Origin of the sequence: Paracoccus alkanivorans (assembly GCF_003697785.1) — a bacterium.
Classification (GTDB): domain Bacteria; phylum Pseudomonadota; class Alphaproteobacteria; order Rhodobacterales; family Rhodobacteraceae; genus Paracoccus; species Paracoccus alkanivorans.
This window is the reverse complement of the sequence record NZ_QOKZ01000001.1, coordinates 618,136-732,393: the sequence shown is the minus strand read 5'-3', so window position 1 is coordinate 732,393 and position 114,258 is coordinate 618,136. Positions and strand designations below refer to the sequence as shown.

Here is a 114,258-nt window from a genome sequence, read left to right as displayed (position 1 = left end):
GGTGCCATTTGAACAGCAATACGGGAACCAGAGGCCAGAACCAGAGTCCGGCAGCCACGCGATAGGCGATCAGCGCGTTGCGATACATGTAATAGGCTTTCCAGATCGGACGCAGCACGACCCCGCTGTTACCCTGTGTCGTGGCAGTGTCGTGCTCGAAACGGACCTGCGGGGCGAAACCGATCCGAAGCCCCTCGCGCCGCATCCGGAGCGTGTAAAGCTGATCGTCTCCGTAAATGAACAGCCGCGCATCCGGCAGGCCACAGCGGATCAACGCCTTGCGGGAAACGAACAGTCCAACGAAAGAAGCCATGTCGATCGCCAAGGTTCCGGCGTCTGTCGAATAGGCCTTGTCCCGAAGATGGAAGCCGCGCCGGCCCCGGCCCGCCAGGGTGACAAGAAATTCCCTTAGATGCCAGAACGGGTTGCGATAGGGCCGGTTCATTTCGCAGACTTGGCCGTCTGGCGTCAGCACCGCAGCCCCGATGGCGTCCCACCCGGTATGATCCATATCCCGAAAGACCCCGATGGCACCGGGCATCGGCCTGCCATCGTCATCCATGACCACGATCCAGTCCGGATCGGTCAGTTCGCTTGCCTGCCCCAAGGCTTCGGAGAATCCGCCCGCACCGCCAAGATTGCGATCGCTGCGCAGCACGACAAGCCGTTTGTCCTGCTGTTGCGACAACCATTCTGCCGTGCCATCGGATGAGGCATTGTCGAAGACCAAAACCAGATCCAAAGGCTCCGCAAGCAGACGCTCAACGGTTTCACGCAGCTTGCCGATGCGGTTATGCGTGACAACCACGGCTGTAATCTTCATCTGCTATGCCTTTTCCAAGGGCAGGGGACATGCGAGGCAGGCGCAGGCCGAGCATGATCCGGCCCGAGGACATTCCCGGTGATGCGCCATGTCAAGAAAAACCCGGACCGGCAGCGCGAAGGGACTCGGCCTGTCCTTCCAGCCACAAGGCCATCATCGCAAGGGGACCGTTGGTGATCTGTCCTGCCAGCACCATGGCCGTCAATTCGCTGCGCTTCAGCAAATGGCCGCGAATATCCTCAGCCTCACCATCAAGGCCATGTATGCCGGCACAGCCATCAGGCAGATCCGCGATGCCAAGGAACTGATACAGGAATTCGGTGACCGCGCCGGGGCTGGGATAGTGATGGATCGCCGGAATCAGCCGGATCAGCTGCAAATCGGCCTCTTCCAGCGCCTCGCGCCTTGCGGCTTCCTCGACTGTTTCACCTGCATCGATGCGCCCGGCAATGGCTTCAAGCATCCAGGGCTGCGGATCGTGGCGCATGGCCGGACCAAGGCGGAACTGTTCGATCACAAGCACGCGGTCGCGAACGGGATCCCAGGGCAGGACGACCACCGCATCGCCCATGACAAAGCCCTCGCGCCTGAGTTCCGGCGTGAAACCGCCAGCGTGGGTCCGGTGCGACAGCCTCCATTCCTCGAAGGTGAAAAAGCCCGCATAGGGCTGGTGCCGCGCATGCAGCCGGATATCCGCATTGCTGCGCGGCGCGACCACGTTGCCGCCCGAGAACCCGCTGGAGGCCGCACGAAGCCTGCTTTCTGCCCAGACACCGATCATCGGCAAGCGGCGCGCGATCCGTTCCGGCGGCTGGTCCTCTGATTCATCCAGAATGATACCCGCAATCACTGCCGCGAGATCGGGGAGCCATGCGGAGCCCAACCACTCGGCCGCATCCTCGCCGGAATAAGGCCGAACCCCCAGCAATGTCGCGCCCTCATGCGCTGTCATGGGCAGCCTCATCACCGCCGCGTAGCGTTCAAGCCGGGGCGTCATCGTGACCTGCAGCGCGTCCAGCGGTGCGGGGGCCTTGGCCAGTTGCGGCCAGCCATCCGCCTCGATACCGGCACGGGCTCCGCCCAGCAATCGTCCCGGAACCGTCGTTCGAAGACCGGTCACGCCAAGAACCCCGCACAGCGCCGGATGCGCCAGCGGGCCAACCAACAGGATATCTTCACTCACAATTTGCGCCCTTCGATCTGACCCGCTGCGGCCAATCCCATATCATGCGATGTTCGCGCGAAAAGCCTGTCGAAACCGGCAAACAGCACGGCCGACAAACGTTGCCCGGCGGGCGATGCCGAGAACTCGATGTAATGTTCGAGTTCGGCATCGTTGAGGGGCGAATAGGCCAGGAACAGGTAGGCCTCCATCCAGCCAAGTGTCTCGGCCCGGATCAAGGGCTCCTGCGCCCAGGCATCGGACAGCATCTGCGCTTCCGTCATCGGTGTCAGATAGCCGCCCCCCTCTTTGAAGCCGCGCGAAAAGGCCAGAGCGGCATTCATGCCTCCGGCTACATTCGGTCCGACAAGGTCGGCCGTCTCGATCAGCCGGTTGATCTGTTCGACGCGAGGAACGTCGTAACTGGCCGCCTTGGCGAAATGGGCCTTCGCCTCGGCTTCGGCATCATTATCCAGCATTGCCTGTCGCGCGGAGGTCTCGAGCCCGATCATTCGTTGCCCGAGGGAGGTTTCGTAAAAGGCCAGCGCCTCGCCGATCAGTTCCGCGGGTTCGGCCGCCAGCGCGTCCCGCAGACCCTTGCGGAAAACCCGTTCGAGCCGTTGTGTCTCGTGGATGCGTCCGACGATATCGATCCAGCGGCTATCGCCGCCACGCTGGAGCAATGTGCCCTGCATGGCCCTGGCCTCTTCCAGCGCCTCCTCGCGTATGATCGGCATCAGATCTTCAAGCTGCAGCACTCGCCAAAGGCGCGTATCGAGCATCTGCTCCCCAGCCAGGGGAGCAGTTTCGGTAGTTTGGGCGGTCGCGGGCATGCCGATGGCGAACCCGAGGGCAAGACAGATCATTCGCAGCATTCGAGGACCTTTCATGGTTCCTGCGAGATTTTTTCCATGATACCCCCTTGCGCTTCAACCCCCGGCCTTCTAAATCCCCGCCTCACCACCCCAAGCGCGGAGAGGTGCCGGAGTGGTCGAACGGGGCGGTCTCGAAAACCGTTGAGCCTTCACGGGTTCCGTGGGTTCGAATCCCACCCTCTCCGCCATTAATTCCTATAATTGACTGAATTGGCTGGGAGGCTCCATTCGTGGCCAGCCAGGTTCTCCCATTCGTTCCTGCTCATAAAGCGGAAAATCCGGGAAATCATCGGCATGTCCCGGAATGATTCAGCCCCGCTGGAATCCCGGCAGGAGCGTTCAGGATCCGCGTTGATTGGCCCGGTCCTCGCGAAATTTGCCATCCAACTACGACCTGGACCTATGCCGGTGACCGCCGGGTGCCCCGGAAAGATCTGCGTATGTGATGTGGTGGGCTACCGTGTTGATCCGGATTGGCCTCACAGCCGCCTGGCGGCTTCCTTGACAGAAGGTTGCAGCCCCTCGCCGCCGGCCTCGACATATTGCAGTAATTGGGCGCGCATCCCGGGCTCCCAGAAATCCTTGAGATGATCGGCGATCTTGTCTGCGGCATCTCCGGGTTGGGTGCTGAAGAACAGGGAGATCTGGTTGGCCATCATGACCAGCTTTTCAGGCGACATGGCGAGTCTCGTTTTTCAGACGCTGAGGATGGGAAAAAATATCGAAGCTGCCGCCACGGGTGAAACCCGCGACTGTGATCCCGGCTTCTTCGGCGAGGCGGAGGGCGTGCAATGTGGGGGCCGAGGCGGCGATCAGGATGGTGCAGGCGGCCATGGCGCATTTCTGAACCATTTCCACCGACACACGACTGGTAAGCACAACGGCACCTCGTCCCGCATCCAGCCCTTGCCGCGCCAGTGCACCGACGAGCTTGTCCAGGGCGTTGTGACGGCCGACATCCTCGCGCGCAAGGATCACACCCCGGCCCGGCAACAGGAAACCCGCCGCGTGAACGCCATGGGTAAGATCATGCAGAGGCTGCCAATCGCATAGCTGATCGGTGGCAGAGGCGATCTCGTCGGCGGTTAGCACCGGGCCTTGCCGGTGCAAAGCCGGCAACGGGCGGGTGGCCTGTTCGAGGCTGTCGATCCCACATAATCCGCAGCCGACCGGGCCGGCTAACGTCCGGCGGCGGGCGGTCAGCGCCTTGGCACGGGGACCGCTCAGCCAGATCCGCGCCTCGATTCCCCTGTCATGAGCGATCGTCTCGGATGAAGCGATCTGGTCAATACGCGTCACGATCCCCTCGGTCAGGGAAAAGCCCGCCGCAAAATCCTCGATATCGGCGGGCGAGGCCATCATCACCGCATGGGTGGTGCCGTCATAGACCATCGCGACCGGGGTCTCTTCGGGTAGCGTCCGGTGGGCAAAGACGGAGCCTTCCGCATGGACACGAGTCGCCGGCACCGTTCCGGAGGGTTTCGTGCCGATCATCGCATCACTCCGCCGCCGGCAGGATGCGGCGCGACTGCTCTGCCTGCCGGCCATAGCTTTCCTGCCATTCCGAAGGCCCGTTCGACGGGCTGACCTGCACGGCGGTCACTTTGTATTCGGGGCAGTTCGTCGCCCAGTCCGAGAAATCGGTGGTGACCACATTGGCCTGAGTTTCGGGGTGGTGGAAGGTGGTATAAACCACGCCCGCCGCCACGCGCTCGGTCAATGTCGCGCGCAATGTCGTCTCGCCCGCGCGCGAGGCCAGCCGCACCCAATCGCCCTCCTTGACGCCGCGTTGCTCGGCATCATGGGGGTGGATTTCCAGGATATCCTCGGAATGCCAGGCCGAATTGGCGGTGCGCCTCGTCTGTGCGCCAACATTGTATTGCGACAGGATCCTTCCCGTGGTCAGCAACAGGGGAAAGCGCGGGCCGGTGCGTTCATCGGTGGCGATATATTCCGTCACCATGAAATGCCCCTTGCCCGACATGAAGCCGTCGACATGCATCATCGGCGTGCCTTCGGGCGCAGCCTCGTTACAGGGCCATTGCACCGATCCCTTTTCCTCGAGCAGCTCGAAGCTGACACCGGCGAAGCTGGGCGTGGTCGCGGCGATCTCGTCCATGATCTGGCTGGGATGGGTATAGTGCCAGCCAGCCCCCATCGCATTGGCCAGCATCTGCGTCACCTCCCAATCTTCGTAACCGTTTTTCGGCGCCATTACCTTGCGGACGGGATTGATGCGCCGTTCGGCATTGGTGAAGGTGCCGTCCTTCTCCAAAAAGGTAGAGCCCGGCAGGAAGACATGGGCGTAATTGGCCGTCTCGTTCAGGAAGAGATCATGGACGATCACACATTCCATCGCTGCCAGCCCGGCCGCGACATGGTGGGTGTCGGGATCCGATTGCAGGATATCCTCGCCCTGGCAATAAAGCCCCTTGAACCTGCCCTCAACGGCGGCATCCAGCATGTTGGGAATGCGCAGGCCCGGTTCCGGGTCGATCTCGACGCCCCATGCCTGCTCGTAGATCGCCCGTACATCGGGCAGCTTGACATGGCGATAGCCCGGCAATTCATGCGGGAACGACCCCATATCGCAGGAGCCCTGCACATTGTTCTGGCCCCGCAATGGGTTCACGCCCACGCCTTCACGCCCGATATTGCCGGTCAGCATGGCGAGGTTGGCGATCCCCATGACGGTGGTCGAGCCCTGGCTATGCTCGGTCACGCCCAAACCGTAATAGATCGCGCCATTGCCGCCCGTCGCGTAAAGCCGCGCCGCCGCGCGCAATTCGGTGGCGGGAACGCCAGTCAGCATCTCGATCGCTTCCGGCGCATGCCGCGGGTCGCTGACGAAATCGGCATAATGCTGGAACTCGTCCCAATCGCAGCGCTCGCGGATGAAGGCCTCGTCATGCAGTCCCTCGGTCACGATCACATGCGCCATGGCGGTGACGATGGCGACATTGGTGCCCGGGCGCAGCGGCAGGTGGTGGGTTGCCTCGATATGGGTGGAGCGCACCATGTCGATCCGGCGCGGATCCACCACGATCACCTTCGCCCCCTGCCGCACGCGCTTTTTCATCCGCGAGGCAAAGACCGGATGGGCATCTGTGGGATTGGCACCGATGATCATGATCACGTCGGACTGCATCACGCTGTCGAAATCCTGCGTGCCGGCAGAGGTGCCATAGGTCTTGCCCAATCCATATCCGGTGGGCGAATGGCAGACGCGGGCGCAGGTGTCGGTGTTGTTGTTGCCGAACACGGCGCGGGCCAGTTTCTGCACCAGATAGGTTTCTTCGTTGGTGCAGCGGCTGGAGGTGATCACGCCGATCGACTTGCGGCCGTATTTCTGCTGCAGCCCACGCATCTTCGCGGCGGCGAAGGCCAGTGCCTCGTCCCAATCGACCTCGCGCCACGGTTCCTCGGTGGTCTCGCGGATCATGGGTTTCAGGATGCGGTCCTTGTGATGGGCATAGCCATAGGCGAAGCGGCCCTTGACGCAACTATGGCCCCGGTTCGCCTTGCCGTGCTTGTAGGGCACCATGCGCACCAGTTCGTCGCCATTCAGCTCTGCCTTGAAATTGCAGCCCACCCCGCAATAGGCGCAGGTGGTGACGACGGACCGCTCGGGCGTGCCCAGCTCGATCACCGATTTCTCCTGCAGGGTGGCGGTCGGGCAGGCCTGCACGCAGGCGCCGCAACTGACACAATCCGAAGCCATGAAATCGTCGCCCGCAGCCCCGGCACTGACCCGGCTGCCAAAGCCGCGGCCCTCGATGGTCAGGGCGAAAGTGCCCTGCACCTCTTCGCAGGCGCGCACGCAGCGCGAACATACGATGCATTTCGAGGGATCATAGGTGAAATAGGGATTGCTCTCATCCTTGGGGATATAGCTGGCATTCGGCCCGGCCCCGTCGCGCTGTGCAAAGTGGTTGGCCAGCCCGCCATTCTCGGGCGCCTTGTAGCGCACATCGCGCAACCCCACGGCCCCGGCCATGTCCTGCAACTCGCAATCGCCATTGGCGGCGCAGGTCAGGCAATCGAGCGGATGGTCGCTGATATACAGCTCCATCACGCCCTTGCGCATCCGGCGCAGCTTGTCGGATTGGGTATGCACGACCATCCCCTCGGCCACTGGCGTGGTGCAGGAGGCGGGCGTGCCGCGCCGCCCCTCGATCTCGACGACGCAGAGGCGGCAAGAGCCGAACGCCTCGACGCTGTCGGTCGCGCAAAGCTTGGGCACCTGTATTCCCGCCTCGGCGCAGGCGCGCATGACGGATGTTCCCTCGGGAACGGTGATCGGGAAACCATCGACGGTCAGCGTGACCGGCGCGCCGGTCCGTGCCGGAGTGCCCATGTCGCGGTCGTCACCGGGCGGAAATGCGGGAATGATGAAATCCTTCATTCGGCGGCCTCCTTGTGGCAGGCGAAATCGTCGGGGAAATGGGTCAGCGCGGACATGACGGGCAGGGGTGTAAAACCCCCGAGCGCGCAGAGGGAACCATCCTTCATGGTTTCACAAAGATCGGTCAGCAATTCGGTCGCGGCCATGTCGCCCTCGGCAATGCGGTCGATGGTCTCGACCCCGCGCACCGCACCGATCCGGCAGGGCGTGCATTTGCCGCAGCTTTCGACGGCGCAGAACTCCATCGCGAAGCGGGCCATCTTCAGCATGTCGGCACTGTCGTCGAACACCACCAGCCCGGCATGGCCGATCAGCCCGCCGTTGCGGTCGAATTCCTCGTAACCCGTCGGCGTGTCGAACTTGTTGGCAGGCATATAGGCACCCAGAGGCCCGCCCACCTGCACCGCCTTGACCGGGCGGCCAGAAGCGGTGCCGCCACCGATCTCGTTGACGATCTCGCCCAGGGTCACGCCGAACCCGGTCTCGAAGAGCCCGCCATGGCGGACATTCCCGGCAATCTGCAGGGTTACGGTCCCGCGCGAGCGACCGATGCCGAGATCGGCATAGGTCTGTGCTCCTTTCTCGAAGATCACCGGCACCGTGGCGAGGCTGATGACATTGTTCACCACGGTCGGCCTGCCGAGGAACCCCTCCAGCGCGGGCAGGGGCGGCTTGGCGCGAACCACGCCACGCTTGCCTTCGAGGCTGTTGAGCAGCGAGGTTTCCTCGCCGCAGACATATGCACCCGCACCCATGCGGATCTCCATGTCGAACGCACGGCCCGAGTCCAGCACATCCGGCCCCAGCACGCCGTTCCGCCGGGCAATCCGCACGGCCTCGTTCATTACCCGGATGGCATCGGGATATTCCGAGCGCAGATAGACATAGCCCCTGGTCGCACCGACCCCGAGACCGGCAATCGCCATCCCCTCGATCAGGGTGAAGGGATCACCCTCCATGATCATCCGGTCGGCAAATGTGCCGCTATCGCCCTCATCGGCATTGCAGACGATGTATTTTTGCGGTGCCTCGGCCTCCATTACCGTCTTCCACTTGATGCCGGTGGGAAAGCCTGCACCGCCACGGCCGCGCAGGCCGCTTTTGGTGACTTCGGCAATGATATCCGCCTGTGACATGGCAGCGGCACGGCGCAAACCGGCCAATCCGCCATGCGCCCGGTAATCGTCCAGATCCAGAGGGTCGATCACGCCGCAACGGGCAAATGTCAGCCGGGTCTGGCGGGCGAAGAAGGGGATCTCCTCGACCGGGCCAAGACTGTCCAGCTTGCCGTCCAGCAGCGCAGGCACATCCTCGGGCGTCACCGGTCCATAGCCGATCCGGCCCTGTCCCTGATCGATCTCGACCAGCGGTTCAAGCCAGATCATCCCGCGCGTGCCGTTGCGAATGATCCGGGCCTCGATCCCGCGCGACTTGGCCTCGCGAGCGATTGTTTCGGCCACCTCGTCGGCACCAAGCGCCTTGGCGGCACTGTCTATGGGAACATAGATCTTCATGCGCCCGCCTCGCTCAGCAGCTTGTCCATGCGGGCGTCGTCCACGCGCCCGACAACCCGGTCATCCAGCATCACTGCCGGGGCGCAGGCACAAAGCCCCAGGCAATAAACAGGCTCGACCGTCACGGCGCCATTTCTGGTTGTATCGTGCCAGCTGATACCCAGTTTCCTGAACGTGGATTCCGCCAGCGAGTTGGCACCCATCGACTGGCAGGCCTCTGCCCGGCAGATCCTGAGCACATGCCGACCGGCAGGCGCATCGCGGAAATCATGATAAAAGCTGATAACCCCGTGAACTTCGGCACGCCCGAGATTCAGCACATCGGCAAGAACCGGCACGGCGGTCTGCGGTACGTGTCCGTAACTGTCCTGCAACGCGTGCAACATTGGCAGAAGTGGCCCTTCCAGAGAGGCAAGCGGCACAATAATGGCGCGGATGTCCTCTTCGGTCGGCGCTGGCGCATTCACTTGCATGGCTGGCCTTTCGAATTTGCTTCGAATGCCAGAATCACGATCATTCAATACAAAATCAATATTGATATTCCGTTAATTGATAGTAATTTTCTATTGTGAACTTTGAACCTGACATCACGCATGCCAAAATCCGCCTTCCCGGCGCAGAAGCGCGGCTTAATTCCGTCGTGATGCAGGCGCGGGATCCGGTGGTCCAAAATCCGCAGGCGGGGCATCCGATCAGGGCGTTCCAGCGCTCAGAAGCGGAGGCCACCATGGCAAACCTGGATGGCGGCATCGCTGTAAGCTTGCTGGCGGCCTCGTTTGCCGCTTGGAGGCGGCGACCAGATCATCGATGGATCAAACCAGATGGTCAGCGAGCCACGGCGCTTCGGGGCGGAATTATAGAACGACCAGTTCGTGGTCTTGTATTTCGTCGGGGTCCAGCTGCTCATGCCCAAAGGTATCACGCTGGATTCACAAGATGAATCCCGTCAACCCTTTGCGCAACAAAGCCGTGGAAGTGGGTACGCGGCTAGTATAAAGAGCAGCCCATGCCGAGCTGCAAACTACGGGCTTGCCAAGGTTCAGTCAGGTATTCTTCCAGATTCCTAAACGACGCGCAAAGTCTTCAGCACGCTTCACCACATATTCGCACGCTTCGGCTTCACTTGCGCGTTCCGCATAGTTTCTTTTTTTCCCCTTTCGCTAAAATACGTGAACCATTTCCCGTCGATTTTCTCAATGCCATCAACCTCTCCGCCGCCGAGCCTTCCAAGCGTATAAAGTTCTCCTTCTTCGACGCCATGGGCGCTGAGATACCGCTGCATTTCATCGATGTTCATGCTTTGCCTTGTCGCTCGCTCGGCGGTTTTGGCTGTCAGCTTAAATGATATTTGAGCAGCAAATCGTAATCGCTCATACGCCCTGCGCGCACATCTTCAAAGTCAGCTTTCGTTATTTCGTGGCGCTTTAGGCCGCCAGCTAAACCACCGGACATGTACTCATAGATATACCGATCGCCAACTTTTTCGATGGACCATGTAGGGCCAAGTATTCTGTTCGGCTCGAAGATCACTTCTTTCCGTTTGGAACCTGAGATTTTTTTTCCGAGCTTCATGCCTACCTCAGTCAAGTATTATCGGTGTAAAGTCAACACCATCAAAGTCCATTACAGCTTCAGGCATTCCGCCAGATGTATAGCCTCCCGGGAGCCAGAAGTCGTTTGCACCACCCTCATTCCCTGACGGGATTCGAATTCCATTGAAGTCCTCCGCTTCGATAAGAACAGGCTGATATTTGCCGCCCGTCAGATGCCCGGGATCGAAACCGAGCTTCTCTTCCATGACGCCAAGGTTGCCGCCTGCATCTGACAGCATTTGCTCAAATTCAGATTTTGGCATCACAAATCCTCCGGGGGGGCCAGCCGTTCCATATTTCTCCATGGATTCAACGTCAGCGAAGCGGACCGCCCCGTCGTCAAATTGCGCGAGATGCTCATCAATTTCCGCTTGTGACATATAGGTTGACGGATCGGGCCTACTGCCTTTCGGAGTATCCAGTATTTCCTTGGTTTTTTCAGGGGAGAGAGAGCTCTTACGTACTATGGGACGTCTAATATCAATTACTTCGTTTGTGGAGCCTTTTGCTTCCTCAGCGATGTTCCGTTTCAACGCCTTAACGAGGCTGACCATCTTCCCGCCAACAGCGTCAACCGCCCCAAACATCCGCAGGATTACCGCCCCGGCGGGCCCGGCAGCCCGTAGCTTCGTCGCTACTTTCCCAACAAACACACTCAATCGCGCGGCGAGTGCAGCCCCGCCGGTACCGCCGGTAAAGAATGCAATGAATGCGAAGATGATAGCCAGAATGATTTCCGGGATCAGATAGCCACCCGCCGTGCCAACCATCTCCGCCCAGAAGTTCGGTGTGGTTGCCATTACCACGCCTAGCAGCGTCGCGCCCAGAACCTTGAGAACCTCGGTTCTGGCCATCTCGTACAAAGCCCCCATCCATTCGGCACTTTGCTGGACCAGAAGACGAAGCAAGTCGGCAATCTCCTCCAAGCCCGGAATGCTCGCCAAAGCTCGGCCCAGTGCTTCGAGGCCCTGCCGGAATGCGACGACCGACCCCTCGGCCAGATCCTGCAAGAGACGGAGAATTTGTTCTTTGTTTTCCCATAGGGCCTTCGCCCCTTCCGTGAGGCTGTCCCATGCCTCGCCTGCCATCTCCGGTAGGCCAGCGAACCAGTCCCAGACTGCCGACCAGAACTCACCTTCGCCCTCCCACCAGGCGATTGCACCGTTTTTGGCCCCCGCCCACACGGATGAGACGACACCCCACCAGCCGGAATCCTCCCAGTCACGAACCCAGGGCTGAAGCGCGGTTTCCATGCTGGCGGCGAAGGCGCGTAAGTCCTCAATAATCTGGGCTTCCAGATCCGCGATCTGGGCGGGAGCAGAGGCGTCCGCTACCAGTTCGGCGGTCACCGTCCCGCGCTTTGCATCGTTGAAGGCGAACCTGCCCAGTTCCGGGCGCACTCCGTCAATCTCCTGCCCATCCTGCATTCCGAAGCTGGGTAAGCCTTGCGTACGGGCACCGCCATCCAGGATCACGCCATCCTGGTCCGTAATGCGCAATGGCACCATGGTCACCGGTGTTTTCCACGGATCGTCGTAATAGGCGCAAACCCTTACCGGCCCTCGACAAGGCGCTGTCACATCACCGGGCGGTATCGCCTCGGCATATGCGCTGCGTTCGGAGCGGGTTGAGATTTCAGCGGGATCGGGCGGTGTACGCGGCGACATATCAGGCGGCTCTCATCTTGAAGCTCTCGAACCTGACACGAAACGCCCTGAACCGCTCAGCTTCTGGCGCAGTAGACCGGCAGATTTCTTCCAGCGTCCCTGCCGGATCGCGGGTCTCAAAACCGGGCCCATAGAAAACAGTCCAGGCCGCAAAGAAATGCAGATAGGCGTGATTGCGAAAGCCATAAGCCCCGAAATGCCGCATGGCATGCTCTACAGCTGCTTCAATGGCTTTGGCTGGCCTGTGTTCCAATTCCTGAGTGAAATCTGCTCGAATTCGCTCCGCCATGCGCTTCCGGCGATCTGCCGCCCGGGTCCGAGCAATGGGGTCGAAATCCGAAAAATGAAGGCGCATTGGCGTGACTGGCGTCTTGATCAGTTTCTCGGTCTCAGGAGAAAGCCGAACATCTATTTCGCCATCGCGAATGATGTAATGCAGTTCCTTTCCGTCATCGGTTAGCATCATCCGCCGCAGACGAGGTGCGTCTTCGGCAATCGCTTGCAGGAAAGGGGATAGGACGCGCGGATCCCAGAACCGGAATAGCCGCCACTTGCCATCATCCTGTACCGGCAGCTTGGTAAAACGACGCAAATGCTGGCGTACCTCCATGGAGGACGCATCTGTCTGGATCAGCAGGCTGGTTCCAATCGGCCAATGCTCGGTAAAGAACTTTCGGTGAAAGGGGAGGATGCTGGGATTTCCGGACTCGCCGATCGACATGTCGACCAGCCAAGGTCCGGCTTCCAGTGCGTCCCCTTCGAACAGGCAATGGGCAGGAAGGCCGATGCTGTCCAGATCGAAAATTCCGGCTACTTCGCTGCGCAACACCCCGTCTACCAGCATATAGACACGGGAAGGGGCTTCTGGACCGTACAGTTGCTTCAGCAGAGCGGGAGGGGCATCGGGAACGGCTTCTGCCAGAATAGTCAGTTCGGAAGGTTTGGAGGCGTCATTACGAATAGGAACTTGATGCAACAACATTAGCGAATCACGAAATCCTCAAAATATCCGCTCACTATAGCCGAACCAGAACTACGGCGGAACATTGACGATCAGGGTCATGCAGAAAGGGGGCGAGTCGAATAGGTTACGGTTCCGCAGTGTCCCATCGGTGAATCCTGCGTGGGACACGCTTGGCGTTACCGCGTCGATATAAAGCGATAATGTGAAGATTGGTGGAGCGGGTGATGGGAATCGAACCCACGTATTCAGCTTGGAAGGCTGCTGCTCTACCATTGAGCTACACCCGCAATATGCCCCGTATAAAAGGCCGGGCGGCAAGGTGCAAGCTATCCGATGCCCCGTTCCTTCAAAGCGATGCGCAAAGTCTCGCTATCGGTGAACCGGACCGCGTCCATTCCCACGGCCCGCGCGCCCTGAACATTCAAGGCGCTGTCATCGATGAAGATACAGTCCTGCGCCGCGATTCCGTTGCGGCGAGTCAGTGTCAGATAGATTTCCGGCTCTGGTTTCAGCAACCTCTCTGTTCCCGACACCACGATATCCTCGAACAGAGTCCCGAGGCGCGGATAGCCGTCCAGCGCGGCGGGCCAGTTGTCATGCGACCAATTGGTGATCGCGAATAGCCGGTGTCCCGCCGCTCTCAACGCTTCGGCGATCTCCCAGCTACCGGGAACCGGTCTCGCTATCGTGCGGGGAAAATTCGCGGTATAGCTTTCCAGCGGGGCGGCATCCTCTCCATAGGCTTGGCGCGCTGCCGCCAATCCTTCGGCCAGCGGACGGCCACCATCCTGCAATCGGTTCCATCCGTCGAAATCCACCCGCGCCATCCAGTCGCGGATCGCGGCAATGTCGTTGAAATGTCCGTTGAATGCGGGCTCGGGTGTCCATTCGATCAGAACCTGTCCCAGGTCGAAAACAATATGCTTCATCGGCGCTCCTCAAAGAATGCTTGCAGTAGGACACGAGCCTCGTGAGCGCCGATCCCGTCATAGACCTGCGGGCGGTGATGGCATTGCGGATGATCGAAAACCCGTGCGCCATGCGCGACCCCGCCCATCCGGATATCTTCCGCGCCGTAGTATAATGCGGCGATTCGAGCAGCCGAGATGGCCGCCGCGCACATGGGGCAGGGCTCCAGCGTAACCCACAGGCCATGACCGGGCAGGCGCTCGGATCCGGCTGCCGCACACGCGGCGCGAATCGCCAGTATCTCGGCATGGGCAGTGGGATCGGACAATTCGCGCGTCCGGTTCCCGGCAGCCGCGATCACCTGTCCGCCGGGGTCGGTGATGACAGCGCCGACGGGAACCTCGCCGCGCTCCGCCGCCGCTCGCGCCTCTGCCAAAGCCTGTGCCATATGGGATGTGAAACCCGCCATATCCGCTTGTCGCAAGCCGGGCCTGACGGTGCAAGCGGTGAAAAGAACCTTCCCCGCAGCAAAGATTGGGCGTAAGAGGCTTTCTTTGCCACCGCAGCGATGCGCAGGAGAACTCGCCATGACCGACAGCCCCGACAATAATAGCAAACCCACCGCCGAACGCATCGCCAAGGTGATCGCGCGCGCAGGCCTCGCCAGCCGCCGCGAGGCAGAGCGGATGATCCTTGAGGGCCGTGTCACCGTGAACGGCGAAAAGATCGCCAGCCCGGCCTTGGACGTGTTGCCCTCGGATCGTGTCACGGTTGACGGCAAGAAACTGGACGAGCCGCAGGAAACCCGGCTGTGGCTGTATTACAAACCGGTCGGGCTCGTGACGACCGAGGCGGATGAAAAGGGGCGCCAGACCGTGTTCGACGCACTGCCCCGTGATCTGCCCCGGGTTATGACCATCGGCAGGCTGGATCTTAATTCCGAGGGGCTGCTTTTACTGACCAATGACGGCGAGTTGAAGCGGCAGTTAGAATTGCCCTCGACAGGCTGGCTGCGCCGTTACCGTGTGCGGGTCAATGGCACGCCGAATGACCTGACCTTCGCGCCGCTGCGCCGGGGCGTGACCATCGACGGCGAGGAATTCGCGCCGATGGAGATCAAGCTGGACAGTCAGCAAGGTGCAAATGCCTGGCTGACCGTGGGTATCCGCGAGGGCAGGAACCGCGAGATCAGGCGGGCCATGGCCCATATCGGCTTGCAGGTGAACCGGCTGATTCGGGTCGGTTATGGCCCGTTTCGTCTGACCGGCATGGAGAAGAACGAGGTGACCGAGGTCAAGCGCCGCGTGCTTCGCGACCAGCTTGGCGGTCTGCTGACCGGTGAAGCGTCCGAAAAGGAACGCGAAATCCGTCCTCGAGGTGCCGAAGCGCCGCGCAAGCCGCGCAGCAAGGACAATGCCCGTCCCGAAACGGGCCGCCCGTTCCGTGGCAACGACAGGCTTCCGCGCCGTGCAGAGGGCGAGGGCGGTGTGCCCCGGAAGTTTCGAGCCGGATCGAAGCCGGACGAGGATCGCCCGGCGCAGGGCGGCAAGTCATGGAGCAAGAGGGAAACGACGAGCAATTCCCGCGCCGGGGACGGCACGGCGGGCGATCGCCCGCGGCGCAGCTTTGGCGCGAAACCCGCCGGAGGACAGGGTTCGCGCAAATTTTCGGGTAAGCCGGACTTCAAGGGTCCACGCGGAGCCGGCAAAGGCGGGGCCGGAAAGCCATTCGGCGGAAAACCTGCCGGACGGCCATCCGGCAAGCCGGGCGGACGTCCTGCGGGAAAGCCGCGCGGCAGGCCCAAGGGCTGATACCGGGGCGCGAAAGCGCCCCCTTTTACTTGGTCAGGATCAGCTTTCCCGCGCGCGTGATGCGCAGTTGATAGACCTGCTCATCCAGCACGATCAGCGCCTGGTTTCCACCACGGGTCAGTTCGGTGGCGTCATGCTGTGGCAGCCGGGCCAGAACGCTGGTTCCGGGGCGGGCGAAGTCGGCAGGGCGTGTTGCGGTCATGGTCAGCCTCATTCCTGAAAGTGGTTCCGGCATAAAGCTGACTAATTTACTTTGATTTGTCAAAGGAAAAGAGTCGGAAATAAAAAAAGCGGCGATATCCGTTGCATGGCATCGCCGCTTGGGTATTCGTCAGCCCTTTGCCGTCAGACAATCGGCCAGCGCCTCCCCCATATTTTCCAGCAAGTTTCCGTAAAGCTCCGCACCTGCTTCCAGCCCCCGGCCTGCCGGATCGAGTTCCGCTCCGACCCGTATATCACTGCCCTCGGTCGCACTGCCGATCAGAGCCGGGTCGTGGCCATATTCGGGAAAAGCGCATTCCGCCCCTGATTCGGTGACCTTGGCCGAGATCTCGCTCAGTCGCGCCGCCGAAGGCGACGATGCGTCCCCAAGGGAAACGGCGATAGCGGGCTTGAGCCCGAAATGCGCGGTGAAATAGCCATAGGCATCATGGAAAACGACGAAGTCGCGGTCCCGGGCCGGTTCGAGCCGGGTAGCGATCTGCTGCTCCAATTCGTCGATTTCCCTGATGGCGGCTTCCGCATTCGATGCATAGGTTTCGGCATTTCCGGGATCGCGGCTGGCCAGTTCTTCGGCGATGACTGTCAGCCATAGCTGAGCGTTGGCGGGGTCAAGCCACGCATGTGGATCGGTCCCGTCATGATCGTGACCATGAGCTTCTTCGCCTTGATCCTCTGCATGTTCCTCATGTTCGTGCTCGCCCGCATGCTCATGCTCATGCTCGTGCTCATGCTCATGCCCGTGATCGTGGTCATGCTCATGATCATCATGACCCGCGCCGAATTCCCGAAGATGCGTTCCCGGCGCATGCAGTAGCGATATCGCCTCGCCTTCCCCAAGATTCCCGGTCGCGCGTTCCAGCCACGGGGTCAGTTCCGGGCCGATCCAGACCAGCAAATCCGCCGATTGCAGTGCCTTTGCATCCGAAGGACGAAGCTGGAAGTGATGCGGATCGGAACCCTCGTTGATCAGCACGCGAACCTCTCCAAGATCGCCCAGAACCTGCTGGACAAGCGAGCCGGTGACGGGAATATCGGTGACGATCTGAGGCGGCTCCGCCAATGCGGGCATGGCAAGCAGCGATAGCATCGCGGTAGAAATTGTCAGGCGCATGATAGGTTCCTTGTCGATTGGGGGCATGTTGCGGGCGAAGCTCTTCTCATGTTATGTAATAACAAGTCAAGCGATCTGTGATAAGGTAACAAATTGCACGAAGATTCAGATTATGGCGAAACCTTCGCTCCGCATGATCATGCGGCCTGTCAATCGCGGGCGCTGGCAGAGGCCGAAGAATGGATAAGTCAGCAGGGCGCCCGGATGACTCCCGTCCGTCGGCGCACATTGGAGATCCTGCTGGAGACGCATCGCGCCATGGGTGCCTATGAGGTGCTGGACCGGCTGGCCGAGGATGGCTTCGGACGTCAGCCTCCGGTGGCGTATCGGGCGCTGGAATTTCTTGTCGAGCACGGCCTTGCACACCGCCTGCAACGACTCAATGCCTTTGCGGCCTGCCTGCATCCGGGCGAGGAGCATGCTCCGGTTTTCCTGATCTGCCGGAAATGCGACAAGGTGGCCGAAACCAGCGCCCCCGCCGTCCGCAACACCTTGCATGACGCCGCGGGCGAGATGGGTTTCACGGTCGAGCGTGCGACCATCGAGGCGCTCGGCCTCTGCCCTGTCTGTGCCGAGGGACGGGAATGAACGCCCTGATCACCTCGGAAAAGCTGATCATCCACCGTCCCGGCACAAGCGAGCCGGTGCTGCGCGATATCGATTTCCGTATCTCTCCGGGCGAGATCGTGACCGTTGTCGGACCGAACGGATCGGGTAAGTCTTCGCTTATCCGGGCGCTTCTCGGCCATATGCCACTTGTTTCGGGCAAGATCATCCGGCGCAGGGACTTGCGCATCGGCTATGTTCCGCAGCAGGTGCAGTTGGACCGCACCATTCCGATGACGGTTCGGCGTTTCCTTTCGCTGCCGCACTGGGTCGGTGCGGAGGAAGCCGCGAAGGCGCTTGCCCGAACCGGTGTGGCAGGGCTGGAAACCCGGCAGCTCACCGAGCTGTCCGGAGGTCAGTTCCAGCGCGTCCTTCTGGCCCGGGCTCTTTTGCACGATCCGCATCTGCTGGTGCTGGACGAGCCGACCCAGGGACTGGACCAACCCGGCATGGTGGCCTTCTACCGGCTCATCGAAGACGTGCGGCACCAGACCGGTGCGGCTGTGCTGATGGTCAGTCACGATCTGCTGGTGGTCATGCGTTCTTCGGACCGCGTTATCTGTCTGAACGGTCATATCTGCTGCGAGGGAACCCCGCAGGATGTCGGCAATGCGCCGGAATACCGGGCGCTGTTCGGTGCCGAGGCGCGGGGCACTTTGGCACTCTATCGCCACCATCACGATCACGACCATGATCACGGCCCGCAGCATGACTGCGCGAGTCATGGATAAGCCCCGCTGAGGACCGGTATAACAGAATGCTTGACGATTTTCTGATGCGCGCGATTCTGGCCGGGTTCGGGCTGGCATTGGTGGCCGGTCCGCTCGGCAGTTTCGTTGTCTGGCGGCGCATGGCCTATTTCGGCGATTCGACGGCGCATGCCGCGATTCTGGGTGTTGCGCTCAGCCTTGCCTTCGATCTTTCCATATATGCCGGAACGGTCACGGTGGCGCTGTCCGTGGCGCTTCTGGTTACCGCGCTGGCTGCTCGGGGGCAGGCAATGGACACGGTGCTGGGGGTGATCGCCCATTCGGCGCTGGCCTTCGGCCTGGTCGCGATCAGTTTCGTGCCATCGGCGCGGGTCGATCTGGCGAGCTATCTGTTCGGCGATATCCTGGCTGTTGGCCATGCGGATCTGGCCTGGATTTGGACCGGGGCGCTGGCGGTGCTGGCGCTGCTGGCCTGGCGCTGGCAGAAACTGGTCACGGCCTCGGTCAACGAAGAACTGGCAATGGCGGCGGGCATAGACCCGCGACTCGAACGTCTGGTGCTGTCGATTGCGCTTGCCCTGGTGGTGGCGATTGCGATTCGAATCGTGGGCTCATTGCTGATTTCGGCGATGCTGATCATCCCTGCGGCGGCGGCTCGCCGATTTGCCGCGACCCCCGAGCGAATGGCTGCCGCGGCCTCGGTCATCGCCTCGTTCTCGGTGCTGGCCGGGCTTGCGGCCAGCTATCATATCGACAGTCCCGCCGGTCCTTCGATCGTGGCCGCAGCGGCCATATTTTTCATTATTGTACAGTTGGTTCGCTTCAGGTAGTGCAAAATGGCAACATTTTCCGGAATGCGGCGGCATGACGGGAACCTGCCGGCGCCCGGAGTGTTGGCCAATATGCAACAGTGGGCGCAGGCCTGCGTGGATGAAGTAGTAATGTTGCTTTTCAACCGCGTAGGATTGTGTAACTGTCGCTGCGATGTTGCCGGAAACGGCAGCCTTCAAAACGAAACGGAGCATGATCATGACCAAATTCGCTACTTTCGCTGCCGCTCTCGGCCTGACCGCTTCTTCGGCTCTGGCCGGTGGCTATGTTGCCCCCGTCGTCGACGTTGAGCCCGTCGTTGTCGAAGAAGAACCGGCATCCTCGAACGCCGGCCTGGTTGTTCCCGCCCTGCTGCTGCTGGGTGTGGTTGCCGCCGTTGCTTCGGACGACGATGACAGCTGATTTAGGGAACGGATCGGGAATAACCGGTCTGTTTTCAAGGGCTGACCTACGGTCAGCCCTTTTCTTTTTGTCAGATCACGAGATGGCGTATCTGTCTTTACAGACCGGCTGCTATCGGCTCTGACGGCGAGATGACAAAAAGCCGGCCTGTTTCGGCCGGCTTTTTCATATTCCAGTTCCTCGGTGAACAGCAGCCGTCAGGGGCGCAGGGTCTGGATGGTTACATATCCCAGTGCCGGGCCGACCCATTGTCTGGAGACCGGTATCTGCCCGCCCTGCACCATGAAGCTGTTCTGGAAGCTGACCCCGTGCCCTTCGCAATTCTCGACAGTGACGCCGGGTTTCGGGCCCGGGCCGGTATTGCAGTCGAAACTGAGCGGACGCTCCAACCCGTCGCCACTATAGTAACGCATTACGCGTGTCGCGCTGCCCGAGCGTCCCGACCGGATCAAACTTTCGGTGCCGGGTTCCGCAACCGACAGGTCATTGCCGAGTCCGCGCGTGCCGACCAGCATGCCGTTACGAATGATCAACGCCTCTTCCGAGGGCGTCATATAGGTTCGCGTGGCGCCATTCTGGCCGGTCATGGCCATGATCTGTGTCCGGCCAAGGGACTCGAAGCCCACCATGATCAGCGGGGCGGGATTGACGCGCAACGCCTCCGCCGCCATTTCGGCGGGCGATTTCGGCGGGGTTGCGGGTTCCTGCTTTGCCGCCCGCCGGGCCGCGACCGCCTCGCCGACTGTCCTGGCGGCGATCGTGAACGGGCTCTCGGCCTGATCGCTGCCCTCGTTGCCGCAGGAGGCCAGAACGGCAAGCGCCGCGCAGGTCATGACGGTTCTGCGGATCGATCCCATGCTCATCTCCAGAACCTCCCCCAGCCTTCATAGAGTTTGACCGAATGGCTGTCGCGAACCTTGTCGTAAAGACGTCCGTTGACATTCAGCCGTGCGCCGCCATCGCGGGACAGCGAGCGGATGGTGCTGCCGGCGCGTTGCCGCGAGGGCTGGCCCGTCGCCCATGAGATCGGGATCGAGATGCTGATCCCCTTGTCAAAGGAGCCTTCGCCGAATTCGTCTTCGCTGAGATCGGTTTTCGTCGCAAAGGCCCCGATCCGCCAGCCATTGGCGAATTCACGCGTCAGGCTGATCGTCGCGCCCCGATCCCCGGCCAGGTACTGGCCGACATCAAGCTGCGCGGTATAGCCTTGGGCGAACTCGTAATAGGCCGAGACATGCCCGGTCGTGACCTCGTAATCGCGGAAGCCGAAGACATCCTCGAAATCGCGCTTGCGGACCCGGTTTATCTCAATACCCAGTGCCAGCGGTGAATTGACCGGCTTCCACAGTGCCTCGGCCGAAACCCCGCCATAGGCGCGCTCAAGCAGGCCCGCTGTCACACGCGTATAGATCGTATCGCTCGGGCGGGCATACCATGCCAGCGTCAGCTCCGGGATCGTCGGGCCATCGCTGCGATACATCCGCGTATCCGAACGGACGCGCGGAACGCCTTCGGGAGTGGTTTCCAGGCTGGGATCGGCCTCGTATTCCTCGGGCGTGTAATGATCGCCCCGCTGGCCCGGAATGCCTGGTCCGCGCTGATCCATACTGCCAAAGGCGCGCTGGCGCAGCGTGCCGGCAAGGATCAGGCCGGGCATGATCTCGTAGGTTGCGCGCGCCTCTGCCCCGACCTCGTAGCGCAGCGGCTCGCCGGGATCGAACAGCCCCAGATCCAGATATGGCCCGATATGCCAGCGGAACCGGGGATACATCCCTTCGGTCGCGACCAGATCGCCGGGATAGGGGCGGGCATCGCTTAGCGTCACCGCGCTGGCGATCTTGCCGGCCTCGGTATTTTCCAGCCGCTCGACATCCGAACGGCGCAGCGTCACCGACGAGGTCGGGATCCCGTCCGCAGAGGAGGTGATGACCATCGTTTCCACCGAGGGCGGCAATGCCCGGGTCATCAGGCGCGCCGTTCGGCCGATCGCCTCGGCCTGCTGGATATAGCGCTGGTTGCGGATGCGGACCTCGGCGCGGTTCCCCGACAGCGCCATTGATTCAAGCAATTGTCCTTCCTTGGCGAGCGCATCGGAAAGCGCCTGCTGGATTGCCGGCTGTGCCGTGGGGTCCTGCGCCCATTGGCCCGACCAGCCCTCGGGATCCGCAGCCGGGGCGGGGCGCGGGCGGACCGGGGCGGGCGCCTTCTCCAGACCCGACGGATAGGGCGCCTTGTTCGGGTTCAGCGAGAACGAGAACTGCGCGCCGAACGTGTCGCCGCCAAGCGTGTAAAGGCCGACTTCGTAACCCTGTCCAAAACGGTAATAGGCCGCAAGGTTCAGGTTGCCCGGCTCGTCTTCGCCGAGACCGTTTGCCTCGTGCATGTAATTGTCGTTGGAATATTCCGCGGCGAGGCTCAGACGGTCATTGACCTGCCACGTGATCGAGCCGAATGGCTTGGCGCTGCCAGAGAACCAGTCGTCGATATTCGGCTTGCCGCCCTGGTCGCCAGGCTCCGGTGGCCAGCGGCTTTCGCCCGCAAGCCGTCCCCAGCCAAAGCCGACGGATGCCCGGACAGTCGGTGTGATATTCTTGGTGGCAACGACATATTCGCCCGAATAGACGCCGGTGCCCATGAAATCCTGCAAGCCGACCGCGACCGCGGGCCGCCAGCCCGCCTCGTCCAGGAACTGAAAGCGCAAGTCGAATGAACGGTCCCAGATATGTCCCAAATCGTTATGGTCGGTGACACCCTCGATCCGGGAATAGCGCAGCGCCGTGGTCAGGCGCGGCATGGCCTGAAACACGATATTGTGCCGCCGCGCATATTCCGAATAAGCGAGGGTGCCGCCCAATGTGCCGTCAGGCAGGGCCTCGGCCGTGGGTGTCTCGATACCGCCGGGCATGCCATAGGTGGACATGTTTCGCGCCTGCATCGGTTCGGCTACGGCGGTGCTGGAAACCGAGCCGACCAGAAAGGCGACCGGAAGGGTGGTCGCCATCAGGCGACCGGTCAGGCGGGAGCGTCGCATCGGCGGCATCCTTGGTAACAATGTTTCAACTGATATTAACGACATCGAACCTGCGCGGCACCCCGTCGCGTTCGGATTTTGCGGCGAGGGATGTTTCCGCGCCACAATGACCGCAAGAAAGGGCCGGATGACCCATCAGCCCTGCGTTTCGGCAGCGGCGCCACTGGCCGGGACGGCACAGCCCTGACTGGTCTTGCCCCTGGCGGTCAGCGAGGCGGTCATCGGGAATTTCTCGCCCGACATGCTGTCGGTGCAGTCGGCGCCGCGAAGGGTCAGCTTGAACACCAACCCGTCCAGCGTGCCGACATATTCGACCCCTTGGGCAAAGGTCAGCCGGGTGACGTTGACCTTGCGGCCGCCCTGATTCTCGGGGGTCTTGTAATTCGCGGTATTGCCGCTGACCTCGACGCTCCAGAAAGGCTCGTTTCCGCGCGCGGCGAAGGCCGCGGTGTTCAGGGTCTCGGCATTGGCGTTGACGGCGAGCCGGGGCTCTGCGGTGCCCGTCTCGATCGGAACCTCCAGCGGAGATACTGCAGGCGGGCGTGGTTTTGCCGGGTCTTCGGGCTGGGCTTCCTCGGCTTCCATGCCGATACCCCGGCGCAGATCGGCCATCACGGCCTCGTCACAGGCGGCAAGCGGCAAGCACATCAGGGCAAGGAGGGCGAAACGCGGATTCATGGGCATTGGCCTCTGTTGGAATGGGTCACTGTCCCTGCAAGCGTTAACAATCACTGGCCTCCGGGGCAAGCGCCGCACCTGCCAATTCGCAAGGCGTTGCCGGATTGACTCAGCAATTCGGAACATTGACGGCCAGCCCGCCAAGCGAGGTTTCCTTGTATTTCTCGCTCATGTCCTGGCCGGTCTGGCGCATCGTCTCGATGGCCGAGTCCAGCGGAACGAGATGGCTGCCATCGCCGCGCATGGCAAGGCTGGCGGCGCTGACCGCCTTGATCGCGCCCAACCCGTTGCGTTCGATGCAGGGCACCTGCACCAACCCCTTCACCGGATCGCAGGTCATGCCCAGGTGATGCTCCAGCGCGATTTCGGCGGCGTTCTCGATCTGCCGGGGCGTTCCGCCCAGCACGGCGGCCAGCCCCGCCGCCGCCATGGCAGAGGCCGAGCCCACTTCGGCCTGACAGCCGCATTCGGCGCCCGAGATCGAGGCGTTATGCTTGACCAGCCCACCGACCGCGGCGGCGGTCAGCAGGAAATCCGGCAACTCCCGCTCACTCGCACCGGGCACGTGGTCCAGCCAGTATCGGATCACGGCGGGCACCACCCCCGCCGCGCCATTGGTGGGCGCGGTCACGACCTGCCCGCCGGCGGCGTTTTCCTCGTTCACCGCCATGGCATAGGTGGACATCCAGTCATTGATGACATGCGGTGCGGTCAGGTTCATGCCCCGCTCGGCCAGCAGTTTTTGGTGGATGGCGCGCGCGCGGCGGCGGACGCTCAGCCCGCCGGGCAGAATGCCCTCTGTGGACAGCCCCCGGTCCATGCAGTCCCGCATCACCTGCCAGATCCGGGCCAGTCCGTCCCTCAGTTCGGCATCGCTGCGAAAGATCAGCTCGTTGGCACGTTTCATCTGCGCGATGGATTTTCCCGATTTATCCGACATCGCCAGCATCTCGGCGGCGCTGGTGAACGGGTAGGGGACTTTGGATACCGCGTCGCTGCGATCCTCGCCGCCCTTTCGGGCCAGTTCCTCTTCGGTCAGCACGAAGCCGCCGCCGATCGAGTAATAGACCTGGTGAAAGATCACGTCGCCCTGTGCATCGGTGGCAGATAGCGTCATGCCATTGGCATGACCGGGCAGGGCATTCTCGAAATCGAAGCGCAAGTCGTTTTCCGGATCGAACCGCAATTCGCCCAGCCCCTCGGGCGCCAGGACCCGGCTTTCGCGATTCGCGGCCAGTGCCGTCTCGGCGGCCTCGGCATTGATGGTCTCGGGCACAAAGCCCGCCAATCCGAGGATCGTCGCGCGGTCAGTGGCATGTCCCTTGCCGGTAAAAGCGAGACTGCCATGCAGGCTCGCCTTCAGCCCATGGGCGCGGAACGGTTGCTCACGCAGGGCGTCCAGGAACCGTGATCCGGCGATCATCGGTCCCATCGTATGCGACGAGGACGGGCCAACGCCTACCTTGAAGAGATCGAATACCGACAGGAACATGATGCCCTCTTGCTGATTGTGGCATATGTAAGCAGGAGCGGGCCGAAACTACCATGCCGGATGCGACTGTCTGGCCCCTGAATTGCGACATGGTATCGCATTCCGTCTGCCTATATTATAGGCATGAAGCATGAAATTTAATCAGGGGCCGCTATCCATGCGAAGGGCCGGCAGGGGCTGGCAGTCATGCTCTTGCAGGTGAACAGCGGCAGGCCGAAGGAACGAGATATGCAGTTGCCCGAACCGATCACGATTGGCGATACACGACTTGGGCCGCCGGTATTTCTGGCGCCGATGGCGGGTATCACCGATCTGCCCTTCAGACGGGCGGTGGCGCGTCACGGCGCCGGGCTGATGGTCAGCGAGATGGTCGCCTCGACCGAGATGGTCACACCCCGGCCTTCGACCCGCGCGGCGGTGCGTGCCAAGGCGTTGACCGAGGGGCGGCTGCCGGTCTCGGTCCAGATTGCCGGGCGCGAGGCGGGGGCGATGGCCGAGACCGCCCGGATCGTCGAGGGGATGGGCGCGCGGATCATCGACATCAACATGGGCTGTCCTGCCAAGAAGGTGACCGGCGGGCTGTCGGGCGCGGCGCTGATGCGCGATCTCGATCACGCCTTGGGGTTGATCGAGGCGGTGGTCGGCGCGGTCCGGGTGCCGGTGACGCTGAAGATGCGGCTTGGCTGGGACGACAATTCCCTCAACGCCGCCGAACTGGCGCGGCGCGCCCGTGATGCCGGAGTGCGCATGCTGACCGTGCATGGCCGCACGCGGGCGCAGCTCTACAAGGGTCATGCCGACTGGACGAAGATCGCCGAGGTCGCGAATCTGCCGGACCGTCCTCCGCTGGTGGCCAATGGTGATGTTACCTGCGCGGAAACGGCACGGGCCGCCCTGGATGCGTCCGGGGCCGACGCGGTGATGGTCGGGCGGGGGGCGCAGGGCGCGCCCTGGCGGCTGGCCGAGATTGCCAACCGGCTTTGGGACACGCCCGCCCCGGTCATTCCACGTGGTGCGGCGCTGGCCGAGGCGGTCGAGGAGCATTACGAGGACATGCTGGATTTCTATGGCGCGGAGTTGGGGCTGCGCGTCGCCCGCAAGCATCTGGGCTGGTATGCCGATGCGAATGGCGCGCCGATGCGGGCCGAGATGCTGCGCGCCGACAGCCCCGCCGTGACCATTGCCCTGATCCGCCGTGCCTTCGCCGAGGCACGAGGCTCCGGTTCGGAGAAAGCCGCCGCATGACCTGTCCGCGTCCGGCCGATTTCCACGAAGCGAAACCCGGTCCGGGCTGGCTGCAATTGCCCTTGCCGGCGCTGATCCTCGATCATGGGGGCCGGGTGGGCGCGATGAATGACGCGGCGGAGATCTGGCTGAACATCTCGCGTAACTCGACGGTCGGAAAGCCTCTGGAGGGCGATGATATGGTGACGCGGCTGCGTATCCGTCCCTCGCTCGCACCGCTCTTCAGCCGTGTTATCGATGACGATGAGACGCTCCATCTGGCTGGCGTGCATTTCGAAATCGGCGATCGGGCGGGGGGACACCAGACGCGCCGGGCTTCGGTCCATGCCGGGCCGGCAGAGGGGATAGATGGTGCGGCCTCGATTCTGATCGTCCCCGAAGATGACGGTGGGATGCTTTACCAGAGCCGCGCCGTCCGTTCGGCGGCCCGCAGTGCCATCGGCATGGCCGAGATGCTGGCGCATGAAATCAAGAATCCTCTGGCGGGGATTCGCGGGGCGGCGCAACTCATGGCGATGAACGCCCCTCCCGAGGACCGCGAGATGGCCGAGATGATCGTGAGCGAATCCCGCCGGATCGTCTCGTTGCTGGAGCAGGTGGAACGGTTCGGCGATACCTCTGCGCCCAAGCTTGCGCTGGTGAATGTGCATGACGTGCTGGAGCAGGTCCGGCGCTCGGCGGCGGTCGGTTTTGCCCGGAAGGTGAGCATCGTCACCGATTATGACCCCTCGCTGCCCCATGCGTTGGCCGATGCCGACCAACTCGTGCAGGTCTGCCTGAACCTCGTGAAAAACGCCGCCGAAGCACTGGCGGGCCGTCCCGGCGGCACCATCCGGCTGCGCAGCAGCTATGATCACAGCCTGCGCCTGCCGCCCGACGACACATGGCCCAGGGGGCGAGCGCTGCCCCTGCAGATCGAGATCGAGGATGATGGACCGGGCCTGCCCGAAGCGATCGCCGATCAGGTGTTCGAGCCCTTCGTCTCGGGACGCGAGAATGGCACCGGGCTGGGGCTGGCGCTGGTCAGCAAGATCGTGACCGATCATGGCGCGCTGATCCGCGTGGACAGCCGGCCCGGCCGCACCCTGTTCAGAATTTCATTGCCCAAGGCATAAGGACCCACCCCATGGACGGAACCGTTCTGATCGCCGACGACGACCGCACTATCCGCACCGTGCTGACGCAGGCGCTGACTCGGGCGGGGTGCCGGGTTCATGCGACCGGCAGCCTCTCGCAACTGTCGAAATGGGTCGAGGAGGGGCGCGGGGATCTGGTCATCACCGATGTGATGATGCCGGACGGCAACGGCATCGACCAAATCCCCGCGATCCGCCAGTCGCGTCCCGACCTGCCGGTCATCGTGATCTCGGCACAGAACACCATCGTCACCGCGATCCGCGCGACCGAGGCGGCGGCCTTCGACTATCTGCCCAAACCCTTTGACCTGCCCGATCTGATGGCCAGGGCGAGACAGGCGCTGTCCCGCCGTCCCCGCAAATCCGATCTTGTGCCCGAAACTCCGGTGCCCCGGGACAGCGCCGATCCGGCCATGCCGCTGATCGGTCATGCGCCGGCCATGCAGGCCCTGTTCCGGATGGTGGCGCGGGTGTTGAACGCCGATCTGCCGGTGCTGATCGCGGGCGAGCCGGGCACCGGAAAGTCGATCATCGCGCGCAGTTTCCACGATCTGTCCGACCGGAGCGAGCGGGGGCTCGTGGTGCTGACCTCGGCCGATGCGGGCGAGGATGTTTTCGCGCGTGTTGCCGACAAGGCGCGTGGCGGAACGGTCATCATCGAAAACCCGGCGGGATTCGATCAGGCGGCACAGGCCCGCTTGATCGGACTGGTCGAGGCACTGGAAGCGGATGCCGACCGGATGCATTTGCCGCGGATCGTTTCCACCGCCGGCCCCGACCCGCAGGCCGATATGGCGGCGGGGCGGCTGCGTTCGGACCTGTATTACCGGCTGGCAGGGGTGACCGTATCGGTTCCGCCCCTGCGCGCCCGGGTGGACGACATCCTGCCCTTGGCCGAACATCTGTTGGCGCGTGCAGCTTCTCAGGGACTGCCTGAACGCGGTCTGGTCGAGGAAGCGGCGGCAGTGCTGCGAGCCTATGCGTTCCCCGGCAATGTGCGCGAGCTGGAAAACCTCATGCGGCGCCTCGCGCTGACCGCCAGCGGTCCCGAGATCTCGGCGAACGAGATGCGCGATGCGTTGAACCAGCAAAGCGGTGCCCGCCCGGTCAGCAACGCCGCGTCGATGGTTGTGTCCGGTGGTGGCGGGCCCGCCTCTGTGGCCAATGCGCGGCTGTCGGATGCGGTAGAAGTGCATTTGCGGCGCTATTTCGATCTGCATGGAGATGAATTGCCGCCTCCCGGACTTTATGATCGCATTCTGCACGAGATCGAACGCCCGCTTTTGGAGGTCGCACTGGACGCGACCGGCGGAAATCAGCTGAAATGTGCCGATTTATTGGGAATTAACCGCAATACACTGCGCAAAAAGCTGACAGAGCTGAATATCGAGGTGACACGCCGCCGCAAACTGATGTAAAACCGCCACATATCGTCGCGCCAGAGTCGCGACGTTGCAACAGTGAAGCCGCGAAAGACGGCGAGTGGGGATCATGGCGGGGTCCGTATTCGGGCTAAGTTGGGACAGGCTTGCGCAAATCCGTTTGGGGCGGCAGTGGCGCGGCGTCGTTGCCTGGGGTCTGCTGATCGCAGGTGCATTTCTGGTTGTCGCAACCTTCAGCGTGCTGGGACCGCTGAACCTTGGCGCGCAAGGCCAAACCTTGCGCATGATCCTGTTGCTTGATCTGTTTTACCTGATCGTGCTGATCGCGCTGGTGCTGGCACGGATGGCACGGCTGATCTCGGCCCGGCGTCATTCCGATGCCGGATCGCGGCTGCACCGCCGGCTGGTGATGATCTTTGCCGGGCTGGCCCTTGTGCCGACGGTGCTGGTCGCCCTGTTCGCGGGGTTTCTTGTCAATATCGGGCTGGAGGGCTGGTTTTCCGACCGGGTTCAGCAGGTCGTCACCAATTCGCAGGCCGCCGCCGAGGCTTATCAGGAAGAGCATCGCCACGATCTGACCGAGGATGCGCGCGCTCTGGCCGGGGTGCTTACACAGGCGGGCCGCGCCAATCCGCTGATAGATGACGGCGAGATGCGCCAGCTTCTGGTGCAGGGGCAGGCGCTGATCCAGCGAGGGTTGCGCGAAGCCTATGTCATCGACGGCTCGGGAGAGATCCGGTCGCGCGGCGAGCGCAGCTACCTGTTCTGGTACGAGGAACCCAGCAGCCAGCAACTCGACCGGGCTCAGGCCGACGGGCTGGTGCTGATCGAGGATTGGGACAACAACGAGTTCCGGGCGCTGGTCGCGTTGCCTCCGCTTGCCGATCGCTATCTTTATGTCACCCGCGATGTTGACGGCAACCTGCTGGGGTTGCTGGACGATACCCGCGCCACGATCGGCGATTACCGCCAGTTGGAGCAGACCCGCGGACAGGTGCTGTTCGAGTTTTCGCTGGTTTATCTGGGTTTCGCGCTGCTGCTGGTCGCGGCGGCGGTATGGATGGGATTGTGGTTCGCCAGCCGTCTCTCGCGCCCCATCGGTCTTTTGGCCGAGGCCAGCGAACAGGTCGGGCGCGGCAACCTGGATCTGCAGATCCCCGAGCCCGATACCGGCGACGAGATCCAGACGCTCGGGCAAAGCTTCAACCGCATGACCCGTCAGCTCAAGGCGCAGCGCGAGGAGCTCGTGGAGAGCTATCGCGCCTCGGACGAACAGCGGCGACTTTTCGACAATGTGCTGACCTCGGTGACCTCGGGCGTGATCGGGCTGGACGCGCAGGGCGAGATCGATTTTCTCAACCGCTCCGCCATCCGGCTTCTGGGGTTGGAGCCGGGCCGTGATATCGATGCGCTCCTGTCGGATGCCGTGCCCGAATTCAGCGCGCTGTTCCAGCGTCTTTCGGCGTCGGTTGCCGAAACGGTGCAGGACGAGATTCGCCTGACCCGCGATGGCCAGATGGAAAGCCTGCTGGTGCGAATGGCGGTGCGGCGCAATACCGAGGGCGATCTGGAAGGCTATGTGGTCGCCTTCGACGATGTGACCGAACTGGTCAGCGCGCAGCGCATGGCTGCCTGGGGCGATGTCGCGCGCCGGGTTGCGCATGAGATCAAGAACCCGCTCACCCCGATCCAGCTTTCCGCCGAGCGGCTGCGGCGCAAATTCGCGCCCCTGGCCGGGCCGGACGAAAAGGCCTCGCTGGATCAATATGTCGAGGTGATCATCCGCCAGACCAACGATCTGCGTCGCATCGTGGACGAGTTCAGTCGCTTTGCCCGGATGCCGGAACCGGATCGGGCCGAGATCGACCTGGCCGCATTGCTGCGTGCGTCGGTGCTGCTTCAGCAAGATGCGCTGAAAGGCGCGCTCGAAGCGAACATCCCCGACCAGCCGGTGATCGTCGATTGCGACGAGGGGATGCTAAGGCAGGCCTTCACCAATCTTCTGAAAAACGCCGGCGAGGCCGTGGACGAACGCGCCGAAACCCCGCCCGAGGGCTGGGCTCCGCATGTGTCGGTCACGATGGAGACAAGTCCCGACTCGGTGACGGTCCGCATTACCGATAACGGCCCGGGCTTGCCCGCGGACCGTTCGCGGTTGTTCGAACCCTATGTGACGCTCAAGGCGCAGGGCACCGGGCTTGGCCTGCCTATCGTCAAGAAGATCGTCGAAGAGCATGGCGGAAGCCTTACCCTGACCGATGCGCCGGACCGCGACGGCGCAATGGCCGAAATCCGACTCCCGCGGGAACGCAACCCCGTGCGCGGGAAACAGAGAAGACCCAGGCAAGAGAAAGACGAGGCAGGAACGATATGAGTGACATTCTGATCGTCGATGACGAACGCGACATCCGTGAACTGATCGCCGATATTCTGAAGGACGAGGGCTTCCAGACCCGGGTGGCCGCCAATTCCGACGAGGCCGTGGCGGCGCTGAACGAACAGGAGCCCGCGCTGATGGTGCTTGATATCTGGCTCAAGGACAGCCGGATGGATGGGATCGATATCCTCAAGCAGGTCAAGCACAATAATCCGGACGTGCCGGTGATCATCATCTCGGGTCACGGCAATATCGAGATCGCCGTGGCCGCGATCAAGCAGGGCGCCTATGATTTCATCGAAAAGCCCTTCAATATCGACCAACTCATGGTGGTCATCAACCGGGCGATGGAAACCAGCCGCCTGCGGCGCGAGAACAACAGCCTGAAGCGCGGCGACAGCCGCGTGACCGAGATGATCGGCCATTCCGCGGCGTTTAAACGGCTGCGCGACAATCTGGACAAGGTCGCCAAGTCGAACGGCCGCGTCATGCTGGCGGGCGAACCGGGCGCGGGCAAGGAACTTGCCGCCCGCTATATCCACGCCCACAGCCCCCGCGAGGCAGCGCCGTTCGTGACGGTTTCCTGCGCGGGGATCGAACCCGAACGAATGGAAGAGGTTCTCTTCGGCCGTGAGTCACCCGAGCGCGGGATCGAACCGGGGCTTCTGGAGCAGGCGCATGGCGGGGTGATCTATTTCGACGAGGTGGGCGACATGCCGCTTGGCACCCAGCCCAAGATCCTGCGTGTGCTGACCGAGCAGCAATTCACCCGCGCGGGCGGTTCGGACAAGGTGCGGGTCGATCTGCGGGTGATATCCTCGACCAATCGCGATTTGCTTGCCGAGATTGCTGCTGGCCGCTTCCGCCAGGAACTTTATGACCGGCTGAACGTGGTTCCGGTCGTCGTTCCTCCGCTATCCGAGCGGCGCGAGGATATTGGCCCGCTGGCGCAATATTTCATCGATCAGTTCAACAAGACCCAGGGGTTGAACGCCCGCGAATTGCCCGACGACACCGTCGCGGCGCTGCAGGCGATGCGCTGGCCGGGCAATATCCGGCAATTGCGCAACGTGATCGAGCGGGTTCTGATCCTTGCCGAGGAAACAGGTCCGATCAAGCCCTCGGAACTGGAGCCACAGGGCGCGACACCCGACAACAGCGATACCCTGAGCATCGGCCCGCAAGTCACTGCGATGGCACTGCGCGAGGCCCGCGAGATGTTCGAGCGTGAATATCTGCTGGCCCAGATCAATCGCTTTGGCGGCAATATCAGCCGCACCGCGCAGTTCGTCGGCATGGAGCGCAGCGCCCTTCATCGCAAACTGAAATCCCTTGGCGTCGTCGGTGGTGTGCGGACGGAAGAGGAGGCGATGAGCGGGAAGTGAAGGGCAGCCGCGGCGCGCGGCTGGCCGGTGCTCAATCGCCGGATTTCGATGCCTCGTAGCGCGCCTTGTTTTCGGCATTTGGCGGATAGAGGCCGGGCAGCGGAACACCTGCATCCACCTGCGACATGATCCAGCTTTCGAGCCGTTCCTGTTCGACCGATTGCGTTACGACCTCTTCAAGCAGTGCGGCGGGAATCAGCACGGCGCCGTCATCATCGATCACGATCATGTCGCCGGGGAAGACGGCGACGCCGCCGCAGGCGATGGGTTCTTGCCAGTTCACGAAGGTCAGGCCGGCGACCGAGGGAGGGGCGGCGGCACCGCTGCACCAGACCGGCAGACCGGTGGCGCGGACGCCCTCCACGTCCCGCACCACGCCATCGGTGACAAGCGCTGCGACGCCACGCTTTTGCATGCGTGCGCAAAGGATATCACCGAAAATTCCGGCATCGGACACGCCCATGGCATCGACCACGGCGATGCAGCCCTCGGGCATGGCCTCGATGGCGGCCCGGGTCGAGATCGGCGAGGACCAGCTTTCGGGCGTGGCGAGATCCTCGCGGGCGGGCACGAAACGCAGGGTGAAGGCACGTCCCACGATGCGCGGCTGACCGGGTTCGAGCGGTTTCGCCCCGCGAAGCCAGACATTGCGCAGACCTTTCTTTAGTAGAACGGTGGTGAGCGTGGCGGTGGTAATCTTCGACAGCGTCTGGATCAGTGCCGCGTCGTTGGACATGTCGATGGTCATGAACGGAAACTCCCTGATGGATGCGGACGGGAAGCTTTCCATCCGCGCGGATGACATGGGTGCCGCTATGTGGGCCCGCATGTGGCTGCCGCAACAAACCGGGCGGCAATCGCAATATCTGCTGCGGAACTATACGGTTATCGTTGCCGCAGCAAGCTGTTGCAATCCCGGGATCCGGGCGGTGATCAGCGCGAAGCAGACAAGCAGGAAGGCGTTGACCATCCTGCTCTGCCCGGTTGCCTGAAACAGGCCGGCGGGGTCGGATCAGAGCGTTGCGCCCATCATCATCCGGACGATCTCTTCGTCATTGGTTTCTGCCGGGCGGCGTTCGCCGGCAACGATCCCGCGGGCCAGGACGATGATCCGGTCGGAGGCGGCGAATATGTCGGGCAGATTGTGCGAGATCAGGATGATTCCGACGCCCTTTTTCTTGAGCCGCTCGATCAGGGCCATGACCTCGCGCTGTTCCGGCACCCCGAGGGCAGCGGTCGGTTCGTCCATGATGACAAGCCCGGCCTGCCAGTGGATCGCGCGGGCAATGGCGATGGCCTGCCGCTGTCCACCGGACATCTCGCGCACGGGCGCGGTCGGATCCGGGACGGTGATGCCAAGGCTTTTCATCACCTCCACCGCGTCCTCGCGCATGGTCTTGCGGTCGAGGAATGGCAATCCCAGCACCTTCCGAGTGCGCTCGCGCCCGAGATAGAGGTTCAGCCCCGGATCGAGATTGTCTGCCAGCGCGAGATCCTGATAGATCGTTTCGATTCCCGCGCTTCGGACGGCTTCGGGGGTTTTGCCGGTCAGCAATTCTCCGTTCATCCAGACCTTGCCCGCCGTAGGCTGGTAGACGCCCGAGATCATCTTGATCACGGTCGATTTGCCTGCGCCGTTGTCTCCGGCCAATACGACGCATTCGCCGGCATTGACCTCGAAGGAGACATTGCTCACCGCCTCATTGCCACCGAAGCGTTTCTTGAGGCCGTCGATCTTCAGCAACGCGCTCATGATCTGCCTCCCACGATGCGATCCTTGGACTGGTCGACCAGAACGGCGACGATGATGACAAGGCCGACTGCTACGAACTGCCAGTATGGGGGCAGACCGCAGAAGACGAGACCGAATTGGATCACGGCGATGATGAAGGCGCCGATGACTGTGCCGGTGATCGTGCCCTGACCGCCTGTCAGGGAGGCCCCGCCAATGAACACAGCCGCCACCGCGTAAAGCAGGATCGGCTCGCCGGCATTGGCGGCCCCTGCCGAGAAGCGGCTGGTATAGATCAGACCGCCGATTCCGGCGGTGATCGCCGACAGCAGGAAAAGCAGGATCAGATGCTTTTTCACGTCGACACCGGCGCGTTCGACCGAGGCGCGATTGGCCCCGAGCGCATAGGTATGGACGCCGAATCGCGTGTGTTTCAGAAGATAGTGGCAGGCAAGGGCGAGGATCGCCGCCGTCACCAGCGGAATCGGAAGGCCCAGGATGGTGCCGTTGCCGAAAGCGCGGGCATGATCGTTCCGGATCGAGACCGTCGCCCCTCCGGCCGCGATCAGGGCGACGCCCCGGGCGATGCCATAGGTGCCCAATGTGCCGATGAAGCTGGGTACGTTCAGAAGGGCGACCAGCCAGCCGTTCACCAGTCCCACCATCGCTGCCGCCAGGATACCTGCCCCCATGGCAAGCAGCACGATCAGCCAGCCGGCATCGGGGCCGGCGGCGCGGATGATCATCGCCATGATCACGGCGGCAAAGCCGGTGCTGAAGGCGATGGAAAGATCGATGTGACCGGCCACGATCACCAAAGTCAGCCCAAGAGCAAGCAACAGGATCTGCGATGCGGCGACCGAGATGGACTGAAGATTGTAGATCCGGAACAGGAAGGTGCTTCCCGTCTGTGTCTGCGCGTAGATTTCGAAGAAGCCGAGGATGAGGATCAGGAACAGCCACGACCATGCGTTGAACAGGGACCTCAGCAGCGAGGTCCCGTTTTTGTCAGCCATGCCGTTCGCCCTCATTCCGCATAGATGAATTTGGCGATCTCGTCGTCATTGACGTTGTCGGCATTGATCACGGTGAAGCCGGTCCCGATCGATGTCGGCACCGATTGCCCGGTCAGGGCCGCATAGGCCGTCATGACGCCGTAATAGCCGATCTCGGCCGGATGCTGGGCGATGGCCGCATCGACAAGGCCCGACGAGATATTGTTGACGATCGAACTGGGTGCGTCGAATGCGATCACGGTCACGTCCTCGGCCTTGCCCGCGCTTTCCACGCCGTTGCCGGCGCCGAGGGCAGAGAACAGGTTAGCGCCGAAGACGCCTGCGATATCGGGGTTGCGAGCCAGCACCGCCTGGAACTGCGATGCCGCAAGCGAGGCGTCGTTCTCGTTATACTGCGTCTCCAGCACCTCGATATCGGGATAGTTCTCGGCCATCTCGGCCTTGAAGCCTTCCTCTCTCTGGTCGGTGGTCGAGATGCCGGGCCGCACATTCGAGACATAGACCTTGCCCTTGCCTCCGATTGCCTCGGCCATGGAACGGGCTGCCATGCGCCCGCCGCCGATATTGTCCGAAGCGATATAGGAGAGCGGGAAGTCGCCATCGCCGGCGCCGTCCTGATACTTGCCGTCATCGATGAACGTATCGACGGTGATGACCGGGATACCGGCATCGGCGGCGCGGCGCAGCGGTTCGATCATCTGGGTGCTGTCGGTGGGGGCGACAAGAATCGCGTCGGGACCGCGGCCGATCACCGCGTCAAGCACGGGGGTCTGAAGCACCGGGTCGAATTCCTCGGCGCCCTGGAAGTCCACGGTGATGCCTAGGGCCTCCGCGGCTGCCTGCGCGCCGCGATTCATCGTGATATAGAAGGCGTCGGTGGTCAGACCCGGCACGAGGGTGATGGTGAAATCCTCCTGCGCCTGTGCCGCGCCGGCCGTGCCGAGCGCTGCCGCGAATGCGAGTGATGTGATAAGGTTCTTCATGAAGTTTTCCTCCCTTGCGTGATGGCCCTTTCCGGGCTGCTTTCCGATCGCCGGGTTCCTCCCTGCGGCGAATCAAAAGCCGAAAATCAGTGTGACGCAGATTGCCGGGACCGTTCCGAAGCTGCAAGAAGCAAATATCAGAAATTTATTTCTGAATCTGCGGATCTTTTGATTGCAAAACAGCAGCCAGTGTACGGGTCGTGCCTTGCCCTCCCCTGTCAGATCGGCTGTGCCCGCGGCAGCATCACCAAATCGCGGATGGTCACGTTGCGCGGACGGGTCAGCATGAACAGGGCGGCCTCCGCCACATCCTCCGAGCGCAGGCCCTCACCGGCTTGCGCCTTTCGGTCGATCTCGACAGGGTCGCTGATACCCCAGAGATCGTTCAGGACAACGCCGGGGGCGATCGCCATGGCCCGGATATTCTGGCTGCCCACCTGCTGACGCAGGCCGTGAACAAAGGCCTGAATGGCGTGTTTCGATGCCGAGTAAACCGGCTCCCAATGGATGGCCTGATGCCCGGCGACCGAACTGGTCACAAGGATGTCTCCCCCGCCGCGAGCGATCATCCCGGGCAGGGCAGCCCGAACCAGTTGAAGCACGGAATTCACGTTGATCGCCAACACGCGGTCCATCGCAGCGGGATCGGTATCGGCCACGTCCCCCGCCAGATAAAGACCGGCATTGGCCATCAGGATGTCGACAGGTCCAAGCTGCTCCTCGGTTTGCTCCAGCGCCCTGGCCACTGCCCCGGGCGCGGTCAAATCGGCAGTCAGGGCGATGGCCTGTGCGCCGATCCTCTCGGCAGCGGCAATCAGCTTGTCGGTGGATCTGGCGACAAGGGCGACCCTCGCCCCCTGTTGTGCCAGCGCTTCCGCCGTGGCCAGTCCGATGCCCGAACTCGCGCCGGTGACAAGCGCGACTTTCCCTGCGACAGATGGCATGGCTTCTCCCTTTTGCTTTTGCGACCGGACAATGGCCCTTCGCGGTTTTGTCAGCAGGCTTGCATTTAATATTACGCACGTAAAGAAAAAAATGCAGCAATGCTGCCAACTGTATGGTCAGAACTTGGGTTGCGCACGGTCTCTGACGATTCACCGCATCCGAGCCGGCTGTTTTTCGATATAAATATTGACGCATGTAAAAAAATATGGCGCATTAAAATGAACCGGAGGAGAAAGAACATGTATCTAAGGAAATTCGACCTTGCAGGGCGGGTCGCGGTGGTAACCGGCGGGGCGCAGGGGATCGGCGCAGCCTGCGCGGATGCCTTGGCAGAGGCGGGTGCCCGGGTGGTGATCGCAGATCTCGATATGGATGCCGCCCGGGAAAAGGCCGCCGGGATCGTTGCGGCAGGCGGTACGGTAGAGGCGCGGTTTCTCGACGTGACGGACAGCGCCGGCATCGAGGCGCTTGCCGAGGCGCTGGAGGGCGAGGGCGGTGTCGAAATCCTGGTCAACAATGCCGGGATCGTGCAGTCCAACATCCCGGCCGAGACCTGCTCGGACGAAATCTGGCGCAGGCATATGGCCGTCAATCTCGACGGCGTCTTTTTCTGTGCCCGCAGCTTCGGCAAGCGCATGTTGGCGCGGGGATCGGGCTCGATCGTCAACATGGGATCGATGTCGGGGCTGATCGTCAACAAGCCGCAGGAACAAAGCTTTTACAATGCCTCCAAGGCCGGGGTGCATCACCTGACCAAATCTCTGGCCGCTGAATGGGGCAGCCGCGGGGTGCGGGTCAATGCCGTCGCACCGACCGTTATCGAGACCGAACTGGTCAGCCGCGTGTTGAAGGACATCCCCGAGATGGAGCGGATCTGGCTGGACATGACACCGATGGGGCGATTGGGACGACCCGATGAGATTGCCTCAGTCGTGCTGTTTCTTGCCTCCGATGCCGCCAGCCTGATGACCGGTGCCGTGGTTTCCGCGGATGCCGGTTATACCTGCTGGTAAGCGGGATGGCTTATCCCGACGGCGCAGGCTGGCGCGATTTCCTGATCTGCTCGGAGCGTATCGGGCGCGATATCTCGCTGGTGCAGGCGGCGGGCGGCAACAGTTCCATCAAGACGGATGGGCGGATGTGGATCAAGGCATCGGGCACATGGCTGGCCGAGGCGGTCGCGCGTCCGATCATGGTGCCGGTCGATCTGCGTGCGATGCGCGCACGGGTCATGGCCGGGGATCTGGACGAGGGCGAGATTGCCGGGATGACAGGGAGCGTTCCCGGAATGGAAGGCATGCGCGCCTCGGTCGAGACGCCGTTCCATGCGCTCATGGACGCGCCCTGCGTGCTGCATGTCCATTGCGTCGCAACCTTGGCTCACGCGATTTCCGCCGAGGCGGAGTCGCGGCTCGCCACCCGGTTGCTGGGGCTGGACTGGCTGTGGCAGCCTTACATCAAACCGGGCGTGCCCTTGACCAATGCCCTTCGGGAAGCGGGAGCGGCAGGAAGCCGGGTGGTGGTCCTGGGCAGCCATGGTCTTATCGTGGCAGGCCGAACCCCCTTCGCCGCCGAGGCACGCCTGCGCGAGATCCGAAAACGGCTGCAGATATCCGTTATCGGAACCTCTACCGGGTTTCGGCCGCTCGATATTTCCCTGGCAGGCACAGGTTACGGGCCCGCGAATATAGGGCGTGCGCATGCGCTTGCACGGGATGAAGCCCTGATCGCGATTGCCGGGGAATGCGCCATCGCGCCGGATTTTGTCGTTTTCTTCGGGCCGCGCATCCCGGTGCTCTCTCCCGGTCCCGACCTGCCCGCTGCGCTGACAGCCCTGGCCCGGCAACCCGTGCCGTTGAACGCTGCCGTTATCGTCGAAGGTCACGGCGTATTGATCCGCGACACCGCCATGCGTGGCACGGTGGAATTGCTTCGCGGCTATCACCTCGTACTCGAGCAGTTCCTAGCCGCGGGCGGCGGCGAAAGGCGGGTTTTCTCAAATGCCGAGATCGACGAATTGCTGGGATGGGATGCCGAGAAATATCGTCAGAAGCTGAATCGGGGAGGCGGCGATGGAGCCGTGTGAAACGATACGCCGCTTCGTTGTCTTCGATATCGGCAAGACGAATACCCGAGCGATCCTCGCCGATCTTGCGTCGGGACAAGAGATCGAAACTCTCCGGATGGAGAACCGGGTATTGCCCGGACCACCCTATCCTCATCTGGACGTCGAGGAATTGTGGTTATTCCTGATGCGGTCCTTGCGGGAATTCGCGGCAGGCGCCCGCATTGGTGGAGTCATCGTCATCGCGCATGGGGCGACCTTCGCGCTGATCGATGATTCCGGGCTGGTGCTGCCGGTGCTGGATTACGAATTCGTCGGGCCTGACGAACTGGCCGAGGCATATGACCGGCTGCGGCCTCCATTCGAGCGGACCGGAACACCTCGGATGCCCGGCGGGCTGAACATCGGTGCGCAGCTTTTCTGGCTTCGCTCACGTTTCCCGAACCGCGTCGCGCAGGCCCAACATGCGTTGTTCTGGCCGCAATACTGGACATGGCGTCTGACCGGGCGGGCTGTCAGCGAGATTTCCTATGCCAGCAGTCACGGCGATGTATGGGACCTGCGAACACGCATTCCCGCAGGTGGCACGATGGCCGATGTGACGGGGGGGCTGTTTCCCGGGCTGGCCCCGGCGCATGAACTGGCCGGAGTCATTCGCCCTGATCTGGCCCATGCACATGGCTTGCCCGAGGGGATCCCGGTCCATGTCGGCGCCCATGACAGCAGCCTGGCGCTGGTGCCCCATGCGGGAGCGGGAAAGCGCGAGCCCTTGGTGGTGATGCCGACCGGCACATGGTTGACCGCCTTTGCCATTGGGGTGGAGCGGATGCCTGCGGGAGGCATGCTGGGCGTTATGGCCAGCCTCGACATATTCGGCCATCTCGTTCCCAATTTCCGCTTCATGGCAGGAAAGGCGCGTGTCGATCTGCTGGCCGAGGAGGATCATGAGCTTCCGGCCTGCCCGGCAGAGCATTGTGAACTGCGGCAGGAGCCCGAAAATGGACGATTCCGGCTGGTCGATTCCCGGACCGGGCAACCCGTCAGGCTTCCGGTTCCCGATGGCGGACGGAAAGCCGATCACCTCGACCGGCTGCTGGCGCGCGAGGCTGTCCGGGGCATGCAGGCGATCGGTGCGAAGGGGGTCATTCACATGACCGGGCCTTTTGCCGGGAACCGCGCGTTCACCCAAGCGCTGGAAAAATACTGGCCATTCCCGATAGAGCTGCGCAGTTATGAGGAAAGCCTCGTGGATCAGGTCACCGCACTGTTCCGGGAGGCTGGGCGGTGATATCGGCGCAGCGCGCGGAGATGGGAAGAGCATGACGAAGAAAACCATTCGCACGATGGAGGAGCTGGCGCGGGAGATCGATGTCTCGCGTCCGACCCTGTCGCGTTACTTCCACGATCCCTCCAGCGTGCGGGAACGGACCCGCGCCAAGATCGAGACGCGGTTGGCGACGGTGGATTACGTGCCGAATTTCTTTGCCGTGAATCTCAACCGCAAGCGGACCCGGCTGATCGGCGTGGTCATCCCGCATCTCAACGATATCTTCCAGACCAACCTGATCAATTCCGTGGAGTTTGCGGCCGGGCAAAGTGATTACAAGATCATCGTCCAGAATTCGCATAACGATCCGCAACGCGAGGTGGCGGCGGTCGAGACCCTGCGTTCGATGAATGCGGACGGGATCCTGATCTCACCCCTTGGTCAGGCCTCTGATACCGCGATGTTGCGCCGGGCCGAGGCGCAATTGCCGGTGATGCTGATCGATTCCCGGGCCGCCGAAGGCGCCGGGGGGTTCGATTTCGTCGGCAATGACAACGGGCAAAGCATCGGGCTGCTGGTCGATTATCTGGTCCGTTCCGGTCATGACCCGGTTTTCCTGCCGATGCCACCGGTGAACATGAGCGCGCTGGAACGGACCGAGGCCTTTCGGGCTGCCATGGCACGGCATGGGCAGGTCGGGGAAGTGCTGGAGACCGGCGGCAACGGGTATGACTGGAATTTCGAGGCTTACGGCAAGGACGTGATGAGCGCCTTTTTCGCCGCCGGCAGATATACCCGTGCGACCGTTCTTTGCGCCAGCGACCGGATCGCCATGGGTGCCCTGAAGGCCGCGCATGATTTCGGGCTGTTTCCACGGGGCAAGATCGGGGATTTCCGCATTGCAGGCCATGACAACGACGTGCTGACCCGTTTCCTCCATCCGGGCCTCACCACGGTGGAGCAGGACGTGCCACGGATCGCGCGCGAGGCGGTCGAGATCCTGCTGCGTCGGATCGAGAGCCCGCGCAAAAAAGGCGAGGCCCCGGTCTCTCGCAGCATTCCGGCCCGGCTGGTATTGCGTGAATCGGCCTGACTCGTCCGGACAATTGGGTCGGGAGGGCGAAGCCTGCCGGCGATTACCCGCTGTTCCAGTCATCGAGAGCCAACGGAAATTCGCGGCCACCGCCATTGCCTCGCGCGGTCGTTTCAGGCAGAGAAGATCGTCTCTGAAACATATTTCTACTGAAGGTCGCCGATGACGAAACGCCCCAAACCCGGCAAGCTCCTGAATCGCACGCTGATGCATGCCGCGGCAAAGCTGCATTACATCGAGGGGCTGTCGCAGGTCGAGGTGTCGCGACGGATGGAGGTCTCGACTGCCACGGTTTCGCGTCTTCTGGGGCTGGCGCGGCAGGAGGGCATCGTCCGCATCCAGGTCGCGGAGCTCGACGAGGCCGATGTGCTGGGCGAGAAACTCTGCGCTGCATTGGAGCTCAAGGCCGTGCGTGTGGTTGAAAGTGACAAGGCGGCGGCCCTGAACTCGCAGGTCGGCTCCATTCTGCTGGGGGCCGGGCTCCGGCCCGGATCGGTGATTGCCATAGGCTGGGGGCGGACGGTGCAAAGCGTGATCTCGGCGGGGCTTCCAAAGTTGCCGGATGTCGTCGTGGTGCCGACCACCGGAGGGATGCACGAGACCGCCTCGCATTTCCAGATCAACGAGTTCGTGCGCATGGCTGCCGAGCAGACGGGGGGAGAGGCCCGGTTTCTCTATGCCCCCTCGATGGTTTCGTCCGAGCTTCATGCCGTTCTGCTTCGCGATCCGGACGCGGCTCGCCTGATCGGGCTATGGGAGCGGGTCGATGCTGCCATTTTGGGAATCGGCCTGTTCCAGCGCGACGGTGTCGGCGCCGATATCGGCTTTGCCACGGGCGAAGCTGGGCGTGTGGCCGGCGACGTGGTGCGCCATTACTTCGATGCCGATGGCAACGAGATGCGCTGGCCCGGGCAGGACAACCTGATGTCGATCAGCCGGGCGCAGCTGAGGCGCGTTCCCCTGTCCATCGGGGCGGCTATCGGGCGTGAAAAGGCCGGAGCGATCATCGGTGCCGCACGTTCAGGCATGATCAATGCGCTGGTCACCGATTCAAGGACGGCGGCGCAGATCCTCGATGCTTTGCAGCAGCCTGATGTATAGTCTGAAATAAATTTCAGCAAAAAATTGTTGAACTGGAATTTCACCGGGGCTACTGCTTGGACAGCCAAGGGTGCGGCTGGTTGCCGGACCGATGGAAACTCCGGGACGAGGACTCCGAATGACCAGAATGATGACCACATCCGAACTGCGTGGATATCAGCAGATATGCGGGGATAACGGGCTGATGATGGTGGTTGCCTGCGATCAGCGCGGCGGGATGCGCAAGGTTCTGGCCGATACGCCCGATGCGCAGGCCGCCATCGACGAGGCGGCCTTGGGCGTGGTCAAGTCCGGCATCGTGCGGCATCTGGCGAACAAGGCCTCTTGTGTGCTTCTGGATGCCGTCTGCGCCGTGCCGGCGGTGGTCGACCAAGGTATCCTGGCGCGGGACACCGGCTTGCTGATCGGTCTCGACGCCTCGGGCTGGGATACCGACAGGAATAGCTATCGCATCTCGAAACTCGTGCCGGGCGTGACCGCCCGCCGGGTGCGCGAACTGGGCGGAACCGGGGCCAAGCTGATGGTCTATCTCCGTCCTGATCGCCCGGAGGCGAACGAGGTGAATATCGGCATCATCCGCGATTGCATCGCCGATTTTGCCGCCGAGGACCTGCTGCTGGTCGTCGAGATCCTGACCTACCAGCTTGAGGGCGAAAGCGACGAGGCCTATCGCGAGGCTTTCCCCGGCCTGATCGTGGAAAGCGCGCGCATCTCGTTGGAACTGGGTTCGAAAGTGCTGAAACTGCCCTATCCGGGCACGGCAGAGGCCTGCGCCCGCATTACCGCTCTGTGCCGGGATGTGCCCTGGGCGGTGCTGTCCGCAGGGGTCGATCACGAGACTTTCATCGGGCAGGTCGAGACCGCGATGCAAAACGGGGCTTCCGGTGTGATTGCCGGGCGGGCATTGTGGAAGGACTGCATCTCGCTTGATCCCAAGATCCACGAGGACAGGCTGGAGAATATCGCCAGCGACCGGCTGAAACAGATTCAGGATGTCTTGAACCGTCATGCGGACAAGGGCTGACACCGCGATCGGCGTGGATGTGGGAGGAACCCGTATCCGTGCGGCCCGGATCACGCCGGATGGCGAACTTGCCGACCGCATCGCCGAGCCCGTCCGCCGGGATCGCGATGGTTTCGCGGATCAGGTTTCGCGGCTGGTGGATGCGCTGAGGAACGATACCAGCGTGGCGGTCGGAATCGGTATTCCCGGCCGCGTGGACGGGGCGGTGCAGCAAATCCGCTCGGCCGGGTATCTGGATATCGCCGGTCTCGATATTGCGGCACGGCTGCGTGACCAGACAGGGCTGCCGGTGCGGATCGAGAACGACGCCACCATGGCTCTGATCGCCGAAGGGCGGGTGCGTGGCGACGGCTGCAAGGGGCTGATCCTGATGGTCACGATAGGGACCGGCATCGGGGGCGCCATGCTGCAGGACGGTGTTCCGTGGTATGGCGGCGGCCTGTCGGGCCAGTTCGGTCACATCGTCGTTTCGGGCGATGGGCCGCAATGCAATTGCGGCCGGCGCGGCTGTGTCGAGACATTCAGCTCAGGCACTGCCTTGGGCGCGCTGATTGCCGAGGCGGGGCTGCCTGCCGGAACACGAGCCGGCGAGTTGCTGGCGCGGGCCGATGCGGGCGACGCGCGGGCCTCGGCACTGCTGGAGGCATGGGCCGCGCCTTTGCGCCGGGCGCTGGAGACATTGGTTGCTGTCGTGGATCCCCGGTTGATCCTCCTTGGCGGCGGCCTGGGGCACGAAATGGCCATGGCGTTGTCGCGCCTGTCCTCTGCCGGGGCATGGTTTCCCCTGCCTGTCGAAGCGGCCCGGCTTGGCGATGATGCCGGGGTGATCGGGGCGGGGCTGGCCGCGTTCGGGAGCCCGGCATCGCTCCGGCCGGTGCGCTCGGCATGAGGCGGGCGGTTCTGGTCAACGGCGTGCCCGCCAGCGGCAAATCCACGCTGTCCCGTAATATTGTCCGGGGACTTGTCGCTGCGGGTGTGCCAGCGGTGCCGCTTGGCCTCGATACCGTCAAGGAGGGGCTGTTCGCACATATCGGCACCGGTGACCGGGAACATAACCGTATGCTGGGGCGGGCGAGTTATCACGCGATCTTCAATTCCATCGCCGGGTTTCCGGATCGCCTATTGCCGGTGATCGATGCCTGGCACGGGTTCCAGCCAGCAGATGTGCTGCGCGAGCATCTGGCCCGCGCGCGGATCGATCGTGCCGTCGAGATCTGGGTCACGATCGCCCCGGCTTTGGCGGCCGAGCGTTATCGCAGCCGCTCCGCCGCCCGCCATGCCGGTCATTTGCCTGCCTCTTATGCTGACGAGCTTTACCAATTGGCGCAGCGCGCCCGCCCGATGGCATTGGGGCCGGTGATCGAGGTCGATGGAGCGGCCCCCATGCCGCCGGATATACCGATGCGGATCTTGGTGGCGTTGGGCATCGAGGCGCGTGATGGTGAATAAGAGCCTGGTGGGGCCTGCGGATATGGCCGGGACATTTGCCGGATCGAGCGACAGGCCCTGTCCAATCGCTGGACCGCTATCGAGGGAGCGTGGCGATGGATTATCTGATCGAATACTGAGGCAGCCCGGCAGGGAGGAGGAGTTTCATGGCTGATTACGACAAGGGGCCTATCCTGGTCACCGGTGCCAGCGGCGGGATCGGCGGGGCCACGGTGCGGCTGCTGCGCGAAAAGGGGGCGGATGTCATCGCCGCTGGCCGGGACCGGGACAAGCTGGCGGCGCTGGCGAAAGAAAGTGGCTGCCGCATCTTGGCTTTCGATCTGACATCGGAGGAAAGCGTCAAGGACGCATTGGGTGATCTCGATCTTTGGGGCGTCGTGAATTGCGGTGGTTTCGGCGGCGAGATCGCCACGCCGATGGAAACCGACATATCGGTCTTCGACAAGGTCATCTCGATCAATGCGCGCGGTGCGCTGCTGGTCACCAAATACGCCTCGCGCAGCATGATCCGCCTTGGCCGGGGCGGAGCCATCGTCAATGTCTCGAGCCAGGCCGCGCTTGTGGCGCTGAGGGGGCATATCTCCTACGGGGCCTCCAAGGCCGCGCTCGACAATATCACCCGGGTCTCGGCGCTGGAGCTGGGGCCGCACGGGATTCGGGTGAACGGGGTGCATCCGACCGTGGTGATGACTCCGATGTCGGCCTGGTATTGGGGGCGTCCCGAGATCGAGGGCCCATTCCTGAAACAGATGCCCCTGGGCCGTTGGGCGACCGAAGCCGAGATCGCCGCGCCCATCGCCTTTTTGTTAAGCGAGGGCGCCTCGATGATCAGCGGGGTCGCGCTGCCGATTGACGGCGGGTATACCGCCTGCTGATATGCACGGCGAACCCGGAACGGGGAATGGCGGCCATAAGAGCGGCAAGCGATCCCCGCGGGATGTGAACGAAACCGGCTTTCATGGGAGGAGACATGAAACAGGCGCGGATGAACCGGCTTTTCGGCCCCTCGGGCAATTGCTTCGACGTGGCCATCGATCACGGCATGTTCAATGAACGCAGCTTTCTCGGCGGGATCGAGAACATGGCCTCGGCGATCGAGACCGTCGCCTCGGCCCGGCCCGACGCGATCCAGTTGCCGCCGGGGACCGCGCCGCTCCTGCAGGCCCGGCCCGGCAGGGACCGGCCCGCGCTGGTGCTGCGAACCGATATCGCCAATGTCTATGGCACGCCGCTGCCGCGCAAGCTGTTCTCGGAGGTTATCGACCGCCCGGTGGAGCAGGCGGTGCGGCTGGACGCGGCCTGCGTGGTGGTGAACCTGCTCATGCTGCCTGATGAGCCCGAACTGTTTCATGCCTGCATCCGCAATATCAACCGGCTGAAGCCCGCCTGCGACGATGCCGGTATGCCGCTGATGGTCGAGCCGCTGGTCATGCAGGACAATTCGAAGGGCGGATACATGGTTGATGGCGATATCGACCGGATCCTGCCATTGGTGCGTCAGGCGGTCGAGTTGGGGGCGGATATCATCAAGGCCGATCCTTGCGACGATCCGGGCGAATATCACCGGGTGATCGAGATCGCTCAGAACATTCCCGTGCTGGTGCGCGGCGGCGGCAAGGTCCCGGATCGCGAGATCCTGTCTCGCACCAGGATATTGATGGAGCAGGGTGCGCGGGGCATCGTCTATGGCCGCAATGTCATTCACCACGAGAACCCGGCAGGCATGACCGCCGCGCTGATGGCCATCGTGCATGAGGACGCCACGGTGGATGCCGCCATGGCAAAGCTGGGCTGAGCCATGCGAAACATAGGTTTCGGTATCATCGGATGCGGCCTCATGGGCCGCGAATTCGCTTCTGCCTCTGCACGCTGGATGCATCTGCAGGACATGCGGGCCCGTCCCGAGATCGTGGCGGTCTGCGACACCAACCCGGCGCTGATGGACTGGTATTCCGACCATTTGCCCTCGGTGCGGCAGAAAACCACGGACCATACCACGCTTCTGGCCAATGACGAGGTCGAAGCCGTCTATTGCGCTGTGCCGCATATGCTTCATGCCGGAATATATTCCGATATAATTGCCTCCGGGAAACACCTGCTGGGAGAAAAACCCTTCGGCATGGACCGGGGCCAGAATGCGGCGATCATGGCCTTGCTTCACGGGCGGGAGGGGCAGCTGGTGCGCTGTTCCTCCGAAATGCCGTTCTATCCCGGTGCGCAGAAGGTCATCGATTTCGCGCGTTCCGGTGCCCTGGGCGAGATCATCGAGGTCGAATGCGCCTTTCTGCATTCCTCCGATATCAATCCGGACAAGCCGATCAACTGGAAGCGGATGGTAGATGTGAACGGTGCCTATGGCTGCATGGGCGATCTGGGCATGCATGTCTGCCATGTGCCGCTGCGGCTTGGCTGGAAACCGCATTCGGTCCATGCCAGCCTTGTGAAACGGGTGGCGACCCGGCCCGATGCCAGTGGGGCCCGCGTGCCCTGCGAAACCTGGGACAACGCGACGATCACCGGAACCGTGGGCACCGGCGCGGCGGCCTTTCCGCTGGTCCTGAAGACATGGCGCATCGCGCCGGGTGAATCCAACACCTGGTCGATCCGGGTGCTGGGCATGGAAGGTTCTGCCGAGTTCACCACCAAGTCGCCCCGGCAATGGCGTTTCATGCGCTATGCGCGAGGCGGAGCACAGTGCTGGCAGGTCGAGGACTTGGGCTATCAGTCGCTTTTTCCGGCGATCACCGGCGGGATCTTCGAGTTCGGCTTTACCGATGCGATCCAGCAGATGTGGGCGGCTTTCGTGGATGAACTTGCCGGGGGCGATGCGCGGGGGTTCCACTGCGCGACACCCGATGAGGCGGCGGAACATCACGCGATCCTGACGGCCGCGCTGGAGTCGGGCAGGGAAAACAGGGTTGTAGATGTGGAGTATGCGCGATGAAGAGATCGCAGATCAACGCGACCATCCGCCGGGCCGAGGCGCAACTGGCCGAACATGCATGGGCGATGCCGGATTTCGCAAGTTGGACTCCGGCAGATCACGCGGCCAATCCCGAACGCAGCGCGTGGCTGTCCGAACGCCAGATTGGCTGGGATGTCACCGATTTCGGTCAGGGACGGTTCGACAAAAGGGGGCTGGTGCTGTTCTGCGCGCGCAACGGGCTTTACGGCGCCGAGGGAGAGCGCCCCTATGCCGAGAAATTGCTTTTCGTCGGCGTCGGTCAGGAAACACCCTTTCATGCGCATCGTATGAAGCTTGAGGATATCATCGTGCGTGGCGGCGGCACGCTTTGCGTCGAATTTTCGCGCGAAGGGCAGGTGGAGCCGCTCAGCGGCGAGCCGGTTGCCGACAGGGTCCGGATCGATGGCGGGGAGTTTCCGGCACATGGGCGCGTTCACCGGTTACGGGCGGGGCAGGCGATCACCATACCGCGCGGATTGCAGCATCGGTTCTGGGGCGAGGGTAAGCCGGTTTTCGTGGCCGAGGTCAGCCAGTGCAATGACGACCGGGGCGATAATTTCTTCCTCGAGGCCCTGGGGCGTTTCAGCGAGATCGAGGAGGACGAATCACCCCATCGGCTGCTCTGGAACGAGGGAGGTGGCGGATGAGTGCGGGCGCAGCCGATCGCCGGGGTGTGGCCTGCGTCGGGAACTGGCTTCTCGATATCGTCCATGACATCCCGGCATGGCCGCAGAAATCCGATCTCGTGCGCATCTCTGCCCAGACCAGCGGGCTGGGAGGAGGCGCGGCCAATGTCGCGGCGGATCTGGTCGCCATGGGCGTGAGCTATCCCGTGGTGCCGGTCGGGCTGGTCGGGGCTGGCGGGCTCGGGGACGAAATGCTTCTGCTATGCGAGCGGGCTGGCCTGGACGTCTCGCGTATCGGCCGCACGGGGGCTGCGGCAACTTCTCAGACGCATGTGATGAATGTTCCGGGGGACAGCCGGACTTTCTTCTATCATTCCGGGGTCAACGATTTGCTGGATCCCGCGCGGATCGACGTGGCCGGGCTGGCCGCGCAGGGACTGCGGATCTTCTATCTCGGCTATCTGAACCTGCTTGCCGCGCTGGACCGGATCGGCCCCGGTGGTCGCACGGTCGCGGCGGATGTTCTGGCCGAGGCGCGGGCTCAGGGGATGATGACCTGCGTTGATCTGGTCTCGTCCCAGAGCGAAACCTACCGGGAGACCGTTTTCGGAACGCTGCCCGAGATCGACGTGCTGTTCCTGAACGAGGTCGAGGCGGTCCGGGCGACGGGAATCGGCATCTCTGCCGCCGCCGATGTCGACGGAATGGTGCGGGCGGCGCAAGCGCTTGTCCGGGGTGGCGTGAGGCGCGCGGTCATCCTGCATTCGGCCGAACGCTCGGTCTGGCTGGAGGAGGGCGAGGCGCATGTCCATGTCCCGGAACCGGTGCCGGCGGACCAGATCATCAGCCCGGTCGGCGCGGGGGACGCCTTTGCCGCGGGGATTATCCACGGGCTTCACGAGGGCTGGTCCCGCGAGGAATGCCTGGCTCTTGCCTGCAATGCCGCCGGGGCCTGCCTGAAAGGGCAGACGGCAACGGATGGTCTTGGGACATTCCTGTTGGAAGAGGCCCGTGGAAGGATGCCGGGCTGAGATCACGCCATCTGGGGCGGGGACCGTTTCGACAGCCACAGGGACAGGACCAGGAATCCGGCGGTCACCGCGTAGATGCCGATGGCGATGGGGCTTTGCACGAGAATGGTGAAATCGCCGCCCGAGATCGACAGGGCGCGGCGCAGGTTGTTTTCCATATCCATGCCCAGCAGCAGGCCCAGCACCACCGGCACCAGCGAGAATTCCAGCTTGCGCAGCACGAAGCCCAGAACCCCGAAACCGACCATTACCAGCAGGTCGAAAGCCGCATGGGTGATCGCATAGACACCCAGATAGCTGATGGCCACGACCAGGGGCATCAGTCCCCATGCGGGCAGGCCGAGGACACGGGTGAACAGACCGATCAGCGGCAGGTTCAGGATCAGCAGGACGAAATTGGCCAGGTAGAGTGCTGCGACCAGCCCCCAGACCAGATCCGGGCTGCGCTCGAACAAAAGCGGCCCCGGCTGGATATTCAGCGAGATGAGCATGGCCAGCATGACCGCCGTGGTGCCTGAACCCGGGACCCCGAGTGTCAGCATCGGGATCAGTGCGCCTCCGCTGGCCGCGTTATTGCCAGCCTCTGGCGCCGCGACACCGCGCGGGTCGCCCTTGCCGAAACTGCCCCTGTCGCTGATGCGTTTTTCAAAGCTGTAGGACATCACTGCACCAAGCGAAGCCCCCGCGCCGGGCAGGATTCCGGCGATGAACCCGATCAGCGATCCGCGCAGCGAGGCGCCGAGACCCTCCTTGATGCGGCTGAAACGGGGAAAGACACTGCCCGGAGGCACAAGCCCGCCACCATGGGCCTTCTGTTCCAGGAAAAACAGGATCTCGGAGATCGCGAACAACCCGACCAGCGCGACGATCGGATCGAAGCCATCATACAGATGGAAGGAGCCAAAGGTATAGCGTGCTACTCCGGTCGATGGGTCAAGACCGACCGTGCCCAGCATCAGCCCCAGCATTGCCGCCAGCAAGGTCTTGCGCGGATCGGTTCCGGTGATGCCGCCGATGGTCGTGAAGGCCATGACATAGAGGGCGAAGTAATCGGCGGGCCCGAAATAGATCGCGGCCTTGGCCAGCAGCGGTGCGAACAGGGTCAGCCCGATCGTGGCCAATGTCGCCCCGATGAAAGATGCCACCCCGGAAATCGCCAGCGCATCGGCGGCATGCCCCTTGCGTGCCATCGGATAACCGTCCAGCGTGGTCATGATGGCGGGTTCGTCGCCGGGGATGTTCAGCAGGATCGCCGAGATCCGGCCTCCATACATGCAACCGTAATAGACGGCGGACAGCAGGATCATCGAGGATGTGGCGTCCAGCCCGAAGGCGAAGGTCAGCGGGATCAGGATCGCGACGCCATTCACCGGACCAAGGCCGGGCAGGGCGCCGATCAAAGTGCCCGCAAAGCAGCCTCCGACGATCAGCGCCAGGTTGAGCGGCAGGACGGCAATCGAAAAGCCGTCGAGAAGAAGCGCAAGAATATCCATGTCAGCCAAGCATTTCGCCGATCAGGGGCAGCGGGAGCCCCATCAGGCGGTCAAAAAGGAGATACAGGCCGGGCGCGGCCAGAGCGGCGGTCAGAAACCCGCGCAGGGGCGGTGCGCCCATCAGCAGCGACAGTCCAAGGATGGCCGCAAAACTGGCGGGCACGAAGCCCAGAGGCTCGAGCAGCAGCGCATATCCCAGCAGCAGGCCCATGGCCGCGACCTGCCGAAGCAGTCCGGCCCTGCCTGCCCATGTCGCGTTATGGCTTGGCCAGATCGCCAGCGACAGGCCGAGGATTGCCGCCGGTATGCCGATCACCCGCGGAAAGACCGCTGGTCCCAACGGGTCGCCGAAACCCGCCACATATCCTGCCGACAGCCAGAGATATCCGGCTGCCAGCACGAAAAAGAACAACCCGGCCAGACGGTCGGTCACTGGATGATCCCGATTTCGCGCGAGATCTCGGCCATCTGCTTTTCCTGCTCGGCCACATAGGCGGAAAACTCCTCGCCGCCGCGCCAGATCGGCTCCAGCCCGCTGGATTTCGCGGTCTCCTGCCACGCCTCGGAATCATACAGCGTTTTCAGCTTTTCGACCCAGGCTGCATAATCCTCGTCGCTGACCTCGCCGCCGGTATAGAAACCGCGCCAGTTGTAACCGGTAATGTCATAGCCCTGCGACTTGGCGGTGGGCAGATCCGGAAAGGCCGAGACCGGCTCGTCCGACAAAACGGCCAGGATGCGGATATCGCCGGATTCGACGAAGCCCTTGATCTCGCCCAGATCGGTCGAGACCAGGCCGACCTGACCGCCCATCATCTGCGTCACTGCCGGGCTGCCGCCGTCGAACTGGACCCACCGGATCTGGCTAAGATCCTCGATCCCGGCCGCCTCCGCAAGCATCAACAGGCGGATGTGATCCCATCCGCCGGCGCCGGACGAGCCCGAGGTGACGACCGAGGCAGGATCCTCTTTCAGCGCCGACAGCAGGTCGTCAAGCGACTGGTAGGGGCTGTCCTTCGCCACAGCGATCACGCCGACATCGGCGCCCAGCATGGCGATCCAGCGCATCTGGTCGCTGCCAGCCGGGTATTTGCCCTGGGCAATCTGGGTGATGCCCACGGTCGAGGTGGCAACCAGCAGAGCGGCATCGTCGGCGCGTTTGCCCGCGACATTGGCATAGGCCACCGCGCCGACACCGCCGGGCATGTTGGTGACCTGCACATTGCCCTCGACCAGCCCCTCTTCGGCCAGGATCCGGCCGACCTCGCGGCAGGTGAAATCCCATCCGCCCCCCGGATCCGCCGGCGCGATACATTCCGCAGCCATCGCGGGCACCGCGAACAGCATCGCCGCAGCCAGTCCCGCGGCTTTCCAGTGGTTCAGTTTTCCGATCATCCCGTTCCTCCCATGGATATTGATGATGCTTTATCCTTCGACGACGCTGCGGCGGCCCATGAAGCGGCGGGCATTGCCGATCGTCTCGATGACTTCCTTCCGGACCGCAGCCGAATGCGCTAGTACGGCCCTTGCCGCGCCTTCGCCGTCTCGTGCCCCGATCAGGTCAAGTATCCTGCCGTGTTCGCGATGGGTGCATGCCCGTCCCTCCTCGGAAGTGAAGCTGATCCAGCGCGCGCGCAGGGTCCGCATGGTCACGTCCCGCATCGCCGCGACAAGGCAGCGGTTTTGAGACAGAGCCGCACAGCGGACATGGAAATCGAGGCCCATGTTCAGCCAACGCTCGGGCGTGAACTCGTCATGGCTGAAATTGATGCTGTGGCGAATGTCGCTGATCTGTTCCGGCGTCGCCAGCCTTGCTGCCAGCCGCACCGCCTCAGGCTCGATGATCTCGCGAAAATCGAAGACCTCGTTGATCTCGGCCATGTCGAAAGGGGCGATGATATAGCCGCGCCCCTCGCGGTTTACCAGCCCGTCACGCATCAGGTTGAACAGCGCTTCGCGGATCGGCGTGCGCGATGCGCCGAATTCCTGTTCGAGGGTGCGCTCGGAAATGGATTCGCCAGGCAGCAGTTCCAGCGACAGGATCGCGAAACGAAGACGCGAGAGAAGGTCATTGCTCCCGTCCTCCATGTCTTGCCGCCCTGTCGTTTCCATCGCCATTGACGTCTCCTTTCTCGCGGTATACCACTGTGGCATCCCAACGCAAAGCAATTTCTCGCCAAGCCGGAGAACAGGATGGGCATAGCGATACCGGGCTTTCCCGCCAGCGCGATCATCACCGAGGTCGGTCCCCGCGACGGCCTGCAATCAGAGGCAGAATTCGTTCCTACCGCCCGCAAGATCGAACTGATCCAGTCACTGCTGGATGCGGGTTTGCGGCGCTTCGAAATCACCTCTTTCGTGTCGCCGAGGGCGGTCCCGCAGATGCGCGATGCAGCCGAGGTGATGGCGGCATTCCGCGATCGCGATGATGCCCATCTGACGGCTCTGGTCCCCAATGCGCGCGGCGCGGAGGCGGCGATAGAGGCCGGGGTGGACGCGATGGTGCTGTTCGCCTCGGCCTCGGAAAGCCACAATCTGAAGAATGTGAACCGCAGCCGCGAGGCGTCGTTCGAGGGGTTTGCCGGGATTGCCCGCTTGGCCGAGGGAACGGGGGTTGCACTGCAAGGCGCCATCGCGACCGCCTTCGGTTGCCCGTTCGAGGGGGAAGTGGCGGTCGAGGCCGTGACCGACCAGGCCAGGCGTTACCGCGATCTCGGGATGCGGCATATCACCTTGGGCGATACCACAGGCATGGCGACGCCCGCGCTGGTCATCCAGCGGGTCGAGGCTTTGGCCCAAGCAGTGCCGGATGCCGATATCGCCCTGCATTTCCACAATACACGGGGCGTCGGGCTGGTCTGCGCCTATGCGGGGCTCTCGATGGGCATCCGGCATTTCGAGGCCAGTATAGGCGGGCTTGGCGGCTGCCCCTTCGTGCCGCGCGCCACCGGCAATGTCTCGACCGAGGATATGGTTTACCTGTTTCACGAATCCGGCGTGGAGACCGGCGTCGATCTGGATCGCCTGACAGGCTCTGCCCGGCTCGCCGAAGAAATCATTGGCCGGGAACTTCCCGGACAGGTGATGAAGGCCGGTCCGCGTCTGCAAACCGCCTCGACCGACAGCGTGAGGACCGCGCATGGTTGAGCCGGTGAAAGGCCCGCTGCACGGGATCCGGGTGATCGACCTGACCCGTGTTCTGTCGGGGCCGTTCTGCACCATGATCCTGGGCGATCTGGGCGCGGATGTGATCAAGATCGAGCCGCCCAAGGGCGATCCGGTCCGCGCACAGGGAACCATGAGCGAGGGCCATTCCGGATATTTCGCGGGATTCAACCGCAACAAGCGCTCGGTCGTGCTGGATCTTTATGGCGACGGGGGCAGGGAGGTGCTGCGCCGCCTGCTTTCGGATGCCGATGTGCTGGTCGAGAATTTCCGCCCCGGCACGCTGGACAAGATGGGCCTCGATGCCGAAACCCTGAAGACATTGAACCCCCGCCTGATCGTGGCCAGCGTCAATGGCTATGGCAGCGAAGGACCCTATATCGACCGGCCGGCCTTTGACTTCATCGCACAGGCGATGAGCGGCTTCATGGGCGTGAACGGCGATGCCGATGGCGCTCCGATGCGCGCCGCGCCGCCGGTCAGCGACCTGGTCGCGGGGATCTATGCCGCCTTGGGGATCGTTGCGGCGATTGTCAGCCGGCAAAGGACGGGACTGGGGCAGACGGTCGAGGTGGCCATGGTCAATGGCCTGCTCAGCCTGATGGCCTATCTGTCCTCGGAATATTTCGCCACCGGGAAAGTGCCCGAACGCACCGGTAACGATCATCCGCTGGTCGCGCCTTACGGGTTGTTTCGCTGTGCCGATGGCCAGATCGGGGTGGCACCTTCGCATGACCAGATATTGCGGCGCTTTCTGGACGCGCTGGACCTAGGTTGGGTGTTGTCGGATCCGCGTTATGACAGCAATACTGCCCGCATGGCCCGCCGGGCCGAACTGCGGGAACTGATCGAGGCACGCATGGCCGGTCAGCCGCGCGACCACTGGCTGCGGGCGCTGAACGCTGCGGGCGTGCCCTGCGGAGTGGTGCAGGATTTGGCGCAGGTATTCTCTGACCCGCAGATCGCCGCGCAGCAGATGGTGATCGAGACAGGCTGGCAGGATGGTCCGGCGCAAAAGGTGCTGGGTTTCCCGATCAAGCTGGGCGCGACTCCCTGCGGTCTGCATCGCCCGGTCCCCCGATTGGGCGGCGGCACGCAAGAGGTTCTGGCCGAGGCCGGATACAGCGCGGAAGAAATAGCGAGGCTGGCGGGATCCGGGGCGGTCCTGCTGCCGTGACCGGATTCGTGCGAGACCGGCGTTATAACAAGCGGTGACGCGGACGCACGAAACAGGGTTATGTGGGCTCCGGAGGTATTTCCGCCTGTCGCAGCGGGGTTGCCCCGGGCGGCCCGGCATGTGTAGGTATTCGAAACGTCCCATTCACCCGCAGCAAGGCCGGAAAACCCATGCGAATCTTCTCTGATCTTTCCGAAACGATCGGCAATACGCCCCTGATCCGGCTGAACCGGGCCAGCGAGGAGACAGGCTGCGAGATCCTTGGCAAGGCCGAGTTCATGAATCCGGGCCAGTCCGTCAAGGATCGCGCCGCATTGTTCATCATCCGCGATGCCATTGCCCGCGGCGAACTGAGCCCGGGGGGGACCATTGTCGAGGGAACGGCAGGCAATACCGGCATCGGGCTGGCTCTGGTGGGCGCATCGATGGGATTCCGCTCGGTCATCGTCATTCCCGAGACGCAGAGCCAGGAAAAGAAGGATATGCTGCGGCTGGCCGGTGCCACGCTGGTCGAGGTTCCGGCAGCACCTTACAAGAACCCCAATAATTATGTCCGCTATTCCGGGCGGCTGGCCGAGGAACTGGCGAAGACCGAGCCGAATGGCGCGATCTGGGCCAATCAGTTCGACAATGTGGCCAACCGGCAGGCCCATGTCGAAACCACCGGCCCCGAGATCTGGGAACAGACGGGGGGCAAGGTGGATGGTTTCACCTGTGCCGTGGGCTCGGGCGGGACATTGGCCGGGGTGGCGATGGCGCTGCAACCAAAGGGCGTCAAGATCGGGCTGGCCGATCCCGAGGGGGCGGCGCTGCACGCATTCTATACCACCGGTGAGTTCGACAGCCCCGGCAGTTCGATCACCGAAGGTATCGGGCAAGGCCGCATCACCGCCAACCTGGAAGGCTTCACGCCCGATTTCAGCTGGCGTGTTCCGGACAGCGAGGCCCTGCCGATCCTGTTCGACCTGCTTGAGCACGAGGGGCTGTGCCTCGGTGGATCGACCGGGATCAATGTTGCCGGCGCGATCCGCATGGCGCGGGAGATGGGTCCGGGGCATACCATCGTCACCGCGCTATGCGATTACGGCAACCGCTATCAGACCAAACTTTTCAACCCGGAATTCCTGCGCGCCAAGGGTCTGCCCGTTCCCGGCTGGATGACGCGCGAAAAGCCGGAACTGCCCGAAGTATTCGAGGAGTGAATGCGTATATTCCGGGTATTTCCGGCCATTTTTCTGATGGCCTTGTTGTTCGCGGTACAGCCTCTTGCCGCGCAGGAAGGCAATGGAATCGACTATCAGGCCTGGGAGAATATCGCCTCTCAAGCTGAAGAACTGGGCTCGGACGCCACGGCCACGAGCGAGGAACTGGCCGCAATGCGCGGCCGGATCGCCGAGTGGCGTGGCAGGCTGCAGAAAGCGCAGAATGCCAATGGCGCACAAATCGCCAGCGTCAAGGAACAAATAGCGGCGTTGGGACCGGCCCCCGCCGAGGGCGAGACCGAAGACGAAGAGATCGCAAGCCGCCGGGAGGAACTGCACAAGCAGCTTTCAACCTTGCAGGCACCGCGCCTGCAGGCGGTAGAGGCGTTCAGCCGTGCGGATTCCATCATCAAGCAGATCGACGAGGTGACGGACGAACGGCAGGCGACGGTGCTTGCTCAACTCTCTCCTTCGCCGCTGCTGCCTTCAAGCTGGCCTCCCGCCCTGGCTGATGGAGCGAAGCTGGTGGCGGGCATTGCCGAAGAGGCCGGTCAACGGACCATGGACATGGGAATCTGGTCGCAGATGCGGCCCAATTTCCCACAGGTCGCCGGTTATCTCATCGCTGCGATCCTGCTGCTGACGATCGGCCGGCGTTGGGTGAATGGGCTGCCCTCGCGCCTGTCGGCACATGCATCGGAATACTCGCGTGCCGTTGTCGCCTTTGTCGTCTCTCTCGGGCAGATCGCGCTGCCCGTGGCAGGGTTGTTCCTGCTGGTTCGTGCCATCAAGGCCAGTGGCCTGCCCGGTGACTGGACATTGCCATTCTGGGATGCGTTGCCGCTGGCTGGCCTGATCCTGTTCTGCGGCTACTGGCTGTCGGGACAGATCTTTCCGGCCAGGATGGTTGCATACGATACCCTCAACATGGAGCAGAAGCCCCGCAACTCGGCGCGCCGGATGACCAATGCGCTGGCGCTGCTGTTCGCGATCCATCACCTGCTGTCCAGCGCGGTCCTGCCACTGTCCGGAGTTTACGAACGGGTCGGCGACGAGGCAAATCGCGTGCCGCTGGAGTTCTCGGACGCCGCCATCTCGGTCTGGCATTTCGTGTTGATCTCGCTTGCGGGGCTGGCGCTGTTCCGCTTGGGCAACGCGCTGCGCAAGCTCAACCACAAGGAAAGCGAGGCAGGGCAGGGCGCGCGTTATCGCGTCCTCTCCGTCATGGGCAGGCTTTCGCGCCTTATGGTGGTGATCGTGATTGCGCTGGGCGTCATGGGGTTCATCAACCTCGCCAATGGGTTGCTTTGGCCGTGGATCCTGACCTTGGCGCTGATCGGTCTGCTGATCCTGCTGAAAGATTTTGCTGCCGACATATTCAGCATGGTCAAGCATGGCGAGGAGGGCGCGCGCGATGGGTTGATTCCGATGCTGATCGGCTTTGCGCTGGTTATCCTTTCCTTCCCGTTGTTCCTGCTGATATGGGGCGCGCGAGGCACGGACCTGGCCGAGCTCTGGACCAATTTCCAGCAAGGCGTCAGCTTTGGCGGGATCACGTTGTCACCGGGATCCGTCGTTACCTTGCTGGTCGTCTTTACCATCGGCTACATGGTGACCCGCGGCCTGCAGGGAACCTTTCGTAACACGATCCTGCCAAAGACCAAGCTGGATGCGGGCGGGCAGAATGCCGTGGTGTCGGGGCTGGGCTATGTCGGCATTTTCCTTGCCGCCTTGCTGGCGATCACCTCGGCCGGGATCGACCTTAGTTCACTTGCCATCGTCGCAGGTGCCCTGTCCGTCGGGATCGGTTTCGGCCTTCAGAACATCGTGTCGAATTTCGTCTCTGGCATCATCCTGCTGATCGAACGTCCGATAAGCGTCGGTGACTGGATCGAGGCCGGAGGTCAGCAGGGCATCGTGCAGCGCATCTCGGTCCGGTCCACGCAGGTCGAGACATTCGACAAGACAGAGGTGATCGTTCCCAACAGCGACCTGATCAGCCAGCCGGTGATCAACTGGACCCGGGCCAGCCAGACCGGGCGGATCATCATTCCGGTCGGTGTGGCTTATGGCAGCGATACCCGTCGCGTCGAGCGTATCCTGCAAGAGATCATCGAGGACCAGCCGCTTGTCACCGTCGACCCGGCCCCCGCCGTATTGTTCCGCAGATTTGGCGCCGACAGCCTGGAGTTCGAGATCCGGGCGATCCTGTCGGATGTCGGCGCGGGACTTGGGGTGACCTCTGAGGTCTGCCACCAGATTGCCGAACGTTTTGCTGCCGAGGGGATCGAGATCCCCTTCGCGCAGCGCGACATCTGGTTGCGCAATCCCGAAGTGCTGCGCGACGGAGGAACGGAGCCGACCCGGCCCGAACCTGTGGCATCACAATCGTCGCCGGTTCCGACGCGGCACGATCCGCGCATCGCTTTTGACGAGGCCGAAGACGGGGATGGCATTCCGGATGCGGATGGCGACCGGTGAAAATCGCGCAACCGGGTAAATCATCAAGGTTCCTGTCATCGTGCCGGGAACACGATAAGAAGATGTGCTCGCCATTCCCGTGCCCGGGACCGGAGGCGCAGGGTGCCGCGGCATCGCGCCGCCACCCGGGCGGCACTGTCTGGCGTTGAATTTCGGTTCCGGGTGCTGTTGAGCCGGCTTGCTGCGTGCGCCTTATGTCAGAATGCGCGCTTCGGTAACCGACTGCACCTCTTCCAGCCTGTTGCCGGGGGCGAGGTCGACCAGCCGGAAGCCTTCGGGTGTAACCTCGAGGACGCAGAGATCCGTATAGACCCGCGTCACGACTCCGGCGCCGGTCAGGGGATAGCTGCACCGCTTCAAAAGTTTGGGCGAGCCATCCCGGGCGGTGTGGCGCATCAGCACGAATATCTGCGGCACACCTGCGACAAGATCCATCGCGCCGCCAACCGCGGGAGGAAAGCTTTGCTCAAGCGTCGCCCAATTCGCCAGATCGCCATTCTCAGCGACCTGATAGGCCCCCAGCACCGCGATACTGAGATGATTGCCCCGCATCATCGAGAAGGCCAGCGGATGGTCGAACAGCGCCGCACCGGGAACCATGGTCACGAATTTCTTGCTGGCATCGATGAGTTCGGGGTCTTCCTCGCCCGTTGCGGGCGCCGGGCCGACACCAAGCAGGCCATTTTCGGTGTGATACATCACCTCGCGCCCTTCGGGGACGAAATGGGCGACCTTGTTGGGCAGGCCGATACCCAGATTGACATAGGCCCCGTCCGGAATGTCCTGCGCAAGCCTTGCTGCCATGGCATTTTCGTCAAGTGGTTTCATGGCCGTATTCCGTATTCAACGATGCTGTCCACAAAGATTCCGGGAGTTATCACCGAGTCGGGTTCCAGCGGCTCCCCGGACAGGTGCCGGACCTCGGCGATGCTGTGCCGTGCCGCCGTGGCCATCACCGGATTGAAATTCCGCGCCGTGACGTGGTAGCGCAGATTGCCCCAACGATCACCGGCCTCTGCCCGGATAAGGGCGAAATCCGCCGGCAAGGGGGGCTCGAACACATATCCCACGCCATCTATTTCCCGCGTCTCCTTGCCCGCGGCCAGCAGAGTTCCGTAGCCCGTGGGCGTCAGGAACCCGCCGAGCCCGGCCCCGGCGGCGCGGATGCGCTCTGCCAGGGTACCTTGCGGAACGATCTCGAGTTCGATCTCGCCGGCCTCGTAGCGCCGTTCGAACCAGATCGAGCCGGGTGAGCGCGGGTAAGAGCAGATGACCTTGCGCACCCGCTTTTCACGAAGCAGGGAAGAGATGCCGTCTTCGCCCGCCCCGGCATTGTTCGAGATGATCGTCAGTTCCCGCGCACCGTGATCCAGCAGGGCGTTCAGAAGTCCCGCCGGGATGCCCGAATTGCCGAAGCCTCCGACCATGATGGCGGCGCCATCGAATATCGGCGCGACCGCCGTGGCCAGATCGCCGATCCGCTTGTCGATCATGAAGTCCTTCCCCTCCGATGTGAAACGATTCCGCTTCGCGTTTTTCGACCCGTTGCCGAAAGCATGGCTCAGCCGCCCTCCATCCCGCCCAGTTTGCGGACGGTTTCCAGTAATGCCGGACCGTATTCCTTGTGCAGTTCCTTGGGCGAGATCAGAAAGGACGGGCCGCCGATATTGATGCCATAAACGGTCGTGCCGTCGAGAGACCGCAGCGGGGCCGCGATAGCGTTGATTTCGGCTTTCCATGCCCCGAAGCTGGTGCAATATCCGTAGGTTTCGTAATCACTGACCGCGTCGCGGATGCTTTGTTCCATGCGCTCACGCTGCTCGGGAAATTCCTGAATGCCCATGGCCAGCACTTCGGCCCGTTCCTCTTCGGAGATCCCGGCGATGATGGCCCGACCGATGCCGGAATAAAACAGCGGCAGCCTTGCGCCGACCCCGATCGACAGCGACACTGCCTGATGCGAGCGCCGGACCGCGAGGTAAACGGCGCGAATGCCGCTGCGTTCCGCCAATGCGGCGGTCACATAGGGGTTCGGACCTTTCGACAATGCGCTCAGTTCCGACGTGACGCGGTCGGATATGCTGGTCGCGGCCAGCACGCCAAAACCCAGTTGCAGAACCTTGGCGCCAAGCCGGTATTCGCCGCTGGCTTCGTCACGCAGCAAATGGCCCGTTTTTGTCAGCGTATAGGTGAGCCGCGAGACGGTCGGCTTGGCAAGCCGGGTCCGGCGTGAAATCTCGTGATTGGACAGGAAGCGGTCATCGATGCGAAAGCAGCCGAGGATATCCAGCCCGCGTGCGAGCGCACTCACGAATTGCCGGTCGCCGGCCTCCGCCTCTTCGGGATGCTCTGCATCCTCCGTTATCTGATCTTTCGACATCATGCCTGCTTCGCCTCTGGAGCACAGGAGCAGTGTTGGACAAAGATGGTCTGGATGCAAGTAATTTCGCATTGCGAACGAATGTTTTGCATTTCTACAGAATGGAATCGCTTGACACAGGCGGCTTCTCCGCCCTATCCGTTCGCTGTGCGAAACAATAATTCGCAAAAATTCGACGCGATGTCCAACGCAATCGATATCTGCAGGGAGGAAATCAATGAATATTCTCAGGGGAGCGGTGGCCGGTATCGTTCTGTTCATGGCGGGCGGAGCCGGCGCGCAGGATATCGAGCTGCCAAGGCAGATGTCCTGGACCGCCTATGACACCGGATCGGCGGGCTTCAATCAGGCCGTCGCTATCGGCGGCGAACTCCAGAAAGCAACCGGCACCAGCTTGCGGATATTGCCGGGCAAGAACGATGTGTCGCGCACCCAGCCCTTGCGTCAGCGACGGGTCGAATTCTCGGCCACCGGGATCGGCGGCAGCTTCATGGCGCAAGAGGGCGCTTTCGAATTCGGTGAAAAGAACTGGGGGCCGCAGCCGTTGCGCGTGTTGCTGGCCAATTTTGGCGGCGATGTGAACCTTTCGGTCGGTGTGGCGGCGGATGCCGGCATCGAAACCTATGCTGATCTGCGCGGAAAGCGGGTGGCATGGATCGCGGGCGCGCCGGGGCTTAACGTCAACATGGAGGCCTATCTTGCCTATGCCGGGTTGACCTGGGACGACGTGACCAAGGTTGAATTCGGCGGCTACGGGGCCGGCTGGACCGGGCTGATCGAGGGCGAGGTCGATGCGATGTTCGGTTCGACCAATACCGGCCCCGCCTACGAGGCGGCGGCGGGGCCGCGCGGCCTGCTCTGGCCGCCCATGGACCCGGCTGACGAGGAAGCCTTCAAGCGGCTGACCGATGTCGCGCCTTTCTATACACCGAACAAGGCGAGTGTCGGGGCGGGGATCGACGGCACCGACGGGGTTCAGGGGGCAACCTATGCCTATCCGGTTCTGGTGAGCATGGCGGATGCGGATCCCGATCTGGTCTATAACATGACCAAGGCGATGGTCGAACTCTTCCCGCAATATGACGGCAAGGCGCCGGGTATCGGTGGCTGGAATATCGACAAGCAGAATTTCACCTGGGTCGTGCCCTACCACGATGGCGCCATTGCCTATTTCAAGGAACTGGGTGTCTGGAGCGATGAGGCGCAGGCCCATAATGACAGGCTGATCGAACGGCAGGAAGTATTGCAGGCTGCCTGGAAGGAGCTTGAGGCCGAGAACCCCGATGACTGGGTTGCCGCCTGGTCGCAAAAGCGCCGCGATGCCCTGGCCGATGCGGGCTTCAAGGTCGTGTTCTGAGCTTGCCGGAGGCGGGGCACAGGCATCGCCTCCTTCGGCACCCGTCCGGCTGATCTCGGGACGGTTTGCCAAAAGACGGGCCGGGATAGCCGGTCCCGACAGTCTATGCGGATCGTGCAGTTCTTTTCGCGTTCTGCCCGCGCCCGCATCCCGGAGAGGAGGCCGACATGCAGCCATCTGATACTGCCTTGGAAGATCCCGAAAAAATACCAGAAGGCGGATATCGCAGCGTCCGGCACGTCACGTTGCTTGCCCTGACTGTCGCGGCGATCCTGCTGGTGATCAACCAGTTGTTCAATATCAGGCCCTTTGGCCTGGTAATGCTGGAGGGCCGGTATCTCAACATCCTTGCGACGCTGTTTCTGGCCGCGACTTTCCTGGTATTCGACATCCGGGGCAAACGCTTTGGCTCCGTCTCGCCGCTCGACTGGTTGCTGGCAGGGATGTCGTTGGGGGCTGGTGCCTATATCGCGGTAACCGCGCAGCAGAACCTCAACGAGGGCTGGGAATTCGCCGCACCGGTCGCCGCGCAATGGGTGGCGTTCCTTTTCGCCGGTCTTGTCCTGGAGGCGACGCGGCGGGCCGGAGGGCTGGTGCTGGCGATCGTCGTGACCGTCGTTGCCTTCTATCCCACTTTCGCCGGTCATGTTCCCGCTCCGTTTTCAGGTTTTCAAAGCACGCTGAGCGAGGCCTTCTCGTATCACGTCTATTCCTCTGAAAGCATTTTCGGCATCCCGATGAAGGCTTTCGGCGGGGTGGTGATCGGCTTCATCATCTTTGGATCGGTGCTGCAGCATACCGGCGGCGGCGCGTTCTTCAACGATCTCGCATTGGGCCTCGTGGGCCGCTATCGCGGCGGAGCCGCCAAGGTCTCGATCTTTGCCAGCGGCTTCATGGGCTCGATGTCCGGAAGCGTGATTTCGAACGTGCTGACCACCGGCGTCGTCTCGATCCCGACCATGCGCCGCACCGGATTTTCCGCAAGGACTGCGGCAGCGACCGAGGCCTGCGCCTCGACCGGGGGCGTATTGATGCCGCCGATCATGGGTGCGACGGCTTTCGTCATGGCGTCTTTCCTGTCGGTTCCCTATGCCGAAATCGTTGTCGCCGCCGTCATTCCGTCGCTGCTGTTTTATCTGGCGCTGTTCGTGCAGATCGATGCCTATTCCGCGCGCCGTGACCTGAAGGGCCTGCCGCGCGGCGAGGTTCCGGCGCTGCGCGACACGCTGCGCAAGGGCTGGCCCTATGTGCTGGTTTTCGCGCTGTTGATCTTCATGATGGTGGTGCTGCGGCAGGAAACGGCGGCGCCTTTCTATTCGGTGCTTCTGCTGCTGGCGATCAACCAGTGCCTGCCGGGGAACCGCATGACGTGGCGCAAGCTGCTCGATATCGTCATGGGCGTCGGCTCCAGCCTTGCCGAACTGACTGCGGTCATTCTTGGTGTAGGACTGATCGTCGGGTCGTTCTCGGCCACCGGCCTGGCCGGGACGCTGGTGAACGAGCTTCTGTTCATCGCGGGCGAGAATGTGTTCATCCTGCTGGTGATGGGGGCGCTGACGGCCTTTGTCTTCGGCATGGGAATGACTGCGACGGCCTGCTATATCTTTCTGGCCATCGTCCTTGCCCCGGCGCTTGAGGCGGGCGGGCTGGACCGGCTTTCGGTGCATCTGTTCATCCTTTACTGGGGCATGGTCAGCTATATCACGCCGCCTGTCGCCCTCGGTGCCTATGCCGCCGCGACGCTTGCCGGAACCAGCCCGATGCGGGCGGGTTTCGAGGCGATGCGGCTTGGCAGCATCATCTATGTCGTGCCATTCCTCTTCGTGTTGAATCCGGCGCTGATCGGCAACGCTCCCACGCTCGAAGTTGCTGTGGCACTGGTCTGCGCGGTGATCGGGGTCGGGATGATCAGTATGGGGTTGCAGGGCTATATCGTGGCGGCCGGGTCGCTGGCAGGCCGGGGCGAGTATCTGCTGCGCGCCATGCTGTGCCTGGGCGGCTTCCTGTTCGCCCTGCCGGCGATGCCCTTTGCCGGGATCGGTTTTGGCACGACCGCAGCCCTGGGTGCTGCACTGGCATCTCTGCCGGTCCTGATAGCCTATCGGCGCGGTCAGCCCGCCGTCGCGGCGACAGGTCAGCCATGATGGAACAGGCCGGGAGAGTTGCGGAGGGGAGGTCAACCTTGAGGCGTATCCACGAGGTCTTGTCGCAGGGCGCGCCTGCAAGCATCGCCATCACCGATCACGACGGAAGCGATTACAGTTATGCTGCGCTTGGCGAACTCGTCACGGTGATCGCGGGAAAGCTTCGTGATCATGGGGTGCGTCCGGGTGACCGGGTTCTGGTGGTCAGCGAAAACTGCGTCACCTATCTGGCGGTCACATTGGCGGTAAGCCGTCTCGATGCGTGGGCGACACTGGCCAATGCCCGGCTGACTCCTGCCGAACTGGATCGGCTGATCGAGGTGGCGGATGCACGCTGTGCCGTCTTTACCCCCGAGGCGTCATCGGCGGCAAGAACGCATGCCGCGCGGCTTAAGGCCGTGTCACTGGGGCAATTGCGCTGCGGTGATTTGCTGGTGACGCCGCTGCGCGAAGCCATGCTCGAACCGGTCGAGGATGGCCCCGGCCAGACCGCCGCGCTGATCTATACCAGCGGCACGGTTGGAGAGCCCAAGGGGGTGATGCTGACCCATGGCAATTTGCTGTTCATGTGCCGGACTTCGGCGGGGCTGCGCCGGATCGGGCCGGAGGACACGACGCTGGCCGTCATTCCGGGAACCCATATCTTCGGGCTGACCTCGGTTTTCCTGGCCGGGCTGATGGGTGGGTCGCGGCTGATCGCCATGCCGCGCTTCGATGCCGACGAGGTGCTGCGACATATCCGCGAGGACGTGACCATCCTGCCCGCCGTGCCGCAGATTTTTGCCGCCCTGCTGCGGCGCCTGAAAGAGCTTGGCATCGAAAAGCCCGAGCATCGGCTACGTTATCTCTATGCGGGCGGTGCTCCCCTGGACCTGAGCCTGAAGGAGCGGGCCGAGCGGGTTTTCGGGCAGGTCCTGCATAACGGCTATGGCCAGACCGAGGCATCACCGGGCATCGCAACCACCCGGATCGAGAGCCCGCGCAGCGATGCCGCGGTCGGGCTGCCGGTGCCGGGAATGGAGGTGCTGATCCATGAGCCCGACGAGAACGGCGTGGGCGAGTTATGGGCGCGCGGTCCCAATGTGATGAAGGGATATTTCCGCAACCCGGAGGCCACCCACGCTACCTTGACCGAGGACGGTTTCCTGCGCACCGGCGATCTGGCACGGCAGGAGGCCGACGGCACCGTTCATATCGTGGGGCGGCTGAAAGAACTGATCATCCATTCCGGCTTCAACGTCTACCCGCCCGAGGTCGAGGCGGTGTTGACCGCCCATCCTGCCGTCGCGCTTTCAGCGGTGGTCGGACGGGCGCGAGACGGTAATGAGGATGTGCTTGCCTTCGTGACCACGCAGGACAAGGTGACCGAAGCTGAATTGCGGGACTGGGTGCGCGGCCGGATGGCGCCGTATAAGGTGCCCGCACGGGTAATCATTGCCGATGCCTTGCCACAGGCGGCGACGGGCAAGATTCTGAAGAACAAGCTGCTGGAACATTTCCGGGCTGAACTGGACGAAACCTAGAGGACGAGGACGATCATGCTTCAAGGATATATCTACGACGGTTTGCGCAGCCCCTTCGGGCGTCATGCCGGTGCGCTGGCGGCGGTTCGCCCCGACGATCTGGCGGCCAGGGTCATCCGCGCATTGATCGAACGCTCGGATCTGCCGGTCGAGCAGATCGAGGATGTTATCCTCGGCAATGTCTGCCAGTCGGGCGAGGACAGCCGCAATGTCGCGCGTTTCGCGGGACTTCTGGGGGGCGTGCGGGAAGGGGCAGGCGGGCTGACCGTCAACCGGCTTTGCGGCTCGGGCATGGCGGCGGCGCTGGATGCGGCCCGTTCGATCACCGTGGGAGAAGCGGGTCTCTATCTTGCCGGCGGCACCGAAAGCATGACTCGCGCGCCCTTCGTGATGGGCAAATCGCCAAGCGCTTGGGACCGCCAGCCCAAGATTTACGATTCGACCATCGGCACCCGCTTTCCGAACAAGCAATTCGCCAAGGAGTTCGGCGATTACACCATGCCGCAGACCGCCGATAATCTGGCGAAGGATTACGGGATCGGGCGCGAGGAAAGCGATGCCTTTGCCCATGCCAGCCAGCAGAAATACGAGGCGGCGCGAGCGGATGGTTTCTTCAGGGACGAGATTTTGCCCATCGAGATCCCGGGCCGCAAGGGCGCGGTGACCGTGGTCGATGCGGATGAGCATCCCCGCCCCGAGACGACGCTGGAAAAGATGGCGTCGCTGAAGCCGATCTTCGAGGGCGGCGTGGTGACGGCGGCCAATGCCTCGGGCGTCAATGACGGCGCGGCGGCGCTGTTGGTGGGTGCCAAGGACCTGGGGCCGAAGCCCCGGGCGCGGATCGTTTCGGGCGCGATTGCCGGTGTGCCGCCCCGCATAATGGGGATCGGGCCGGGCTTTGCCGTGCCCAAGGCGCTGGAACGCGCTGGCCTGACCATGCAGGACATGGACCTGATCGAGATCAACGAGGCCTTCGCCAGCCAGGTCCTGGCCTGCTGCAAGCAACTCGAACTCGATCCCGCTGACAGCCGCCTGAACCCCAATGGCGGCGCGATCGCGGTCGGCCATCCGCTTGGCGCCTCGGGCGCGCGGATCATCCTGACCGCGATGCGGCAGCTTGAGCGGAGCGGCGGGCGATATGCCTGCCTGTCGATGTGCGTCGGTGTCGGGCAGGGCATCGCGATGGTCATCGAGCGCGTCGCCTGAACGCGGCGGGAAACGAAAGGATCAGATATGAGCCAGAGTGAAACAATGCCGGTGCGCGTCGAGACCGAGGGCGAGATCGGGCTGATCTGCCTGAACAATCCTCCGGTCAACGCGCTTGGGGCAGCTGTGCGGCAGGGGCTGTCGGATGCGATTGAGCAACTGAATGCCGACCCGCAGATTCGCGTCATCGCCATTCATGGCGAGGGGCGGGCGCTGTCGGCAGGGGCCGATATCCGCGAATTCGGCAAGCCGCCGATAGAGCCTCGCCTGCCTGATGTTCTGGACAGGATCGAGGCCAGCGGCAAGCCGGTGGTCGCCGTTGTCCATGGCACGACCCTAGGCGGCGGGCTGGAGCTTGCCTTGTCCTGCCATGCGCGGATCGGTCTGCCCGGCGCGCGGGTCGGGCTGCCCGAGGTAACGTTGGGTCTGCTGCCCGGCGCGGGCGGAACGCAGCGTCTGCCCCGCCTGATCGCGCTGGAGAAAGCCATCGATATCATCAGCTCGGGCCGTCAGGTTCCTATTGATGAGGCAAAAGAGCTGGGCATCGTAGACCGCGTTGATGACGCATCCCCGCGCGAGGCCGCATTGGCCGGGGCGAGGGCGGTTCTGGACGGCTCGCTGCCGACACGGCGCACAGCCGAGATCTCGGTCGATCTGGACCCCGCGCTGATTGAGGCCGCCACCCAACGTCTGCGCAAAAAGCGTCCGGCACTGGCTGCGCCGATCAAGGCGGTCGAGGCCGTGGCGCAAATCGCCAAACCCTTCGCCGAAGGGCTGAAGGCCGAGCGGGCGCTGTTCATGGAACTGATGGACAGCCCCGACCGGCAGGGCCTGATCCATGCCTTTAACGCCGAACGCGCCGTCAAGCGCATCCCCGAGGCGCAGGCAGAGCCGCGTCAGGTCGAGACCGCCGGGGTGATCGGTGGCGGCACGATGGGGGTCGGCATCGCCACCGCCCTGTTGCAGGCCGGTATCCCGGTGACGCTGATCGAAATGGCGCCCGAGCGGGCCGAGGCGGCTAAGGCTGCCGTGACCAGGAACCTCGATGGTGCAGTCAAGCGCGGCAAGATGACGGCGGATGGCCGCGACAAGGCGCTGGCCGCCCTGAATGCAACGACCGATCTGGAAAGCCTCGCCCCTGTCGACCTGGTGATCGAGGCGGTGTTCGAGGAAATGTCGGTCAAGGCCGGGATCTTCGGCAAGCTCGACCGGATCTGTAAGGCTGGCGCAGTGCTGGGCACGAATACCTCTTATCTTGACGTGAACGCCATTGCCGCGATGACCTCTCGCCCGCAGGACGTGATCGGGCTGCATTTCTTCTCTCCGGCTCATGTCATGCGGCTGCTGGAGGTCGTGGTGGCGGACCAGACCGCGCCCGAGGTGGTGGCGACCGCATGGGCATTGGCCGCGCGGATGAAGAAGGTCGCGGTGCGCTCGGGCGTCTGCGACGGCTTCATCGGCAACCGTATTCTCGCCCATTACCGCAAGGCGGCGGATTACATGCTGCTGGACGGGGCGAGTTTCGAGCAGATCGACCGCGCGCTGGAGGATTTCGGCTTCGCGATGGGACCCTTCGCCGTAGGCGATCTGGCCGGGCTGGATATCGGATGGGCAACCCGCAAGCGCAAGGCGCCGGATCGTCCGCCCGAGGAACGCTATGTCACCATCGCCGACCGGATTTGCGAGAATGGTTGGTTCGGGCGCAAGACCGGGCGCGGCTATTATCTTTATGACGATCCCAAGACGCGCAAACCGAACCCGGATGCCGTGGCCATCGTCGAAGCCGAGCGCAAGGCCGCGGGCGTGACCCCGCGCGAATTCAGCGACAAGGATATCACCGACCGCTACATGACCGCGATGATTTCCGAGGCCGCCCGTGTCGTGCAGGAAGGGATCGCACAGCGCCCCGTCGATGTCGATGCGGTGTTCCTGTTCGGCTATGGCTTTCCGCGTCATCTTGGCGGGCCACTCAATTATGCCGACCGGATCGGAGCCAAGACATTGATCGAACGGATCGAGACCTATGCCAGGGAAGACGCGCATTACTGGCAGGTTCCGCCGCTCTTGCGCGAATTGGCCGATAGCGGCCGCGGCTTTGCCGATCTGAACAAGGAATGAACGGATGGACCTCGAATTCACTCCAGAAGAGCGCGCGTTCCGTGACGAGGTGCGTGCGTTCCTGAAAGACAACCTGCCCGAAGAGCTAGCCGGGAAAGTGGCGGCGGGCAAGGAGCTTTCGAAAGATGATCTGCTGCGCTGGCAGGCGATCCTGCACGAGCGCGGCTGGCTGGCGGCGACATGGCCCGAGGAATATGGCGGTCCAGGCTGGAGTGCGGTGGAGCGCCATATCTTTGCCGAGGAATGCGCGCTGCACAATGCACCACGGCTGGTGCCCTTCGGCCTGAACATGCTGGGGCCGGTGCTGCTCAAATTCGGCACCGAAGAGCAGAGGCGAGAGATCCTGCCCCGGATCCTGGACGGCAGCGACTGGTGGTGCCAGGGCTATTCCGAGCCGGGGGCGGGCTCCGATCTGGCCAGCCTCAAGACACGGGCGGTGCGCGACGGCGATCATTACGTCGTCAACGGGCAGAAGACCTGGACCACGCTTGGCCAGCATGCCAACAAGATTTTCTGCCTCGTACGGACCTCGACCGAGGGCAAGCCGCAAGAGGGAATCAGCTTTCTGCTGGTCGATCTGGACACCAAGGGCGTCGAGATGCGCCCGATCCGGCTGATCGAGGGCGGGCATGAGGTGAACGAGGTATTCTTCACCGATGCTCGCGTCCCCGTCGCCAACCTGGTGGGCGAGGAGAACCAGGGCTGGACCATCGCCAAATACCTGCTGACGCATGAGCGCACCAATATTGCCGGCACCGGCTTTTCGATGAAGGACATGGAGCGCTTTCACCGCCTGTCGCGGCAGATGACCCGCGACGGCCGCAAGATTGCGGATAACCCGATCTATGCCGCCCGCGCCGCCGAGATCGAGACCGAGCTGGAGGCATTGCGGATCACCAATCTGCGGATGCTGGCCAATGCGAAGGGCGGAGCGGCAGGCGGTATCGAAAGCTCGATGCTGAAGCTCAAGGGCACACAGGTGCGGCAGGCGATCCAGGACCTGTATCGCTCGGCTCTCGGGCCGCAGGCCGCGCCTATGGCCAGTGAGCTGTCCGAGAACGAATTGGCCGTGCCGGTCGAGGCCGCCCGCGCCGCGCCCGCCTATTTCAACAATCGCAAGCTGTCGATCTTTGGCGGTTCGAACGAAATCCAGCGCAACATCGTTGCCAAAGAACTGTTCCGGAGGTGATCCCATGGACTTCAATCTTTCCGAGGACCACCAGATGCTGGCGGACAGCTTGCGCCGCTATCTGACCGACAATTACGATATCGAAACGCGGAACGCCCATGCCTATGCCGAACCGTGGCATTCGGCTGAAATCTGGGCCGGGCTGGCGGAGCTTGGCATTATCGGGGCTTTCATCGGCGAAGAACAGGGCGGCTTCGGCGGCAGCGCCGAGGATGTCTCGGTCATCTTCGAAGAGGTCGGGCGGGGCTTGTGCGCCGAACCCCTACTGGGTGCGCTGATGGGGCTGCGGCTGCTGGCGGGTCTTGGCCGGAGCGATCTGGTCGAGGCGATAGTGGCTGGCAGCGCGCGTCCCGTGCTGGCCGTCTATGAACCGCATGTCGCCTGCGATCTGTCCCATATCGAGGCGCAGGCGCGGCGGGACGGCGGGGACTGGCGGCTGACGGGCCGCAAATCCGCCATCTATGGCGCGCCCGGTGCCGATCATCTGCTTGTGGCGGCGCGGACCGATGCGGGGATTGGCCTGTTCCAGGTCGAAAGCCCCGAATTGATCTCTGCCACGATGGTTGACGGTGGCGGCGTATCGGATCTGGTCATGGATGACCTGAAGGTGGAATGCCTGTCGCCTGATTGCCGCGCCGATCTGGAAGATGCGTTGGACCTGGGCCGTGTCGCGCTTTGCGCCGAGGCGGTGGGTGCCATGGCCCATCTGATCGACCTGACGATCGACTATCTGGGTCAGCGTCAGCAATTCGGCCGGCCTATCGCGACCTTCCAGGCCCTGCAGCACCGCGTCGTGGACATGCTGGTCGAACTGGAGCAATGCCGTTCGATCACCATCGCGGCAGTGGCCGGTTTCGGCACGCAGGATCAGGCGCGCAACGTGTCGATGGCCAAGAACCTGATCGGGCGGATGGGCCGGAAAATCGCCGAGGAAGCGGTTCAGATGCATGGCGGCATCGGCATGACCTGGGAGTATCCCGGCGCGCATTACGCCAAGCGGCTGGTGATGATCGACCACCAGTTGGGCGATCACAATGACCATGTGTTGCGCTTGCTCGAACTCGGCGGCGCGGCAAAAGGCAGGGCCGCGTGATGGAGGGCGAGGCCGACGATTTGCTGCCGATCGATCGGTCGGGCGCGAGGGAACTGGTCGGTTACAGGTCGTTCCTGCCGGACGACCAGACCGGGGCTTGCTCGCTTGAAATCGGTCCGCAGCATCTCAACCGGATGGGGGTGCTGCATGGTGGCTTTGTCTCGATGCTGCTGGATAACGGCTGCGGCACCGCCCTGCGCAACCATCTGGGAGACGTGGGCAGCGGCGTGGTGACAGTCTCGATAAACGTGAATTTCATCGCCGGAGCCACCGAAGGGCGGGTCACTGCGACAGGTCGCGTAACCGGTGGCGGCCGAAGCCTGAAATTCATCGAAGCCGACCTGCGCGCGGAGGACGGACGGCTGCTGGCCACGGCGACCGCGATATTCCGGGTGGTGAAAAAGCGCTGAGCCCCGTCGACGTCACGTCGAACAGGTTATGGAATGGCCGGGTCATCGCCCGGTCATTTCTCTATACCAGCCGGCCTTCCAGCATCGCGGCCCGGACGAAGCCGGCGAAGAGCGGTGCCGGATCGAATGGCTTGGATTTCAGTTCGGGATGCGACTGCACCCCGATGAACCAGGGATGGTCGGGATACTCGATCACCTCGGGCAGCTTGCCGTCCGGCGACATGCCGGAAAACCTGAGCCCGACCTTTTCCAGCGCCTCGCGATAGGTTGCGTCGACCTCGTAGCGATGGCGATGGCGATCCTCGATCCGCAATGCGCCGCCATAGGCTTCCGAGACCTTGGAATCGGGCTCCAGCACAGCGGTATAAGCGCCGAGGCGCATGGTGCCGCCCTTGTCGTCCGTCACCTTGCGCTGGACCGTGTAATTGCCCTGCACCCATTCCTTCAGGTGGTAGACCACGGGGGTAAAGCGGGTCTTGCCGGCCTCGTGGTCGAATTCTTCTGATCCCGCATCGGGCATTCCCGCAAGGTTGCGCGCCGCTTCGATCACAGCCATCTGCATGCCAAGGCAGATGCCAAGATAGGGCACTTTCTTCTCGCGCGCATAGCGGGCGGTGGCGATCATGCCTTCGGTTCCGCGTTCGCCAAAGCCGCCCGGCACGATGATCCCGTGATAACCGTCCAGCAGGTTGATGCCGTCGTCTTCCAGCTTTTCGCTGTCCACCCAGTCGGCCCGCACCCGGACCCGATTCGCCATGCCGCCATGAGTCAGCGCCTCGGCAATGGATTTATAGGCATCTTCAAGCTGCGTATACTTGCCGACAATGGCGATCCTGACCTTGCCTTCCGCATGTTCCAGCCGGTCCATGACGTCTTCCCAACGCGACAGGTCGGGGCGCGGCGCGGGGCTGATCTGGAACGCGTCCAGAACCGCGCGATCCAGACCGGCGCGGTGATAGGCCAGCGGGGCTTCGTAGATCGATTTCAGATCATAGGCGGGAATCACGGCGTCCGGACGAACATTACAGAACAATGCGATCTTGGCGCGCTCCTTTTCCGGGATCGGCTGTTCCGAGCGGCAGACCAGCACATCGGGCGCGATCCCGATCGAGCGCAGCTCCTTGACGCTGTGCTGGGTCGGCTTGGTCTTCAGTTCGCCCGAGGCGGCAAGCCATGGCAGCAATGTCAGATGCATGAAGATGCATTGTCCGCGCGGACGATCCTGGCTGAATTGCCGGATCGCCTCGAAGAAGGGCAGGCCCTCGATATCGCCGACCGTGCCGCCGATCTCGCAGAGCATGAAATCCACCTCATCCTCGCCGATGGCCAGGAAGTCCTTGATTTCATTCGTTACGTGAGGAATGACCTGAATGGTCTTGCCCAGATATTCGCCACGGCGCTCCTTTTCCAGCACATTGGAATAGATGCGCCCCGAACTGACGGAATCCGTGCGGCGGGCCGATACGCCGGTGAAGCGTTCGTAATGACCCAGATCCAGATCAGTTTCGGCTCCGTCATCGGTGACGAATACCTCTCCATGTTCGAATGGCGACATGGTGCCGGGATCGACATTCAGATAAGGGTCCAGCTTGCGCAGCCGGACGGTGAAGCCACGGGCCTGCAGTAGGGCGCCGAGCGCGGCGGAAGCAAGACCCTTGCCAAGGGACGAAACCACCCCGCCGGTGATAAATATATAACGCGCCATGGAGCCCCCGTGATGTGCAAAACCAATATGATCGCGGGCCCTCGAACAGCCGGCATCACGGGACTTAAGTTATAAGCGATTCGTCCCGTGGCCGCAATGGACCGCAAGTTGATGTGGGGCAGATTTATTCCGCCCCTATTTGTTGTGGGTTCTTAATTCGAGTTCCGGGGGTTTTCCGATCCGGCTGCCTCATCGCCTTCCGGCGCTGCGGTATCCGCGTTGTTGGCGGCGGGTTCGGTTGTCTCGCTTGTCGTGCTTTCGGTCGCGGGAGGAGTTACGACCTCCTCGCTTGCCGCGGGAGCCTCGGTTTCTGCCCCCCCGGTTGCGGGCGGCGTGACCGTCGCCGGAGCCTCGGCCGAATCCGCACCGGCTGCCTCGCCGCTTGCCGCCGGCGCATCGGGTGCGGGCGGTGTCAACGGATCGCCGCCGGTCGAGGGCGGAGGCGTATATTCCGGAAGTTGCGGCAAATTCGAATCCTGCTGCTGCGATTCAGGCACGCCAAGCTGATCCATGATCGAGCTGTTCGAGGATTGCCGCGCCGCGATGATCGTCAGGCTGATCGAGGTCACGAACAGCGCTACGCCGAAAATCCATGTCAGCCGGGTCATCGCATTGGCGGCCTGCCTGCCGGACATGACGCCACCGCCGCCGCCGCCACCCATTCCGAGCCCGCCGCCTTCGGAGCGTTGCAGCAATACGACCCCGGTCAAAAGGACCGCCAGGATCAGGTGAATCGTCAGCACGACATTTTGCACGGAATTCGGCCTTTCAATTGCGGACGCGCCTATCTAGTCATCCGTGCAGATGTTGGCAAGCGGAGTGTCCCATGCCCGCCACGAAGCCCCGCGCGGTGATGATACAGGGCACCGGCTCGAATGTAGGTAAATCCCTGCTGGTGGCGGGGCTGTGCCGTGCAGCGCTTCGCAGGGGGCTGAGGGTGGCGCCGTTCAAGCCGCAGAACATGTCGAACAATGCCGCCGTTACCGCCGATGGAGGCGAGATCGGGCGCGCGCAGGCGCTGCAGGCGCGGGCTTGCGGGCTGGATCCCGTGAGTGACATGAACCCTGTCCTGCTGAAGCCTGAAACCGACACCGGAGCACAGGTGATCCTGCAGGGACATGCCATTGCCCGGGCACAAGCCCGGGATTATGCGATGCTCAGGCCGCGGCTTCTGCAGGGGGTTCTGGACAGCTTCAGCCGGCTTGCCGCCTCCTGCGACATTGTCATCGTGGAGGGCGCCGGCAGCCCGGCCGAGGTCAATCTGCGCTCGCGTGACATAGCGAATATGGGCTTCGCATGTGCGGCGGGTGTGCCGGTGGTGCTGGCGGGTGATATCGATCGGGGCGGTGTCATCGCGCAGATCGTCGGGACGCAGGCGGTGATCGACCCTGGCGATGCGGCCATGATCCGGGGCTTTCTGATCAACAAGTTCCGTGGCGATCCGCGCCTGTTCGACGACGGTTTCCGCCTTATCGAGACCCGCACCGGCTGGCCGGGTTTCGGCATGGTGCCGTGGTTCGACGATGCGCATCGACTGCCTGCCGAGGATGCGGTCGATCTGGGCGCATCGCGGGGAAAGGGACTGCATGTTGTGTGCCTCGCCCTTTCGCGGATTGCCAATTTCGACGACCTCGATCCCCTGGCCGCGGAGCCGGAACTGCGCCTCACGATGCTGGGGCCGGGAAGGCCGATACCCGGAGACGCGGATCTGGTCGTCATTCCCGGAACGAAATCGACCATTTCCGATCTGGCCTTCCTGCGTGCACAGGGCTGGGATCTGGACCTCGCCGCGCATGTCCGGCGCGGGGGGCATGTGCTTGGCATCTGCGGTGGTTACCAGATGCTGGGACAGTCGATCCGCGACCCGCTCGGCTCCGATGGGCTGGCGGGCGAGACCGAGGGGCTTGGCCTGTTGGACGTCACCACCGAGATGGCCGGGACCAAGCGGCTGGTTCGTGTGACGGGAGAGGCCCTGGGGCAGCCTGTTTCGGGATATGAAATTCATATGGGACAAAGCTGTGGCCCGGATTGCGCCCGTCCCTTTGCCTATATGCCCGGCCCGGACGGAGCCATCAGCCATGACGGGCGAATCATGGGCACATATCTGCATGGGCTCTTCGCGGATGACCGGTTTCGTGCTGCCTATCTGCGCAGATTGGGCACCGCGTCGCAGCCGGGTTATGATGCCGGGATAGAGCAGACGCTGGATGCCTTGGCCGATCATCTTGAGGCATATCTGGACGTGCCAGAGATTCTTGCACTTGCAGACCGGGGGGCGTGAAATCCGGCGAAAGGCGCGCGGCAATAGCGTCATCATTAGGCATGGAAGGAGAAGACGGGGCGGCACATGGGAGTTTCGTGATGTCCTTTCGAGGAAGTGATGGCGTCGCGACCTATTGCCATTGCAGTCCCTTTCCGCGCCCCGGTCAATTTCCAAGTTGTTATGATTTATATAAAAATGATGAAGTCTTGGGAGTTGGCGCGATTAGGTTCGCGGATTAATCATGTGGGATGTGAATCGGCCATGTCTGGACGATGCGTCATGGTCGCGTTAGGGCAGGAATATGAAACATGTGAAACCGCCTTTGACGCTTTATCTTGCCGCGCCCCGCGGGTTTTGCGCGGGTGTTGATCGTGCCATCAAGATCGTCGAGATGGCACTGCAGAAATGGGGTGCTCCCGTCTATGTCCGGCACGAGATCGTGCACAACAAATATGTTGTCGATTCATTGCGGGAAAAAGGGGCGGTGTTTGTCGAGGAACTTGATGAATGCCCCGATGACCGGCCGGTGATCTTTTCCGCGCATGGCGTGCCCAAATCGGTTCCGGCCGAGGCAAGGCAACGCGAGATGGTCTTTGTGGATGCGACCTGTCCATTGGTCAGCAAGGTCCATATGGAAGCCGCGCGCCATCATGCGGAGGGCCTGCAACTGGTGATGATCGGCCATGCAGGCCATCCCGAGGTGCTTGGCACCATGGGACAGCTGCCGGAGGGAGAGGTTATCTTGGTCGAGACGGTCGAGGATGTCGCAGGGCTGCGTCCCCGCGATCCCGAACGGCTGGCCTTCATCACCCAAACGACTCTTTCTGTCGATGACACCGCCGCAATCGTCGCCGCCCTGCAGGCGCGGTTTCCGAATATCGTCGGCCCTGCGAAGGAGGATATCTGCTACGCCACCACCAACCGTCAGGCGGCGGTCAAGGCCATTGCGCCCCGGATCGACGCGCTTCTGGTGATCGGTGCCCAGAATTCCAGCAACTCCAAGCGGCTGGTCGAAGTGGGCCGGGCAGAGGGATGCAGCTATTCGCAATTGGTGATGCGGGCGGATCAGATCGACTGGCGGGCGATCGAGGGGGTTCGCAATGTCGGCGTGACCGCCGGAGCAAGCGCGCCCGAGGTGCTGATCGACGAGGTGATAGAGGCCTTCCGCGCCCGATACGATGTGACCGTCGAGATCGTCGAGACGGCGCAGGAGAATGTCGAGTTCAAGGTGCCGCGGGTGTTGCGGGAAGCGGTGTGAAAGGGGGCGCTGCCTCCGCCCTGCCTGTCCGGCCGGGCTTCCCCGAGATATTTGGAGCAAGGAGGAGGGGGCGATGATGCGGCTTTATTCGATGCCTTCGTCGGGCAACAGCTACAAGATTCGGCTCTTGCTGGCGTTGACGGGACGCGAGGTCGAACTCGTCGATTGCGAGAGCGGCTCGGATGCGCTGGCGCACGCCAGGGCCGAAGGGATCCTGCCTTTTGGCAAGGTGCCCGTGCTGGTGCTGGATGATGGCCGCAGGCTGGCGGAATCCGGTGCAATCCTGTGGTATCTGGGTGAGGGAACAGCCTTTATCCCGGCCGATCCTGTTGAGCGGGCGCAAGTGCTTGGCTGGATGTTCTGGGAACAATATAACCATGAGCCTGTGATCGCGGTTCGGCAGGCGCTGTTATACTATCCCCACCGTGCGGCGGAGGCGACGCCCGAACGCCTGGCCGATCTGCTGGAGCGTGGTCACGCATTGCTACAGGTGATGGAGGACCGGCTTGCAGCGCATGACTGGCTCGGGAGTGAGGTGAGTCTCGCTGACCTGTGCCTTTATGCCTATACTCACAATGCGGGAACGCGCGGGGGATTCGAGATGGACCGCTTTCCCGGCATAGGGGCATGGCTGCGCCGGATCGAGGCGCTGCCGGGATATATGAGGCTGGACCAATGAGTTTCGAATATCTGCTGACCGCGTTCATTGTTTGCGTCGTGCCGGGCCTGGGTGTGATCTATACCCTGTCCTCGACATTGGGCGGGGGAATGCGCGCCGGGCTTTGGGCGGCGCTTGGCTGCACGATCGCGACGGTAATCCATATGCTGGTCGCCATGGCCGGGCTGGCGGCCCTGCTGCATACCAGCGCCGTGCTGTTCCAGGCTGTGAAATTCGCGGGTGTCGCCTATCTGCTCTGGATGGCCTGGGGCGCTTTGCAAGGCGCGGGCGGCCTGCAGTTTCGCGCCGCAGAACCAACTCCTGTCCGGCAGCTGGTTGGGCGGGGAATAATGATCAACCTGCTCAACCCCAAGCTTCCGATGTTCTTCATGGCTTTCCTGCCGCAGTTCCTGCCTGCCGGGGCCGGGCTTGGGGCGCTGGTCGAACTGGGCCTTGGCTTTACCGGGATGACCTTTGGGGTATTCGTCATCTATGCCGCTCTGGCGGCGAGCGGGCGGGACGCTGTGCTGGCCTCGGAAACCGCGATGCGGTGGATGCGGCGCATATTCGCTGCATCCTTCGCGATGCTTGGGCTGAAACTGGCGGTGAGCCGGGCGTGACGGAACTGTTTGCGTGGACGGACGGGGCATGCAGCGGCAATCCCGGCCCCGGAGGCTGGGGTGTTCTGTTGCGCGCCATGGATGGCGAGCGGATCGTCAAAGAGCGCGAATTACAGGGTGGAGAGGCCGATACCACCAATAACCGCATGGAACTGATGGCCGCCATCGCGGCGCTGGAGACGCTTACCCGTCCGAGCGAGATCACCATCACCACCGACAGCGCCTATGTAAAGAACGGCGTCAGCCAATGGATCCATGGCTGGAAAAAGAATGGCTGGCGCACGGCAGGCAAGAAACCTGTGAAGAATGCCGAGCTATGGCAAAGGCTCGACGAGGCGCGCGCGCGGCACAAGGTTGAATGGCGCTGGATCAAGGGACATGCCGGTCATGCCGAGAACGAGCGGGCCGATGAGTTGGCGCGCGCCGGTATGGCGCCCTTCAAATGAGCTTTTCGGGGCTGCTGATCGCGCTGGACTATGGTTCGGTGCTGATCTTTGCGCTGACCGGGGCGCTGGTGGCCAGCCGCGCCCAGCTTGATCCGGTGGGCTTCATCTTCATGGCAGCGCTGACGGCGGTGGGGGGCGGCACGCTGCGCGACCTGATCCTCGGGCGCGAGGCGGTGTTCTGGGTCGATCAGCCTGCCTATGTTCTGATGGCCGCTTGCGCCGCGCTGGTGGTGTTCTGGACCGCGCATCTGTTTGAAAGCCGCTATCGATTGCTGATCTGGCTGGACAGCGTGGCGCTGGCCGTTGCCGTCGCGGCAGGAGCGGGCGTGGCGATGGAGGGAGGATTTGGCCCTGTCATCACCGTGATCATGGGGATCGTGACCGGCACGTTCGGCGGACTTATGCGCGATGTTGTGGGCAACGAGGTTCCCCTGGTGCTGAAACAGGGTCAGCTTTACCTGACCGCGGCCTTTGGCGGGGCGCTGACGGCGGCGGCGCTGAACTGGCTGGGCTTTCAGCGAGGCGAGGCGCTGCTTGCCTGCGCTGCCATCGTATGGGTGCTGCGTGCCGGCAGCCTGATATGGGGCTGGAAACTGCCGGTCTACCGGCCCCGGCCGCCTCGAGGACGGGAATAGGCACCTGACCGCGTTCCGCGTGCTTCGCCGGTAAGGTTCTGCAGTCCTTCGGCATTCCTCTTCTTCTTTGCCCAAATACCTCGCAGGAGGTCCGGTGCGTATGCGAGTGCGGATGCCGATTGTCCCGCGCCGGATTATCCCGCCACGGCACGCAACAGCCGTTTGCGGGCCGCAGGGATGGCGCGGATCTCGACGCCGGTAAAGACATGCATGGTTCGCAGTGCCGGATCGACGACCGCGTGATCGCTGACCCAACCGCCCATCGCCAGATAGCTGCGCAGGAGAGGCGGCATCGCAGCCATCGCCTGCTTGGGGTTCGGTTTGCGCAATCGCAGGGCGCGGGCGAAACGAAAGACCTTCGGCGCCTTGACGCGCGGTAGCCAGCGGCGCGGGGCGAGATGATGCTCCTTGAGCATGGCGAAAGCCTCGGCATGCTCTTCGGGTTCAGTTCCGACGAAACTGGAACAGCCGAACAGCATCTCTATCCCTGCCTCGTCAACGAAGCGGGTCATCGCCGCCCATGCTATGCGCAGGATGTTGGGGTCGCGGGCTTCGGGATGAATGCAGAAACGCCCCATCTCGACCATCGGACCGTCGAAGCTTTCCAACGCTGCAAGGTTGTAGAATTGCGCCGAATAACTGCGGGCGATCTCGGAGCCGCCGGACAGGGGCAGGAAGCGGAAACAACAAAGCAACTGGCCCGTCGTCACATCCTCGACCAGCATGTGGTGGCATTCGGCGTCAAGCCTGTCGCTGTCGACCTGATCGTCGTCCTCACCGGTTCCGTTCCGGGCAACGAAACACAACCAGCGCAGGCGTTGAGCCGCGCGGATATCCTCGGACGTGTCGGCCAGTCTTGCCTGATACCGGCCCTTGCGAAGTGGTAGCATGTCGGCGGCACCTCTTTTGCCACGCGGATCAACTATCCTAGTGTTGTGTCGATTTCGCGAAAGCGCAATGGGGTCGCGGTTTTTCGTGGTGGGATTCGACGAATATCGCTGATGCGTGCGGATTTCGTCAGCAGAATATGCGCAGTCTTGCCGCTCTGGGCGAAGCCTGATAACCGGGCGCGGATTTCACTCATGGCGGGGCGCCCGCCGCAGACAAAGGTACATCCATGGCCACCGAACGCACCCTTTCGATCATCAAGCCCGACGCCACCAAGCGTAACCTGACCGGCAAGATCAACGCCAAATTCGAAGAGGCGGGGCTGCGCATCGTCGCACAAAAGCGCATCAAGCTGTCGCCCGAACAGGCCGGCAAATTCTACGAGGTGCACAAGGAGCGCCCCTTCTACGGTGAACTGGTCGAATTCATGGCCTCCGAGCCGGTGGTCGTGCAGGTGCTGGAAGGTGAAAACGCGATTGCCAAGAACCGCGAAGTGATGGGCGCGACCAATCCGGCCGATGCCGCCGAAGGCACGATCCGCAAGGAGTTTGCCCTGTCGGTCGGTGAAAATTCGGTGCATGGTTCGGACGCGCCGGAAACCGCCGCTCAGGAGATCGCTTTCTTTTTCTCGGGACTGGAACTGGTCGGCTGACCGGTTTTCAATGGAAATTCAGGAAAAAGGGGGGCTTTGGCCTCCCTTTTTTCATTACATCGATACCGTCCCGTCCGCGCTGCGAGTTGCGGCAATGTCCCGCCCGCGCTATGCCGGTTTATCGGGAAAACATTTCAGGGGGTTGAGAATGCGGGCATTTGTGTTTCCGGGGCAGGGTGCGCAGGTCGTGGGCATGGGGCGCGAACTGGCCGAAGCCTATCCGGCGGCGCGGGACGTGTTCATCGAGGTGGACGAGGCGCTTGGCGAGAAACTGTCGGCGCTGATCTGGGACGGCGATATCGAAACGCTGACCCTGACCCAGAACGCCCAACCTGCGTTGATGGCGACCTCCATGGCGGCGTTCCGGGCCCTTGAGGCCGAGGGAATCAATATTACCGAGGCAAGCTATGTTGCCGGGCATTCCCTGGGCGAATATTCGGCGCTTTGTGCGGCAGGGGCGTTGACGCTCGCGGATACGGCGCAGTTGCTGCGGCTGCGTGGACAGGCCATGCAGGAAGCCGTCCCGATAGGCCAGGGTGCGATGGCGGCGATCCTGGGCCTCGATTTCGAGACGGTCGATCGAATTGCGCGTGAGGCGGCGGAGGATGGGGTCGTGCAGGCCGCCAATGACAATGATCCCGCGCAAGTGGTAATCTCGGGTCACAAGGAGGCGGTCGAGCGTGCCGCGGCGGCAGCCAAGGAAGCGGGTGCGAAGCGGGCGCTGATGCTGCCGGTTTCGGCGCCGTTCCATTCGGTGCTGATGCAGCCTGCCGCCGCGGTGATGGCCGATGCGCTGGCCGGGGTGGATATCCAGCCGCCTGCGGTGCCGCTGATCGCCAATGTCCGGGCCGAGCCGGTGATCGAGCCCGGCGCGATCCGGCGGTTGCTGGTCGAACAGGTGACCGGCACGGTGCGCTGGCGCGAATCGGTGATGCACCTGACAGATTCGGGAGTGACAGAGTTCTGGGAGATCGGAGCGGGCAAGGCGCTGTCGGGAATGATCAAGCGGATTGCACGCGATGCTGTCGTGAAAAATATCGGCACACCGGCGGATATTATCGCGTTGAAGGGGTGAAACAGGCCGGGGGGCGCTTCGCCCCCGTCGCCGGCTGGTTCTCGAACCAGTGGCGCCCCAACCGGCGACCCCCAGAGGATATTTGCATGAAGAAGAAGGGACTCGGATGTTCGATTTGACGGGAAAGAATGCGCTGGTGACCGGCGCGTCGGGTGGGATTGGTGGTGCGATTGCCGAGGCCTTGCATGCGGCGGGCGCTACGGTTGCATTGTCGGGAACCCGGGAGGCTCCGCTGCAGGATCTGGCCGTGAAACTGGGTGAGCGGGCGCATGTGGTGCCGGCGAATCTGGCGGACGCGGATGCTGTCGCCGCGTTGCCCAAGGTGGCGGCGGATGCGATGGGGTCTGTGGATATCCTGATCAACAACGCAGGGATCACGCGGGATAACCTGTTCATGCGGATGTCGGACGAGGAATGGAGCCAGGTTCTTGACGTGAACCTGACCAGCGTTTTCCAACTGTCCCGGGCGGTATTGCGCGGGATGATGAAGGCGCGATGGGGACGGATCGTGAATATCACCTCGGTGGTGGGCGCGACGGGCAATCCGGGGCAGGGCAATTATGCCGCTGCCAAGGCGGGATTGGTCGGCATGTCGAAAAGCCTTGCCTATGAAGTAGCTAGCCGAGGCATCACCGTGAACTGCGTGGCCCCCGGATTTATCGAGACGGCGATGACCGACAAGCTGAACGACGACCAGAAGAGCAAGATTCTGGGGCAGATCCCGGCCGGACGCATGGGGCAGCCCGCAGAGATCGCCGCGGCGGTCACCTATCTGGCCAGCGCCGAGGCGGGTTATGTGACGGGGGCCACGCTGCATGTGAATGGCGGAATGGCGATGGTCTGAACAAGTTGCACGGTGCTGCAACGCGGCGACAAAAAGCTTGGAAAAGCGGTTGCATGAGGGATAATGGGTGCTATATCCCCGCCTTTAGCAGCAGGGAAACCGCCCTGTGCTGGCACGGGCCGTCGCCCGGGAACAAGATTGGGCGGATGCCCGCGAGAATGAGGATATGACATGAGCGATATCGCTGATCGCGTGAAGAAGATCGTTGTCGAGCATTTGGGCGTCGATGAGGACAAGGTGGCCGAGTCTGCCTCGTTCATCGATGATCTGGGTGCAGACAGCCTCGATACGGTGGAACTGGTGATGGCCTTCGAAGAGGAGTTCGGCATCGAGATTCCCGACGACGCCGCCGAAACGATTCAGACCGTTGGCGATGCGGTGACGTTCATCAAGGGCGCTGTCTGAGGCAGCTTTTCGCCCGATTGACGGAAAAACAGGCGGCGCTCTCCATCTGGAGGCGCCGCTTTCATATTGTCTTGCAAGGCCGGACCTGTTCGAGGATGGCTTATCTGCGCTTTCCCTCGGGTATCGTGTCCGGCATCAGCGTCCGAGCTTGGCGTGGACCTCTTCCAGATCGATTTCGCCGATCGGCATCCTGTTGTCGGGATCGTCGAAATCATAGCGGAATAGCTGGAAGTCGTCCTTGTATATCTCCCAGATCAGGTGACGCGACAGGTCGTCGAAATATTCGCTGATCTTGTGGGCCCGTTTGGGGCCGTGACCTTCGGATTCGTTGAAACGCGGCACATCCGTGAGAGCGATGCTGTTCGGTGTTTCGGCCTTGTCCAGAACCCGCTGCATTCCGTCGTTGAAGGTCTCGGTAAAGAAAATGCTGTCGTAATGGCCGCCGTTGGCGATGAAGGTCGCGATTTGTCCCGACATCGCCGCCCAGTGAATGTCCGGCTCCATCGGACGGCGCCAGCGGATGGTGTCACGCGCAAACAGCAGAAAGCGGCGGAAACTGGTTACCTGGTCGAATTCGAAACCGCTTTCCGGGCTGCCGACATCGATTCCGTAACGCTGGATCAGCTGCGAAACGAGATTGCCGCGATAGCGGCGCCCGTTACGCTGGATGCCTGCGATCTTGTCGAAGAAGGATGACAGGATACGCGAATAGGGATTGCGCACGCAGGTGAAAGCGGGCGCCTTGCGGGCCCGTACAATCTGTTCGATCCGCTTCTGACTTTCGTCCTGCGACCACTTGTGCAGCCCCGAGGTCGAATCATGAATGTCGCCATCAAAGAAGAGGCCATGGTCGGTGTAGAACATGATCTGCCCGATGGTGGAACAGGCGCATTTCGGCACCACCCGGTAGATCATGCTTGCGCTTTCGGTCATCCAAACGCCGGGGAACGTCATCGCGGGTTCTCTTCCCTTCTTCTTGTCACCGGCCGATTTTCACCATCTGACGACAACTGGCTTGCTCACGCACTCAGAATTGATACAGACAGAAACCAAACCCCGAGGGGATTTTCAACGCATTATACGACGCGAAGTTGGATATGCCGCAATATGGTGAAGTTTTTGCATGACACGGATAGCTTTTATCCTGTTGACTCATAAGGATCCTGAGGGGGTCATAGCGCAGGCCCGGCGGCTGACGACCACCGGCGACTATGTGTCTATCCATTTCGATGCCAATGCGCCTGACCGCTATTTCGAGCGCATATACACGGCCTTGAAAGACGACCCCGGTGTGACATTCACGACAAAGCGGCTGAAATGCGGTTGGGGAGCGTGGTCGCTTGTCGCGGCGACGCTGCTTGCAGTCGAGGCGGCGGTCGAGGCGTTTCCCGATGCCACGCATTTCTACATGCTGTCAGGTGACTGCATGCCGATCAAGTCGGGGGAATATGCGCATGAATTTCTTGACCGGCATGACGGAGATTTCATCGAAAGCTTCGACTTCTTCGAAAGCGACTGGATCAAGACCGGGATCAAGGCGGAGCGCCTGATTTACCGTCACTTCTTCAGCGAGCGCAAACAGAAATGGCTGTTCTATACCAGTCTGGATCTGCAAAGACGCTTTGGGTTGAAGCGTGACATTCCATCGGATCTGCAGGTCATGATCGGTTCGCAATGGTGGTGCCTGCGCCGCCGGACGATCGTGAACCTGCTGAACTTCTGCAAGGAACGGCGCGATGTGATGCGATTCTTCGCGACGACCTGGATTCCGGACGAGACCTTCTTCCAGACCCTGGTTGCGCATCTTGTGCCGAAGACCGAGATTCACCGGCGGACGCTGACTTTCCTGATGTTCACCGATTACGGAATGCCCGCGACCTTCTATAACGATCATTATGACCTCTTGCTGCGCCAGGACTATTTGTTTGCGCGAAAGATCAGTGCCGAGGCGCTGGAACTGCGGGAGCGGCTTGGAGCTCTGTGGCAGGCGGACGGGCAGGAATTCGTGATCTCGGACGAAGGACCAAGGCTCTTTCGCTTCCTGACCGGGCGTGGCCGTGTCGGACGCCGCTTCGCGCCACGTTTCTGGGAAAGCGAGGGCAATCTGGGACGCAATCAGGTGGTGCATCTGATTGTCGCCAAGAAATGGCATATCGCCAAGCGGCTTACGGCGCGGATCAGGGAACTGACGACGGTTCCCGCCCTGGATTATGTGTTCGACGAACAGGAGGCCGGTTTGCCTTGGCTGGGCGGGGTGGCTTCGAGCCTGACCAAGCGGCAACGTCACCGGCGCGCATTGCTGCGGCTGCTATTCGACGAATATGAGACCCGTCAACTGGTGCTGTGCATTGATCCTTCGGCGCTGTCCCTGATCACCGATTTTGTCAGTGACAAGGCGGAAACGCGAATCCTGTTTATCGATAACCGGTTCGACGACGATTACCTGCAGGGGCACATGAGGCGCATCGGATTGACAGGGGAATCCACACCTCCCGATGTCGCGGCACGTCTGCTGCCCGTCGTCCGGGCCGATCTGGATCAGGAGGCCGAGCGGCTGCGTGACATGAATTTCGAGAGGTTCCAGGTTCTTGCAAGCGCCCAGTCACTCGAACAGAACGCGACGGCCCTTGAACGTTTTCTGGACGTCACTTCTGAAATCGCGCAGGATCTGGCCGGCACCGAACATCTTTTCGCAGATTAGGTCAGGGAAAACGCCATGGGTCTCGACTATGACGATCAGAATATCTTCGCTCGCATCCTGCGCGGCGAGATCCCCAACGACACCGTTGCCGAAAACGAGCATGCCTTGGCATTTCGCGACATCGCGCCCAAATCGCCCAGCCATGTCCTGGTGATTCCCAAGGGCAAATATGTCAGCTTCGACGATTTTGCCGCGAATGCCCCGGTCGAGGAAATCGCCGGCTTCATGCGGCTTTGCGCCGAAGTAATCGCGAAGGAGGGCGTTGGTCTGGATGGCGGACGGGGATTCCGCGCGATCACCAATGCCGGGCCTGACGGAGTGCAGGAAGTGCCGCATTTCCACCTGCATATCATGGGCGGGCGGATGATGGGCCCGATGGTCAGCCTGCGCGACTGACCGCTTTGCGTCAGCCGCGGGTCAGTTCGACGAAGACATCCTCGAGGTCGGGCTGCTCGCTGGCCACATCGATGATTGGCACCTTGGCGTTGCGCAATGCATCAAGCAACTGATCGGCGCGGATGCGAGAGGGCGGATAGCTGATTGCCAGCCGCCCGTCCGGCCGCCATTCCGGCGTGGCGCCCTCGGGCAGGGCGGGCAGTTCGATCCGCTCGCCGATGTCGATGACCAGTGTCTTGCCATCGGCACGGCTCAGCAATTCGCGGGTTCCCTGCCGCACCACCAGTTCGCCATGGTTGATGATGGCGATCTCGTCGCACATCTCCTCGGCCTCTTCGAGGTAATGTGTGGTCAGGATAATGGTCATGCCCTGCTCGTTCAGCTTGCGGACATTGTTCCACAGCATTTCGCGCAAGGTGATGTCGACGCCTGCGGTCGGTTCGTCCAGCACCAGGATCTGCGGGCGATGGACCAGTGCCTTGGCCAGCAGTAGCCGCCGCCGCATCCCGCCCGACAGGTTGCGTGCGTAGGCCTCGGCCTGGTCGGTTAGCCCGACCAGTTCCAGCAATTCATCGGTCCAGCGGTCGGCCTTCGGCACGCCGTAAAGCCCCGCTTGCACGTCTAGGCTGGCCCGGGGGGTGAAATACGGATCCATGTTCAGTTCCTGCGGCATGACCCCGATGGCCGCGCGGGACTGGCGCGGGTTCACGTCCTGGTCGAAACCCCAGATCACCACGCGCCCCTCGGTCTTGTTCACCAGCCCCGCGAGGATATTGATCATCGTGGATTTCCCCGCACCGTTCGGCCCCAGCAACCCGAAGATGCTGCCCGAGGTTATGGACAGATCGACGCCTTTCAACGCCTCTTTCGCGGGTGCGTTGCCCTGCGCGGCATAGATCTTGCGCAGGCCGGTGATTTCGATGGCATTTGACATATGGCTGGTCCTTGCAGAGCTTGCGAAAGCGGGCGTTGCTGCGATATGTGGGTTAGAACAGAACCTGCCCGCCGCGACAAGAAGGCCAGCCATGACCGAATCCGTCTCGCCTGAGAAAGCGACTACCCCGGAACTGCGCATTCCCGCGCCCGAAATCGTCACCGTTACCACCCGGCGCATCGCCTGCGACGGCAATGATGCGGTGGGGCTGGGCCATCCACGCGTCTGGCTGGCGATTCCGGCAGAGGTGGGATTCGTCGACTGCGGATATTGCGACAAGCGTTTCGTGCTGGACAGCAACAATGCGAATGGTGATCACTGATCCGGTTTCCCGTTGCCGCGTGGGCTGAAACGCTTTGCCGTTGCCATGGCAGCGGGGCCGATCTGCTGGATTCTAGCGGTGGTCATAGGGGCGGCATTGCCGGACGGGCCTTTTGTCAGCCAATCTTCGGGGCAGGGGCCGCCGGTGCGTGTCGGACTGTTGCAAGGAGCGATCCATACGGATTTCCTGCTGCCCCTGGACAAGGCCACCAGGCGGGATTTCGCCACCCTCGACCTGCCCGAAACCGCCCGATGGCTGGCTGTCGGTTGGGGCGCGCGGGAATTCTATACGACTGTGGGCGGCTACCGCGAGGTTAGCCGGTCCGCCCTGTGGCGGGCGATAAAAGGCGACAGGGCGGTGATGCGATTCGAGCCGTTCGGGGAATATACGCCCGAATTGAGCATCGAGCTCGATTCGTTGGAATATGAGCGGCTGCGCAAGTCGATCCTGTCCGATACCGATTTTGCACAGCCCGTGGGCGCGGGGCTGCTGCGGGAGGGAGACAGGTATTTCGCAGCGCAGGGAAATTTCAACGCCATCAATACCTGCAACCAGTGGATCTCCCGCAGCCTGAAGCGTGCGGGCCGCCGTTTCGGATTATGGACCCAGACAACCTGGGCGGTGCGTCTGTCGCTGGCGGTGCATCGCTGAAACGGGGCCGGACCGCTGAGCGGCAAGGTCGGGGTTGGGCAAAGGCCCCTTTGCCCCGCCCTGTCTTCGTGTCAAAAACGCAGTGACAGCGTGAAAGGACCACCCATGACCATGACCGGCTTCGGCAAGGGCTGCCATCTTCATTTGATCGACGGCTCGGCCTTTATCTTCCGCGCCTATCATGCCCTGCCTCCGCTGACCCGGAAATCAGATGGCCTGCCGATCGGGGCGGTCGCGGGTTTCTGCAACATGCTGTGGAAATATGTCAGCGATCAGAACGGCCATGATGCGCCGACCCATGTGGCGGTGATCTTCGATCATTCTTCCAAGACGTTCCGCAACGATATCTACCCCGAATACAAGGCCAACCGCCCCGAACTGCCCGAGGATCTGCGTCCGCAATTCCCACTGACCCGCGAGGCCACGCGCGCCTTCAACATTGCCTGCATCGAGACCGAGGGTTTCGAGGCCGACGACATCATCGCCGCGCTGGCCTGCAAGGCGCGCGACGCCGGTGGGGCCGTCACCATCATCAGCAGTGACAAGGACCTTATGCAACTGGTCGGGCAGGGTGTGAACATGCTGGACCCGATCAAGGGAAAGGCGATCGGTCCCGACGAAGTGATGGACAAGTTCGGCGTGGGTCCCGATCGGGTGGTCGATGTGCAGGCGCTGGCCGGTGATTCGGTCGATAACGTGCCGGGTGCTCCGGGAATCGGAATCAAGACCGCCGCGCTGCTGATAAACGAGTTCGGCGATCTCGAATCGCTGCTGTCGCGGGCCGAAGAGATCAAGCAGCCCAAGCGCCGCCAGACCCTGATCGAGCATGCCGAACAGATCCGGATCTCGAAGCGGCTGGTGCAGCTGGATTGCGACACACCGCTGGATTTCACGCTGGAAAGCCTTGAGGTGCGCGACCCGGAGGCCGATGCCTTGCTGAAATTCCTGGCGCAGATGGAGTTCCGGACCCTGACCGCGCGGGTGGCGGAAAAGCTGGGGGCAGAGGCGCCTGCCGTCGTTTCCGCTCCGCCCGCCGAAGCCGCCGCCGCGCCGGAACTGCCCGCAATGGGGGTGGAAGGTTACGACTGCGTGACCGATCGGGAGGCGCTGGACCGATGGATCGCAGAGGTAATCGAGGCTGGGCATGTGGCCATCGACACCGAGACCACCGGGCTGGACGAGATGCAGGCGGAACTGGTCGGAGTGTCTCTTTCGGTCCGTCCGGGCCGCGCCTGCTATATCCCGGTAGGGCATGTCGAGGGCGATGGCGACCTGTTCGGTTCGACCGAACGGGTGGCGGGGCAGATGGATGCCGCTGAGGTGCTGGAGGCGCTGAAACCGGCTCTGGAGGATCCGGCGATCCTGAAGATCGGCCAGAACGTCAAATATGACTGGAAGATTCTCGCCCGCCACGGCATCAGAATGACCCCCCTCGCCGACACGATGCTGATGTCCTATGCGCTGAACGCGGGCACTCATAACCATGGCATGGATGAATTGGCCGAGCGTTACCTCGGCCACAAATGCATCCCGATCAAGGAACTGATCGGCTCGGGAAAATCGCAGATCGGCTTTGCGCAGGTCGCCATCGACAAGGCCACCCCCTATGCCGCCGAGGATGCCGAGGTGACCTTGCGGTTGTGGCAGCATTTCGCGCCGATGCTGCATGCCGAACGCGTGACCACCGTTTACGAGACGCTGGAGCGCCCCATGGTGCCGGTCCTTGCCGACATGGAGATGGCGGGAATCCGCGTCGATGGCGAGACGCTGAAACGCATGTCGAACGCCTTTGCACAGAAGATGGCGCAACTCGAGGACGAGATCCACGAACTCGCGGGCGAGAAGTTCAACGTTGGCAGCCCCAAGCAACTGGGCGAGATCCTGTTCGACAGGATGGGGCTTGCGGGCGGCAAGCAGGGCAAGACCGGCGCCTATTCGACCAGCGCCGATGTGCTCGAGGATCTGGCCGCCGAGGGGCATGACCTGCCCGCGCGAATCCTGGACTGGCGGCAGGTATCCAAGCTGAAATCGACCTATACCGATGCGCTGCAAAGCCATGTGAACCCTGAGACGGGGCGGGTTCATACAAGCTATTCCATCGCCGGGGCGCAGACCGGGCGGCTGGCATCGACCGATCCGAACCTGCAGAATATCCCCGTGCGCAGCGAGGAGGGCCGCCGTATCCGCGAGGCTTTCGTGGCGACGCCGGGACACCGTCTGGTCAGTCTCGATTACAGCCAGATCGAATTGCGGATATTGGCGCATGTCGCGGATATCCCGGCGCTGAAACAGGCGTTCAAGGACGGTATCGACATTCACGCGATGACCGCCAGCCAGATGTTCGGCGTGCCTGTCGAGGGGATGGACCCGATGATCCGCCGCCAGGCCAAGGCGATCAATTTCGGCGTGATCTACGGGATCTCGGGTTATGGCCTGTCGCGCAACCTGCGCATTCCGCGGGCCGATGCGCAGGCCTTCATCAACACCTATTTCGAACGCTTCCCCGAGATCCGCGCCTATATGGACAAGACCGTGGCAGACGCGAAAGAGGTTGGTTACGTGCGGACCCTGTTCGGGCGGCGCATCAACACGCCCGGTATAAACCAGTCCGGCCCGGCTGCCGGCGGTGCGCGGCGGGCAGCGATCAATGCGCCGATCCAGGGGGCTGCCGCCGATATCATCCGCCGCGCCATGATCCGCATGCCCGACGCAATCCGGAGCCTGCCCGCGAAGATGCTGTTGCAGGTCCATGACGAATTGGTCTTCGAGGTCGAGGAGGGTGCGGCGGAAGATCTGATTGCGACGGCCCGCCAGGTAATGGAAGCTGCCGCCGAGCCTGCAGTCAAACTGGCGGTGCCGCTGGTCGTTGATGCGGGTATCGGAATGAACTGGGCCGAGGCGCATTGAATGTGATATTTCCGTCTTTCCAATGAGTGCGGCTGGTGTCCGTTCCATCGCCCGCGATAATGGGTCGTTGCGCGGGAAACCTGCTGTCGTCGGCGGGCGGCATGTCCTTTGATAAGTGATGTTCCAAGTCGCGCATCTGACCGGTCATTCCAATACCGTCTAGAAAATCTTCGCATAGCTGATGCGCAAGGATGAAGCCGGACAAGCTCGTAATCATCATAAAAGCCACCAGCAGATCGCGAAGGTCAGCCCGACATCGATACGGATGTGACATAGGTGCGGATGCAATCACCTGAGTATCGCGGTTTGAGCGGAATTTCGCTTGCTTGATGAGCCGTTATGGGCATAATTTTGCCTTCTTGTTGGTTCATGGTTCGAGGTTTTAGGTGCAGCGGGAAATCGTAGGGGTATGCAGGTTCTCTTTTCTGGGGCGGGGAGACTGGAAGATCTTCAATAATTTGCCGCCCGAATCTGAGGAAGAGGTCATTCAGTCCCTGCGGGAAAAGCTATTCGATGAAGAGCGTCTGGAGCATAGGTTCGGCACGTTCGAAACCTTGACCCTTCCAGGGCTGAACGCCCAGAGCGACAGGGATTTCCTGTTTATTGCTCTTACATCCGACGAACTTCCGGAGAAGTACCTGGATCGGCTATTAAAGCTGTCCGCGCGATACCAGTTCCTGGAGGTCGTCCGGATGCCAGTCATGAGATCGCCCCATGCGGTTGGAGAGGCCTACAAGAAGTTCGGCTTGGAGCTTGATTCCATTATTCAGTTCCGCCTCGATGACGACGACACGGTGAGTTGCCATTACATTTCGCGCCTGCGAGAGGCATGTTCAACGATGGTATGCGATCCTGCGCATAGGCCATTCGCAGTCACGTTTCCAAATGCATTAATTTATGGGCCTGTGGTATCACCTGATGGAGCTACCGAAACGAAGTTGATGCGTCGATTTGTTCCACATACCGGAGCTGGACAGGCGATTTGCCATAACAAAAGGAACATATTGCAATGGGCGCATAATAGGGTTGATCGTCAGCTTGTAAGCTTTTCGGATCCGTCGGTCTGGGTGCTGCAAAGTTACTTTGCCGAGAACGATACAGGTGCGCTCACACCCTTCAGAATCAAGCAGCAGAAAATAGAGGAAATACCCCAAAAGCAACAGGAACGGATTATCCAAGAAAACTTCCCGTTCTTAGTGGCCACTTAGGCTCCGGTCTTCGTTCGCATGCTCTTCCCGGACTTTACGCAGCCCTGCTATAAGACCCTGGGGCACATGTTTTAGTCGTGCTCAACGCCCTGGCGGTCGGTATGATCCCGGTTCGACGCAGTTCCCATGCTCCCATCTCATTGACATGGTTGGCGGATGCCAGATCTGCGCCTGGCGTTTGATATGCGCTCGGGGCGGCAAATCTGACGAACCGCTCAGCCCGGCTTTCACTGGACGCAAGCGTCTGATCACGCTAAAGTTGATGTTAATAACGGGGCAAAGACTCCGCAAGTGAGGCAGACATGGCAATTCCCGAGCGGTTTTCAAACCTGCCGGACTACGCGTTTCCGCGTTTGCGGGCGTTGTTGTCGGATATTGAACCCGGGCTGAAACCCGGAGAGGCTCCGATGGTGTTGACCATCGGCGAGCCGCGTCACGCCATGCCCGATTTCGTGGCGCAGGTGATGGCTGAACATGTCGGTGAGCTTGCCAAATACCCGGTGAATGAGGGCATGCCGGGACTGCTGGATGCGATCTGTGGCTGGCTTGGGACACGCTATGATCTTGATGTCGAGCCCGCTCGGGTGATGGCGCTCAACGGCACGCGGGAGGGGTTGTTCAACGCGGCCCTGGCTCTGTGCCCCGAGCAGAAGAACGGCCGGCGGCCGGCGGTGCTGATCCCGAACCCGTTCTATCAGGTCTATGCTGTCGCGGCGGCGGCGGTGCAGGCCGAACCGGTTTTCGTGCCGGCTACCGCCGAGACCGGCGATCTGCCCGATTACGCGGGCCTGCCCGCGGAGTTGCTGGATCGCACGGCGATTGCCTATCTGTGCTCGCCCGCCAATCCACAGGGGGCGATCGCGGATCGGGATTACCTGCAGACCCTGATCGGATTGGCCGAGCGTCATGATTTCCTGATCTTCGCCGATGAGTGCTATTCCGAAATCTACCGCGATACCCCTCCGCCCGGTGCGCTGGCCGTAGCGGCCGAGATGGGGCTGGCGGATCGGGTATTGATCTTCAACTCACTGTCGAAACGTTCCAACCTGCCGGGGCTGCGCTCGGGTTTCGTGGCAGGAAGTGTCGCGAATATCGCCCAGATTCGCAGGTTGCGCAGCTATGCGGGGGCACCGTTGCCGCTGCCGTCACAGGCCGTCAGCGAGGCCGCTTGGCGGGACGAGGCGCATGTCGCGGCCAGCCGGGTGCTGTATCAGCAGAAATATGCGATTGCCGACCGGGTGCTGGGAAATGTCCCCGGCTACCGTCCCATCGCGGGCGGCTTCTTCCTGTGGCTGCCGGTCGAGGATGGCGAGCAGGCAGCCCGCAAGCTGTGGGCAGAGGCGGGAATACAGGTCCTGCCCGGCGCTTATCTGTCGCGTGAAGTGGAGGGGGCCAATCCCGGCAAGGGATTTGTCCGCGTGGCACTTGTCGCGGCCGCCGAGGAAACCGAGGTCGCGCTGAACCGGCTGCGCGGGGTATTGTATGATGACGATTGAGACTGGGGAAGGGTAACGGAATGGCAAGCTGGCAGGCGAAACACCGCAATCCGCTGTTCGACCAGAGCACGCAGGCGGCGTTGGAGCGACGGGGCAAGGAACTGGCCGGTGCCGGACTCATCGTCGTTGGCATCCTCATCGCGATGATGCTGGCAAGCTGGACTGCCGAGGATCCCAGCTTCCTGGCGGCGACCGATGCGCCCGCGCAGAACCTTCTGGGCAGTTTCGGCGCCTATGTGTCCTCGCCCCTGATGATGATTGCGGGCAAGGGGTCGTGGATGCTGGTGGTCGGCGCCTTCGTCTGGGGGCTGCGGCTGATGCTGCATCGGGGCGAAGAGCGGGTCATGCGGGCGATTTTCCTGCCGATTGCGGTGGCTCTGGTCTCGGTCTACTGCAGCAGCATGGTGCCTGGCGCGCAATGGCAGCAAAGCTATGGCATGGGCGGTCATTTCGGTGACATGGTGATGGGGGCCCTGCTGAACGTGATCCCGTTCAAGGCGCAGATCGGCATCAAGATCGCCGCCTTGCTGGTTGCGATCGTGGCGTTTGGCGCGTCGGCCTTCGTGCTGGGCTTCGATATGCGCGAGCTGCGCGGCCTGTGGCGGCGTTTCCTGATCGGGCTGGTGACGGCCTATGACATGGGAATGCGCGTCGCCGGGCATGGGGCGACGGCCTCTGCCGGGCTTGCCCGGAAGATGCGCGAACGGCGTCATGCCAGGAATGCGAATGCAGCAGAGCCGCAAGAGGCGAGACTCCGTGGCGAAATGTTCCAGCGCCGCAGGAATGCGGATGCCGGCTATTCGGAACTGGCAGATGATCTGCCAGAGCCGGAACTGGTCGATCACGATGCCGATTATCAGGGCGATGCCCCTTCGGATGAAGAGGTCAGGGGCCGGATTACGGACGCGATCCGGAACCGGACGGCCAAATCCTCGGTGCTTGCCGCTGTGACGTCGCGGCTGGTCCGGGGCGGTGCCGAGGACGATATACGGCCCGAGCCGCCCATCATGGCGGAAGAAGCCGCAGAACCCGCCCCGTTTGGGCAGGATACCAAGCGCGTCGTGGTGCCGCCGCAGCGCAAATCTTCGGCGTCACGGCAGGCGCAGGCCGAAGCACAGCCGCAACTGCGTTTCGACGAGACGGACACCGCTTACGAAAAACCGCCCCTGGCATTGCTGACCGCGCCCGCGACCATCGAGCGGCTGCAGCTTTCCGAAGAGGCGATGATGGAAAACGCCCGGATGCTGGAGGCGGTGCTGGACGATTACGGCGTCAAGGGCCAGATCACCGAGGTGCGGCCCGGCCCGGTCGTCACGCTGTATGAACTGGAGCCCGCTCCGGGTCTCAAGGCGTCGCGGGTCATCGGCCTTGCCGACGATATCGCGCGGTCGATGTCGGCGCTGTCGGCGCGCGTCTCGACCGTTCCCGGGCGCAGCGTGATCGGTATCGAATTGCCGAATGCCAAGCGCGAGATGGTGCTGCTGCGCGAGATCCTGTCGGCGCGCGCCTTTGGTGACGGCAAGCAGCCTCTGCCGCTGGCGCTTGGCAAGGATATCGGCGGCGAGCCGATCATCACCAATCTGGCGAAGATGCCGCATCTGCTGATCGCGGGCACGACCGGATCGGGCAAGTCGGTGGCCATCAACACCATGATCCTGTCGCTGCTGTACAAGCTGACGCCCGAGGAGTGCCGGTTGATCATGATCGACCCCAAGATGCTGGAGTTGTCTGTCTATGACGGCATTCCGCATCTGCTTTCTCCGGTCGTGACCGACCCGAAAAAAGCCGTCGTCGCCCTGAAATGGGTCGTGGGCGAGATGGAAGAGCGTTACCGCAAGATGTCCAAGATGGGCGTGCGCAATATCGAGGGTTATAACGGTCGCGTCCGCGAGGCGCTGGCCAAGGGCGAGCTGTTCAAGCGCACCGTCCAGACCGGCTTTGACGAGGATACCGGCGAACCGATCTTCGAGACCGAGGAGTTCCAGCCCGAAAAGTTCCCCTATATCGTCGTCATCGTCGACGAGATGGCCGATCTGATGATGGTCGCGGGCAAGGAGATCGAGGCCTGCATCCAGCGCCTGGCGCAGATGGCGCGCGCTTCGGGCATTCACCTGATCATGGCGACGCAGCGGCCTTCGGTCGATGTCATCACCGGCACGATCAAGGCGAACTTCCCGACCCGGATCTCGTTCCAGGTGACATCCAAAATCGACTCGCGCACGATTCTGGGCGAGCAGGGGGCCGAGCAGTTGCTGGGGCAGGGTGACATGCTCTATATGGGCAACGGTGCCCGGATCACCCGTATCCATGGCCCCTTCGTCAGCGACGAAGAGGTCGAGGAGGTGGTGACCCATCTCAAGAGCTTTGGTCCGCCCTCCTATAAATCCGGCGTGATCGAGGGACCGGATGACGAGAAGGCCGGGGATATCGATGCGGTGCTGGGGCTTGGCGGCAGTGACAACAGCGAAGATCAGCTTTATGATCAGGCGGTGATGATCGTGGCCAAGGACCGCAAATGCTCGACCTCTTATATTCAGCGCAAGCTGGCGATCGGCTACAACAAGGCCGCCCGTCTGGTAGAGCAGATGGAAGAGCAGGGCGTGGTTTCCGCCGCCAACCATGTCGGCAAGCGCGAAGTGCTGGTGCCCGAGATCTGAGGGCACTGCTTTCTTGACGACATGGCATATTCATATGCTGAATGCGCGCCACGGCCTGACGCGTATTCTGCCGGAAATCCGGCAAGCCGTGCGCGAGGCGGTGAGGCAGGCATCCGTCCATGCTGATCTGCCCGATTTCGATATCGTGGTAAAAGCTGATCCGGCGGGTTGCATTCCCGGTTTGAGCGTCGGAGGCTCGGCACCGGCGCCCGGCCTGATCGAAATCAGCCTTGATCCCGGTCGCTTTGCGGCCCCGGCCTTGGTGCGCATACTGGTTCACGAATTGCACCATCTTATCCGTTGGGATGGGCCGGGCTATGGCAAATCACTGGGGGAGGCGCTGGTCAGCGAGGGGCTGGCTGGTCATTTCGTCCTGCAGGTTCTGGGCGGCAAGCCTGACCGGTGGGACGCGACCACCCCGGCCCAAGGCTCTGCCCGAGCTGCTATGAACAAGTGGTCCCGGCGGGATTACGACCACGCCCGCTGGTTTTTCGGTAGCGGCGATCTGCGGAGATGGACCGGCTACGGGCTGGGGCACCGGCTGATTGCAGAGCATCTTTCCCATCATCCCGAAGAGAACGCGGTGACACTGGCCTGTGTGCAGGCCGAGGCTTTGCGTCCCGTGATGCGTAGGCTGGCCGGGGCGGAGGCTGCGACACCGTTATCTGACGAGGACAGCGCTGCGGAAGCAGAGGACGGAAAAGCCGATGAAGCCTCTTTGGAAACGGATACCGGCCCTGCATCCGAAGAGGCATAGGACCAGAACGCTACCGCGTCGAAGTCCTTGAAACGGTATGCTGGATATTACCGGGCGGCGAGGAAATATTCTGCTGGTTGGGACTGTTTTGCCCGCTATCCATCAGGACGGGCGAGCATTCACAGTTGTTCGAGGAACTTCTTCAGTTTTTTCCGTTGCTCGGGCTTGACGATGCGCCGGGGCTTTGTTCCCGCGATGCCCATGATTCTGCTCAGGTTGTTATCGTGCTCGATCACATGGGTGATTATTTCACGTACGAAAGGCGCAACGGGAGAGTCCACGCTCAGTGTCACGTCTATCCTGTCGAGAAGGTTGCCTATCGCATCGCCTTGCTGGATCCAGAATGCGATTATGCCGTCATACAGTTTTCCGCCGGAATGGTACTGCTTCTTCGGTGGCCATGGGACCGGAGGCAGAAAAACGCGTGTATAGGTCTCGGTCAGTTTGATCGTGTTTGAAAACAATGTTCCGGTAAGGCCCAGAACTCTGTCGATATCTTTTTCCGCGATATCGACAACAGTATCGCATACGGAGGTCAGCCAACGCGAGTCGAGCTGTTCCGAGACTTGCTGCCCATATTCGCTGACAATTCTCCAGAACAGTTTCCGGGCATTCTCGTCTTCGCTGTTTCTGCGAATGATGACGATAGTGCAGGCCAAGAGATGGGCCAGCCTGGAACGTCCTCCGAATTCCGGCTCGAGATGCTTGAAATGTCTGATCGAATTTTTCAGCCGCTTTGTCCAGAGTTCCGTTCCCGGGCCCGGGATGGGCAGTTCGAGAAAGGCGGACAGGTCGATATCTGCATCGGGGAGGCCGTCACCGTCATTGCTCTGGCCGGGAAAAAAATACTGGGGCCATGCTTCGCAGGCCTTCCGGGCCGCGCTGGATACCGTGGAAACCGGGATTGCCGTGGTCTTGCCCGGCGGGGCATTGCAAGCCGAGGGATCGAGGGAGTAGCCGAGCTCGGTGAAGTCCCTGATAAACAGCCTTTGGAACCGCTCTATATCGGATGCACTCAACTCGTCCATGGCGGTGGCTTCCGGGATAGATGCGGTTTGCCGCAAATGAGGCAATTCCGCATTGATTCCGTGCTTGTCGCAGAACCGCTGGAAGTCTTCCTCCAGATTCTCGTATCGCAATACCGTCCCGGCCAGATGCAGGCAGCTGAACGGATGGGTTTGCAGCCAGAGATGATGTTTCAGGTTGGCCCGCACCTGCCGGCGTGACCTGTCATAAGGAATCCTGTGATCTTCCAGAATATCCATGGCCTGGGCCGCGGTGAGGTCGGGTAGCCGCGGCTGGCTGTAGAAATCGTCATTATTGAGTGCAACCGCCCCCATGCGGAACATGTTCAGCCCGGATAGGAAACGAGTGAAGGGGTTTCGAACTATGGTAAAGCTCGGGCAATTACTCCATTCCTTCGGCAGCCGTCCCCCGATCGGGCCTTTCTTCTTGCCGCCCAACGCGGCATGCATGGATGATCCGGCGTTCTTGGGAATATGTATGAAAACAACGTTGTGTTCAGGATAAAAGAAATTCATCGCGAATTCTTTTCACTCCGATGGATACCCGATCTAGCTCGGAAAAATGCTCCATATCGACGGCGAACGCGCTGTCAAGGCGAAGCGACAAGGGATCGCTCACCTTGGATGCGCCGGCTTTCTTGTATCTGCGCTGCTTTGTGGCGGTTTGTTCGATCAGGTTCGGCCTCATCGTGCCGAGCGGAACATCCAGGATGTTTTCGCAAAAACCGACAACGTCTTCGATTATCTCGATGGGCCAGAGGGTGATTTCGGCATGCGGTAGCGCGGCCAGCAACTCGTGGACCAGTGGAGCCCAGGACATCGGCCAGTCCGCTTCGCTCTGCGCCGCGACGATGGGGCCATAGTCATGCTGGGGCGGCGTCAGCAAGTGCAAGGTGACGGGCTTGTCTGAAAAATAGCCTTGCAGTCCGGTGATGGTTTGCTGCGAATTGGCATAAAGCCCCTGCGCCGTCATGATCTGGTTGGGCCCGCACAGGAGCCCGTGTGCTGAAATGACCACGCGCTCCACTCCGGCCGGAATCTCAAGCTGTATCGGTGCGGCTTGCAGGACGGTATTTTCCCCGAGGATGTGGGGGCGGACATATTCCTTGAACTCCGAAGCCGGCACCACATAGGTGCCATTGTCGAGGATGGCGCTAGCGGTCTGCTTGGTCAGTTCTTCCAGAAGGGTGGGGTAGACATCATGCGCCCCGATATGGATATGATATTGCAGTTCCTGCATGTGATTGACTCCGAACCCCTATGGCCTGCTTTCCGGTTCCACTGAAAACTTATACCCGAGGCAGAAAAATCCGGTTGATCCCGATCTGATCTGCATGAGCTCAATCAATAAAAACCGTGCCAACCAGTATAGTGCCCCTTATATGCATGGATATGATTCAGAGCCAAGGCCCGATCTCCACAAAACCCTTCTTAGTGGGTTGACTTTAATAATTTATTTCTCTCGTGTCGTTATAAGCAAGCTCTCCGTTTACGGCCTCGGGGCATTTTTTGTCAACGTCGGCGGAACTCACCGGCAGTCACTTGTTCATCAGGGTGTGTTTACTCGCCACCTGCCGTAAGCTTCGGATACGGTAGCGCCGGCAGGCGCTTCCACCTTGAACCTTCTGAAACCATTAAGGAAAGATGGGACATTTCTCTGACCTTGATTGGCTTGGAAATGCCTGGCTGTGACGGCGCTTGCCGGGAAATCTGCGGCGGAACAATGATGCCGCGTCAGAACCGCATCCCGATGCTGAATTCGGCTCCTTCGCTGCCGATCCCAAAGCTTGCGGCGCCGAAGCTGAAACCGATCAACGCGCCCGTCATCACCTGCCGGGGAGTATGCTCTCCGGCATGGATCCGGCTGGCCGCTGTCAGCCCGGCGGCTCCATAGGCAGCGGCGCCCGCCAGAGGCTCGTCGTCAAAGCATTTTCCGGCCAGATCCGCCGCGCCGAAGGCTGCCGCTGCCGAATGCCCCGAGGGAAATCCCTCGCCACCGCCCGAAGGCCGCCGCGAGATGGGGGTGCCATCGGTCCATGATTTCAGCGCCAGGACCACTGCCGCCTGCATCAGGCCGCGAATCGCGAAATCCTCCAGCCGGTCGTCGCGTGCGGCGCAGACCGCGGCGGCGGCGGGCAGCCCGTATTTCATCGCCGTGCCGAAATCCTCGAACGGATCGGCCGCGGCCGGAGCCGCCGCCATTCCGCAAATCCCCGCCAGAATCGCTGCTTTCGTTGTCATGCCCATCGCGTCGAGCTGCTCAAAGGGCCATCTCGGTCAGTCCGATCACCCGGTCCATCCGCCCTGCGAGCGCATGGTTATGCGTGGCGATCAGCGCCGACATGCCGGTATCGCGCACCAGCGCCATCAATACCTCGAAGACGCGGTCCGATGTCTCCGGGTCGAGATTCCCGGTCGGCTCGTCTGCCAGCAGCAGGGCGGGTGCATTCGCCAGTGCCCGGCAAAAGGCCACCCGTTGCTGTTCTCCGCCGGAAAGCTGCGCGGGGCGGTGGTTGGCACGGTGGGCCAGCCCTACGCGGTCCAGCAAATCCGCCGCCCGTTCCGCCGCGGCCCTTCGGCCGGTGCCGTTGGCAAGCTGTGGCAGGATGATGTTCTCGGCGGCGCTGAATTCCGGCAGCAGATGGTGAAACTGATAGACGAAGCCCAGCTCCTGCCGCCGCGCTTCTGTCCGGGTGCGATCGGCCAGCCCGGTCATGTCGCGCCCGTTCAAAACGATCTGGCCGCTGTCTGGCGTGTCGAGTAGCCCAGCAATATGCAACAGCGTCGATTTACCCGCACCGGAAGGCGCGACCAGCGCCACCACTTCGCCTCGGGCGACGGTCAGCTCAAGCCCGTGCAGCACCTCGACCGGCGCGGGACCATCTTTGCCATAGGTCTTGGATATGGCTTCCAGCCGCAAAACCTCACTCATAACGCAATGCCTCCACCGGGTTCATCCGCGCGGCCCGGCGCGCCGGGAAGATCGTGACGATGAAGGACAGCGCCAGCGACAGGCCGATGGCTCGGAAAATGTCCCATGCCCGCAGTTCGGCCGGCAGGCGGTAGATGCCGCGCACCTCCGGCTGCCATGCCCCGCCATTCGTCAGCGCGTTCAGTGCTGCCATGATGCTGTCCACGTTCAATGCCAGCAACACGCCCAGGATCACCCCCGCGATTGTCCCGATGATGCCGGTGAAGGCTCCACAGAGAAAGAACACCCGCAGCACCGCTCCTTCGGTCAGGCCCATGGTCCGCAGGATGCCGATATCGCGGCCCTTGTTCTTGACCAGCATGATCAGCCCCGAGGTGATGTTCATCGAGGCGATCAGCACCAGCACCGAGAGGATCACGAACATCACGTCATCCTCCATATCGAGTGCAGCCAGGAAACTGCCCGAAGCGTCTCGCCAGTTCCATACCTGCGCGCCGTCGCCCGCCGCCTGCAAAAGGGGCAGGGTCCAGTCATCCACCTTCTCGGGATCGCTGACGAAGACTTCTATCTCATCGGCCACGTTCTCCCGGTTGAAATAGTTCTGTGCCTCGGCCATGGGCATGTAGATTCGGGTGCGGTCGATGTCATAGCGCCCGGCGCTGAATACATAGACCACCTCGTAGGACTTGACCCGCGGCGTGGTGCCGACCGGGGTCTTGGCCCCCTCGGGTGCGATCAGCTTGATCTTGTCGCCGATATTGAGGTTAAGCTCGCGCTGGATCCCGGCACCGATGGCGACACCCTTGCCGAAATCCTCGACATTGCCCTGCGAGGTCTGGGGATCGACGATCCTCGGCATCGCCTTGAGCGCGTCCAGCGACACGCCGAACACCTCTGCCACGTTCGAGGAATCGTTCGCCGTCGCCATGACCTGTCCGCGCACGATCGGGGCGGTTCGCTCTACCCCCGGCAGTTCGGACAGTTTCGCGGCCATCGCGTCGTAGTCCTGGATTCGTCCGGGGACGACATAGACATCCTCGGTCAACTGGTTCTCGACCCGCTGCGGCGCCATATAGACGGTGGTATGCGCGTTCGCGCCAAGGATCGTGTCCACGAATTCGGCCCGGAACCCGGCCCGGACCGCCAGCGTGGCGATCAGCGCCATGACGCCCAGGGCGATGCCGATCAGACTGATCCATGTCATGACGCTGACACCGCCCTCGGCGCGACGCGCGCGCAGGTATCGCCAGGCGATCATGAATTCGTACCGTGAAAATGGCGCGGGGCTGGACATGCGTGAAGCCTCTGATTTTGGGCGCAGACCCTGACCGCAGAGCCCGGAAAGATCAAGCCGACAATGCCGTGAGATCTTCTTCTTTGCTCAAATACCTGTATTGCGGCACCCGGCATCCGGTGCGACAAGCAACGCATGGCAAAATCCGCTTCCACCTTTACCTGCACCGCCTGCGGCGCCTCTCACAAGAAGTGGGCCGGGCGTTGCGATGCCTGCGGCGCATGGAACACCATCGCCGAAGAGGCTCCGCTGTCGCAAGGACCGGGCCGCAACCTTGGCGCCGCCAAGGGCCGTGCCGTTCCGCTGAGCGGGCTTGCCACGGACGAGCCGCCGCCACCGCGCAGCCGTTCGGGACTGGTGGAGCTCGACCGCGTCCTGGGCGGCGGGCTGGTTCCGGGATCGGCGGTGCTGGTTGGCGGTGATCCGGGCATCGGTAAATCGACGCTTCTGCTGCAAGGTGCCGCCGCCTTCGCGCGGGCCGGGCTGGATGCAGTCTATATCAGCGGAGAAGAGGCCAGCGCACAGGTGCGCATGCGCGCACAGCGCCTTGGCCTGACCGATTCCCCGGTGCGCCTGGGGGCCGAAACCAACCTGCGCGACATTCTCACCACGCTGGACCGTGAAAGGCCCGACCTGGCGATCATCGATTCGGTCCAGACGCTCTGGTCCGATCAGGTCGAGGCGGCGCCGGGCAGCGTCGCGCAGGTTCGCGCCGCCGCGCATGAACTGGTTACTTTCGCCAAGCGCCGGGACGTCGCCATCGTCATCGTCGGCCATGTCACCAAGGATGGCCAGATCGCCGGCCCCCGCGTTGTCGAACATATGGTCGATACCGTTTTGTATTTCGAAGGCGAGCGCGGCCACCAGTTCCGCATCCTGCGCAGCGTCAAGAACCGTTTCGGCCCCGCCGACGAGATCGGCGTGTTCGAGATGACCGGTGCCGGGCTGGCCGAGGTCGCCAATCCTTCGGCGCTGTTCCTGTCCGAACGCGGCCAGCCGGTGCCCGGCAGCGCGGTCTTTGCCGGGATAGAGGGCACCCGCCCGGTGCTGACCGAGGTGCAGGCGCTGGTCGCCCCCTCGACGCTGGCCTCGCCTCGCCGTACCGTGGTCGGGCTCGATTCCGGGCGCGTCTCCACCATCATCGCCGTGCTGGAGGCGCGCTGCGGCATCCCCTTCGCGGGGCTGGACGTCTTTTTGAACGTGGCGGGTGGAATGCGTGTCAACGAACCGGCCGCCGATCTCGCCATTGCCGGCGCGCTTTTGTCGGCCAGAGAGGACAGCGCACTCCCACCGGAGGCGGTGCTTTTCGGTGAAATCAGCCTCTCCGGGGCGCTTAGACCAGTGGCTCAGGCGGAAAACAGGTTGAAAGAGGCGCAAAAACTTGGTTTTTCACAAGCGATTTTACCCGAAGGCCAGAAGGTCGAGGGCTTGAGCGGCATGGGCATCAGGCGCATCGCCGATTTGACGGGATTTGTGGGCGAGGTCTTCGGCGCCGGCTGAACCGCCTGAAAATGCAACGATATCCGGCGCAGGGGCAATGCTATGGACGGATTCACGATAATCGATGCGGTGGTGGCCGTGGTCATCATCCTCTCTGCGATTCTGGCGTGGTCGCGGGGATTCGTGCGCGAATCGCTTGCCATCCTCGGTTGGATCGCGGCGGCGGTGCTGGCCTTTGTCTTTGCCGCGACGGCGCGCCCGATGATCGCCCAGCTCCCGGTGCTGGAACGTTTTCTCGGCGATAGTTGCGAACTGGCAACGATCGCCGGTTTCGCCGTGGTCTTCGCGCTGGCGCTTGTGGTGTTCTCGATCGTCACGCCGCTGTTTTCCTCGGTCGTGCAACGCTCGGCCCTCGGGGGGATCGACCAGGGCATGGGTTTCCTGTTCGGCGCGGCCCGGGGTATCCTGATCGTCGCCATCGCATTCATCGTTTATGACCGGGTGATGACAAGCTCGCAGATCGCCATGGTCGACAATTCCCGCTCGGCCCAGGTGTTCGAGCGGCTGCGCGGAGAGATGAACGAGCAGATCCCCGATGATGCGCCGAACTGGATTGTCCGCCGTTACGAGCAATTGGTCGATGGCTGCACCTCCACCGGCGGAGAGGTTGACGCGGAACAGACGCCACCCGCCGCGAACTGACCCGATGGGGTTCGTGACAAAACGATGAAGGAAATCCGCCCCCGCAGCTACGCGGGGGCGTGACTTTTGATGCCTGCCGCACTACATAGCCAATGACAGCCAGACGCCATTCAGGATCGCCCATGCAACCATTCCTGGCCCATCCGTTCGATTCGGACCGCCTGCACGAGGAATGCGGAATATTCGGAGCGATCGGCGTAGCCGACGCTTCCAACTTCGTCGCATTGGGGCTTCACGCCCTTCAGCATCGGGGGCAGGAGGCGGGCGGCATCGTTTCGCATGATGCCGATCAGGGTTTCAACAGCGCGCATCGCTTCGGCTATGTCCGCGACAATTTCACCAAGGCCGATGTGATGGCGACCCTGCCAGGGCCGCTGGCCATCGGGCATGTGCGCTATTCCACCGCCGGGTCCAAGGCCAATACCGCCATCCGCGACGTGCAGCCCTTTTTCGGCGAGTTTCACATGGGCGGCTGCGCCATCGCCCATAACGGCAATATCACCAATGCCGCCGCCCTGCGCCGCGAGCTGATCGAGCGGGGATCGATCTTCCAGTCCTCCTCGGACAGCGAATGCATCATCCACCTGATGGCCCGTTCGATCCAGCGCAACATCCCCGAGCGGATGAAGGACGCACTGCGGCGAATCGAGGGCGCCTTCTCGGTCATCGCCATGACCCGAACCAAGCTGATCGGCGTTCGCGACCCGCTTGGCGTGCGCCCGCTGGTGCTGGGCCGCGTCGGCGAGGACGGTTTCGTTCTGGCCTCGGAAACCTGTGCGCTGGACATTATCGGCGCCGAGTTCGTGCGCGAAATCGAACCGGGCGAGATGGTTGTCATTTCCAAGGGCAAGGTCCAGACATCGCGCCCCTTTGGCCCCTCGCAGGGGCGTTTCTGCATCTTCGAGCATGTCTATTTTTCGCGCCCCGATTCGATCATCAGCGGCCGCTCGGTCTACGAGACGCGCCGCCAGATCGGGGTGGAGCTGGCTCGCGAGGCGCCGGTGGAGGCCGATCTGGTCTGCCCGGTGCCCGACAGCGGCACCCCGGCGGCCATCGGCTTCGCGCAGGAATCGGGCATCCCCTACGGGATGGGAATCATCCGCAACCAGTATATGGGCCGCACCTTCATCGAGCCCACCGACCAGATCCGCAACATGGGAGTGCGGCTGAAGCTGAACGTGAACCGCGCGCTGATCCGCGGCAAGCGGGTCGTGCTGGTCGATGACAGCGTGGTGCGCGGTACCACCAGCCGCAAGATCAAGGACATGATCATGGATGCCGGTGCCGCCGAAGTGCATTTCCGCATCGCCAGCCCGCCGACCGCATGGCCATGTTTCTACGGTGTCGATACGCCCGACCGCGACAAACTGCTGGCCGCGCAGATGACGCCCGATGAGATGCGCGAATGGATCGGCGTCGATTCACTGTCCTTCGTGTCGCTGGACGGGCTTTACCGTGCTGTGGGCGAAAGCGGTGGACGCAACGCCAAATGCCCGCAATATTGCGATGCCTGCTTCTCGGGCGATTACCCGGTCGCGCCCTTCGATCAGCTCGAACGCGGTTTCCGCATGAAGCCCGGCTCGGAAACAGCGCTTAACGAGGCGGCGGAATAGGGCTGTCTGCCGTGCTGGACTTGCGTCCCGCGACAACTGGGGGATTTTGCATCCCCCAGACCCCCTGCAAGGTATTTGCACAAAGAAGAAAAGGCCCGAGGCGATTGGCCGAAGGGGGCGCGTGGTTGAAGGGTGATTGCACCGCACAGCCCCGCGCGCTACATGGTCGGATCATGAGCAACCGCCCCGAACTCCCGCCCGAAATCGCCCGCCGCCGGACCTTTGCGATCATCTCGCATCCTGACGCGGGCAAGACCACGCTGACCGAGAAATTCCTGCTTTACGGCGGTGCCATCCAGATGGCCGGGCAGGTGCGTGCCAAGGGCGAGGCGCGGCGGACGCGGTCGGACTTCATGAAGATGGAGCAGGATCGCGGCATCTCGGTCTCGGCTTCGGCGATGAGCTTCGATTTCGACGGGCATCGTTTCAACCTTGTCGATACGCCGGGTCACAGCGATTTTTCCGAGGATACCTACCGCACCCTGACGGCGGTGGACGCGGCAATCATGGTGATCGACGGGGCCAAGGGGGTGGAGAGCCAGACCCGCAAGCTGTTCGAGGTCTGCCGGCTGCGCGACCTGCCGATCCTGACCTTCTGCAACAAGATGGACCGCGAAAGCCGCGATACGTTCGAGATCATCGACGAGATCCAGGAAAACCTGGCCATCGACGTTGCTCCGGCAAGCTGGCCCATCGGCGTGGGGCGCGAATTCATCGGCTGCTATGACATGCTGAACGACCGGTTGGAGCTGATGGATCGTGCCGACCGCAACCGGGTGGCGGAATCGGTAAAGATCGACGGGCTGGACGATCCGAAGCTGGCCGGGCATGTGCCCGAGCACCTGCTGGAAAAGCTGCGCGAAGAGGTCGAGATGGCGCGCGAGCTTTTGCCCGGCTTCAACCGTCAATCCTTCCTTGAAGGCCATCTGACCCCGATCTGGTTCGGCAGCGCGATCAACAGTTTCGGCGTGCGCGAACTGATGAAAGGAATCAGTGAATACGGCCCGGCGCCGCAGCCGCAGAATTCCGCCAGCCGCGAGATCGCGCCCGAGGAAAAAGCCGTGACCGGTTTCGTCTTCAAGGTGCAGGCCAACATGGATCCCAAGCATCGCGACCGGGTTGCCTTCGTCCGAATGGCCTCGGGGCATTTCCAGCGCGGGATGAAACTGACTCATGTGCGCACGAAAAAGCCCATGGCGGTGTCGAACCCGGTGCTGTTCCTTGCCGCCGACCGGGAACTGGCCGAAGAGGCATGGGCGGGCGATATCATCGGCATCCCGAACCATGGCCAGTTGCGCATCGGCGATGCGCTGACCGAGGGCGAGGTGCTGCGTTTCACCGGCATCCCGTCATTCGCGCCGGAACTGCTGCAATCGGTGCGGGCCACGGACCCGATGAAGGCCAAGCACCTGGAGAAGGCGCTGATGCAATTCGCCGAAGAGGGGGCGGCGAAGGTGTTCAAGCCCGCGATCGGCTCGGGCTTCATCGTCGGCGTGGTCGGCGCCCTGCAATTCGAGGTCCTGGCCAGCCGGATCGAGCTGGAATACGGCATCCCTGTGCGTTTCGAGGGTTCGCAGTTCACCTCTGCCCGATGGGTGCAGGGACCGAAGGACAAGGTCGATACCTTTGCCAATGCCAACAAGGGGCATATGGCCCATGACCATGACGGCGACCTGGTCTATCTGACCCGGCTGCAATGGGATATCGACCGCATCGAGCGCGATCACCCCGACCTGCAGCTGACCGCGACCAAGGAGATGATGGTCTGACTGGAAGCGGGCCCGCCCGCGAAGGGCTGGCCGCCACCCGGGACCTCGGTATCACTCGGACAGCAAGGCGCTGAAATCCTCGTCCAGCCCAGCCAGGGCCGTGTCGATATGATCACGCTTTTCCTTGATCCATTGGCTCTGTGTGGTCAGCCTGTCGCGCGCCTCGCCGATCATGCGTTCGAGCTCCGCGGGCTGCGGGCCGCCGGAGGTTGCCCGGTTGCGGATGATGGCGGCCGGGTCCAGCGCGGCGCGGAATTCTTCCTCGCTTAAGGGGAATTCCTGCGGAAAATCGGTATCCGCGACGGTCTCGGCATAGATGCGCTGCGCCTCGGCATAGGGGAAGTCCAGCGGGCCGATGCCCTCGCTGCGGGCATGCGTCACGATTTCCGAGGCGACGTGATGGCCTTCGCGAAAGGGCAGCCCATGCTCGCGCATCAGGATATCGGCGACTTCCTGGGAAGCGGTCCAGTCGCTGTTCAGTTCTTCCAAGGCGCGGTCGGCATTGATGACCAGCGCGTTCAGGACCTCGTCGAAACCTTCCAGCGTCCCGATAGCGGAATCGACGATGGCGGAATTTTCCTCCACATCCTTCGGATCGCTCATTCCCGGCGTGATGTTATGCGTCTGCATCACCGGGCCCATGGCCAGCGTGATGGTTTGCGAGGCATCGCTGCGCGTGGAATTCAGCAGCCCCGGATTGCGCTTCTGCGGCATGGAGGACGAGACATAGGTGTTACTGCCGCCTTCCTCCAGCAGGATCCACGGACGGGACTGCGCATATTGCGTCATCAGGTCCTCGATGAAATTGCCGGTATGCAGCGCGATGGAGGTGGCGATCTGCGCGACCTCCACCGGCTGGTCCATCGACGAGATCTGCGAGGCGTCATAGGCGTTGTCGACCAGTGCCGCAAAGCCCAGGTAATCGGCCATCCGCTGGCGGTTCAGTGGCCAGCTCGTGCCGTTCAGAACCGTGGTTCCCATGGCAGAGCGGTCGATGCGGGCATAGGCTTCGCGGATGCGCTGCGCGTCCCGGTCAAGCCCGGCGGCATGGCCCAGCAGGTAATGGGCATAGCTGTTGGGCTGCGCGGCGACGCCATTGGTGTAATTGGGCACGATCGTGCCGGTGTGATCCGCCGCGAGTTCGATCAGCGTCGTGGAGGTCCTGTTCAACTGCTCTGCCAGTTCCAGCAGCTTGTCGCGCTGGATCGCCGCGCGATAGGTGGCGTGCATGTCCTGGCTGGAGCGTCCAGCATGGACGAGCGTCACCTCGATCCCGCCCGCCTCGATCCAGAACGGTTCGAACTTGATCACGGCGCTCGGCCGTTCTCCGCCCGGCTGGTTGCCGGCCTCGATCACCTCGAGCAACGCCTTGGCGATGCCGGGCGTGTGTTCCTTGTCCAGCAATCCCTCGTCGCTGTTGATGATTACGCTGGCCTTGTTGATCTCTCCCAGCCAGAAAAATTCGTCCCGCTCCTCTGCGCTTGCCAGGCCGGCATGGCAAAGCAGCATGCCGCCGAGCGCCATGTTACGGGCCGCGCGTTTCACTTGCCGGCCGTTTCGAACGGATATCCGCATGATCCTGTCTCCCCCTCTATGGAACCAGAGCTTCGGACAGGAGCGGGCAGCAATCTATTGTGGATTACCGCAATTGCGGCGGAACTTCGCACGTTCAAGGGCGGTCACGAGGAAGGGATGCGCCCGCCGGGACGCGGCAGGTTCTAGCCGTTCTCGCGCAGCACGCGCCCCGCCAGGTAGAGAGAGCCGCAGATTAGGATGCGGGCGCGGGGATCGAAGGCGGTGATGCGCCGAACCGCGTCTTGCGCGCTTGTGGCGGTGTCTGCCTGCATTCCGACCTGTTTCGCAAAGCCGGCGGTGTCAGAGGCGGGCAAGGTGTTTGGCTCGCCCTCAATATTGATGGCGGTGAGGCTGGCCGCATGCGGGGCCAGCGGGCGCAGGTAGCCGGTAACGTCCTTGGTGTTCAGCATTCCACAGATCAGGTGGGTCGGACGGGGCGGCAGGGTGGCGAGGATGGCGGCGAGCGCCTCTCCTCCCGCTGGATTATGACCGCCATCGAGCCACAGCTCGGCCTGCGGACCGGCTGCTTCGATCAGTGGCCCACGGGTCAGGCGCTGCATCCGGGCGGGCCACTCGGCGCGGGTGACGGCGGCGCGGGCCTGCGCCTCGGTCGCGTCGAGCTCGCGCAGTGCGGCCAGCGCGGCACCGGCATTCTGGATCTGATGATCGCCGATCAGGTTGGGGCGGGGCAGGTCCCAAAGCCCGTGATCGTCCTGCCAGATAATGCCGTCGCGGTCGGGCGCGACCTGCCAGTGCTGACCATGGATCAAGAGCGGCGCGGTCAGGCCCGAGGCGCGGTTCTCGATCACCCGCAGCGCCTCGTCGGGCTGCGGGCCGACGATGCAGGGCACGCGGGGCTTGATGATCCCGGCCTTTTCTCCGGCGATTTCGGGCAGGGTTTCGCCCAGATACTGGGTGTGATCGATGCTGATCGGGGTGATGACCGTCAGGCGCGGGGTATCGATCACATTGGTCGCGTCGAGCCGCCCGCCGAGGCCGACCTCGAGCAGCGTGTAATCGGCCGGACGGCGCGAGAAGGCGAGGAAGGCGGCGGCAGTGGTGATCTCGAAGAAGGTGATCGGATGACCGTCATTGGCGGCCTCGCATTCCTCGAGGGTGCTCGCGAGTTCGGATTCCGCGATCAGTTCGCCCGCAAGCCGGATGCGTTCGTGGAAATGGGCAAGATGCGGCGAGGTATAGGCATTGACGCGCGCGCCGCCCGCCTCGAGCCCGGCGCGGATCATGGCCTGGGTGGAGCCCTTGCCATTGGTTCCGGCTATATGAATCACCGGGGGAATGTCACGTTCGGGATGGCCAAGGGCAGCGAGGAGGCGATGCATCCGGTCGAGCGACAGGTCGATGACCTTGGGGTGCAGCGACATGAGGCGGGCAAGGATGGCGTCGGAATGGCTCATGGTCGCTTTCACCGGGGCGCTGCCCCGGACCCCGAGGTATTTGGACAAAGAAGAAGTCAGGAAACCGGCTTTTCTTCGGATTTGGCGTTGTCCTCTGGCGAGGGGGCGGGTGCTTCGGTGGCGGTTGTTTCCGCCGGGGGAGGCAGATCCGCTCTTGTCGGCGCGGGCATGCCGCCCAGCATGCGCAGGATCGAGATCAGTTCGTTGCGGAGTTTCATGCGATGCGTCACCCGGTCCAGCATGCCATGTTCCAGCAGGTATTCGGCGCGCTGGAAGCCTTCGGGCAGTTTCTCGCGGATGGTCTGTTCGATGACGCGGGGACCGGCAAAGCAGATCAGCGCGCCGGGTTCCGAGATCTGGATATCGCCCAGCATCGCATAGCTGGCGGTGACGCCGCCGGTGGTGGGATGGGTGAGGACGACGATATAGGGCAGGCCGGCCTCGCGCAGCATCTCGACCGCGACGGTGGTGCGGGGCATCTGCATCAGGCTGAGGATGCCTTCCTGCATCCGCGCGCCGCCCGCCGCCGAGAACAGCACCAGCGGGCGCCGCAGCTTTACCGCGCGTTCGGCGGCGGCGATGATGGCGTTGCCGACATACATGCCCATCGAGCCGCCCATGAAGCTGAAATCCTGCGCCGCGGCGACGATCGGGGTGCGGCCCATCTCGCCCTCGGCGACCAGCATCGCCTCTTTCTCGCCGGTGGATTTCTGCGCCGCTTTCATCCGGTCGGGATATTTCTTCTGGTCGCGGAACTGCAGCGGATCGGCCAGCGGTTCGGGGACCTTCACCTCGGAGAACACGCCGCCGTCGAACAAAGCGGCGAAGCGTGCGCGGGGGGTGATCGCGAGGTGATGGTCGCAATTGGTGCAGACATTCAGGTTGTCCGACAATTCACGGTGGAACAGCATGGTTCCGCATTCGGGGCATTTCGTCCACAGGTTCTCGGGCATCTCGCGGCGCGAGAACAGCGAGTTGATGCGAGGGCGGACGTAATTGGTGATCCAGTTCATCGCGGACGGCCTTTGCTGTTGCAGTCCCCAGATAGGCGGCGACGGCGGGAATTGCAATTCTTCCGTGGTGCTGGATAGATGCGGGGATGTGGACCTCGGTTTTCGTATTCACTCACACGGCGATTGCCCTGCTGCTGGTTGGCCGGGTGCTGCTGCGCCCGCGGATGGAACCTGCGGCACGGCTGGCATGGATCATGGTGATCGAGGCGGTGCCGCTGGTCGGGATAATCGCCTATCTGCTGTTCGGGGAGGTGCGGATGAACCGCGCCGAAGTCCAGCGCATGGCGGATGTGCGAGACCGGCTGACCGGATTGCGCAAGCCCAGCAGCCGGATCCTGCGCGAGCCTCCGAACCTCGCCCGCCCGGTGATCGCCGCCAATGCCGCCGTGGGCGGGATGCCGGCGGTGGACGGGAACCGGCTGCGCCTGCTGGAGGAATCGGATGCCGCCATCGACGACATGGTGGATGCCATCGACTCCGCGCGGGATCACGTCCATGTGCTGTTCTATATCTGGCTGCCCGACCGCAGCGGCGAAAAGGTCGCCGAAGCGATCATCCGGGCCGAGGCGCGGGGCGTCGAATGCCGGGTGATCGCGGATGCGCTTGGCTCGCGCGGGCTGGTACGCTCGGAATTGTGGCAGCGGATGAAGGAGGCGGGGGCCGAATGCGTGACGGCCTTTCCCTGGGGGCTGCCCTTCATCAGCTTCCTGTTCCAGCGGCTGGACCTGCGCAATCACCGCAAGATCGTGGTCGTTGATAACCGGATCGCCTTCACCGGCAGCCGGAACTGTTCGGATATGGCTTTCGCGGTCAAGCCGCGTTTCGCGCCATGGGTCGATATCCTTGTCGCGGTCGAGGGCCCTGCGGTGAGGCAATTGCAAGCGACCTTCCTGGCTGACTGGATGAGCTATACGGGGCGTGATCTGGGCGACATGCTGGAAATCGTCGAGGCGGTCGAGGATCCGGGCATGGCCGCGCAAATCGTGGCAACCGGACCGGACCGGCGGGCGGGCAGCGTATCGGATTGCCTGAGCGCGATGATCCACGCCGCACGGGAACGGGTGACGATCACCACGCCCTATTACGTGCCGGATACGGCCCTGGACTCGGCGATCTGTGCGGCGGCGCGGCGTGGGGTCGAGGTGACGATGATCCTGCCCGAACGCAACGATTCGCTTGTCGTGGGGGCGACCAGCGAGGGGTTCTATTATGGGCTTCTGGCCGCCGGAGTCAGGCTGTTCCTGTTCAGGCCCGGTCTGCTGCATGCCAAGATCCTCACCGTCGACGGGCGTATGGCGATGATGGGTAGCGCCAATCTGGACCGCCGCAGCTTCGAGTTGAACTACGAGGTCAATATGGCGCTGTTCGACCCTGGTTTCGTGGCGGAACTGGACGAACGCCAGCAAAGCTATGTCGAGCGGTCGCGCGAGATCACCT

Annotated in this window: 106 protein-coding genes, 2 tRNA genes and 1 pseudogene (2 of these 109 cut by a window edge); 61 read left to right on the top strand and 48 right to left on the bottom strand. The window is 62.6% G+C overall.

Annotated elements, in window-relative coordinates; genetic code table 11:
- The 3 genes from C9E81_RS03655 to C9E81_RS03645 form a co-directional block, all read right to left on the bottom strand.
- Positions 1–823, bottom strand: the 5' portion of a protein-coding gene (locus C9E81_RS03655; RefSeq protein ID WP_122110922.1) for a glycosyltransferase. 149 nt of this gene lie to the left of the window's left edge; only the first 823 of its 972 coding nucleotides appear in the window; the start codon lies at positions 821–823; its stop codon lies beyond the left edge, outside the window.
- Between the two features lie 91 nt (positions 824–914).
- Positions 915–2,006 (bottom strand): NUDIX domain-containing protein, encoded by a 1,092-nt coding sequence (locus tag C9E81_RS03650; protein ID WP_122110921.1) that lies wholly within the window; start codon positions 2,004–2,006, stop codon positions 915–917.
- Positions 2,003–2,851, bottom strand: coding sequence for a DUF2059 domain-containing protein (locus C9E81_RS03645; protein WP_166461806.1), 849 nt, complete (start codon positions 2,849–2,851; stop codon positions 2,003–2,005). The genes C9E81_RS03650 and C9E81_RS03645 overlap by 4 nt, the downstream gene beginning before the upstream one ends.
- 107 nt (positions 2,852–2,958) lie before the next feature.
- Between C9E81_RS03645 and C9E81_RS03640 the strand changes: the two genes are divergently transcribed.
- Positions 2,959–3,048: transfer RNA gene (locus C9E81_RS03640), tRNA-Ser, on the top strand.
- 291 nt (positions 3,049–3,339) lie between these two features.
- Here the strand turns inward: C9E81_RS03640 and C9E81_RS03635 are convergent.
- The 13 genes and pseudogenes from C9E81_RS03635 to C9E81_RS03575 form a co-directional block, all read right to left on the bottom strand.
- Positions 3,340–3,540 (bottom strand): formate dehydrogenase subunit delta, encoded by a 201-nt coding sequence (locus tag C9E81_RS03635; RefSeq protein ID WP_122110919.1) that lies wholly within the window; start codon positions 3,538–3,540, stop codon positions 3,340–3,342.
- On the bottom strand, positions 3,530–4,354 hold the full coding sequence (gene fdhD, locus C9E81_RS03630) for a formate dehydrogenase accessory sulfurtransferase FdhD (RefSeq protein WP_122111155.1): 825 nt from the start codon (positions 4,352–4,354) through the stop codon (positions 3,530–3,532). Before fdhD ends, C9E81_RS03635 begins: the two co-directional genes overlap by 11 nt.
- Positions 4,355–4,358: 4 nt before the next feature.
- Entirely contained in the window at positions 4,359–7,265 is a 2,907-nt protein-coding gene (fdhF, locus tag C9E81_RS03625; protein WP_122110918.1) for a formate dehydrogenase subunit alpha, read from the bottom strand.
- Complete coding sequence (locus C9E81_RS03620; protein WP_122110917.1) at positions 7,262–8,779, bottom strand: formate dehydrogenase beta subunit; 1,518 nt, start codon at positions 8,777–8,779, stop codon at positions 7,262–7,264. Before C9E81_RS03620 ends, fdhF begins: the two co-directional genes overlap by 4 nt.
- Entirely contained in the window at positions 8,776–9,252 is a 477-nt protein-coding gene (locus C9E81_RS03615) for a formate dehydrogenase subunit gamma (RefSeq protein ID WP_208021076.1), read from the bottom strand. The genes C9E81_RS03620 and C9E81_RS03615 overlap by 4 nt, the downstream gene beginning before the upstream one ends.
- 257 nt (positions 9,253–9,509) lie before the next feature.
- Positions 9,510–9,686, bottom strand: a pseudogene (locus C9E81_RS03610) (transposase); the annotation flags it as partial.
- 186 nt (positions 9,687–9,872) lie between these two features.
- Positions 9,873–10,076: a hypothetical protein gene (locus C9E81_RS03605; RefSeq protein ID WP_122110916.1), complete on the bottom strand. Its 204-nt coding sequence runs from the start codon at positions 10,074–10,076 to the stop codon at positions 9,873–9,875.
- Between the two features lie 35 nt (positions 10,077–10,111).
- Positions 10,112–10,351: a hypothetical protein gene (locus C9E81_RS03600; protein ID WP_122110915.1), complete on the bottom strand. Its 240-nt coding sequence runs from the start codon at positions 10,349–10,351 to the stop codon at positions 10,112–10,114.
- 7 nt (positions 10,352–10,358) lie between these two features.
- Positions 10,359–12,038: a hypothetical protein gene (locus C9E81_RS03595; RefSeq protein ID WP_147457552.1), complete on the bottom strand. Its 1,680-nt coding sequence runs from the start codon at positions 12,036–12,038 to the stop codon at positions 10,359–10,361.
- Position 12,039: 1 nt separating this feature from the next.
- Positions 12,040–13,020, bottom strand: a complete 981-nt coding sequence (locus tag C9E81_RS03590) for a DUF4123 domain-containing protein (protein ID WP_122110913.1) — start codon at positions 13,018–13,020, stop codon at positions 12,040–12,042.
- Positions 13,021–13,215: 195 nt separating this feature from the next.
- Positions 13,216–13,289, bottom strand: a tRNA-Gly gene (locus C9E81_RS03585).
- A gap of 39 nt (positions 13,290–13,328) precedes the next feature.
- Positions 13,329–13,931 carry an HAD family hydrolase gene (locus C9E81_RS03580; RefSeq protein WP_122110912.1) on the bottom strand — a complete coding sequence of 201 codons (603 nt, stop codon included), beginning with the start codon at positions 13,929–13,931 and terminating at the stop codon, positions 13,329–13,331.
- Positions 13,928–14,380: a nucleoside deaminase gene (locus C9E81_RS03575; protein WP_122110911.1), complete on the bottom strand. Its 453-nt coding sequence runs from the start codon at positions 14,378–14,380 to the stop codon at positions 13,928–13,930. Before C9E81_RS03575 ends, C9E81_RS03580 begins: the two co-directional genes overlap by 4 nt.
- Before the next feature lie 118 nt (positions 14,381–14,498).
- Here C9E81_RS03575 and C9E81_RS03570 point away from each other — a divergent pair, with 118 nt between their 5' ends.
- Positions 14,499–15,722, top strand: coding sequence for a pseudouridine synthase (locus C9E81_RS03570; RefSeq protein WP_122110910.1), 1,224 nt, complete (start codon positions 14,499–14,501; stop codon positions 15,720–15,722).
- 25 nt (positions 15,723–15,747) lie between these two features.
- Here C9E81_RS03570 and hemP read toward each other — a convergent pair whose 3' ends face one another.
- Positions 15,748–15,924, bottom strand: a complete 177-nt coding sequence (hemP, locus tag C9E81_RS03565; protein WP_122111153.1) for a hemin uptake protein HemP — start codon at positions 15,922–15,924, stop codon at positions 15,748–15,750.
- 129 nt (positions 15,925–16,053) lie between these two features.
- The gene (locus C9E81_RS03560) at positions 16,054–17,055 is read right to left on the bottom strand and encodes a zinc ABC transporter substrate-binding protein (protein ID WP_122110909.1); all 1,002 of its coding nucleotides are present in this window, start codon (positions 17,053–17,055) and stop codon (positions 16,054–16,056) included.
- Between the two features lie 93 nt (positions 17,056–17,148).
- On the opposite strand from C9E81_RS03560, the gene C9E81_RS03555 reads away from it, so the two are divergent.
- The 4 genes from C9E81_RS03555 to C9E81_RS03540 all read left to right on the top strand — a co-directional run bounded on the left by C9E81_RS03555 (position 17,149) and on the right by C9E81_RS03540 (position 19,604).
- Positions 17,149–17,643 (top strand): Fur family transcriptional regulator, encoded by a 495-nt coding sequence (locus C9E81_RS03555; protein WP_243698476.1) that lies wholly within the window; start codon positions 17,149–17,151, stop codon positions 17,641–17,643.
- Positions 17,640–18,392, top strand: a complete 753-nt coding sequence (locus C9E81_RS03550; RefSeq protein WP_122110908.1) for a metal ABC transporter ATP-binding protein — start codon at positions 17,640–17,642, stop codon at positions 18,390–18,392. Before C9E81_RS03555 ends, C9E81_RS03550 begins: the two co-directional genes overlap by 4 nt.
- A gap of 26 nt (positions 18,393–18,418) precedes the next feature.
- Positions 18,419–19,201 carry a metal ABC transporter permease gene (locus tag C9E81_RS03545; protein WP_122110907.1) on the top strand — a complete coding sequence of 261 codons (783 nt, stop codon included), beginning with the start codon at positions 18,419–18,421 and terminating at the stop codon, positions 19,199–19,201.
- A gap of 199 nt (positions 19,202–19,400) precedes the next feature.
- A complete protein-coding gene (locus tag C9E81_RS03540) occupies positions 19,401–19,604 on the top strand; it encodes a hypothetical protein (RefSeq protein WP_425010597.1) in 204 nt (67 codons plus the stop codon).
- A gap of 197 nt (positions 19,605–19,801) precedes the next feature.
- Here C9E81_RS03540 and C9E81_RS03535 read toward each other — a convergent pair whose 3' ends face one another.
- From C9E81_RS03535 to C9E81_RS03520, 4 genes are all read right to left on the bottom strand, one after another.
- A complete protein-coding gene (locus C9E81_RS03535) occupies positions 19,802–20,467 on the bottom strand; it encodes a YjbF family lipoprotein (protein ID WP_122110905.1) in 666 nt (221 codons plus the stop codon).
- On the bottom strand, positions 20,464–22,635 hold the full coding sequence (locus C9E81_RS03530; protein WP_122110904.1) for a YjbH domain-containing protein: 2,172 nt from the start codon (positions 22,633–22,635) through the stop codon (positions 20,464–20,466). The genes C9E81_RS03535 and C9E81_RS03530 overlap by 4 nt, the downstream gene beginning before the upstream one ends.
- Before the next feature lie 135 nt (positions 22,636–22,770).
- Positions 22,771–23,313, bottom strand: coding sequence for a COG3650 family protein (locus C9E81_RS03525; RefSeq protein WP_166461805.1), 543 nt, complete (start codon positions 23,311–23,313; stop codon positions 22,771–22,773).
- 109 nt (positions 23,314–23,422) lie between these two features.
- Positions 23,423–24,805 carry an L-serine ammonia-lyase gene (locus tag C9E81_RS03520; RefSeq protein ID WP_122110902.1) on the bottom strand — a complete coding sequence of 461 codons (1,383 nt, stop codon included), beginning with the start codon at positions 24,803–24,805 and terminating at the stop codon, positions 23,423–23,425.
- A gap of 228 nt (positions 24,806–25,033) precedes the next feature.
- Here C9E81_RS03520 and dusB point away from each other — a divergent pair, with 228 nt between their 5' ends.
- The 5 genes from dusB to ntrX all read left to right on the top strand — a co-directional run bounded on the left by dusB (position 25,034) and on the right by ntrX (position 32,330).
- Complete coding sequence (gene dusB, locus C9E81_RS03515; RefSeq protein WP_122110901.1) at positions 25,034–26,050, top strand: tRNA dihydrouridine synthase DusB; 1,017 nt, start codon at positions 25,034–25,036, stop codon at positions 26,048–26,050.
- Positions 26,047–27,165 (top strand): two-component system sensor histidine kinase NtrB, encoded by a 1,119-nt coding sequence (locus tag C9E81_RS03510; protein ID WP_122110900.1) that lies wholly within the window; start codon positions 26,047–26,049, stop codon positions 27,163–27,165. The genes dusB and C9E81_RS03510 overlap by 4 nt, the downstream gene beginning before the upstream one ends.
- A gap of 11 nt (positions 27,166–27,176) precedes the next feature.
- Positions 27,177–28,604 (top strand): response regulator, encoded by a 1,428-nt coding sequence (locus C9E81_RS03505; protein WP_122110899.1) that lies wholly within the window; start codon positions 27,177–27,179, stop codon positions 28,602–28,604.
- 73 nt (positions 28,605–28,677) lie between these two features.
- Complete coding sequence (locus tag C9E81_RS03500) at positions 28,678–30,942, top strand: sensor histidine kinase NtrY-like (RefSeq protein WP_122110898.1); 2,265 nt, start codon at positions 28,678–28,680, stop codon at positions 30,940–30,942.
- Positions 30,939–32,330, top strand: a complete 1,392-nt coding sequence (ntrX, locus tag C9E81_RS03495) for a nitrogen assimilation response regulator NtrX (protein ID WP_122110897.1) — start codon at positions 30,939–30,941, stop codon at positions 32,328–32,330. The genes C9E81_RS03500 and ntrX overlap by 4 nt, the downstream gene beginning before the upstream one ends.
- A gap of 31 nt (positions 32,331–32,361) precedes the next feature.
- Here the strand turns inward: ntrX and C9E81_RS03490 are convergent, their stop codons facing one another.
- The gene (locus tag C9E81_RS03490; protein ID WP_122110896.1) at positions 32,362–33,078 is read right to left on the bottom strand and encodes a ribonuclease activity regulator RraA; all 717 of its coding nucleotides are present in this window, start codon (positions 33,076–33,078) and stop codon (positions 32,362–32,364) included.
- A 16-nt stretch (positions 33,079–33,094) separates the two neighbouring features.
- On the opposite strand from C9E81_RS03490, the gene C9E81_RS03485 reads away from it, so the two are divergent.
- Positions 33,095–33,322: a hypothetical protein gene (locus tag C9E81_RS03485; protein WP_122110895.1), complete on the top strand. Its 228-nt coding sequence runs from the start codon at positions 33,095–33,097 to the stop codon at positions 33,320–33,322.
- Between the two features lie 20 nt (positions 33,323–33,342).
- Here C9E81_RS03485 and C9E81_RS03480 read toward each other — a convergent pair whose 3' ends face one another.
- From C9E81_RS03480 to C9E81_RS03465, 4 genes are all read right to left on the bottom strand, one after another.
- Positions 33,343–34,083, bottom strand: coding sequence for an ATP-binding cassette domain-containing protein (locus C9E81_RS03480; protein WP_122110894.1), 741 nt, complete (start codon positions 34,081–34,083; stop codon positions 33,343–33,345).
- A complete protein-coding gene (locus C9E81_RS03475; protein ID WP_166461804.1) occupies positions 34,080–35,078 on the bottom strand; it encodes an ABC transporter permease in 999 nt (332 codons plus the stop codon). The genes C9E81_RS03480 and C9E81_RS03475 overlap by 4 nt, the downstream gene beginning before the upstream one ends.
- 11 nt (positions 35,079–35,089) lie before the next feature.
- Positions 35,090–36,061, bottom strand: a complete 972-nt coding sequence (locus C9E81_RS03470; protein ID WP_122110893.1) for an ABC transporter substrate-binding protein — start codon at positions 36,059–36,061, stop codon at positions 35,090–35,092.
- Between the two features lie 218 nt (positions 36,062–36,279).
- Complete coding sequence (locus C9E81_RS03465) at positions 36,280–37,005, bottom strand: SDR family oxidoreductase (protein ID WP_122110892.1); 726 nt, start codon at positions 37,003–37,005, stop codon at positions 36,280–36,282.
- Positions 37,006–37,245: 240 nt separating this feature from the next.
- Here C9E81_RS03465 and C9E81_RS03460 point away from each other — a divergent pair, with 240 nt between their 5' ends.
- The 13 genes from C9E81_RS03460 to C9E81_RS03400 all read left to right on the top strand — a co-directional run bounded on the left by C9E81_RS03460 (position 37,246) and on the right by C9E81_RS03400 (position 49,627).
- Entirely contained in the window at positions 37,246–38,019 is a 774-nt protein-coding gene (locus C9E81_RS03460; protein ID WP_122110891.1) for an SDR family NAD(P)-dependent oxidoreductase, read from the top strand.
- A gap of 5 nt (positions 38,020–38,024) precedes the next feature.
- Positions 38,025–39,092, top strand: a complete 1,068-nt coding sequence (locus C9E81_RS03455) for a class II aldolase/adducin family protein (protein ID WP_122110890.1) — start codon at positions 38,025–38,027, stop codon at positions 39,090–39,092.
- Entirely contained in the window at positions 39,079–40,359 is a 1,281-nt protein-coding gene (locus C9E81_RS03450) for an FGGY family carbohydrate kinase (RefSeq protein WP_122110889.1), read from the top strand. Before C9E81_RS03455 ends, C9E81_RS03450 begins: the two co-directional genes overlap by 14 nt.
- Before the next feature lie 31 nt (positions 40,360–40,390).
- Positions 40,391–41,431 carry a LacI family DNA-binding transcriptional regulator gene (locus tag C9E81_RS03445; protein WP_166461803.1) on the top strand — a complete coding sequence of 347 codons (1,041 nt, stop codon included), beginning with the start codon at positions 40,391–40,393 and terminating at the stop codon, positions 41,429–41,431.
- Positions 41,432–41,593: 162 nt separating this feature from the next.
- Positions 41,594–42,532: a sugar-binding transcriptional regulator gene (locus tag C9E81_RS03440; RefSeq protein WP_122110887.1), complete on the top strand. Its 939-nt coding sequence runs from the start codon at positions 41,594–41,596 to the stop codon at positions 42,530–42,532.
- A gap of 118 nt (positions 42,533–42,650) precedes the next feature.
- On the top strand, positions 42,651–43,556 hold the full coding sequence (locus tag C9E81_RS03435) for a tagatose-bisphosphate aldolase (RefSeq protein WP_122110886.1): 906 nt from the start codon (positions 42,651–42,653) through the stop codon (positions 43,554–43,556).
- Positions 43,540–44,445, top strand: a complete 906-nt coding sequence (locus tag C9E81_RS03430) for an ROK family protein (protein ID WP_122110885.1) — start codon at positions 43,540–43,542, stop codon at positions 44,443–44,445. Before C9E81_RS03435 ends, C9E81_RS03430 begins: the two co-directional genes overlap by 17 nt.
- Positions 44,442–45,005 carry a P-loop nucleotide/nucleoside kinase family protein gene (locus C9E81_RS03425; RefSeq protein ID WP_122110884.1) on the top strand — a complete coding sequence of 188 codons (564 nt, stop codon included), beginning with the start codon at positions 44,442–44,444 and terminating at the stop codon, positions 45,003–45,005. Before C9E81_RS03430 ends, C9E81_RS03425 begins: the two co-directional genes overlap by 4 nt.
- A 146-nt stretch (positions 45,006–45,151) precedes the next feature.
- Positions 45,152–45,880, top strand: coding sequence for an SDR family oxidoreductase (locus tag C9E81_RS03420; RefSeq protein WP_122110883.1), 729 nt, complete (start codon positions 45,152–45,154; stop codon positions 45,878–45,880).
- Positions 45,881–45,975: 95 nt separating this feature from the next.
- Positions 45,976–46,800 (top strand): class I fructose-bisphosphate aldolase, encoded by an 825-nt coding sequence (locus tag C9E81_RS03415; RefSeq protein ID WP_122110882.1) that lies wholly within the window; start codon positions 45,976–45,978, stop codon positions 46,798–46,800.
- A 3-nt stretch (positions 46,801–46,803) separates the two neighbouring features.
- Positions 46,804–47,949 carry a Gfo/Idh/MocA family protein gene (locus tag C9E81_RS03410; RefSeq protein WP_122110881.1) on the top strand — a complete coding sequence of 382 codons (1,146 nt, stop codon included), beginning with the start codon at positions 46,804–46,806 and terminating at the stop codon, positions 47,947–47,949.
- On the top strand, positions 47,946–48,617 hold the full coding sequence (locus tag C9E81_RS03405) for a D-lyxose/D-mannose family sugar isomerase (RefSeq protein ID WP_122110880.1): 672 nt from the start codon (positions 47,946–47,948) through the stop codon (positions 48,615–48,617). The genes C9E81_RS03410 and C9E81_RS03405 overlap by 4 nt, the downstream gene beginning before the upstream one ends.
- Positions 48,614–49,627 (top strand): carbohydrate kinase family protein, encoded by a 1,014-nt coding sequence (locus C9E81_RS03400; protein ID WP_122110879.1) that lies wholly within the window; start codon positions 48,614–48,616, stop codon positions 49,625–49,627. Before C9E81_RS03405 ends, C9E81_RS03400 begins: the two co-directional genes overlap by 4 nt.
- Positions 49,628–49,629: 2 nt before the next feature.
- Here C9E81_RS03400 and C9E81_RS03395 read toward each other — a convergent pair whose 3' ends face one another.
- The 4 genes from C9E81_RS03395 to C9E81_RS03380 are packed head-to-tail and all read right to left on the bottom strand — an operon-like array spanning position 49,630 to position 53,238.
- Positions 49,630–51,120 (bottom strand): tripartite tricarboxylate transporter permease, encoded by a 1,491-nt coding sequence (locus C9E81_RS03395; protein ID WP_122110878.1) that lies wholly within the window; start codon positions 51,118–51,120, stop codon positions 49,630–49,632.
- Position 51,121: 1 nt separating this feature from the next.
- Positions 51,122–51,553, bottom strand: a complete 432-nt coding sequence (locus tag C9E81_RS03390) for a tripartite tricarboxylate transporter TctB family protein (RefSeq protein ID WP_166461802.1) — start codon at positions 51,551–51,553, stop codon at positions 51,122–51,124.
- Positions 51,550–52,515, bottom strand: a complete 966-nt coding sequence (locus C9E81_RS03385; protein ID WP_122110876.1) for a Bug family tripartite tricarboxylate transporter substrate binding protein — start codon at positions 52,513–52,515, stop codon at positions 51,550–51,552. The genes C9E81_RS03390 and C9E81_RS03385 overlap by 4 nt, the downstream gene beginning before the upstream one ends.
- Positions 52,516–52,545: 30 nt before the next feature.
- The gene (locus tag C9E81_RS03380) at positions 52,546–53,238 is read right to left on the bottom strand and encodes a GntR family transcriptional regulator (protein ID WP_166461801.1); all 693 of its coding nucleotides are present in this window, start codon (positions 53,236–53,238) and stop codon (positions 52,546–52,548) included.
- 75 nt (positions 53,239–53,313) lie between these two features.
- Between C9E81_RS03380 and C9E81_RS03375 the strand changes: the two genes are divergently transcribed.
- From C9E81_RS03375 to C9E81_RS03360, 4 genes are all read left to right on the top strand, one after another.
- Entirely contained in the window at positions 53,314–54,267 is a 954-nt protein-coding gene (locus C9E81_RS03375; protein WP_122110874.1) for a hydroxymethylglutaryl-CoA lyase, read from the top strand.
- Positions 54,260–55,462: a CaiB/BaiF CoA transferase family protein gene (locus C9E81_RS03370; protein ID WP_122110873.1), complete on the top strand. Its 1,203-nt coding sequence runs from the start codon at positions 54,260–54,262 to the stop codon at positions 55,460–55,462. Before C9E81_RS03375 ends, C9E81_RS03370 begins: the two co-directional genes overlap by 8 nt.
- Before the next feature lie 170 nt (positions 55,463–55,632).
- Entirely contained in the window at positions 55,633–56,664 is a 1,032-nt protein-coding gene (locus C9E81_RS03365; protein ID WP_122110872.1) for a cysteine synthase A, read from the top strand.
- Positions 56,665–59,145, top strand: a complete 2,481-nt coding sequence (locus tag C9E81_RS03360) for a DUF3772 domain-containing protein (RefSeq protein WP_122110871.1) — start codon at positions 56,665–56,667, stop codon at positions 59,143–59,145.
- A gap of 192 nt (positions 59,146–59,337) precedes the next feature.
- Here the strand turns inward: C9E81_RS03360 and C9E81_RS03355 are convergent, their stop codons facing one another.
- The 3 genes from C9E81_RS03355 to C9E81_RS03345 all read right to left on the bottom strand — a co-directional run bounded on the left by C9E81_RS03355 (position 59,338) and on the right by C9E81_RS03345 (position 61,525).
- The gene (locus C9E81_RS03355; RefSeq protein WP_122110870.1) at positions 59,338–59,973 is read right to left on the bottom strand and encodes a 3-oxoacid CoA-transferase subunit B; all 636 of its coding nucleotides are present in this window, start codon (positions 59,971–59,973) and stop codon (positions 59,338–59,340) included.
- Positions 59,970–60,638: a 3-oxoacid CoA-transferase subunit A gene (locus C9E81_RS03350; RefSeq protein ID WP_122110869.1), complete on the bottom strand. Its 669-nt coding sequence runs from the start codon at positions 60,636–60,638 to the stop codon at positions 59,970–59,972. The genes C9E81_RS03355 and C9E81_RS03350 overlap by 4 nt, the downstream gene beginning before the upstream one ends.
- 68 nt (positions 60,639–60,706) lie before the next feature.
- On the bottom strand, positions 60,707–61,525 hold the full coding sequence (locus C9E81_RS03345) for an IclR family transcriptional regulator (RefSeq protein WP_122111150.1): 819 nt from the start codon (positions 61,523–61,525) through the stop codon (positions 60,707–60,709).
- A gap of 217 nt (positions 61,526–61,742) precedes the next feature.
- Between C9E81_RS03345 and C9E81_RS03340 the strand changes: the two genes are divergently transcribed.
- From C9E81_RS03340 to C9E81_RS03305, 8 genes are all read left to right on the top strand, one after another.
- Complete coding sequence (locus C9E81_RS03340; protein ID WP_122110868.1) at positions 61,743–62,882, top strand: TAXI family TRAP transporter solute-binding subunit; 1,140 nt, start codon at positions 61,743–61,745, stop codon at positions 62,880–62,882.
- A 167-nt stretch (positions 62,883–63,049) separates the two neighbouring features.
- Entirely contained in the window at positions 63,050–65,026 is a 1,977-nt protein-coding gene (locus tag C9E81_RS03335) for a TRAP transporter permease (protein WP_122110867.1), read from the top strand.
- Between the two features lie 38 nt (positions 65,027–65,064).
- Complete coding sequence (locus C9E81_RS03330; RefSeq protein WP_166461800.1) at positions 65,065–66,549, top strand: class I adenylate-forming enzyme family protein; 1,485 nt, start codon at positions 65,065–65,067, stop codon at positions 66,547–66,549.
- A gap of 15 nt (positions 66,550–66,564) precedes the next feature.
- Positions 66,565–67,755 (top strand): 3-oxoadipyl-CoA thiolase, encoded by a 1,191-nt coding sequence (locus tag C9E81_RS03325; RefSeq protein WP_122110865.1) that lies wholly within the window; start codon positions 66,565–66,567, stop codon positions 67,753–67,755.
- Positions 67,756–67,782: 27 nt separating this feature from the next.
- Positions 67,783–69,873 (top strand): 3-hydroxyacyl-CoA dehydrogenase NAD-binding domain-containing protein, encoded by a 2,091-nt coding sequence (locus C9E81_RS03320; protein ID WP_243698474.1) that lies wholly within the window; start codon positions 67,783–67,785, stop codon positions 69,871–69,873.
- Between the two features lie 4 nt (positions 69,874–69,877).
- A complete protein-coding gene (locus tag C9E81_RS03315) occupies positions 69,878–71,062 on the top strand; it encodes an acyl-CoA dehydrogenase family protein (RefSeq protein ID WP_122110863.1) in 1,185 nt (394 codons plus the stop codon).
- A 4-nt stretch (positions 71,063–71,066) separates the two neighbouring features.
- Positions 71,067–72,155, top strand: a complete 1,089-nt coding sequence (locus tag C9E81_RS03310) for an acyl-CoA dehydrogenase family protein (protein WP_122110862.1) — start codon at positions 71,067–71,069, stop codon at positions 72,153–72,155.
- Positions 72,155–72,565 (top strand): PaaI family thioesterase, encoded by a 411-nt coding sequence (locus C9E81_RS03305; protein WP_122110861.1) that lies wholly within the window; start codon positions 72,155–72,157, stop codon positions 72,563–72,565. The genes C9E81_RS03310 and C9E81_RS03305 overlap by 1 nt, the downstream gene beginning before the upstream one ends.
- A gap of 61 nt (positions 72,566–72,626) precedes the next feature.
- On the opposite strand, the gene C9E81_RS03300 is transcribed toward C9E81_RS03305, so the two are convergent.
- Together C9E81_RS03300 and secG are read right to left on the bottom strand one after the other, a co-directional pair.
- Positions 72,627–74,270, bottom strand: a complete 1,644-nt coding sequence (locus C9E81_RS03300; protein WP_122110860.1) for a CTP synthase — start codon at positions 74,268–74,270, stop codon at positions 72,627–72,629.
- Between the two features lie 152 nt (positions 74,271–74,422).
- On the bottom strand, positions 74,423–75,025 hold the full coding sequence (secG, locus tag C9E81_RS03295) for a preprotein translocase subunit SecG (protein ID WP_122110859.1): 603 nt from the start codon (positions 75,023–75,025) through the stop codon (positions 74,423–74,425).
- A 71-nt stretch (positions 75,026–75,096) separates the two neighbouring features.
- On the opposite strand from secG, the gene C9E81_RS03290 reads away from it, so the two are divergent.
- From C9E81_RS03290 to C9E81_RS03265, 6 genes are all read left to right on the top strand, one after another.
- Positions 75,097–76,551 (top strand): cobyric acid synthase, encoded by a 1,455-nt coding sequence (locus C9E81_RS03290; protein WP_122110858.1) that lies wholly within the window; start codon positions 75,097–75,099, stop codon positions 76,549–76,551.
- A gap of 283 nt (positions 76,552–76,834) precedes the next feature.
- A complete protein-coding gene (ispH, locus tag C9E81_RS03285) occupies positions 76,835–77,791 on the top strand; it encodes a 4-hydroxy-3-methylbut-2-enyl diphosphate reductase (protein WP_122110857.1) in 957 nt (318 codons plus the stop codon).
- Between the two features lie 73 nt (positions 77,792–77,864).
- On the top strand, positions 77,865–78,470 hold the full coding sequence (locus C9E81_RS03280; RefSeq protein ID WP_243698473.1) for a glutathione S-transferase family protein: 606 nt from the start codon (positions 77,865–77,867) through the stop codon (positions 78,468–78,470).
- Positions 78,467–79,069: a LysE family translocator gene (locus C9E81_RS03275; RefSeq protein WP_122110856.1), complete on the top strand. Its 603-nt coding sequence runs from the start codon at positions 78,467–78,469 to the stop codon at positions 79,067–79,069. The genes C9E81_RS03280 and C9E81_RS03275 overlap by 4 nt, the downstream gene beginning before the upstream one ends.
- Positions 79,066–79,515: a ribonuclease HI gene (gene rnhA / locus C9E81_RS03270; RefSeq protein WP_122110855.1), complete on the top strand. Its 450-nt coding sequence runs from the start codon at positions 79,066–79,068 to the stop codon at positions 79,513–79,515. The genes C9E81_RS03275 and rnhA overlap by 4 nt, the downstream gene beginning before the upstream one ends.
- On the top strand, positions 79,512–80,150 hold the full coding sequence (locus C9E81_RS03265; protein ID WP_122110854.1) for a trimeric intracellular cation channel family protein: 639 nt from the start codon (positions 79,512–79,514) through the stop codon (positions 80,148–80,150). Before rnhA ends, C9E81_RS03265 begins: the two co-directional genes overlap by 4 nt.
- Before the next feature lie 134 nt (positions 80,151–80,284).
- Here the strand turns inward: C9E81_RS03265 and C9E81_RS03260 are convergent, their stop codons facing one another.
- On the bottom strand, positions 80,285–81,040 hold the full coding sequence (locus C9E81_RS03260) for a GNAT family N-acetyltransferase (RefSeq protein ID WP_122110853.1): 756 nt from the start codon (positions 81,038–81,040) through the stop codon (positions 80,285–80,287).
- A gap of 32 nt (positions 81,041–81,072) precedes the next feature.
- Positions 81,073–81,234 (bottom strand): hypothetical protein, encoded by a 162-nt coding sequence (locus tag C9E81_RS22830; protein WP_166461799.1) that lies wholly within the window; start codon positions 81,232–81,234, stop codon positions 81,073–81,075.
- Positions 81,235–81,267: 33 nt separating this feature from the next.
- Between C9E81_RS22830 and ndk the strand changes: the two genes are divergently transcribed.
- The 4 genes from ndk (at position 81,268) to C9E81_RS03240 (ending at position 84,014) form a co-directional block, all read left to right on the top strand.
- Positions 81,268–81,690 (top strand): nucleoside-diphosphate kinase, encoded by a 423-nt coding sequence (gene ndk, locus C9E81_RS03255; protein WP_122110852.1) that lies wholly within the window; start codon positions 81,268–81,270, stop codon positions 81,688–81,690.
- Positions 81,691–81,838: 148 nt separating this feature from the next.
- Positions 81,839–82,765, top strand: a complete 927-nt coding sequence (gene fabD / locus C9E81_RS03250) for an ACP S-malonyltransferase (protein WP_122110851.1) — start codon at positions 81,839–81,841, stop codon at positions 82,763–82,765.
- Positions 82,766–82,871: 106 nt separating this feature from the next.
- The gene (fabG, locus tag C9E81_RS03245) at positions 82,872–83,609 is read left to right on the top strand and encodes a 3-oxoacyl-ACP reductase FabG (RefSeq protein WP_341802628.1); all 738 of its coding nucleotides are present in this window, start codon (positions 82,872–82,874) and stop codon (positions 83,607–83,609) included.
- Positions 83,610–83,780: 171 nt separating this feature from the next.
- Positions 83,781–84,014: an acyl carrier protein gene (locus C9E81_RS03240; protein WP_076523198.1), complete on the top strand. Its 234-nt coding sequence runs from the start codon at positions 83,781–83,783 to the stop codon at positions 84,012–84,014.
- Positions 84,015–84,149: 135 nt separating this feature from the next.
- Here C9E81_RS03240 and C9E81_RS03235 read toward each other — a convergent pair whose 3' ends face one another.
- Positions 84,150–84,968: a sulfotransferase family protein gene (locus tag C9E81_RS03235; protein WP_122110849.1), complete on the bottom strand. Its 819-nt coding sequence runs from the start codon at positions 84,966–84,968 to the stop codon at positions 84,150–84,152.
- Between the two features lie 169 nt (positions 84,969–85,137).
- Here C9E81_RS03235 and C9E81_RS03230 point away from each other — a divergent pair, with 169 nt between their 5' ends.
- A complete protein-coding gene (locus C9E81_RS03230) occupies positions 85,138–86,715 on the top strand; it encodes a DUF5928 domain-containing protein (protein ID WP_122110848.1) in 1,578 nt (525 codons plus the stop codon).
- 15 nt (positions 86,716–86,730) lie between these two features.
- A complete protein-coding gene (locus tag C9E81_RS03225) occupies positions 86,731–87,111 on the top strand; it encodes an HIT domain-containing protein (RefSeq protein ID WP_122110847.1) in 381 nt (126 codons plus the stop codon).
- A gap of 10 nt (positions 87,112–87,121) precedes the next feature.
- Here C9E81_RS03225 and C9E81_RS03220 read toward each other — a convergent pair whose 3' ends face one another.
- Positions 87,122–88,045: an ABC transporter ATP-binding protein gene (locus C9E81_RS03220; RefSeq protein WP_122110846.1), complete on the bottom strand. Its 924-nt coding sequence runs from the start codon at positions 88,043–88,045 to the stop codon at positions 87,122–87,124.
- Between the two features lie 91 nt (positions 88,046–88,136).
- Between C9E81_RS03220 and C9E81_RS03215 the strand changes: the two genes are divergently transcribed.
- The 7 genes from C9E81_RS03215 (at position 88,137) to C9E81_RS03185 (ending at position 98,043) form a co-directional block, all read left to right on the top strand.
- Positions 88,137–88,367, top strand: a complete 231-nt coding sequence (locus C9E81_RS03215; protein ID WP_425010596.1) for a zinc-finger domain-containing protein — start codon at positions 88,137–88,139, stop codon at positions 88,365–88,367.
- A 144-nt stretch (positions 88,368–88,511) separates the two neighbouring features.
- On the top strand, positions 88,512–89,018 hold the full coding sequence (locus C9E81_RS03210; protein ID WP_166461798.1) for a DUF2459 domain-containing protein: 507 nt from the start codon (positions 88,512–88,514) through the stop codon (positions 89,016–89,018).
- A 111-nt stretch (positions 89,019–89,129) separates the two neighbouring features.
- On the top strand, positions 89,130–91,925 hold the full coding sequence (gene polA, locus C9E81_RS03205; protein WP_122111147.1) for a DNA polymerase I: 2,796 nt from the start codon (positions 89,130–89,132) through the stop codon (positions 91,923–91,925).
- Positions 91,926–92,311: 386 nt separating this feature from the next.
- Positions 92,312–93,133: a glycosyltransferase gene (locus C9E81_RS03200; protein WP_122110844.1), complete on the top strand. Its 822-nt coding sequence runs from the start codon at positions 92,312–92,314 to the stop codon at positions 93,131–93,133.
- 302 nt (positions 93,134–93,435) lie between these two features.
- Positions 93,436–94,629 (top strand): aminotransferase class I/II-fold pyridoxal phosphate-dependent enzyme, encoded by a 1,194-nt coding sequence (locus C9E81_RS03195; RefSeq protein WP_122110843.1) that lies wholly within the window; start codon positions 93,436–93,438, stop codon positions 94,627–94,629.
- 20 nt (positions 94,630–94,649) lie between these two features.
- On the top strand, positions 94,650–97,286 hold the full coding sequence (locus C9E81_RS03190) for a DNA translocase FtsK (RefSeq protein ID WP_122110842.1): 2,637 nt from the start codon (positions 94,650–94,652) through the stop codon (positions 97,284–97,286).
- Between the two features lie 34 nt (positions 97,287–97,320).
- On the top strand, positions 97,321–98,043 hold the full coding sequence (locus C9E81_RS03185) for a DUF2268 domain-containing putative Zn-dependent protease (RefSeq protein WP_166461797.1): 723 nt from the start codon (positions 97,321–97,323) through the stop codon (positions 98,041–98,043).
- Between the two features lie 119 nt (positions 98,044–98,162).
- Here C9E81_RS03185 and C9E81_RS03180 read toward each other — a convergent pair whose 3' ends face one another.
- From C9E81_RS03180 to C9E81_RS03160, 5 genes are all read right to left on the bottom strand, one after another.
- A complete protein-coding gene (locus C9E81_RS03180; protein ID WP_147457550.1) occupies positions 98,163–99,584 on the bottom strand; it encodes a sulfotransferase family protein in 1,422 nt (473 codons plus the stop codon).
- On the bottom strand, positions 99,565–100,308 hold the full coding sequence (locus C9E81_RS03175; RefSeq protein WP_122110839.1) for a hypothetical protein: 744 nt from the start codon (positions 100,306–100,308) through the stop codon (positions 99,565–99,567). Before C9E81_RS03175 ends, C9E81_RS03180 begins: the two co-directional genes overlap by 20 nt.
- 494 nt (positions 100,309–100,802) lie before the next feature.
- Positions 100,803–101,309: a phosphatase PAP2 family protein gene (locus C9E81_RS03170; protein WP_122111146.1), complete on the bottom strand. Its 507-nt coding sequence runs from the start codon at positions 101,307–101,309 to the stop codon at positions 100,803–100,805.
- A 19-nt stretch (positions 101,310–101,328) separates the two neighbouring features.
- The gene (locus C9E81_RS03165) at positions 101,329–102,000 is read right to left on the bottom strand and encodes an ABC transporter ATP-binding protein (protein WP_122110838.1); all 672 of its coding nucleotides are present in this window, start codon (positions 101,998–102,000) and stop codon (positions 101,329–101,331) included.
- Positions 101,993–103,294 (bottom strand): lipoprotein-releasing ABC transporter permease subunit, encoded by a 1,302-nt coding sequence (locus C9E81_RS03160; RefSeq protein WP_122110837.1) that lies wholly within the window; start codon positions 103,292–103,294, stop codon positions 101,993–101,995. Before C9E81_RS03160 ends, C9E81_RS03165 begins: the two co-directional genes overlap by 8 nt.
- A gap of 135 nt (positions 103,295–103,429) precedes the next feature.
- On the opposite strand from C9E81_RS03160, the gene radA reads away from it, so the two are divergent.
- The 4 genes from radA (at position 103,430) to C9E81_RS03140 (ending at position 108,818) form a co-directional block, all read left to right on the top strand.
- A complete protein-coding gene (radA, locus tag C9E81_RS03155; protein WP_122110836.1) occupies positions 103,430–104,794 on the top strand; it encodes a DNA repair protein RadA in 1,365 nt (454 codons plus the stop codon).
- Positions 104,795–104,836: 42 nt separating this feature from the next.
- On the top strand, positions 104,837–105,436 hold the full coding sequence (locus C9E81_RS03150; protein WP_122110835.1) for a CvpA family protein: 600 nt from the start codon (positions 104,837–104,839) through the stop codon (positions 105,434–105,436).
- Positions 105,437–105,558: 122 nt separating this feature from the next.
- Positions 105,559–107,049: an amidophosphoribosyltransferase gene (purF, locus tag C9E81_RS03145; RefSeq protein ID WP_122110834.1), complete on the top strand. Its 1,491-nt coding sequence runs from the start codon at positions 105,559–105,561 to the stop codon at positions 107,047–107,049.
- A gap of 173 nt (positions 107,050–107,222) precedes the next feature.
- Positions 107,223–108,818: a peptide chain release factor 3 gene (locus tag C9E81_RS03140; protein ID WP_122110833.1), complete on the top strand. Its 1,596-nt coding sequence runs from the start codon at positions 107,223–107,225 to the stop codon at positions 108,816–108,818.
- A 51-nt stretch (positions 108,819–108,869) separates the two neighbouring features.
- Here the strand turns inward: C9E81_RS03140 and C9E81_RS03135 are convergent, their stop codons facing one another.
- From C9E81_RS03135 to accD, 3 genes are all read right to left on the bottom strand, one after another.
- Positions 108,870–110,393 carry an argininosuccinate lyase gene (locus C9E81_RS03135; protein WP_122110832.1) on the bottom strand — a complete coding sequence of 508 codons (1,524 nt, stop codon included), beginning with the start codon at positions 110,391–110,393 and terminating at the stop codon, positions 108,870–108,872.
- Positions 110,394–110,536: 143 nt separating this feature from the next.
- Positions 110,537–111,808 (bottom strand): bifunctional folylpolyglutamate synthase/dihydrofolate synthase, encoded by a 1,272-nt coding sequence (locus C9E81_RS03130; protein ID WP_122110831.1) that lies wholly within the window; start codon positions 111,806–111,808, stop codon positions 110,537–110,539.
- A gap of 56 nt (positions 111,809–111,864) precedes the next feature.
- Positions 111,865–112,821 (bottom strand): acetyl-CoA carboxylase, carboxyltransferase subunit beta, encoded by a 957-nt coding sequence (gene accD, locus C9E81_RS03125; RefSeq protein ID WP_122110830.1) that lies wholly within the window; start codon positions 112,819–112,821, stop codon positions 111,865–111,867.
- An 86-nt stretch (positions 112,822–112,907) separates the two neighbouring features.
- On the opposite strand from accD, the gene cls reads away from it, so the two are divergent.
- Positions 112,908–114,258, top strand: partial view of a cardiolipin synthase gene (gene cls / locus C9E81_RS03120; RefSeq protein ID WP_122110829.1) — the 5' portion only. It continues 77 nt past the right edge of the window; only the first 1,351 of its 1,428 coding nucleotides appear in the window; the start codon lies at positions 112,908–112,910; its stop codon lies off the right edge, out of view.

Coding starts and splice junctions, on each gene's coding strand:
- accD (WP_122110830.1), bottom strand. CDS start 112,821: ATGAACTGGATCACCAATTACGTCCGCCCTCGCATCAACTCGCTGTTC.
- C9E81_RS03380 (WP_166461801.1), bottom strand. CDS start 53,238: ATGGCGATGGAAACGACAGGGCGGCAAGACATGGAGGACGGGAGCAAT.
- C9E81_RS03485 (WP_122110895.1), top strand. CDS start 33,095: ATGGATGCGGACGGGAAGCTTTCCATCCGCGCGGATGACATGGGTGCC.
- C9E81_RS03510 (WP_122110900.1), top strand. CDS start 26,047: ATGACCTGTCCGCGTCCGGCCGATTTCCACGAAGCGAAACCCGGTCCG.
- C9E81_RS03195 (WP_122110843.1), top strand. CDS start 93,436: ATGGCAATTCCCGAGCGGTTTTCAAACCTGCCGGACTACGCGTTTCCG.
- C9E81_RS03440 (WP_122110887.1), top strand. CDS start 41,594: ATGACGAAACGCCCCAAACCCGGCAAGCTCCTGAATCGCACGCTGATG.
- C9E81_RS03375 (WP_122110874.1), top strand. CDS start 53,314: ATGGGCATAGCGATACCGGGCTTTCCCGCCAGCGCGATCATCACCGAG.
- C9E81_RS03370 (WP_122110873.1), top strand. CDS start 54,260: ATGGTTGAGCCGGTGAAAGGCCCGCTGCACGGGATCCGGGTGATCGAC.
- ispH (WP_122110857.1), top strand. CDS start 76,835: ATGAAACATGTGAAACCGCCTTTGACGCTTTATCTTGCCGCGCCCCGC.
- C9E81_RS03470 (WP_122110893.1), bottom strand. CDS start 36,061: ATGAAGAACCTTATCACATCACTCGCATTCGCGGCAGCGCTCGGCACG.
- C9E81_RS03140 (WP_122110833.1), top strand. CDS start 107,223: ATGAGCAACCGCCCCGAACTCCCGCCCGAAATCGCCCGCCGCCGGACC.
- C9E81_RS03345 (WP_122111150.1), bottom strand. CDS start 61,525: ATGTCGAAAGATCAGATAACGGAGGATGCAGAGCATCCCGAAGAGGCG.
- C9E81_RS03365 (WP_122110872.1), top strand. CDS start 55,633: ATGCGAATCTTCTCTGATCTTTCCGAAACGATCGGCAATACGCCCCTG.
- C9E81_RS03170 (WP_122111146.1), bottom strand. CDS start 101,309: ATGACAACGAAAGCAGCGATTCTGGCGGGGATTTGCGGAATGGCGGCG.
- C9E81_RS03505 (WP_122110899.1), top strand. CDS start 27,177: ATGGACGGAACCGTTCTGATCGCCGACGACGACCGCACTATCCGCACC.
- C9E81_RS03540 (WP_425010597.1), top strand. CDS start 19,401: ATGACCAAATTCGCTACTTTCGCTGCCGCTCTCGGCCTGACCGCTTCT.
- C9E81_RS03165 (WP_122110838.1), bottom strand. CDS start 102,000: ATGAGTGAGGTTTTGCGGCTGGAAGCCATATCCAAGACCTATGGCAAA.
- purF (WP_122110834.1), top strand. CDS start 105,559: ATGCAACCATTCCTGGCCCATCCGTTCGATTCGGACCGCCTGCACGAG.
- C9E81_RS03450 (WP_122110889.1), top strand. CDS start 39,079: ATGGAGCCGTGTGAAACGATACGCCGCTTCGTTGTCTTCGATATCGGC.
- C9E81_RS03280 (WP_243698473.1), top strand. CDS start 77,865: ATGATGCGGCTTTATTCGATGCCTTCGTCGGGCAACAGCTACAAGATT.
- C9E81_RS03590 (WP_122110913.1), bottom strand. CDS start 13,020: ATGTTGTTGCATCAAGTTCCTATTCGTAATGACGCCTCCAAACCTTCC.
- C9E81_RS03290 (WP_122110858.1), top strand. CDS start 75,097: ATGCCCGCCACGAAGCCCCGCGCGGTGATGATACAGGGCACCGGCTCG.
- C9E81_RS03435 (WP_122110886.1), top strand. CDS start 42,651: ATGACCAGAATGATGACCACATCCGAACTGCGTGGATATCAGCAGATA.
- C9E81_RS03130 (WP_122110831.1), bottom strand. CDS start 111,808: ATGAGCCATTCCGACGCCATCCTTGCCCGCCTCATGTCGCTGCACCCC.
- C9E81_RS03355 (WP_122110870.1), bottom strand. CDS start 59,973: ATGAAACCACTTGACGAAAATGCCATGGCAGCAAGGCTTGCGCAGGAC.
- polA (WP_122111147.1), top strand. CDS start 89,130: ATGACCGGCTTCGGCAAGGGCTGCCATCTTCATTTGATCGACGGCTCG.
- C9E81_RS03385 (WP_122110876.1), bottom strand. CDS start 52,515: ATGATCGGAAAACTGAACCACTGGAAAGCCGCGGGACTGGCTGCGGCG.
- C9E81_RS03550 (WP_122110908.1), top strand. CDS start 17,640: ATGAACGCCCTGATCACCTCGGAAAAGCTGATCATCCACCGTCCCGGC.
- dusB (WP_122110901.1), top strand. CDS start 25,034: ATGCAGTTGCCCGAACCGATCACGATTGGCGATACACGACTTGGGCCG.
- C9E81_RS03535 (WP_122110905.1), bottom strand. CDS start 20,467: ATGAGCATGGGATCGATCCGCAGAACCGTCATGACCTGCGCGGCGCTT.
- C9E81_RS03530 (WP_122110904.1), bottom strand. CDS start 22,635: ATGCGACGCTCCCGCCTGACCGGTCGCCTGATGGCGACCACCCTTCCG.
- C9E81_RS03220 (WP_122110846.1), bottom strand. CDS start 88,045: ATGTCAAATGCCATCGAAATCACCGGCCTGCGCAAGATCTATGCCGCG.
- C9E81_RS03460 (WP_122110891.1), top strand. CDS start 37,246: ATGTATCTAAGGAAATTCGACCTTGCAGGGCGGGTCGCGGTGGTAACC.
- C9E81_RS03405 (WP_122110880.1), top strand. CDS start 47,946: ATGAAGAGATCGCAGATCAACGCGACCATCCGCCGGGCCGAGGCGCAA.
- C9E81_RS03620 (WP_122110917.1), bottom strand. CDS start 8,779: ATGAAGATCTATGTTCCCATAGACAGTGCCGCCAAGGCGCTTGGTGCC.
- C9E81_RS03215 (WP_425010596.1), top strand. CDS start 88,137: ATGACCGAATCCGTCTCGCCTGAGAAAGCGACTACCCCGGAACTGCGC.
- fdhF (WP_122110918.1), bottom strand. CDS start 7,265: ATGAAGGATTTCATCATTCCCGCATTTCCGCCCGGTGACGACCGCGAC.
- C9E81_RS03545 (WP_122110907.1), top strand. CDS start 18,419: ATGCTTGACGATTTTCTGATGCGCGCGATTCTGGCCGGGTTCGGGCTG.
- C9E81_RS03230 (WP_122110848.1), top strand. CDS start 85,138: ATGACACGGATAGCTTTTATCCTGTTGACTCATAAGGATCCTGAGGGG.
- C9E81_RS03135 (WP_122110832.1), bottom strand. CDS start 110,393: ATGCGGATATCCGTTCGAAACGGCCGGCAAGTGAAACGCGCGGCCCGT.
- C9E81_RS03645 (WP_166461806.1), bottom strand. CDS start 2,851: ATGATCTGTCTTGCCCTCGGGTTCGCCATCGGCATGCCCGCGACCGCC.
- C9E81_RS03150 (WP_122110835.1), top strand. CDS start 104,837: ATGGACGGATTCACGATAATCGATGCGGTGGTGGCCGTGGTCATCATC.
- C9E81_RS03340 (WP_122110868.1), top strand. CDS start 61,743: ATGAATATTCTCAGGGGAGCGGTGGCCGGTATCGTTCTGTTCATGGCG.
- C9E81_RS03315 (WP_122110863.1), top strand. CDS start 69,878: ATGGACCTCGAATTCACTCCAGAAGAGCGCGCGTTCCGTGACGAGGTG.
- C9E81_RS03180 (WP_147457550.1), bottom strand. CDS start 99,584: ATGAATTTCTTTTATCCTGAACACAACGTTGTTTTCATACATATTCCC.
- fdhD (WP_122111155.1), bottom strand. CDS start 4,354: ATGATCGGCACGAAACCCTCCGGAACGGTGCCGGCGACTCGTGTCCAT.
- C9E81_RS03320 (WP_243698474.1), top strand. CDS start 67,783: ATGAGCCAGAGTGAAACAATGCCGGTGCGCGTCGAGACCGAGGGCGAG.
- C9E81_RS03410 (WP_122110881.1), top strand. CDS start 46,804: ATGCGAAACATAGGTTTCGGTATCATCGGATGCGGCCTCATGGGCCGC.
- C9E81_RS03635 (WP_122110919.1), bottom strand. CDS start 3,540: ATGTCGCCTGAAAAGCTGGTCATGATGGCCAACCAGATCTCCCTGTTC.
- C9E81_RS03420 (WP_122110883.1), top strand. CDS start 45,152: ATGGCTGATTACGACAAGGGGCCTATCCTGGTCACCGGTGCCAGCGGC.
- C9E81_RS03455 (WP_122110890.1), top strand. CDS start 38,025: ATGGCTTATCCCGACGGCGCAGGCTGGCGCGATTTCCTGATCTGCTCG.
- C9E81_RS03240 (WP_076523198.1), top strand. CDS start 83,781: ATGAGCGATATCGCTGATCGCGTGAAGAAGATCGTTGTCGAGCATTTG.
- C9E81_RS03175 (WP_122110839.1), bottom strand. CDS start 100,308: ATGCAGGAACTGCAATATCATATCCATATCGGGGCGCATGATGTCTAC.
- C9E81_RS03615 (WP_208021076.1), bottom strand. CDS start 9,252: ATGCAAGTGAATGCGCCAGCGCCGACCGAAGAGGACATCCGCGCCATT.
- C9E81_RS03605 (WP_122110916.1), bottom strand. CDS start 10,076: ATGAACATCGATGAAATGCAGCGGTATCTCAGCGCCCATGGCGTCGAA.
- C9E81_RS03235 (WP_122110849.1), bottom strand. CDS start 84,968: ATGACGTTCCCCGGCGTTTGGATGACCGAAAGCGCAAGCATGATCTAC.
- ntrX (WP_122110897.1), top strand. CDS start 30,939: ATGAGTGACATTCTGATCGTCGATGACGAACGCGACATCCGTGAACTG.
- fabD (WP_122110851.1), top strand. CDS start 81,839: ATGCGGGCATTTGTGTTTCCGGGGCAGGGTGCGCAGGTCGTGGGCATG.
- C9E81_RS03350 (WP_122110869.1), bottom strand. CDS start 60,638: ATGATCGACAAGCGGATCGGCGATCTGGCCACGGCGGTCGCGCCGATA.
- C9E81_RS03275 (WP_122110856.1), top strand. CDS start 78,467: ATGAGTTTCGAATATCTGCTGACCGCGTTCATTGTTTGCGTCGTGCCG.
- C9E81_RS03560 (WP_122110909.1), bottom strand. CDS start 17,055: ATGCGCCTGACAATTTCTACCGCGATGCTATCGCTGCTTGCCATGCCC.
- C9E81_RS03415 (WP_122110882.1), top strand. CDS start 45,976: ATGAAACAGGCGCGGATGAACCGGCTTTTCGGCCCCTCGGGCAATTGC.
- C9E81_RS03160 (WP_122110837.1), bottom strand. CDS start 103,294: ATGTCCAGCCCCGCGCCATTTTCACGGTACGAATTCATGATCGCCTGG.
- C9E81_RS03310 (WP_122110862.1), top strand. CDS start 71,067: ATGGACTTCAATCTTTCCGAGGACCACCAGATGCTGGCGGACAGCTTG.
- C9E81_RS03430 (WP_122110885.1), top strand. CDS start 43,540: ATGCGGACAAGGGCTGACACCGCGATCGGCGTGGATGTGGGAGGAACC.
- C9E81_RS03395 (WP_122110878.1), bottom strand. CDS start 51,120: ATGGATATTCTTGCGCTTCTTCTCGACGGCTTTTCGATTGCCGTCCTG.
- C9E81_RS03325 (WP_122110865.1), top strand. CDS start 66,565: ATGCTTCAAGGATATATCTACGACGGTTTGCGCAGCCCCTTCGGGCGT.
- C9E81_RS03490 (WP_122110896.1), bottom strand. CDS start 33,078: ATGACCATCGACATGTCCAACGACGCGGCACTGATCCAGACGCTGTCG.
- C9E81_RS03425 (WP_122110884.1), top strand. CDS start 44,442: ATGAGGCGGGCGGTTCTGGTCAACGGCGTGCCCGCCAGCGGCAAATCC.
- C9E81_RS03305 (WP_122110861.1), top strand. CDS start 72,155: ATGGAGGGCGAGGCCGACGATTTGCTGCCGATCGATCGGTCGGGCGCG.
- C9E81_RS03300 (WP_122110860.1), bottom strand. CDS start 74,270: ATGGCGCGTTATATATTTATCACCGGCGGGGTGGTTTCGTCCCTTGGC.
- C9E81_RS03185 (WP_166461797.1), top strand. CDS start 97,321: ATGCTGAATGCGCGCCACGGCCTGACGCGTATTCTGCCGGAAATCCGG.
- C9E81_RS03580 (WP_122110912.1), bottom strand. CDS start 13,931: ATGAAGCATATTGTTTTCGACCTGGGACAGGTTCTGATCGAATGGACA.
- C9E81_RS03265 (WP_122110854.1), top strand. CDS start 79,512: ATGAGCTTTTCGGGGCTGCTGATCGCGCTGGACTATGGTTCGGTGCTG.
- C9E81_RS03445 (WP_166461803.1), top strand. CDS start 40,391: ATGACGAAGAAAACCATTCGCACGATGGAGGAGCTGGCGCGGGAGATC.
- hemP (WP_122111153.1), bottom strand. CDS start 15,924: ATGACCGCAACACGCCCTGCCGACTTCGCCCGCCCCGGAACCAGCGTT.
- fabG (WP_341802628.1), top strand. CDS start 82,872: ATGTTCGATTTGACGGGAAAGAATGCGCTGGTGACCGGCGCGTCGGGT.
- C9E81_RS03400 (WP_122110879.1), top strand. CDS start 48,614: ATGAGTGCGGGCGCAGCCGATCGCCGGGGTGTGGCCTGCGTCGGGAAC.
- C9E81_RS03500 (WP_122110898.1), top strand. CDS start 28,678: ATGGCGGGGTCCGTATTCGGGCTAAGTTGGGACAGGCTTGCGCAAATC.
- C9E81_RS03360 (WP_122110871.1), top strand. CDS start 56,665: ATGCGTATATTCCGGGTATTTCCGGCCATTTTTCTGATGGCCTTGTTG.
- C9E81_RS03475 (WP_166461804.1), bottom strand. CDS start 35,078: ATGGCTGACAAAAACGGGACCTCGCTGCTGAGGTCCCTGTTCAACGCA.
- C9E81_RS03575 (WP_122110911.1), bottom strand. CDS start 14,380: ATGGCGGGTTTCACATCCCATATGGCACAGGCTTTGGCAGAGGCGCGA.
- C9E81_RS03335 (WP_122110867.1), top strand. CDS start 63,050: ATGCAGCCATCTGATACTGCCTTGGAAGATCCCGAAAAAATACCAGAA.
- ndk (WP_122110852.1), top strand. CDS start 81,268: ATGGCCACCGAACGCACCCTTTCGATCATCAAGCCCGACGCCACCAAG.
- C9E81_RS03525 (WP_166461805.1), bottom strand. CDS start 23,313: ATGAATCCGCGTTTCGCCCTCCTTGCCCTGATGTGCTTGCCGCTTGCC.
- C9E81_RS03570 (WP_122110910.1), top strand. CDS start 14,499: ATGACCGACAGCCCCGACAATAATAGCAAACCCACCGCCGAACGCATC.
- C9E81_RS03465 (WP_122110892.1), bottom strand. CDS start 37,005: ATGCCATCTGTCGCAGGGAAAGTCGCGCTTGTCACCGGCGCGAGTTCG.
- C9E81_RS03595 (WP_147457552.1), bottom strand. CDS start 12,038: ATGTCGCCGCGTACACCGCCCGATCCCGCTGAAATCTCAACCCGCTCC.
- radA (WP_122110836.1), top strand. CDS start 103,430: ATGGCAAAATCCGCTTCCACCTTTACCTGCACCGCCTGCGGCGCCTCT.
- C9E81_RS03600 (WP_122110915.1), bottom strand. CDS start 10,351: ATGAAGCTCGGAAAAAAAATCTCAGGTTCCAAACGGAAAGAAGTGATC.
- C9E81_RS03480 (WP_122110894.1), bottom strand. CDS start 34,083: ATGAGCGCGTTGCTGAAGATCGACGGCCTCAAGAAACGCTTCGGTGGC.
- C9E81_RS03225 (WP_122110847.1), top strand. CDS start 86,731: ATGGGTCTCGACTATGACGATCAGAATATCTTCGCTCGCATCCTGCGC.
- C9E81_RS03190 (WP_122110842.1), top strand. CDS start 94,650: ATGGCAAGCTGGCAGGCGAAACACCGCAATCCGCTGTTCGACCAGAGC.
- C9E81_RS03260 (WP_122110853.1), bottom strand. CDS start 81,040: ATGCTACCACTTCGCAAGGGCCGGTATCAGGCAAGACTGGCCGACACG.
- C9E81_RS03520 (WP_122110902.1), bottom strand. CDS start 24,805: ATGTTCCTGTCGGTATTCGATCTCTTCAAGGTAGGCGTTGGCCCGTCC.
- C9E81_RS22830 (WP_166461799.1), bottom strand. CDS start 81,234: ATGAGTGAAATCCGCGCCCGGTTATCAGGCTTCGCCCAGAGCGGCAAG.